Raw genomic sequence first — 115,343 nt, forward strand, 5'->3', positions numbered from 1 at the left:
CGTTCAGGTTTGTATCTGAATGGATACCAAGGCACTGTTTCAACGAGGTGTGTGATGGCGCTGGCCGGACTGCTGATCAATGTTGTTGCTCTATCAGTGGCCTGCTCTGGCGCTGCACTGCTATTCATTACCCGTTTGAAGGAACAGCGCGCCATGGCCAGGCTCGCCGCGCAAAGCGAAGAGCGCGCCATCGACCAACCCATGCTGTTTCTGGATGTACGCACCGAACGGGCGCATCGCCTGGCTTATCGTATTGGTTTCGCCTGCCTGGGGCTGGCGCTGCTGGTTTCATGGATCAGCACGCGTTTTTAGTTGCACCCTGAAACGACTGTGGGAGCGGGCTTGCTCGCGACAACGGAGTTACAGTCGGTACCGCTGTGACTGAACCACCGCATCGCAGGCAAGCCCGCTCCCACAGGTTTGGCTAGGTGTATTACAGCGGGATTCCCGCCTTGACCCGATATTGATTGCGCACTGGCGTTGCATATTGCACCACCAGGAACGGCCGGTGTTCGACCGGGCACTCGCTCAAGCGCCGCTCCCACTCTGCCTTGGCCTTGGCCAACTCGTCGGCCGGGAAGATATCCGCTGCCTTGGGCACCTGCAGTTGCGGGTCGGCGTCACTCCACTGGGCGTAGGCCAGGTAGTGAACCGGGAACAGGCGATAACCTCCGAGAATCTGCCGGTCCATTTCCACGGCGAGCAGCTTGGTGTCTTCGAAGCGCTCGGTGATCGGCGGCGCAAAGTTCACATGCACCCGGCCCTTGTAGCCGGTAATGCCCAGGGCAATGCTCACATCGTCTTCACCCGGTGCCTTGGTGTAGGTGCCGGTGGTGGCGCGGATGTACAGCTCGCGAGCCTTGGCCAAGTCGCATGGGTCGTATTCGTAGCTGATGGACACGGGCGTCAGGTTCAGCGACTGGATCACCTCGGCGAACGGCTCGTCCTTGCGGCTGACGTGGAACATCTTGAGGATCGCCGATTCGGTGCGGTCATCCCCATCCTTGGCGCGGCCTTCGGCCTGGGCGATCCAGATCGACTGGCAGTCGTGGCGGATCGAATGGTTGATGTAGGCCGACAGCAACTGGTAAGCCGCCATTTTTTCCTTTCGCCCGGTGATCGAGCGGTGCACGATGAAGCTCTTGTTCAGGCGCATCAGGTCGCTGACAAACGGCTTTTGCAGCAGGTTGTCGCCGATGGCGATACGCGGTGTCGGCAGGCCGGCGTGGTACACGGCGTAGTTGACGAAGGCCGGGTCCATCACGATATCGCGATGGTTGGCCAAAAAGACGTAGGCGGTGCCCGATTTGAGCTGTTCCACGCCGGTATAGGTCACGCCGTCGGTCGCTCGATCAATGGTGTGGTCGACGTAATACTCGACTTTGTCCTGCAGCGTGGCCACGGTGGTGACGCCGGCGAATTCACGGCGCAGTTTGCGGGCGATCATGGGTTTGAGCAGCCAGCCCAGCGCGCCGGCAAAGCGCGGGAAGCGGAAGTGGGTCAGGATGTCCAGAAAGGCCTTGTCACTGAACAGCCGCTCCAGCACTGCCGGGACTTCGCTGTCGTTGTAAGGTCGGATGGTATCGAATTCGCCCATCATGCTCTCTTGTTAGAAACGGCTAGGGTAAGTAGAGGAAATACCAGGGTGCGGCCCGAGTAATGGGCTCGGCCGAAATATAACCCTGTAAATAGACCGGCGATTATACGCACAAGTCACTTGGGAGACTGCGATGCTGGAAACCGCGCTGTACGATTGTCCTTATTGTGGTGAAGTGGTGGAGACAACCGTGGATTTATCCGGCGGCGACCAGACCTATATAGAAGACTGTCAGGTATGTTGCCGACCGATCATTTTCAACCTGCAGGTCCATGGTGAAGAGTGGATGCTCGAAACTCGCAGCGAAAACGAATAGCAGGTACGCCCATGCAGCGAATCTACGAACCGGAAAACCTGATGGAAGGCGAGCTGCTGCAGCAGATGCTCGCCAGCGAAGGGATCGAGGCGCATTTGGTGGGGCGCCATTTGCTCGGCGGTAGCGGCGAGTTACCGATTTTCGGGCTGCTGGGGCTAGAAGTGGACAACGACCAGGCAGCCTGCGCGCGCGAGCTGATCACCGCGTATAACGGTGCGCAACCGTTGCCCGGCGATGAACCCGACAGCTTCCCCGACGTGTTGGTCTGTTAGGCTGTCGGTCGGTTTACCCAAGAGTCGTGTTGCCCCATGTGTGGACGTTATGCCCTGTTTCGCTGGAACCCCACGTTTGCTGCCTTGCCGGGCTTTCCGGCGGATCAGCAGGCCCAGTGGAATATTTCTCCCAATGATTCGGTGCTGATCCAGCGCGCCACCGACGGCCAGCGCACCCTGGCCCGCGCCCGCTGGGGCCTGACACCGCCGTGGCTGACGGACCTTTCCCGTACTCCGGCGCATGCCCGCGCCGAAACCCTGGCTGAGCAACCGATGTTCCGCGAAGCGTTTCGCCAGCGTCGCTGCCTGTTGCCGGCCAACGGGTTCTACGAATGGCGCGGCACCCAGCGCAAGCGGCCGTACTGGTTGACGCCAGGGGAAGGTTCGACGCTGTTTTTTGCGGCCATCTGGGAAGCGTATCCGGTGCAGGAGCAAGTGTGGCTGAGCACCGCGGTGGTGACCCAGGCGGCGCAGAGTCAGCGGCGGCCGTTGATTCTGGATGCGGCGGGGCAGGAAGCCTGGCTGAACCCCGAGACGCCGCTGCCGGTGTTGCAGGGGCTGTTGGCCAGCGAGCCGGTCGCCTTGCGTGAACGGGTGCTGGCCAACATGGTCAACGATCCCAAGCTGAATGGGCCGGAGTGCCTGACTCCGGCTTGAGCCCGAAAGTCCGCCACCGTTGTGGGATGTATCCGAAATTTAGCGTCTGCACGTCTGATGTATCTGGCGTCGATACAAATCACCGCCTAGGATACGCGCCATGTTTTCAGGGCGTCTTTTCAGGGAGAGTGTGTTGATGAAGAAATCATTGGCCGTAAGTGTATTGGCGGCAGCAGTGCTGCTGGCCGGGTGTCAGTCCGTCAACACCACCAGCGGCGGTGCCGTTGGGGTGGAGCGCAAGCAGTACATGTTCAGCATGCTGTCGAGCCAGGAAGTCGACCAGATGTATGCGCAGTCCTACCAGCAGACCCTGGGTGAAGCCAGCGGCAAAGGCCTGGTGGACAAGACCAGCGCCAACGCCAAGCGCGTGCAGGCCATCGCCAACCGCCTGATCGCCCAGGCGCCGACCTTCCGTCCGGATGCGGCGCAGTGGAAGTGGGAAGTGAACCTGATCAAGAGCGATGAGATGAATGCCAACTGCGGGCCGGGCGGCAAGATCTTCGTGTACAGCGGGCTGATCGATAACCTCAAGCTCAGCGATGACGAGCTGGCGGCGGTGATGGGCCATGAAATCGCCCACGCCTTGCGCGAACATGGCCGTGAAGCCATGTCCAAGGCCTACGGCATCGAGATGGCCAAGCAGGGCGCCGGCGCGTTGCTTGGTCTCGGCCAGGACAGCATGGCGCTGGCCGATACCGTGGCCAACTACGGCATGACCTTGCCCAACAGCCGCAGCAATGAAAACGAAGCGGACCTGATCGGCCTGGAGCTGGCGGCCCGCGCCGGTTACAACCCGAACGCCGCCATCACGTTGTGGAACAAGATGGCCAAGGCTTCGGAAGGCGCGCCTCCGGAGTTCATGAGCACTCACCCGGCCTCCGACAGTCGGATCGCCTCGTTGCAGGCGGCGATTCCGAAGGTGATGCCGTTGTATCAGCAGGCCAAGAAGTCCTGATAATCCAAGCCTCATGAAGATCCAAATGTGGGAGGGGGCAAGCCCCTCCCACATTGGATTGGGTTTGCAGGCTTGGATCCTTAGATCCAACCGCTGCTTTGCATGGCCTTGTACACCGCCACGATCGCCAGGACAAAAAACGCCGTAGCCGCCAGTCGACGAATCAAGGTCAACGGCAATTTCTCCGCGGCAAAATTCCCCGCCAGAACCACCGGTACGTTGGCAATCAACATGCCCAGGGTAGTGCCGATAACCACCAGCCACAGCTCAGGGTATTGCGCCGCCAGCATTACCGTGGCGATCTGCGTCTTGTCGCCGATTTCGGCGAGGAAGAACGCAATCAGGGTGGTCAGGAACGGCCCGAACTTGCGCGTGGTGCTGGCTTCGTCATCGTCGAGTTTGTCCGGCACCAGGGTCCACAGCGCCGTGGCACAGAAACTCGCGGCGAGAATCCAGTGCAGCACCGCATCCGAGAAGAAACTGCCGAACCAGGCACCTACGGCACCCGCAGCGGCATGGTTCGCCAGGGTCGCGGCGATGATGCCGGCGATGATCGGCCAGGGTTTGCGAAAGCGTGCGGCAAGGATGAGCGCGAGCAGTTGGGTCTTGTCGCCGATTTCGGCCAAGGCAACGATTGCGGTAGGGACGAGCAGTGAATCCAGCATCAGGTAGGTTTCCAGGGGCGGGTCGACACGGCTATGACACGTACAGCCTTCCCGCCCCGGGTAAGGTGTGCGTGTCATAGGTCTTGTCAAACCCCGGTCCGTCTGAGCGGACTCCTGGGTCGCATACGCCATGGTCTGCTGACCAAGTATGTTGACGTATGCCGGACGAGCGTGGCGCTCGTGGGAGACTACTCCCCTAGGACGGAGCGGATTCTGCCTAGGCAAAATCCATTCGGCAAGTGTTCTTTTGCAAACGCCGATCAGCCGCGCTTGGCGCGATAGATGCGAAAACCATTGCCTTCGGCCTTGACCGCACACACGCCCAAGTGCTCTTCGATCAGCGGCTGGTACTTCAGGAAGCTGTTGGCAACCAGTCGGAGTTCGCCGCCTTTTGCCAGGTGTTTCGCGGCTTTTCGCAGCAAGTTCTCCGTGGCGAAGTAATCGGTGTGTACCCCGACATGGAACGGCGGGTTGCTCAGGATCGCGTTCAAGCCCATTGGCGCGGCATCGATGCCGTCTGCGGTCAGCACGTCGGCTTCCAGACCGTTGGCCGCCAGGGTCAGGCGGCTGCTGGCGGTGGCGAAGGCGTCCACATCCAGCATCGTCACCGTATTGTGCGGGTAGCGACGTTTGACCGCCGCGCCCAACACACCGGCGCCGCAACCGAAGTCCAGCAGGTGGCCGCTGGGCAGTTTGTCCAAATGCTCCAGCAACAACTCGGTGCCACGATCCAGGCGGCCATGGCTGAACACGCCCGGCAGGCTCACCACTTTCAGCGGACCTTCGGCCAGCGGCACTTCGAAAACCTGCGCCAGGCTCTCCAGCTCCACCGCTTGCGGCGCGTTGGCCACGGTGACCTGCCACAACTGGCAGTGCCGTGCGTTATCGAGTTTGCGCGGCTTGCCGAAGGGGATCATCTGTTTGGCGGCGCTTTCGATCCCGCCTTTTTTCTCCCCCACCAGAAACAGCTCGGCACCGGGCAGGCGCGCGGCCACGGCGTTGAGCAGATAGTCGGTGAGGTCCTTGGACTTGGGCAGGAAGATCACTGCCGCATCAAACGTGCGTTGCGGCACATTCACGCCGAACTGGCTGCGCTCGGGGAAACGTGCGTCGAGCGCAGCCTGGTCACCGGCATGCCAGCACCAGCCATGGGCGTTGGGCAGGCGGCCGAGCAAATCGTCGGCAGGCAACCCCACCAGCAGCAGGTTGCCTTGAAAAAGTTCGGCCTGACGAAGCAGTACTTCACTGCGCGGATCCATGGTCTGCTCCTTGAAAAGGGGCGCAGTTTATCAACTGACGACGCGCAGCGGGGCGCCGCTGAAAAAGCCGCGGGCGTTTTCCGCCAGTTGGCCGACAATCCGCTGCCGCGCTTCGCGACTGCCCCAGGCGTTGTGGGGCGTGACGATCAAGCGCGGGATATCGTCGGCCAGCAACGGGTTGCCATGCACCGGGGGTTCGACGCTCAGCACATCGGTCGCCGCGCCGCCCAGGTGGCCATTGCGCAAGGCGTCGGCCAGGGCCTGTTCGTTGATCAGGCCACCGCGCGCGGTGTTGACGATAAACGCGCCGGGCTTGAGCAACGCCAGCTCGCGAGCGCCGATCAAGTCGCGGGTGTGTTCGTTGAGCGGGCAGTGCAGCGTCAACGCGTCGACCTGCGCCAGCAGTTCATCCAGCGGCATGCGGTCGGCACGGGCAGGGCGCCCGGGAATGGCGCCGAGTATGACGCGCATGCCAAAGGCCTCGGCCAGCCGTGCGACGGCACTGCCCAGTTCGCCATGCCCGAGCAAACCGAGGGTTTTGCCCTCCAGCTCGACGATCGGGTGGTCCAGCAGGCAGAACTGCTTGGCGGCTTGCCATTTGCCCGCGCTGACATCCCGTTGATAGTCCTTCAGCCGCGTCGCCAGGTTGAGCAGCAGCATGATCGTATGCTGCGCCACCGACGGCGTGCCGTAGCCCTGACAGTTACTGACGGTGACGCCATGGGCGCGGGCGGCTTCAAGGTCGACGTTATTGGTGCCCGTGGCCGACACCAGGATCAGTTTGAGTTCGGGGCAGGCGGCCAGGGTTTCGCTGTTGAGCGCAATCTTGTTGCTGATAGCGACCTGGGCGCCTTGCAGGCGTTCGACCACATTCTGCGGGGTGGTCTGCTCAAACAGCTGCAGCTCGCTGAAACAGTTGTGCAGCTCACTGAGATCGAGATCCCCCAGGTCGAGGGATGGGTGATCTAGGAAGACGGCGCGGCGATTGTTCGTCATCAACTGTACCTTTTGTGACAGGGTTCGAAGGCGTAATCTGCCGAGCCTATCAGATGAAATAATCCGTTACTTAATGGAGTGAGTATGTACGTCGCCGAGTTTTTGACCGTGGCCTTGATTCACCTGCTGGCAGTGGCCAGCCCCGGTCCGGATTTCGCGGTGGTGGTGCGCGAAAGTGTCACCCACGGCCGCCGCGCCGGGACCTGGACCGCATTGGGCGTGGGCTCGGCGATTTTCCTGCACGTGGGGTACTCGTTACTCGGCATCGGTTTGATCGTGTCCCAGTCCATCGTGCTGTTCAACGCACTGAAATGGGCGGCGGCGGCCTACCTGCTGTACATCGGCTTCAAGGCCCTGCGCGCGCAGCCGGCCAAGCCAGCCGCCGAGGGTGAACTGCACCGCGAAGTCGGCGAACGCACCCCACGCGGGGCGTTTACCGCAGGCTTTGTGACTAACGGTTTGAACCCCAAGGCCACGTTGTTCTTCCTGTCGCTGTTTACCGTGGTGATCAACCCGCACACACCGCTGGCGGTGCAGGCGGGTTATGGCGTGTACCTGGCGGTAGCGACGGCGGCGTGGTTCTGCCTGGTGGCGATGTTGTTCAGCCAGCAGCGGGTGCGTGCAGGGTTTGCGCGGATGGGGCATTGGTTCGATCGGACGATGGGCGCGGTGTTGATTGCCATCGGCGTAAAACTGGCGTTCACCAGTATGAAATGAGTCGAACTCTCTTACGACCGGCACCAAGATGGAATATGGTTTTGTCCTTGGCAGAACCAGCGGGTTCGAAAGCCAATTTTTGTATAGGCGGCATCACCATCTCCTGTTGGGGAAATCGACTTCACGTACTGGATGGGCGCTCTCCGGTAAGGGGTCGGTAAGCCCCTCGACATCTGTCTTCTCCTCGAATATTTGACCGTTGTTACCGACCAGCCTATAGCTATACGAAGGCAGTCTTTTCCCCCATTCGTCCACAATGAGGTAGCGCCCAAACCCGGGCTTATCCGGTTCTGGGAGCCAGTCGGGTAACAGCTGCGGGCGGGGGTCCCGACAATCGGCATAACGCCAGCGTGAAAAACACTCGGGGGCGCGTCCTGTGCGCAGGCTTTGTAGTTTCCAGAAGTCTGGCGTCGATTGACCATCTGCCACGACATTGCCGTCGGGATAGGTGAAAGCGGTGTGGTTTCCCTCCTTTTTTTCCTTTGGCCCCGCCGAATAAACTATGAAATCGGAATGTATGACTGGTTCGAAATATACCTGCCGCGCCTGTAATGCTTGGTAACTGAGGTAAATGCTGCCCTCGCCGGCCAAGCCCACAGTTTTTTTGTAAGGCCCCAAAAACTCTTCATCGACCCAAGGGTAGTAATCCTTCTTGATCGTCAGATCGCCTTCAACCTTGATATCAGCTCCTCCCCGTGGCGAGTCGTTGTAGTCAAATATCACAACCACGCCGCCCCCTCCCCCTGAAGTCACATTCTCGCCAAAACGCGTCGGATCGGCATAAGCCACGCCAAAGGTCACATTCGCCAAATGCCAGCGGCACGCGCCACCGCCATCTTTCGGCAGTTCTACTTGGTAGAGATCACTCTGCCCCTGGCGCTCCAGTTCCTTGTAAACCGAGTGATGACCATCCCGTTCAGTGCGCTGGCCGCTGGCGCCGTAGTCGACACGCTTACAAATGGGCGAGCGGTACATCACCCACATGGTTTCGGTTTTTAGCTCCTTGGGCAGTTTCACGGTGACGGTTATTTTTTCGCTGTTGGCAGGCGGCGCCAGACTGTAATCCTGACGGCATCCACTGAGGCTAAAAAACATCGCGCACACAACAGTGAGCAGGCGGAGAAACCGGATTTTGTTCTTTCGCGTGTTGATCGGCTTAACCATCGGTCTTCTCGTAATAAGCTTTTGGGTCGGCAATGGCGTTAAAACGCTGCAGCGCCTCGGTGCCACCTGCTACTCGCTGGGTGATATGCAGGGCTTGGTCTACCAGGCGCTGTAAGTCGAGGAACACGCGATTGCGGGTTAGTTCGTCCTCGTGAATGCTCCCGTAGTAATCCTTTAGCTGTTGTTCGAACTTGCGCCGTTGGACCTGTCGCTCCAGCAACGGATCGCGCTCTGCATCAATCGATTCCAGTAATTGGTTATGGATATAGGGTTGGTATTGCGACATGAAGTGATCGCCAATACGCGGCATTCGACCCGTCGCCGGGTTGCTGTAGCGAGGGAAGAACCGGGCCCGGCTTTCGGCGTTCAGCGATGTGTTCAGGCACTGCGTGGCCTGCTCGACTTGCTGGTCACCGTCCTCGCTCAGACTGGGGACCAAATACAGCTTGGCTTTTTCCGGCAGTTCGTAGGCGATAGTGCTGCGATAGGGCGTGCCATCGGGTTTGCGGTAAGCGGGGTATGGTGTGATCTCCTGTTGCTGGTGTTGCTTGGCCCGGAAAAACATGGCGATCTCACCGTGATGGCTGAACGGGTCTTCATGTTTGAATACTGCGCTGGAGACGGCTTGACGTAGCGACCAACTAAACCCAGCGAGCAGGCCGACAGGGCCATAGGCGTCATATAGGTAATTGTCCAGCGCGGCCTCGGGGGGCACGCGAGGAATGGCGTCCATGTCATTGACATGGCGAAAGTGCCATAGGTCGCCCAAAAACTGTACGGCGTGGAGGGTGAAGGTGCGGGGCATGCCGTAGGTGTAGAGCAGAGGGTTATGGTTTTTCAGCGAGGCCGCGTGGATGAGGCCAAGCGCGCCGCCCAGGCTATGGCCGCAGATGAACAATTTTTTATCGCGAGCACCACCAAGAATCGTCTTGCCAAAATCAGTATCAAAAACTCTTCTCGCCACCTCAAAGGCATCGCGAAAGCCAAGGTGCACACTGCCCACAGCAGTAAGGTCAGGGCAAGGAACCTTAGGCTCGCAAACCGCAGCGATCTCCGGTTTCACAGGACGAAAGGTCGCATCGGTGATGAGGTCAGCAAGCCCTTCCATCTCAGTGCCGCGCCACGCCACCAACGCCTGGGATGCACTGATAGCGTAAAGCAGCTGGGTATGACCTTCCGGCACGTCTGCCTTAGCGGTATCCAAGGCTTTGATCGTCAAATAACGATCACTAAAAGGCACATCAACCACCACACATGGCCATGCCTGGCCGTTATCCCAAACCCGAGGTGTACGTGACAAATCCAGGCATTGCTGCTCGAAAAACTCGTTGACGGAACCCAGTTCGCGTTCATCCCGCGTGCTATACGCCAAAATACTCATCAACCCCAGGTTGTAGGCATTGACCAGGCTGTACCCAGACTGGTGATGCAACATCAGAGACCAGGCGCGAAATGGGCAGACTTCCAGCACATGACGACGGTCCAGTTCATCGCCACTGACGGTGAAGCCGTTGAACTTTCGTTCCGGGAAATGAAACGCCGGTAGCTTATTCGAATCATTCAAGGGGGGCTGGAATGTTGGTTGTTGGTCACATAATTGACCGATTCGCAGATAGTGGTAACAGCGTCCCGCAGCCAGCGCCTGCTTCTCAATCGGCGAAAAGCCTGAGCGTTGCGGGCCATACAGCGGTGTACGATCCCCGATAACCGGTCGAGGCGGCTCTGCGCGCTCAGCACGCAAACGACGCGTTTGCAGTTGATCGGCCAAAGGGTTGGCCTCCATCAACAACGTGATAGGCAGCGGATGCAAGCCCTCAACGCGAATCACCCCCTCGGCATCGCTGCGGCCAAGAAACTCCGGCACAACACGCTCACGAGTGGCCTCATTCACCGCACGGTAAGGCAGGTTCGCCAGGGGCTCGCCCTGCTCATCCAGCAATTGGAACTCTATCCAATGCCGTTTCTGTTTGCCGCCGATGAAATCCTTGTTCGGGTTGAGTGTGTCCGTGCGGTGCATGGGATCGTTGTGCATAGCGGTCCTTTAGCGATGGATGCGACGAAAGTCCAAAGCGTAAAGAGTTGCTATCCGTGACGAATGTCGGAAGGTTCGCCTTTCAGCGAAGGGTGCTTCCTGATCTAATTTGCTCATGTCCCGAAGAGAATGTTGGCGCAAAGCTATCATTCGCAGCAGGCTGCAAATCATTCCTTTGGCTGATTTGGTCGGCACCTAACGTCTCTACAGTGCAGGTCTTCAAGCCGAGACCGTGCAGTCATAAAAAGGGATTCGTATGTTGCAGACCCGTGTTATCCCGCCCGCCGAAGGTGCGTACCAATATCCGCTGTTGATCAAACGCCTGCTCATGTCCGGGGCCCGCTATGAGAAGACCCGGGAAATCATCTATCGCGACAAGCTGCGCTACACCTATCCAACCCTGATCGAGCGGGTCGCGCGCCTGGCCAATGTGCTCACCGAAGCCGGGGTCAAGGCCGGTGATACCGTTGCCGTGATGGACTGGGACAGCCACCGTTACCTGGAATGCATGTTCGCCATCCCGATGATCGGCGCGGTGATTCATACCATCAACGTGCGCCTGTCGCCGGAACAGATTCTCTACACCATGAACCACGCCGAGGACCGCTTTGTGCTGGTCAACAGCGAGTTCGTGGGGCTCTACCAGGCGATTGCCGGGCAGCTCACCACCGTCGACAAAACCTTGTTGCTGACCGATGCGGCCGAGAAAACCGCTGAACTGCCGAACCTGGTGGGGGAGTACGAAACCCTGCTGGCCGCCGCCAGCCCGAAATACGATTTCGAGGATTTCGACGAAAATTCCGTCGCCACCACCTTCTATACCACCGGCACCACCGGCAACCCCAAGGGTGTGTACTTCACCCATCGCCAATTGGTGCTGCACACCATCGGCGTGGCGACCATCATGGGCAGTGTCGACAGCGTTCGCTTGCTGGGCACCAACGACGTGTACATGCCGATCACGCCGATGTTCCACGTGCATGCCTGGGGCCTGCCGTATGTGGCCACCATGCTGGGCCTGAAACAGGTCTACCCCGGGCGTTACGATCCGGAATACCTGGTGGAGCTGTGGCGCAAGGAGAAGGTCACCTTTTCCCACTGTGTGCCGACCATCCTGCAAATGGTACTCAACGCCAAGGCCGCCCAGGGCGTGGACTTTGGCGGCTGGAAAATCGTCATCGGCGGCAGCGCCCTCAATCGCACGCTGTATGAAGCGGCCAAGGCCCGTGGGATTCAACTGACCGCCGCGTATGGCATGTCCGAGACCGGGCCGTTGGTGTCCTGCGCCCATCTCAACGATGAGCTGATGGCCGGCACCGAGGACGAGCGCACCACTTACCGCATCAAGGCCGGAGTGCCCGGGCCGTTGGTGGAAGCGGCGATCATCGACAGCGACGGGCATTTCCTGCCCGCCGATGGCGAGTCCCAGGGCGAACTGGTGCTACGCGCGCCGTGGCTGACCGAGGGTTACTACAACGAACCGCAAAAGGGCGCCGAGCTGTGGGAAGGCGGCTGGATGCACACCGGCGACGTGGCGACCCTCGATGCGTTTGGGGTGATCGATATCCGCGACCGCATCAAGGACGTGATCAAGACCGGCGGCGAATGGATCTCGTCCCTGGCTCTGGAAGACCTGGTCAGCCGCCACCCGGCGGTACGCGAAGTAGCGGTGGTGGGCATCGCCGATCCGCAGTGGGGCGAGCGCCCGTTTGCGTTGCTGGTGGTGCGTGATGGCCATGTGATAGGCGCCCGTGAACTCAAGGAGCACCTCAAGCCGTTCGTGGAGTTGGGCCACTTGAGCAAGTGGGCGATTCCAAACCAGATCGCCATTGTTACTGAAATTCCCAAGACCAGTGTCGGCAAGCTCGACAAAAAACGTATCCGCGTCGACATCATTGAGTGGCAGGCCAACAACAGTACGTTCCTCTCTACCCTTTGATACCTTTCGCCGTGCCCGTTCGGGCACGGCAATGCTCTATCTCGCGGCTTCACTTGTGATTTGCCGATTTTCAGCCATCCTTGCCGCGTCGGCCTTCGTCGACGTGGCAAAAGGACTGTGGCAGACGGGTCGGTGATGCAAATCACACTTTAGAGGGATCAAGCGGTACCCCCTGCTGGCTATAGTCCCTCTCAGAGTTTTTCAAGGATGTTGCGCTTCGAGCCATGGGGGCTCGGTTGCCGGGCGGCATTGGAATCGTTGTATTCCGGCCGTTACATGCATCACCGAAAGAACTCACTGCCATAACAATAATGCACATGGAGTAGCGTCGATGACCTCAGTAAATCAGTTCTGGCGCCGGGCAAGATTGCCCCTGGCCGTCAGTCTCGCTTCTACGCTCGCCGGGCCGGCATTCGGCGTCAGTTTCAATATCGGTGAAATCGAAGGGAATTTTGACTCCTCTCTTTCCGTGGGGGCCAGTTGGTCGACAGCCAAGGCCAACCGCGATCTGATCGGCGTCAACAATGGCGGCAAGGGCTTGTCCCAGACCTCCGATGACGGCCATTTGAACTTCAAGCGCGGCGAGACGTTCTCGAAAATCTTCAAGGGCATCCATGACCTGGAACTGAAATACGGCGACACCGGTGTGTTTGTTCGCGGCAAATATTGGTATGACTTTGAACTCAAGGACGAAAATCGTGAGTTCAAGGACATCAGTGACAACGGCCGTCCTATGGGCGCCCGGTCTTCCGGCGGGGAAATTCTCGACGCCTTCATTTATCACAACTACTCGATTGCCGATGAGCCAGGTTCCGTGCGTTTCGGTAAACAGGTTGTAAGTTGGGGCGAAAGTACCTTCATCGGCGGCGGCATCAACTCCATCAACCCGATTGACGTAGCGGCGTTCCGTCGCCCGGGTGCCGAGATCAAGGAAGGCCTGATTCCGGTCAACATGTTCTATGTGTCGCAGACACTGACCGAAAACCTGTCGGCGGAAGGCTTCTATCAGTTGGATTGGGAGAAGACCGTCACCGATAACTGCGGGACGTTTTTCTCCCAGGCGGACGTCATTACAGGCGGCTGCAATGACAACCTGCGGTTGCTCAGCAAGCGCTCTGTCATCGCTGCGGGTGGTGGTTTGCCGCTGATGAATCGGTTTGGCGTCGACATCAATGACGAAGGTGTACTGGTCAAGCGCGGTTCTGATCGTGACGCACGCGATAGCGGGCAGTTCGGTGTGGCCATGCACTACAACTTCGAGCCGCTGGACACTGAGTTCGGCGCTTATTTCATGAACTACCACAGCCGTGCGCCGATTTTCAGCGCCAAGGGCGCATCGGCTGCGACTTACGCCGCGGCTAACGCATTGACGTCCACGCCAGCCAGTAGCCTGCGTCCACTCATCGTGGCCGGTAACTCCAGCTACTTCGTCGAATATCCAGAAGACATTCGCTTGTACGGTTTGAGTTTCTCGACGACCTTGCCTACCGGCACAGCGTGGAGCGGCGAGATCAGCTACCGGCCGAACGCGCCGGTTCAGCTCAATACCACCGACATCTTGTACGCGGGCGTTACGCCGTTGATAGGCTTGAACGGTGCTTCCCCGCTCAAGGGCGCCGCCGGTCAGGATCTGAATGGCTATCGCCGCAAGGAAATCACCCAACTCCAGACCACCTTTACGCACTTCTTTGATCAGGTCATGGGCGCCAGCCGGCTGACACTGGTGGGCGAAGTGGGGCTGACCCACGTCGGCGGCCTGGAAAGCAGCTCGAAAGCGCGCTACGGGCGTGATCCGGTATTTGGTCCTGGGGAAGGCCCACTGTGCGCGACGCTCAACGCGGGAACCATTGCCGGTGCGGGCGCAGGTACAGACCGCAGTAACCTGACGGCCAACTGCAACAATGACGGCTTTACCACCGCCAACTCCTGGGGCTATCGCGGTCGGGCAATCTGGGAATACCCGGATGTGTTCGCGGGTGTGAACCTCAAGCCCAACGTGGCCTGGTCCCATGACGTCAGCGGTTATTCGCCAGGCCCTGGCGGCAACTTCGAAGAAGGTCGCAAGGCTGTCAGTCTCGGCCTGGATGCTGAATACCAGAATACCTACACCGCGAGCTTGGCCTACACCAACTTCTTCGGCGGTAAGTATTCCACTGTGGACGACCGTGATTTCATCGCCCTCAGCGTCGGCGCCAACTTCTAAGCACACTGCATTTCAGGAAGAACCAGAACATGAAAATAACTAAAAGTCTGTTGCACGTCGGTGTGCTTGGGCTGTCGATCCTGGCGAGTAACGTCATGGCGGCGGTGTCGGCGGATGAGGCCGCCAAGCTGGGCACGACCCTGACCCCGATGGGCGCCGAAATGGCCGGTAACGCCGCAGGCACCATTCCCAAATGGTCGCCGTTGCCGACGAATGCCGGCGCCGTCGACGCCCGTGGTTTCCTGGCCAACCCTTATGCCAGCGAACAACCGCAATTCACCATCACCGCGCAAAACGTCGAGCAATACAAAGACAAGCTGGCGCCGGGGCAGTACGCGATGTTCAAGCGCTACCCGGACACCTTCAAGATGCCGGTCTACCCGACCCATCGCGGCGCCACTGTACCGGCCGAGGTGTTCGCCTCGATCAAGAAGAACGCCACCAACACCAACCTGGTGTCCGGCGGTAACGGTCTGGAAAACTTCGAAACCGCCGTGCCGTTCCCGATTCCGAAAAGTGGCGTTGAAGTCATCTGGAACCACATCACCCGCTATCGCGGCGGCAGCGTGACCCGCCTGGTGACCCAGGCCACGCCGCAGACCAACGGTTCGTTCAGCCTGGTGTATTTCAAAGACCAGTTCGTGTTCCGCGACAAAATGAAGGACTTCGACCCGAAAAACCCCGGCAACGTGCTGTTCTACTTCAAGCAGCAAGTGACCGCACCGGCACGTCTGGCCGGTGGTGTGCTGCTGGTTCACGAAACCCTCGACCAGGTGAAGGAACCGCGCTCGGCGTGGGTCTACAACGCCGGCCAGCGCCGTGTACGCCGGGCGCCGCAAGTGTCTTATGACGGGCCGGGTACCGCTGCCGACGGCCTGCGTACCTCCGACAACCTCGACATGTACAACGGTGCGCCGGACCGCTACGACTGGAAACTGGAAGGCAAGAAAGAAATCTACATCGCCTCCAACAGCTACAAGATCGACGATCCGAAACTCAAGTATGTCGACATCATCAAGGCCGGCCACATCAACCAGGACCTCGCACGCTACGAGTTGCGCCGCGTGTGGCATGTGGTCGCGACCCTGAAGGAAGGCCAGCGCCACATCTACGCCAAGCGTGACTTCTTCATCGACGAAGACACCTGGCAAGCGGCCGTGATCGACCACTACGACGGTCGCGGCCAACTGTGGCGCGTCGCCGAAGCCCATGCCGAGAACTACTACGACAAACAAGTGCCGTGGTACGCCCTGGAAACCCTCTACGACCTGCAGTCCGGCCGCTACCTGGCCCTGGGCATGAAGAACGAAGAGAAACAGGCGTATGACTTCGGCTTCACCGCCGGCATCAGCGACTTCAGCCCGGCGGCCCTGCGCCAGGACGGTGTTCGCTAAGCTGCACGCGTAGCCAAATGTGGGAGGGGGCTTGCCCCCGATAGCGGTCTGACAGCCAAGAATTCTATTGGCTGCCCCAGCGCAATCGGGAGCAAGCCCCCTCTCACATTTCTTGTCGCAGTTCTTTTTCAGGCAAATGTTGCAAAGATCTACAAAACCGCCGCTTTTACCGCTAGTCTGCGGACATCTGCAATGCCGACAACAGCCTTCTACAAGAGCCCGGCGATGACTGATCTGTCCCGAATCCAGGGGCCTGCCAGCGCGGTGATTCCGACCCTGGAAGGTCGCTTCTACAGACCTCCGCTGCCTGACGGCTACGTGCTGCGACCGCGCCTGTGCGAACGGCTGAGCGCTGGCCTGGAAGGGCGATTGCTGCTGGTCTGCGCGCCGGCTGGGTTCGGCAAGAGTTCGCTGGCGGTCGAGTTCTGCCAGAGTCTGCCCGCTCATTGGCAAAGCCTTTGGCTGGGCCTGAGCCCGCGGGATAACGACCCCGGGCGTTTCCTCGAGCGCCTGCTTGACGGCTTGCAGCAATACTTCCCGCAACTGGGTGCGCAATCCCTGGGCCTGCTGAAAATGCGTCAGCGTCATCAACCGTTTGCCTTCGAAGAATGGCTCGATGGCTTGCTCGATGAGCTGGCGCTGCAGTTGTCCACGCGTGCGCCTTTGTTGCTGGTGCTGGATGACTACCATTTGGCCCAGGGCCCGGTGCTTGATCGCTGTCTGCAATTTTTCCTCAATCATTTGCCCGATGGCCTGCTGGTGCTGGTTACCAGTCGCCAGCGCCCGGACTGGCACCTGGCGCGCTTGCGCCTGTCTCGGCACCTGCTGGAGCTGCATGAGCAAGACCTGCGCCTGACCCACGCCGAATCCCTGGCGGTGTTGGATCGCCACAGCAGTTCGCTGCGCGGCGAGGCGCTGGATAATTTGATCCGGCGCAGTGAAGGCTGGGTCGCTGGTTTGCGTTTCTGGCTGTTGGCGGCCTCCGAAGCGGGGAATGAGGGCGCCTTGCCGCAGAGCCTGCACGGCGGCGAAGGCTTGATACGCGACTATTTGCTGGAAGAAGTGATTGATTGCCTGCCGGCGGAAGTCCAGGCATTCCTCTATGAAACCGCTTCGCAGGAACGCTTTTGCAGTGAACTGTGCGACGCCATACGCGATGCCCACGACAGCGCGGAAATCCTGCGTTACTTGCAGGCTCATCAGGTATTTCTGGTGCCGCTGGACGAGCAGGGGCACTGGTTCCGTTACCACCATTTGTTTTCCGACCTGCTGCGCACCCGGCGCGCGAGCAGCGCCGTGCTGCCGCCTGCCAGCCTGCACCTGCGCGCCTGTCGCTGGTTCAACGCCCAGGGGCTGATCGATGAAGCGGTCGAGCAGGCGCTGCGCGCCGGTCATCTGGATGTGGCGGCGAACCTGGTGCAGAACCTCTCCGAGGAGCAACTGCTGGCCGAGCAGAACGTTGGCATGCTCCTACGCTGGAAAATGGACTTGCCCGACAGCCTGCTGATCAGCACGCCCCGGTTGATCGTGCTGTACAGCTGGGCCTTGGGCCTGGCGTGCCAGCTGGATGCGGCGGAAGAACTGTCCGGCTATCTCAGCCGCTTCCTGCCGGCGCCATCGGCCACTGCGCAGAAGTCGATGCTGGCGCAGTGGCTGGCGCTGAGCGGGATCATCGCCCGGGGCCGAGGCGACCGCGAGCTGACTCAGCGCTATTGCAGTGAAGCCTTGGAAAGCCTGCCGCAGCGCCGTTATGGTCAGCGCCTGATGTGCCTGTCGACCCTCTCCAACCTGGCGATCGTCGATGCCGACCTGTGGCGCGCCCGTGGCTTGAACCGCGAATCCCTCGAATTGGCGCAGCGTGTCGGCAACCCGCTGTTTGAGGCCCTGGCCCATTACGACCGTGCCCGGGTCTTGCAGGCGCGGGGTGAAATCCTGCGCTCGCTGGATGAAGTACACCAGGGCCTGCAACGCTTGCACGACCTTTCGCCCCAACGGTTGTACGCCGTGCGCGCCCGATTAGCGCTTTACGAAGGCTACCTGCTGCTCGCGCGTTGTCAGCCTGAAGCCGGCCTGGTCCGCCTGCGCGCCGGCCTGGCCGAAGCCCGCGCCTGCCGGGATATCAGCGTGCTGATCGGGCATTGCGTGATTGCCAACTTCGAAGGGCGCCGCGGCGACTTCCCCAAAGCCTTCGCCGAACTGGCCGAGGCCGAACGCCTGATGCACATCTGGGACGTGCCGCCGATTTACTACCTGGCAATGATCACCCTGATCAAATGCGAGCTCTGGTTGGCCCAGGGGCGTACCGACCTGGCCGACGCCTGGCTGACCCGCCTGGGGCAAACCTACAACGGCGCACACGCGGCGGCGGCCCCGGAGTTTCATCCGCACCTGCCGCAGCATATCGAGCTGCAGCAAGCCGCGTTGGATGCGATCCGCCATCAACCGGCGGCGGCCCTGCAGCGCCTCGAAGACCTGGCGCAACACGCTCATGGCAGCGGCCGCCAGATGATTGCCCTGATGGCGCTGACCCAGCAGGCGCAGTTGCTGCTGGAGAGCGGCCAGGAGGCCAAGGCGCGCGAGGTGTTGGTTCGCGCCCTGGAAGCCGGGGCCGGGGGCGCGCTGCAACCCTTCCAGCGCCTGCTTGAAGGGTATCCCGACTGGATGCGCGATCAACTCGGCCAAGACCCCCATGGTTTATTGAACCAGAGCCTGTTGGCGCTGCTGCCGGCCGTTGCTGTCAGCGAGCCGGCGCCCAACCATGAAACCCTGAGCGCCCGCGAGCTGGCAGTGCTGCAACTGATCGCCCAGGGCTGTTCGAACCAGGAGATCAGTAACCGACTCTTCATCTCCCTGCACACGGTCAAGACCCACGCCAGCCATATCAACAGCAAGCTCGGCGTGGAGCGGCGCACCCAGGCGGTCGCGCGGGCGCAGGAGCTGCGGTTGATTGGTTAAAGCCTGAGTCCGCTGGCGAGCTTGCTTGCGTTGAGGTGCGACGCCGCTCCAGTCTGGTTTAATAGTGCAATCATTCTGGCGACAGTCGCCCGGAAACCCTATGCCGTTTGCACAAGAGGACCGTTCATGGACACCGCAAAGCCGACCCTTTTCCGCGAAACCTTCCCCGTCGGCCCGTTGCAGTGCAACTGCACCATCATCGGCGACCCCGTCAGTAAAAAAGCCATCGTGGTCGACCCCGGCGGCAATCACGAGCTGATCCTGGCGCGGCTCGAGGCGCTGGGCCTCAAGGTGGTGAGCATCATTCACACCCATGCTCACCTGGATCACTTCCTGGCGTCCGGCCAGTTGAAGGAGAAGACCGGCGCGACCCTGCATTTGCACAAGGCCGACCAGTTCCTCTGGGATAACCTGGAGATGCAGTGCCAGACGTTTGGCGTGCCGTATACGCCGGTGCCGTCGCCGGACCGTTGGCTGGCCGACGATGAAGAGCTGGCTTGCGGTTGCGGCGTCGCATTGCATACGCCGGGGCACACGCCGGGGTCGATGAGTTTCTGGTTTGCCGATGCCAAGCTGCTGATCGCTGGAGATACGTTGTTTCGCCGGGGCGTAGGCCGCACGGATTTGTGGGGCGGGGACCAAGCGGCGATTGTGCGCTCGATCAAGCAGCGCCTGTATACGCTGGATGAGGCGGCGACGGTGGTGACCGGTCACGGGCCGGAGACGCGACTCGGTGACGAGATGCGCGAGAACCCCTTTGTGCGCGCATGATTGCAACGTAGGCGATCAAGCCCTGTAGCAAAAAACTCAGCGTGTGTTCAGCGTGCGTCTGCTACGGTTTGTGCCGCGACGATAGTCCTGCGTTTTTTGTTACAGGTTAAGATACGTCCACGGAATTTTTACCGTTTGTCGCGTTCAAAACCCGGCAAAGATCCATTGTCCATATCCTCTGCACCCAGAGTGCAAAAGTAGGAGCTTCTCCATGTTCACTCCGCGTCGTCTGCTCGTTGTCGCTACTGCCGTAGCCATGTTATCTGGCTGCGCTTCACCCAATCCGTATGACGGTAGCAGCCAGGGACAGGCGAGTAATGAATCCGGTGGCATGAGCAAGACCGTCAAGTACGGCGGCCTCGGCGCCCTGGCCGGTGCGTTGGCCGGTGCAGCCATCGACCATAACAACCGTGGCAAGGGCGCACTGATCGGTGCCGTCGTCGCGGGTGCAGGCGCTGCGGGTTATGGCTACTACGCCGACCAGCAGGAAAAGAAACTGCGCGAAAGCATGGCCAATACCGGGGTTGAGGTTCAGCGCCAGGGCGATCAGATCAAACTGATCATGCCGGGCAACATCACCTTCGCTACCAACTCGGACGCGATCTCCAGCAGCTTCTATACGCCGCTGAACAACCTGGCCAACTCGCTCAAGCAGTTCAGCCAGAACACCATCCAGATCGTGGGTTACACCGATAGCACCGGCAGCCGCCAGTTGAACATGGACCTGTCCCAGCGTCGTGCGCAGAGCGTGGCCAACTATCTGACCTCCCAAGGCGTCAGCGCTGCCAACCTGAGCGCTCGTGGTGCCGGTCCGGATAATCCGATCGCCAGCAACGCCGACGTCAACGGTCGCGCGCAGAACCGTCGTGTAGAAGTGAACCTGGGCCCAATCCCAGGCCAGCAGTATGGCCAGCCGGGCGCCCAGCAACAGGCGCCGCAGCAGAACAACCAGTTCCAGGGCAACCCGTACTCGCAATACCAGTAATCTGCAGCCAATAAAAAGGGCGCCGTGCAATCAATGCACGGCGCCCTTTTTTGTGGTCGTCGGTTACATCAATCGATGTACTCGAACACCTTCACGATCTTCTGTACGCCGGACACGCCCTGTACCAAGTTCGCCGCACGGGTCGCTTCTGCCTGGGTCAGCAGGCCCATCAGGTAAACGATGCCGTTGTCGGTGACGACTTTGATGCGTGAACCGGGAATGGCGTTGTCGGTCAGCATCTGCGCCTTGATCTTGGTGGTCAGCAGCGCATCGTTGCTGATGGCCAGCAGGGTGATCGGGTCCATTACCTGCAATTCGTTGTGGACCTTCTTGACCCGCTGCACGGCCGAGGCGGCTTGTTCGGCCTGAGCCTTGAGTTCGGCACGTGGCGTTTGGCCGGCGAGCAGCACCACGCCGTTGAAGCTGGTCACAACGATGCGCGACGCGCCATTGCCCAGGTCCGTAGCGGCCTTGGCGACGTTGACCTCGACCTTGGTTTCGATCAACGAGTCGTCAATCTTGCTGCCGAAGGTGCGGGTGCCCTTGTCGTCCTGGATGGGGGTGTCACGTGTCGCGGTGATTGCCGTGCTGCAGCCGCTGATGCCGAGGCACAGCGCAATCGCCAATAGGCTGAGGCGTTTAACGGTCATTCTTCACTCCCGAACAGTTGGCTGTCGATCAGATCGCACAGGCAGTGGATCGTCAGCAGGTGGACTTCCTGAATACGTGCGGTGACATTGGCCGGGACGCGAATCTCCACGTCCTCGGGCAGCAACAGCGAGGCCATGCCGCCGCCGTCGCGGCCAGTCAATGCTACGACAATCATTTCGCGATCATGTGCGGCCTGGATCGCCTGAATAATATTCGCCGAGTTGCCGCTGGTGGAAATCGCCAGCAGCACGTCACCCGGTTGCCCCAGGGCGCGGATCTGTTTGGAGAAGATTTCGTTGTAGCTGTAGTCGTTGGCGATCGAGGTGATCGTCGACGAATCGGTGGTCAAGGCAATGGCCGGTAAGCTCGGACGCTCGCGCTCGAAGCGGTTGAGCAACTCGGACGAGAAATGCTGGGCATCGCCGGCCGAGCCGCCGTTGCCGCACGAAAGCATTTTGCCCTCGTTGAGCAAGGCATTGACCATGACCTGACTGGCTTGCTCGATGTGCGGTGCAAGTACGTCCATCGCCTGTTGCTTGGTGTCGATGCTGGCCTGGAAAAGCTGGCGAATTCGGGATTGCATGTCCATCTGTGTGACCTTAAGTAGCGCGGCTATTTGGCACAGGAATGTGCAGCCCGCAAAGCAAAGAGCAAAAGTATGTGGTGAAGATGTCCGGCGAATCAGCTGTCGAAGGCATCTTTGAGCCAGTTCAAATCAGCTTTGCCAGACGGTGTGCTTTCAATGGCAACCACATCGAAACGGCAGGGGGAGTCAGCCCAGCGATGCTCCTTGAGCAGGAAAAACTGCGCGGCGAGTATCAGCTTCTGACGCTTGCGCCCGTCGATACTGGCGAGCGCGCCACCCCATTGTGCGTGTTTTCTGTAGCGGACTTCGACGAATACTACTGTATCGCCGTCAAGCATGACCAGATCAAGCTCGCCGCGTTTACACAACCAGTTCTGCGCCAGAAGGCGCAGACCCTGTTGTCGAAGATACTCAAGCGCTTGAAGTTCGGCATCCTTGCCGCTTTGTGCGCTGGACCGCTCGGGCATCAGCGTGGGGTATCGGGCAGACGCTGGACCTCGCCGCCGACGAACTTCGCCCACGGCATCTGGCGGTCAACGCGCTGGTGCGTGCTGATGCCCAGGTTGCCCGAGAGGCCGTCAATGCGCGTATCCGGCAATGCCTTGAGTTGGCCTACGCGTGGCGCCAGGCGGTAGGCATCGACGCCCATCGCGTACAGGCGGCCAAGGCTGCCATTGGCTTGCGGCCATTGTGCAGCGACCTGGTTGCGCAGCGGGTCGGTGGTGTTGAGCAGCCAAGGGGTTTCGCAGAACATCACGTTGGTCATGTCCAGGTACTGGTTCTTGTCGCCGCTGGCGCTGAACACGTGAGACGTCGCATACACCGGCACGTCGCCAGCGTACTGGAAGTTCAGGGTCGGCTTGATCTGCTGGGCCAGTTGCGGGGTGACGGCCAGGAAGATGAACTCGATATCCTGGCGACGCGAAGGTTGTGCGGCGACGTCGGTGCCGACGGCGCTTTGCAGGCTCTTGGCACGGCCTTCGCTTTTACGCAGTTGGAACAGATCGGCAATCTGCTGGGCGAGGGCGACCGGCTGGTCGACGTACTCGACGCCGACAACGGTGCCGCCGTTGGCTTCCCAGTCCTGGCGGAAGGCCTTGTAGACACGCTCACCCCATTCGCCACGGGGCACCATCGCAGCGGCGCGGTGCAGGCCGTCGGCACGGGCGCGGCGCGAGACTTCGCGAGCTTCGTCTTCAGCCGCCAGGCCGAACTGGAACAACTGCGCCGGGTTTTGATCGGTCTCGCTGTAGTTCAACGCCAGGGTGGTAATCGGCAATTGCGGGCGCGCGCTGAGCTGTTTGACCAGCGGCTTTTCCAGCGGCCCGACGACCAATTGCACGCCGGCAGCCTTGGCCTTGGCGTAGAAGTCGTCGAGGGAGGTCAGGCGCGAGCTGTCATAGAACTCGATGACCGGCGGCTTTTGCCCGGCTTGTTCAGCCTGGTAATGCGCGGCCATGAAGCCTTCGCGCAGGGCCTTGGCCACGGTGGCCAGTGGACCCTCCTGCGGCAGTAGCAGGGCGATCTTGTTCAGCGGCTGGCTCGCCAGTTCCTTGAGTTTGGTCAGCGGCGTCGGCAGTTGCACGGCGGCCGGATGGCCGGGGTTCTGCGCGCGCCAGGTGTCAATGGCGGCTTGCTGTTGCTCCAGCGTGCCGGCGCCCTTGACCGCCTGGGCCAGGGTGATCCAGCCGTCGAGCGTCGGGTTGCCGCTGGCTTGCAGTTGTTCGGCCGGCAGCGCGGCAATCAGCGCCCAGATGGCTTCATGGTTGCTCTTGGCGGCGTCGCCGGTCAGCAGTGGCGCCATGGTCACGCGCTCGCGAGCGGCGGCCAGGGTCTGGCCGTCGGCTTCATAGGCGCGTGCATGTACGGTGCCGGTGCGGACCTGCTGTTCGGCCGGCAGCTCCTTCAGGTTCTGCAGGCTGGGGTGGTTCAACGCCGCCAGCGCGGCCTTGGGCTGGTTGCGCGTCATGGCCAGTTCGGCGGCCAGGGTGTTGGCGAACACCTGCGCGGCGGGCTTGAGAACATCCAGCGGCACCTGCGCAAGAATCTGCGACGAGCGGCCAGCGTTGTTCTGGTGGTAGGCCATGTCGGCCGCGCTCAGGCGCAGCAACGCAGCTTTTTCGGGCGTGTTGGCGGTAGTCGCCTGTTCGAGCAGTTGCTCGATACTGGCATCCGGGGTCCGTGGCAGGTCGCCAAGGCGGGACGAGGGCGAGCTGGCACAGGCGCCCAGCAAGGCAGCGAGGCAGAGGGCGGAGAGCAGCCGCAGGCAAGGGATCATGTAAGTGTTCCTGATACCGATCAAATTAGCGTGGAATTGTACCCAAGCACTGGCCCAGGCGCGATGTTACTGGCGTGAAACCGTGAATTTAGGTGGTGCAAATGTTGCGTTTGGGTGGCTAGGGCCGACCGACGGCTGAAACGGCATCCATCTCGATGGCATATTTCCGCGGCGTCGACGCGCTACAATGTGGCTTTTGCCAACCATCGAGGTGTGCGTTTTGACTGCTCCAGGTCCTTTGAATTCCACTGCAGGCTCGCTTTTTGTCGTGGCGACGCCCATTGGCAACCTGGACGACATCAGCGCCCGGGCGCTTAAAGTGTTGCGCGACGTTAAATTGATCGCTGCGGAAGACACTCGGCACTCCCAGCGCTTGATGCAGCATTTCGGCATCAGTACGCCATTGGCGGCCTGCCACGAACATAACGAGCGCGAAGAAGGCAGCCGTTTTATCACGCGCCTGCTGGCCGGTGACGATGTGGCGCTGATTTCCGATGCCGGTACCCCGCTGATTTCCGATCCCGGTTACCACCTGGTCCGTCAGGCGCGTGCCGCGGGTATCAATGTAGTGCCGGTTCCGGGCGCATGCGCGTTGATTGCGGCGTTATCCGCCGCGGGGTTGCCGTCGGATCGTTTCATCTTCGAAGGTTTCCTGCCGGCCAAGGCGGTGGGGCGTCGCGCACGTCTTCAGGCGCTTAAGGAAGAACCGCGCACGCTGATCTTCTATGAAGCCCCGCATCGTATCCTCGAATGCCTGCAGGACATGGAACTGGTGTTCGGTGGCGAGCGCCTGGCGCTGCTGGCCCGCGAGCTGACCAAGACCTTCGAGACGCTCAAGGGGCTGCCGCTGGAAGAACTGCGCGCGTTTGTCGAAGGTGACAGCAATCAGCAGCGTGGCGAGTGCGTGGTGCTGGTGGCGGGTTGGACGGCGCCGGAAAATGAAGACGCCGTCGGTGGCGAAGCCATGCGCGTTCTGGATCTGCTGCTCAAGGAGATGCCCCTTAAGCGAGCGGCGGCGCTGGCAGCGGAAATCACCGGGGTGCGTAAAAATGTGTTGTATCAGGCCGCGCTGGATAAACAGAAAGCCGAATAGTTCCGGGGTTAAACCGGTATTCCGTCTGAACGTGATGGCATTGCTGCACTTTTAATACTTGTCCTAACTCCGTCGTGCCGTTAACCTGCGCGGCGGAGAGTCGATTGGACAGTCGCTGCCCTCTATGAAAATTAGGGGGGGGAGGAAAGTCCGGGCTCCATAGGGCGAAGTGCCAGGTAATGCCTGGGAGGCGTGAGCCTACGGAAAGTGCCACAGAAAATAACCGCCTAAGCACTTCGGTGCCGGTAAGGGTGAAAAGGTGCGGTAAGAGCGCACCGCACGTCTGGCAACAGTTCGTGGCTAGGTAAACCCCACTTGGAGCAAGACCAAATAGGGTCCCAAGGCGTGGCCCGCGCTGGGACCGGGTAGGTTGCTAAAGATGTCCAGTGATGGCCATCGTAGACGAATGACTGTTCAAGACAGAACCCGGCTTATAGATCGACTCTCCACCTTTTTTCCTTCTGTCCGAATCTCGTGCAGAAACCCGGTAGTAACGCAAGAATCCCTCCCTGCCAAATCATTGGCAGATGCATCTTGGTAATACCAAAAAAATCTTACTCTTAATAAATTACTTTAACTTTGAAGCATAGCTCTTTGAGCTATTTGTGCTTATTGAGCCAAAAATACCGCTGAACTCTGATTTCTCCTCCTCTTGCGCTCCTAAATCTCCGTTCTGTAAGGCTTTTCCTTGAATCCGCGCCTTGACGGTGTGGTGGGCGCATTCCTATAGTGTGCGCAAGTGGCGGAAAGTGGCACAAAGTGGGTTTTTTTAACGTAAAGCGCTAAAATTTGGAGAAACGCATCTGTGTTTCGCGGAGCTAACGCTATCAGTCTCGATGCAAAAGGCCGTCTCGCTATGCCGAGCCGGTATCGTGACGAGCTGATTTCGCGAAGTTCCGGGCAGTTAATCATCACGATCGATGCCGTTGACCCTTGTTTATGCGTTTACCCCCTCGATGAGTGGGAGTTGATTGAAACCAAACTGCGTGCCTTGCCTTCATTGCGTGAAGAAAACCGCCGTCTGCAGCGTTTGCTGATCGGTAATGCCGTCGACCTCGAACTCGATGGCAGTGGTCGTTTCCTGGTGCCTCCGCGTCTGCGCGAGTACGCCAAGCTCGACAAGCGCGCAATGCTGGTGGGCCAACTGAACAAGTTCCAATTGTGGGACGAAGATGCCTGGGATGCTGTTTCTGCAGCTGACCTGGCTGCTATTCAACAACCGGGCGCCATGCCTGATGAACTGCGTGATTTGATCTTGTGACTATTGATAGCGGCTTTAACCACATCACCGTACTGCTTGACGAAGCCGTTGAGGCTCTCGCCGTACGCGCGGATGGCTGCTATCTGGATGGCACCTTCGGCAGGGGCGGGCACAGCCGGTTGATACTCAGCCAGCTCGGGCCCGACGGTAAACTCCTCGGGTTCGACAAAGACCCCCAGGCGATTGCCACCGGGCAAGCGCTAGCGGCCGAAGACGGCCGCTTTGTCGTTGTACAACGCAGCTTTGCCGAGCTGGGTGCCGAAGTCGCCGAGCGCGGCATGGCAGGCAAGGTGGCCGGGGTTTTGCTCGACCTGGGCGTGTCCTCGCCGCAGCTCGATGACCCGGAGCGCGGTTTCAGTTTCATGAACGACGGCCCGCTGGATATGCGTATGGACCCCACCCGTGGTGTCAGTGCCGCCCAGTTCATCGCCACCGCGCCGGTGGAAGAAATCGCCCGTGTGTTCAAGGAATACGGTGAAGAACGCTTCGCCGGTCGCATGGCGCGCGCCGTGGTCGAGCGCCGCGAAATCCAGCCGTTCGAGCGCACCGCCGACCTGGCGGAAGTGCTGAAAGTCGCCAACCCTGCCTGGGAAAAGGGCAAGAACCCGGCGACCCGTGCGTTCCAGGGCCTGCGCATTCACGTCAACAATGAGTTGGGCGATCTGGAAGCCGGCCTCGAAGCCGCGCTGGAAGCCTTGGAAGTGGGCGGGCGCCTGGTGGTGATCAGCTTCCACTCCCTGGAAGACCGCATCGTCAAACTGTTCATGCGTCGCCTGGTCAAGGGTGAATCCGACAACCTGCCACGCAACCTGCCGGTGCGTTTCGAAGCCTTCGTGCCGAAAATCAAAATCCATGGCAAGGCGCAGTTCGCTTCCGAAGCTGAACTCAAGGCCAACCCACGCTCCCGTAGCGCCGTCATGCGCGTCGCGGAGAAGTTGCGGTGAGCAGGCTCTTCGCCAAGCCCCTCCCGGGCGGCAGCTTCTTTATGTTGCTGCTGTTTATCGGCGTGCTGGTGTCCGCGATTGCGGTGTCCTACAGCGCCCATTACAACCGCCAACTGCTCAATACCCTGTACGGCGAATTGAGTGTGCGTGATAAAGCGCAGGCGGAGTGGGGCCGGTTGATCCTCGAGCAAAGCACCTGGACCGCCCACAGCCGCATCGAAATACTGGCCACCGAACAGTTGAAGATGCACATCCCTGGCGCGGCCGAAGTTCGAATGGTGGCGCCATGATGAAACTCGAAGGCGCACTTTACCCGTGGCGCTTCCGCCTGATGCTCGGCTTGCTGGCCTTGATGGTCGGCGCCATCGCCTGGCGGATCATCGACCTGCAGGTGGTCGACCGCGACTTCCTGATCGGCCAGGGCGATGCTCGTAGCCTGCGACATATTCCGATTCCTGCACACCGCGGCCTGATCACCGACCGTAACGGCGAGCCCCTGGCCGTCAGTACGCCGGTGACCACGCTGTGGGCCAACGCCAAGGAATTGCAGGTAGCCAAGGACAAGTGGCCACAACTGGCTGCCGCGTTGGGTCAGGACCCGAAAGCCCTGGCCGAGCGCCTGGAAGCCCAGGCCAATAAAGAATTCATCTACCTGGTTCGCGGCCTCACCCCCGAACAGGGCCAGCAAGTGCTCGACCTCAAGGTCCCCGGTGTCTATGGCATCGAGGAATTCCGCCGTTTCTACCCGGCCGGTGAAACCACCGCGCACATGGTTGGCTTTACCGACATCGACGACCATGGTCGCGAAGGGGTTGAGCTGGCCTACGATGAATGGCTGGCCGGCGTGCCCGGCAAGCGACAGGTCATCAAGGATCGGCGCGGCAGACTGATCAAAGACGTCCAAGTCACCAAAAACGCCAAGGCCGGCAAGCCCTTGGCGTTGTCGATTGACCTGCGCCTGCAATACCTGGCCAACCGCGAGCTGCGTAACGCGATCATCGAGAACGGCGCGAAGGCCGGCAGCCTGGTGATCATGGACGTGAAGACCGGCGAGATCCTCGCCATGGTCAACCAGCCGACCTACAACCCGAACAACCGTCGCAACCTGCAACCGGCGATGATGCGCAACCGCGCGATGATCGACGTGTTCGAGCCGGGTTCGACCATGAAAGCCATTTCCATGAGTGCCGCCCTGGAAACCGGGCGCTGGAAGCCCAGCGACAAGGTCGAGGTCTACCCCGGCACCCTGCAGTTGGGCAAATACACCATTCGTGACGTGTCGCGTACCGAAGGCCCGGTGTTGGATCTGACAGGTATTCTGATCAACTCCAGTAACGTGGGCATGAGTAAGGTCGCCTTCGATATCGGCGGCGAAACCATCTACCACCTGGCGCAAAAGATCGGCCTTGGCCAACCCACCGGCCTGGACTTCCCGGGTGAGCGCGTGGGCAACCTGCCGAACTACCGCGACTGGAAAAAAGCCGAGACCGCCACGCTGTCCTACGGCTATGGCCTGTCGGTGACCGCGATCCAGCTGGCCCACGCTTTCTCTGTATTGGCCAATAACGGTCGGATGGTTCCTTTGAGCCTGATCCACGTCGACGAAGCGCCGAAAGCGACCCAGGTGATTCCGGAAAACGTCGCCAAGACCATGCAAGGCATGCTGCAACAAGTGATCGAAGCACCGCGTGGCGTATTCCGCGCCCAGGTGCCGGCGTATCACGTGGCCGGCAAGTCGGGTACTGCGCGTAAGACCTCGGTCGGCACCAAAGGCTATGCCGAGAACTCCTATCGCTCGCTGTTCGCCGGTTTCGGCCCGATGAGCGACCCGCGCTATGCCATCGTCGTCGTGATCGATGAACCGAGTAAAGCGGGCTACTTCGGTGGCCTGGTGTCGGCGCCGGTGTTCAGCAAAGTGATGTCCGGCACCCTGCGCCTGATGAACATCACGCCGGACAACCTGCCGCCGACCCAACAAGCGAACGCCGGACCACCGGCCGCCGCGGTAAAAGCCAATGGAGGGCGCGGCTGATGTCTCTTAGCCTGAACAAGATTTTTGCCCATGCCGGTCGCGATCTGCTGATTCGCGAGCTGACGCTGGACAGTCGTAATGTACGCGCCGGGGACCTGTTCCTGGCGGTGCCTGGCGGTAAATACGATGGCCGCGCGCACATCGCCGATGCCCTGCAACGCGGCGCCGCCGCCGTGGCGTATGAAGTGGACGGTGCCACCGTGCTGCCGATCACCGACGTGCCGTTGATTCCCGTCAAGGGCCTGGCCGCGCAACTGTCGGACATCGCCGGGCGTTTCTACGGCGATCCGAGCCGCCACCTGAACCTGATTGGCGTGACCGGCACCAACGGCAAGACCAGCGTGACCCAACTGGTCGCCCAGGCGCTTGACCTGTTGGGCCAGCACTGCGGCATCGTCGGCACCCTGGGCACCGGTTTCTATGGCGCGCTGCAAAGCGGCCTGCACACCACGCCGAACCCGATCGCCGTGCAAGCGACCCTGGCCGACCTGAAAAAGGCCGGTGCCAAGGCGGTTGCCATGGAAGTGTCGTCCCACGGTTTGCACCAGGGCCGCGTTGCTGCGCTGGCTTTCGATGTGGCGGTGATGACCAACCTGTCCCGCGATCACCTGGACTACCACGGCACCATGCAAGCCTACGCCGCCGAGAAGGCCAAGCTGTTTGCCTGGAACGACCTGAAGTGCCGCGTGGTGAACCTGGATGACGCGTTCGGCCGCGAGCTGGCTGCCCAAGACAGCGAAGCGCGCCTGATCAGCTACAGCCTGGAAGACTCCCGCGCCTATCTGTATTGCCGCGAAGCCCAATTCAATGACGAGGGCGTGCGCGCCACGTTGGTGACGCCGCAGGGCGAGCACCATTTGCGCAGCACCTTGCTGGGTCGTTTCAACCTGAGCAACGTCCTCGCGGCGATCGGTGCGCTACTCGGCCTGGATTACGCGCTCGATGAAATCCTGCGTGTGCTGCCGAAGCTGGAAGGCCCGGCCGGTCGCATGCAACGTCTGGGCGGCGGTTCGCAGCCGCTGGTGGTGGTCGATTACGCCCACACCCCGGACGCACTGGAAAAAGTCCTGCTGGCCCTGCGCCCACACGCCAAGGGCAAGTTGCTGTGCCTGTTCGGCTGTGGCGGTGATCGCGATCGCGGCAAGCGTCCATTGATGGCCGAGATTGTCGAGCGTCTGGCCGATGGCGTGCTGGTCACCGACGACAATCCGCGCAGCGAAGACCCGAGCCAGATTTTCGACGACATCCGCGTCGGCTTCAAAGACCCATCCAAAGCCAGTTTCATTGCCGGTCGCGGTGCGGCCATTGCCCAATTGATCGCCAGCGCCAGCGTCGACGATGTCGTGGTACTGGCTGGTAAAGGTCACGAGGACTACCAGGAAATCAACGGCGAGCGCCACGCTTTCTCCGATCTGGTCGAGGCCGATCATGCCTTGACCGCCTGGGAGGTCGCCCATGCTTAAAGCGATGAAATTCAGCGAGCTGACCCAGGCCCTCTCGGCGCGCATGCTGTCGGGTGATTGCAGTTTCAATGGCGTCAGTATCGATAGCCGTGCGATCAAGCCGGGTCAACTGTTTGTTGCCCTGGCCGGTCCGCGTTTCGACGGCCATGACTACCTGAATGAAGTCGCCGCCAAAGGCGCGGTCGGTGCCCTGGTGCAACGCGAAGTGACGGACTCCACCCTGCCGCAATTGCTGGTGGCCGACACGCGCCTGGCCTTGGGCCAACTGGGTGCGCTGAACCGTGCGGCGTTCACCAAGCCGGTGGCCGCGATCACCGGCTCCAGCGGCAAGACCACGGTCAAGGAACTGCTCGCCGGTGTCCTGCGCACGCGCGGGCCGGTGCTGGCCACCCGTGGCAACCTGAACAACGATTTCGGCGCACCGCTGACCCTGCTCGAACTGGCCCCGGAACACACGGCGGCCGTGATCGAGTTGGGCGCTTCGCGTATTGGCGAAATTGCCTACACCGTGGCGCTGACCAAGCCTCACGTGGCAATTATCAACAACGCCGGGACTGCCCACGTCGGCGAGTTCGGCGGCCCGGAAAAAATCGTCGAAGCCAAGGGCGAAATCCTCGAAGGCCTCGATGCCTCGGGCATAGCTGTGTTGAATCTTGACGACAAGGCCTTCGAGACCTGGCGTGTACGCGCCGCCGGTCGCAAGGTGCTGACGTTCGCCGTGCTGAATGCTGCGGCCGATTTCCACGCGTCGAACATCGCGGTCGACGCCCGTGGTTGCCCGTCCTTTACCTTGCATTCGCCGCAAGGCGAGCAGCATGTGCAGTTGAACCTGCTGGGCAACCATAACATCGCCAATGCCTTGGCGGCCGCGGCTGCGGCTTACGCCCTGGGCGTGTCGCTGTTCGGCATCGCCACCGGCCTGGGCGCGGTGCAACCGGTCAAGGGCCGTACCGTCGCGCAATTGGCCAGCAATGGCATGCGCGTGATCGATGACACTTACAACGCCAACCAGTCCTCGGTCTGCGCCGCCATCGACCTGCTCAAGGGTTTCGACGGGCGCAAGGTGCTGGTGCTGGGCGATATCGCCGAACTGGGCGATTGGGCCGAACAGTCCCATCGGGAAGTCGGCGCTTACGCCAACGGCAAAGTCGACGCGCTCTACGCCGTCGGCCCGAACATGGCTCATGCCGTCAATGCCTTCGGCCCCGGTGCGCGGCATTTCGCCACCCAGGCCGAGTTGATCCAGGCGCTGCGTGCGGGCGAACAAGACAAACACACAACCATTTTGATCAAGGGATCGCGCAGCGCGGTGATGGAAAACGTCGTCGTGGCCTTGTGTGGCTCAAGTACGGAGAAACATTAATGCTGCTGCTGCTGGCTGAGTATCTGCAACAGTTCCACAAAGGCTTCGCGGTCTTCCAGTACCTGACCCTGCGCGGGATTCTGGGCGTGCTGACCGCGCTGTCTCTGTCGCTGTTCCTGGGGCCGTGGATGATCCGCACCCTGCAGAACCTGCAAATTGGTCAATCGGTTCGCAATGACGGCCCGCAGTCGCACCTGTCCAAATCCGGCACCCCGACCATGGGCGGCGCGCTGATTCTGTCGTCCATCGGCATCAGCACCTTGCTCTGGGCCGACCTGTACAACCGCTACGTCTGGGTGGTGCTGCTGGTGACCTTGTTGTTCGGCGCCATCGGCTGGGTCGATGACTATCGCAAAGTGATCGAGAAAAACTCCAAGGGGCTGCCAAGCCGCTGGAAGTATTTCTGGCAGTCGGTGTTCGGCCTGGCCGCCGCGATCTTCCTCTACATGACGGCTCCAAGCGCGGTCGAGACCACCTTGATCATCCCGATGCTCAAGGATGCGAGCATTCCGCTGGGCATCGGCTTCGTGGTGCTGACCTACTTCGTCATCGTCGGCTCCAGCAACGCGGTGAACCTGACCGACGGCCTCGACGGCCTGGCGATCATGCCGACGGTGATGGTAGGCGGCGCATTGGGCATCTTCTGCTACCTGTCGGGTAACGTGAAATTCGCTGAATACCTGCTGATCCCGTATGTGCCGGGCGCCGGTGAACTGATCGTGTTCTGCGGCGCGCTGATCGGTGCCGGGCTGGGCTTCCTGTGGTTCAACACCTATCCCGCGCAAGTGTTCATGGGCGATGTCGGCGCACTGGCGCTGGGCGCGGCCCTGGGCACCATCGCGGTGATCGTTCGCCAGGAAATCGTGCTGTTCATCATGGGCGGTGTGTTCGTGATGGAAACCCTGTCGGTGGTCATCCAGGTGGCTTCCTTCAAATTGACTGGGCGCCGCGTGTTCCGCATGGCGCCGATCCACCACCACTTTGAACTCAAGGGCTGGCCTGAGCCGCGTGTGATCGTCCGATTCTGGATCATCACCGTGATTCTCGTGCTGGTCGGCCTTGCCACCCTGAAACTGAGGTAGAAACGAGTGTCCCTGATCGCTTCAGACCACTTCCGCATCGTTGTCGGCCTCGGCAAGAGCGGCATGTCCCTGGTTCGCTTCCTGGCGAACCAGGGCACGTCGTTTGCCGTCGCCGATACGCGGGAAAATCCACCGGAGCTGGTCACGCTGCGCCGTGACTACCCGCACGTGGAAGTGCGTTGTGGCGAGTTGGATGTCGAGTTTCTGTGCCGTGCCGACGAGCTCTACGTGAGCCCCGGCCTGGCCCTGGCGACACCGGCCCTGCAAGCCGCGGCGGCGCGTGGCGTGAAGCTGTCCGGCGATATCGACCTGTTCGCGCGCAACGCGAAGGCGCCGATCGTCGCGATCAGCGGTTCCAACGCGAAAAGCACCGTGACCACCCTGGTCGGCGAGATGGCGGCTGCGGCCGGCAAGCGCGTGGCCGTGGGCGGCAACCTCGGCACCCCGGCGCTGGACCTGCTCAGCGACGACGTCGAGCTGTACGTGATGGAACTGTCGAGCTTCCAGCTGGAAACCACTCACGACCTGGGCGCTGAAGTGGCCACCGTATTGAACGTCAGCGAAGACCACATGGACCGCTACAGCGGCCTGCCGGCCTATCACCTGGCCAAGCACCGGATCTTCCGCGGCGCCAAACAAGTGGTGGTCAACCGCCAGGATGCCCTGAGCCGTCCGCTGATGGGCGAGGGCCTGCCGTGCTGGACCTTCGGCCTGGGCAAACCCGACTTCAAGGCCTTCGGTATCCGTGAAGAGAACGGCGAGAAATACCTGGCCTTCGAATTCCAGAACCTGATGCCGGTGCGCGAGCTGAAAATCCGTGGCGCCCACAACCAATCCAATGCCCTCGCGGCCTTGGCGCTGGGGCATGCCGTGGGCTTGCCGTTCGACGCCATGCTCGCGAGCCTGCGCACCTTCGGCGGCCTCGAGCATCGCTGCCAGTGGGTCCGCGACCTGAATGGCGTCAGCTATTACAACGACTCCAAGGCCACCAACGTCGGTGCGGCCCTGGCCGCCATCGAAGGCCTGGGTGCCGATATCGACGGCAAGCTGTTGCTGATCGCCGGTGGCGACGGCAAAGGCGCCGACTTCAAGGACCTCAAGGGGCCGGTCGCCGCCCATTGCCGCGCCGTGGTGCTGATGGGCCGCGATGCCGACTTGATCGCCGCCGCCCTCGGTGATGCGGTGCCGCAAGTGCGTGCCAGCTCCCTCGACGACGCGATTGCCCAGTGCAAAGCCCTGGCCCAGCCGGGTGATGCGGTGCTGCTGTCGCCGGCGTGCGCCAGTTTCGACATGTTCAAGAACTACGAAGAGCGCGGCCAGCTGTTCGCCCGCGCCGTGGAGGCCTTGGCATGAATCTCAACTTCCGTAACATCATCAAGCCGTACCCGTCGCCGATCATTACCGGACGCGGCATCGACCTCGACTTCCCGATGCTCGCCGGTTGCCTGGCTTTGCTCGGCCTTGGGTTGGTGATGATCACGTCGGCGTCCTCCGAAGTGGCGGCCGTGCAGTCGGGCAACACCCTGTACATGATGATCCGTCACCTGGTGTACCTAGTGATCGGCCTCGGCGCGTGCATCGTCACCATGATGATCCCCATCGCCACCTGGCAGCGTCTGGGCTGGCTGATGCTGATCGGTGCGTTTGGCTTGCTGATCATGGTGATCCTGCCCGGCATCGGCCGCGAGGTGAACGGTTCGATGCGCTGGATCGGCTTCGGTGCGTTCAACGTGCAGCCGTCGGAAATCGCCAAGGTGTTCGTGGTGATCTACCTCGCCGGCTACCTGGTGCGGCGTCAGAAAGAAGTGCGTGAAAGCTGGATGGGCTTCTTCAAGCCGTTCATCGTGCTGCTGCCCATGGCCGGCCTGTTGCTGATGGAACCCGACTTCGGGGCCACCGTCGTGATGATGGGCGCCGCTGCGGCGATGCTGTTCCTCGGCGGGGTCGGGCTGTTCCGCTTCACCTTGATGGTGGTGCTGGCGGTGGCTGCCGTGACCGTGCTGGTGCAGGCGCAACCTTATCGGATGGCCCGTCTGATCACCTTTACCGACCCGTGGTCCGACCAGTTCGGCTCCGGCTATCAGTTGACCCAGGCGCTGATCGCCTTCGGTCGCGGCGAGTGGCTGGGCGTGGGCCTGGGCAACAGCGTGCAGAAACAATTCTACCTGCCGGAAGCGCACACCGACTTCGTGTTCTCGGTGCTCGCCGAAGAGCTGGGCGTGGTCGGTTCGCTGTGTACCGTCGCATTGTTCGTGTTCGTGTGTGTGCGCGGCATGTACATCGGCTTGTGGGCCGAGAAGGCCAAACAGTATTTCGCTGCGTATGTGGCGTATGGCTTGTCGTTCCTGTGGATCGGCCAGTTCCTGATCAATATCGGCGTGAACGTCGGCCTGCTGCCGACCAAGGGCCTGACCTTGCCGTTCCTCAGTTACGGCGGCAGTTCGCTGGTGATCTGCTGTGCCTGTCTTGGCTTGTTGCTGCGCATCGAGTGGGAGAGTCGAACCCACCTGGGCAGCGAAGAGATGGAGTTCAGCGAAAGCGACTTCGCCGAGGAGCCGACCCATGGGCGCTAACGTGCTGATCATGGCAGGCGGCACCGGGGGCCATGTGTTCCCGGCCCTGGCCTGTGCGCGCGAATTCCAGAGCCGTGGCTACAGCGTGCATTGGCTGGGAACGCCGCGTGGTATCGAAAACGAACTGGTGCCGAGCGCCGGCTTGCCGCTGCATTTGATCAACGTCACGGGCCTGCGCGGCAAGGGCAAGCTGTCGCTGCTCAAGGCACCGTTCGTGTTGCTCAAGGCGGTGTGGCAGGCGCGCAAGGTCATCCGTGAATTGCAGCCGGTGTGTGTGCTCGGTTTCGGCGGTTACGTGACCGGCCCCGGCGGCGTCGCGGCCAGGCTCGCGGGCGTGCCGGTGATCGTGCATGAGCAGAACGCTGTCGCCGGCACCGCCAACCGCTTGCTGGTGCCGCTGGCGGCGCGGGTGTGCGAAGCGTTCCCGAATACCTTCGGCGCCTCGGACAAACGCCGCACCACCGGCAACCCGGTACGCACCGAGCTGTTTATGGACATTGCCCGGCAGCCCTTGGCCGGGCGCAAGGCGCACCTGCTGATCCTGGGCGGGAGCCTGGGCGCCGAGCCGCTGAATAAATTGCTACCGCAAGCGCTGGCGCAACTGCCTGTGGACGTGCGCCCGCAGGTCTTTCACCAGGCCGGCAAGAACCACGATGAAGTCACCGCCACGCGTTATCGCGAGGCCGGTGTCGAGGCTGATGTGCAGCCCTTCATCGAAGACATGGCCCAAGCCTATGGCTGGGCCGACCTGGTGGTCTGTCGCGCTGGTGCGCTGACCGTCAGTGAACTGGCCGCCGCCGGTCTGCCGTCCTTGCTGGTGCCTTTGCCCCATGCGATCGACGATCACCAGACCCGCAACGCCGAATATTTGGCCGGGGAGGGCGCTGCCTTCCTACTGCCGCAAAGAACGACTGGCGCCGCCGATTTGGCCGCACGCCTGACCGAGGTTTTGATGCAACCGGAACGACTCAACAGCATGGCGAGCACCGCACGCCGCCTGGCCAAACCTGACGCAACCCGCACCGTGGTCGATATCTGCCTGGAGGTGGCCCATGGTTGAGAATCAGAAAGCCATGCCGCAACCGGAAATGCGCCGCATCCGTCGTATCCACTTCGTCGGGATCGGCGGCGTGGGCATGTGTGGCATTGCCGAAGTATTGTTGAACCTGGGCTACCAGGTGTCCGGCTCCGACTTGAAAGAGTCGCCGGTCACCGAGCGCCTGAAGTCCTTCGGCGCGAAAATCTTCATCGGCCACCGCGCCGAGAACGCCGTCGAGGCCGACGTGCTGGTGGTGTCCAGCGCCGTGAACACCTCCAACCCGGAAGTTGCCAGCGCCCTTGAGCGCCGCATTCCCGTGGTGCCCCGCGCCGAGATGCTGGCCGAGCTGATGCGCTACCGCCATGGCATTGCTGTCGCCGGTACCCACGGCAAGACCACCACCACCAGCCTGATCGCCTCGGTGTTCGCCGCCGGTGGCCTGGACCCGACCTTTGTGATCGGTGGCCGCCTGAATGCAGCCGGCACCAATGCGCAACTGGGCACCAGCCGCTACCTGATCGCCGAAGCTGACGAAAGCGATGCCAGCTTCCTGCACCTGCAACCGCTGGTGGCCGTGGTCACCAACATCGACGCCGACCACATGGCGACCTACGACGGCGACTTCAACAAGTTGAAGAAAACCTTCGTCGAGTTCCTGCATAACCTGCCGTTCTACGGTTTGGCAGTGGTGTGCCTGGATGACCCGGTGGTGCGCGAGATCCTGCCGCTGGTCAAGCGTCCGACCGTGACCTACGGCTTCAGCGAAGACGCCGACGTGCGTGCGATCAATGTGCGCCAGCAAGGCATGCAGACGTTCTTCACCGTGCTGCGCCCGGACCGCGAACCGCTGGACGTGTCGGTGAACATGCCGGGCAACCACAACGTGCTCAATTCCCTGGCGACCATCTGCATTGCCTCCGATGAAGGCGTCAGCGATGAAGCCATTGTCGAGGGCCTGTCGGGCTTTGCCGGCGTGGGCCGGCGCTTCCAGGTCTACGGGCAACTGCCGGTGGAAGGTGGCGAGGTGATGCTGGTGGACGACTACGGTCACCACCCGACCGAAGTCGCCGCCGTGATCAAGGCCGTGCGCGGTGGTTGGCCGGAGCGTCGCCTGGTGATGGTCTACCAGCCGCACCGCTACAGCCGCACCCGCGACCTGTATGACGATTTCGTCAATGTACTGGCCGATGCCAACGTGCTGCTGCTGATGGAAGTCTACCCGGCCGGTGAAGAACCGATCCCCGGGGCGGACAGCCGCAAACTGTGCAACAGCATCCGTCAGCGCGGCCAGTTGGACCCGATCTACATCGAGCGCGGTGTGGACCTGGCGCCGATCGTCAAGCCGCTGCTGCGCGCCGGCGACATCCTGCTGTGCCAGGGTGCCGGTGATATCGGTGGCCTTGCGCCTAAATTGCTGGCGAGCCCCTTGTTCGTAAACAAAGCGCTCGCTGCTGAACAGGGGAAGTCGAAATGACCACGAACTACGCCTCCCTGTTCTCCACCATCGCCCCTGCCGACTTCGGCCGCGTGGCCGTGCTGTTCGGCGGTAAGAGCGCTGAGCGTGAAGTGTCGCTCAAGTCCGGCAACGCCGTGCTCGAAGCGCTGCAAAGCGCGGGCGTGAATGCGTTCGGGATCGACGTGGGTGACGACTTCCTCGCACGCCTGCAGGCCGAGAAGATCGACCGCGCCTTCATCATCCTGCACGGCCGTGGCGGTGAAGACGGCAGCATGCAAGGCCTGCTGGAGTGCGCCGGGATTCCTTACACCGGCAGCGGCATCCTCGCCTCGGCGCTGGCCATGGACAAGTTGCGCACCAAGCAGGTGTGGCACAGCCTGGGAATTCCTACCCCACGTCACAGCGTGCTGTGCAGCGAAGACGATTGTATTTCTGCAGCCAAGGAACTGGGCCTGCCTTTGATCGTCAAACCAGCCCATGAAGGCTCCAGTATCGGCATGGCTAAAGTGAACTCGGCCGCCGAATTGATCGACGCATGGAAAGCGGCAAGTACCTACGATTCGCAAGTGTTGGTGGAACAGTGGATCCAAGGTCCCGAGTACACCATCGCCACCCTGCGTGGCCAGGTATTGCCGCCCATCGCCTTGGGCACGCCCCACACTTTTTACGATTACGATGCCAAGTACCTGGCTTCCGATACCCAGTACCGGATCCCCTGCGGCCTTGACGCAAGCAAAGAACAGGAATTGATGGACCTCACGGCGAAAGCCTGTGAGGCGCTGGGTATCGCCGGTTGGGCGCGGGCAGACGTGATGCAGGACGACCAAGGGAATTTCTGGTTCCTGGAAGTCAACACCGCACCGGGCATGACCGACCACAGCCTGGTCCCTATGGCCGCGCGCGCAGCCGGCCTGGATTTCCAGCAGTTGGTGCTGGCGATCCTGGCGGCCAGCGTTGCCGGTGAAGAAAGGCAGCGAGGCTAAGACATGAAAGGCGCATCGCTTCGTCATCAGCCCCCACCCGCACCCGGCCGCAAGCCGGTGCCACGGGGTGCCAGCCGAATGGTGGCTAAAGAGCCGATGTCGGCGCGCCTGCCGAAAGCCAACTTTGGTTTCCTCAAGGCGCTGTTCTGGCCGGTGTTGCTGGTGGTGTTGGGCTTCGGCACTTACGAAGGCGCGCAGCGTCTATTGCCTTATGCCGACCGGCCGATCACCAAGATCAGCGTGCAGGGCGACTTGAGCTACATCAGCCAGCAAGCGGTGCAGCAGCGCATCGGCCCGTTCCTGGCGGCGAGCTTCTTCACCATCGACCTGGCCGGCATGCGCCGGGAGCTGGAGCAGATGCCGTGGATCGCCCACGCCGAAGTCCGCCGTGTATGGCCGGACCAGGTGACGATCCGCCTGGAAGAACAACTGCCCGTGGCCCGTTGGGGCGATGAGGCGCTGTTGAACAACCAGGGCCAGGCGTTCACCCCGCGTGAGCTGGCCAATTACGAGCACCTGCCGCAGCTGTTCGGGCCGCAGCGGGCGCAGCAGCAAGTGATGCAGCAGTACCAGGCCTTGAGCCAGATGCTGCGGCCGCTGGGCTTCTCCATTGCACGCCTGGAATTGCGTGAACGGGGCAGCTGGTTTTTGACGACCGGGGCAGGCAGTTCCGGCCCGGGCATCGAGTTGTTGCTGGGACGCGACCGCTTGGTGGAAAAGATGCGCCGCTTTATTGCCATCTATGAAAAGACCTTGAAAGAACAGATTACGAACATTGCGAGCGTCGACCTGCGTTACGCCAACGGCCTTGCCGTCGGCTGGCGTGAACCGGCTGCGCCCACGGCAGCGCAACCCGCTGTCGCGAAGAATTAAGAAGAGGCAGGACCCATGGCAAACGTGCAAAGCGGCAAAATGATCGTCGGTCTCGATATCGGCACCTCCAAGGTGGTGGCGCTGGTGGGCGAGGTCGGGGAAGACGGCACGATCGAAATCGTCGGTATTGGCACGCATCCGTCCCGGGGCCTGAAGAAGGGCGTGGTGGTGAACATCGAGTCCACCGTGCAATCGATCCAGCGCGCCATCGAAGAAGCGCAGCTGATGGCCGGTTGCCGGATTCACTCGGCGTTCGTCGGCGTAGCGGGCAATCACATCCGCAGCCTGAACTCCCACGGCATCGTGGCGATCCGCGACCGCGAAGTCAGCGCGGCCGACCTTGAGCGCGTACTCGACGCCGCCCAGGCCGTGGCGATCCCGGCGGACCAGCGCGTGCTGCACACCCTGCCGCAGGACTACGTGATCGACAACCAGGAAGGCGTGCGCGAGCCCCTGGGCATGTCAGGCGTGCGCCTGGAAGCCAAGGTCCACGTGGTGACCTGCGCGGTCAATGCCGCACAGAACATTGAAAAGTGCGTGCGTCGCTGCGGCCTGGAAATCGACGACATCATTCTCGAGCAACTGGCTTCGGCCTACTCGGTACTGACCGACGACGAAAAAGAACTGGGCGTGTGCCTGGTCGACATCGGCGGCGGCACCACCGACATCGCGATCTTCACCGAGGGTGCGATCCGTCACACCGCCGTGATCCCGATTGCCGGCGACCAGGTCACCAACGACATCGCCATGGCGTTGCGCACACCGACGCAGTACGCCGAAGAGATCAAGATCCGCTATGCCTGCGCCCTGGCCAAACTGGCCGGCGCCGGTGAAACCATCAAGGTGCCGAGCGTGGGCGACCGTCCACCGCGCGAGCTGTCGCGCCAGGCCCTGGCCGAAGTGGTCGAGCCGCGCTACGACGAGCTGTTCACCCTGATCCAGGCGGAACTGCGCCGCAGCGGTTACGAAGATTTGATCCCGGCCGGCATCGTGCTGACCGGTGGCACCTCGAAGATGGAAGGCGCGGTCGAACTGGCCGAAGAGATCTTCCACATGCCAGTTCGCCTGGGCGTGCCCCATGGCGTCAAAGGCCTGGGCGACGTGGTGCGCAACCCGATTTATTCCACCGGTGTGGGCTTGCTGTTGTACGGGCTGCAAAAGCAGACCGACGGCATTTCCCTGTCGGGCCCGAGCATCCGCGACAGCTACCGCGGCGACGACGAAGCGAAAGCGCCGTTGTTCGAACGGTTGCAGGCTTGGGTCAAAGGCAATTTCTAACGATTTACCGCAACACCGTAAAAAAAAGCAGTAGGCGAAAAAACTAGAGAATACGAAAGGAGAGGGAAAATGTTCGAACTCGTAGACAACATCCCCGCAAGCCCGGTCATCAAAGTGATCGGTGTCGGCGGTGGCGGCGGCAACGCTGTCAACCATATGGTCAAGAGCAACATTGAAGGCGTTGAATTCATCTGCGCCAACACTGATGCCCAGGCGCTGAAGAGCATCGGCGCGCGGACCATCCTGCAATTGGGCACCGCCGTGACCAAGGGCCTCGGCGCTGGCGCCAACCCGGAAGTCGGCCGTCAAGCCGCGCTGGAAGACCGCGAGCGTATCGCCGAAGTGCTGCAAGGCACCAACATGGTGTTCATCACCACCGGCATGGGCGGCGGTACCGGTACCGGTGCAGCGCCGATCATCGCCGAAGTGGCCAAGGAAATGGGGATTCTGACGGTCGCCGTCGTGACCCGTCCGTTCCCGTTCGAAGGCCGCAAGCGCATGCAGATCGCCGACGAAGGTATCCGTCTGCTGTCTGAAAGCGTCGACTCGTTGATCACCATCCCCAACGAGAAGCTGCTGACCATCCTGGGCAAGGACGCGAGCCTGCTGTCCGCGTTCGCCAAGGCTGACGATGTACTGGCCGGTGCCGTTCGCGGTATCTCCGACATCATCAAGCGCCCGGGCATGATCAACGTCGACTTCGCCGACGTGCGTACCGTGATGAGCGAAATGGGCATGGCGATGATGGGCACTGGCTGCGCCAGCGGTCCGAACCGTGCGCGTGAAGCCACCGAAGCGGCCATCCGCAACCCGTTGCTCGAAGACGTGAACCTGCAAGGCGCACGCGGCATCCTGGTGAACATCACCGCCGGTCCTGACCTGTCCCTGGGTGAGTACTCCGACGTGGGTAGCATCATCGAAGCCTTCGCTTCCGAGCACGCGATGGTCAAAGTCGGCACCGTGATCGATCCGGACATGCGCGACGAACTGCATGTGACCGTGGTCGCGACCGGTCTGGGCGCAAAAATCGAGAAGCCTGTAAAGGTCATCGACAATACCGTTCACACCGGCCACAACAGCCACGCCAGCCAAGCGGCTGCCGCTCCAGCGCCTGCGCGCCAGGAACTGCCGTCGGTGAACTACCGTGATCTGGACCGTCCGACCGTGATGCGCAATCAGGCTCAGGCCGGTGCTGCAGCGTCCCGTAGCCCGAATCCGCAAGATGATCTGGACTACCTGGACATCCCGGCATTCCTGCGTCGTCAGGCCGATTAATGGAATGTATCAGGGCTATGAAGGTGATTGGTGTTCAGCAAAGGTCTGGTCTGCTATTATCGCCAGCCTTTGTTGATACCAGTTCGCAATTTGCGCTGAAGCGGTCCAAGCCATGATTAAACAACGCACCCTGAAGAATATTATTCGTGCCACAGGTGTAGGTCTGCACTCCGGGGAGAAGGTATACCTGACCCTCAAACCTGCACCTGTCGACACCGGCATCGTGTTTGTTCGTGCCGACCTGGACCCTGTGGTGCAGATTCCTGCTCGCGCGGAAAACGTCGGCGAAACCACGATGTCGACCACATTGGTCAACGGTGACGTCAAGGTGGACACGGTGGAGCACTTGCTCTCGGCCATGGCTGGCCTGGGCATCGATAACGCCTACGTCGAGCTCTCCGCGTCCGAAGTCCCCATCATGGATGGCAGCGCTGGTCCCTTCGTATTCTTGATTCAATCTGCCGGCCTGGAAGAACAGGACGCAGCCAAGAAGTTCATTCGCATTCTGCGGGAAGTGACAGTAGAAGACGGCGACAAGCGCGCCACCTTCGTCCCGTTCGAAGGCTTTAAAGTGAGCTTTGAGATCGATTTCGATCACCCGGTATTTCGCGACCGCACCCAAAGCGCAAGCGTGGATTTTTCCAGTACTTCGTTCGTAAAAGAAGTCAGCCGCGCCCGCACCTTTGGTTTCATGAGTGACATCGAGTACCTGCGCAAGCACAACCTCGCACTCGGCGGCAGCGTTGAAAACGCCATTGTGGTCGACGCGGATGGTGTACTGAACGAAGACGGCCTTCGCTATGAAGACGAATTCGTGAAGCACAAGATCCTCGATGCAATCGGTGACCTCTACCTGCTGGGCAATAGCCTGATAGGCGAGTTCAAAGGCTTCAAGTCGGGCCACGCCCTTAACAACCAGCTGCTGCGCAAGTTGATTGAGCAGACAGATGCTTGGGAAGTCGTGACCTTCGAAGATGCCAGCACCGCACCGATCTCTTACATGCGTCCCGTTGCGGCGGTGTAAGTAACAACTCTCTTTCTTTAGTTTTTAAGGGCTGCCTTCGGGTGGCCCTTTTTATTTCCCGTGGCGAGTGAGCCACAATGGCCTGTTCGCCTCAGTCATCGCGCCGTTGCCTCCACGATGCAATTGCGCCCACTGTGCTTGGCTTCATACAGCGCGCGGTCCGCACTGAGCTGCAAGTCCTCCAGGGACATGCGACTGCGCTTGTCCCACGTACTCAGGCCAATGCTCACGGTAATCGGCCGTTCATCCCCTGCCACCCGTGGCAAGTGCTCGACGCCGCGGCGGATATGCTCGGCGATTAGCCATGCGCCCCTGATATCGGTAGACGGCAACACCACGGCGAACTCTTCACCGCCATAACGTGCGGCCAGGTCGGCCGGGCGACGGATGTTGCCGCCGATCACCTGGGCGACGTTGCGCAACGCCTCATCGCCGCCGTGATGGCCATGACGGTCGTTGAATGCCTTGAAGTGGTCGACGTCGATCATCAACAGCGTCAGCGGTTCGGCGGAGCGCTGGGCGCGGTCCCATTCCAGGCGTAGGCGTTGGTCCAGAATGCGCCGGTTGGCCAGGCCGGTGAGCGCGTCAGTGGCTGCCAGTTCTGACAGCACCTTCTCCGCGCGAAAACGGCGGCGCAGTTCCCGGCGCAGCATCCAGGTCAGCCATAACAGGCCGATACACAGGATGCCGGTGGCGCCGCCGGTCAGCGTCGCCGCGCGCTTCCATGGCGCGAACACGTCCTCACTGGACAACGCCACGACCACAATCAGCGGCAGCTCGCCGACATTGGTGAAGGTATACAGGCGCTCCTTGCCGGTGATGGTCGAGATGGCCCGAAAGCTGCCGCTTCTTTCGCGCAGCATGCGCTTGAAGTTGGGGCGATCACTCAGGTCCTTGTTGATCATGTCGCGCTCCAGCAGCGGTTGCTGGGCCAGGAGAATGCCGTGGCTGCTCAACAGGTTGACCGAGCTGCTATTGCCGATGGTCAGGCTGTTGAACAACTGATCGAAGTACGCCAGGCGCATGGTGGCCACCGCGACCCCGAGGAACTCGCCGTTGGCGCCGGTGACGCGGCGGCTGAACGCGATGCGCCAGACTTGCTCGCAATGGCACTGAATCATGAACGGCCGGCTGATGAACAGGTCGCTCTGGTTGGTGATTTTATGCACGAGGAAGTAGTCGCGATCAGCCAAATTACGCGAGGTCGGCTTGAGCGTCGAAGAGTCAGCAACGACGGCGCCATTGGCGTCCAGCAACAGCACTTGGTCTTTGAACAGCGCGGCCGTCGACAGCTCGAATTGCACCAGATGCCGGATATCCCCCGATACCTTGGACAAATCCGTGCGCTGCGTGGCGGCGATCAACCCTTGCAGCGCGAGGTCGTATAGCTCGACGTTACGCAGCACATCGGCGTTGATCAGTTGGGTGATGTTGGTGGTTGAGCGTTTCGCCGCCTGCAGGGTGCTGGCGTGTTCGCGGATCAACAGCACCGCGACGATAATCACAATCAATGCGACGGTGAAGCCGCTGCCTAGCATCAACAATAATTCTGTGCGTTCAGATGGGGTACGAAAAGGGCGTGGACTCATCGGGCAGACTTCAACGGTGAAGATACTGGCAGTTTAGTTCTACCCGATGAAAATTGATTGTTTGGTTGCAAAGAAAGTGCGGCGACTTAGAACACGTTGATCGGATAGTCGACGATCACCCGGTATTCATCCACATCCCGATCCACCGCCGAGTAGCCATTGCTGCCGCGGTTGGTCGCCCATTGCAGGCGCAGGGACAGATCCTTGGCGTTGCCGCCCTGCACCACGTATTTCACGTCGATGTCCCGTTCCCAGTGCTTGGCGTCCTGGCTGTCGGCGCTGTACCAGGCGCTGTAGCCCCGACTGGTGGGATCGACTTTGCTCAGGTCGGTCTTACCGCTGCTGTAGGACACGGCAGTGGTCAGGCCCGGCATGCCGAGGCCGATGAAGTCGTAGGCGTACTTGAGCTTCCACGACCGCTCGTTGGGGCCGTTGAAGTCCGAGTATTGCTGGGAGTTGTCCAGGTACACGCTGTCGCCCTGGGTGATGTAGTCGAACGGTGTGTTGCCGTTGACCCGCTGGTACGCGGCGGTGACGCTGTGGCTGCCCACGGCTACGGTGAAATGCAGGCTGTAGGTGTTGTTGTCGATGTTACCCAGCAACGACTGGCCGCTGTCTTGGGTGTGGTAGTAGTGCAGGCCGGGGTTGAGGCTGACCAGGTCGTTCAGCGCGTAGGTGTAGTCCAGGTCGTAGTAGTACTGGTGCCACACATCCTTGAGTTCGGCGGCGTACAGGTTGCTGGTCAGTCCCGGCACGCCGCTGAACGACACGCCGGCCCAGTCCAGGTGCTGGCTGTCGGTGTGTTCCGGCAGTGTGCCGTAGCTGGTGCCGATGCGCTGGTGGCCGCTCTGGTTGTAGAGCTTGGTGAAGCTGGCCTGGCCGCCTTCGATCATCCAGCCGTCGAGGCTGTGGTTGGTCAGGCTTACGCCGCGAAAGGTCTGGGGCAGCATGCGGGTCATGCCGCCGGCGATCACCGGGTTGTTGAGGAACAGGTCGCCGGCTTTCAGTTCCGTGTCGAACGCGCGCATCTTCAACGTGCCGCCTGCGGTGGAGAACGACCCCGGCGCCTTGCCGCTGCCTTGACTGTTGCCATACGGGAGGATGCTGGAGCCGTCGGTGCCGCCACCGCCGTCGAGCTTGAGGCCGAGCATGGCGTGGGCATCCAGGCCGAAACCGACGGTGCCCTGGGTGTAGCCGGATTCGAAGATGCCGAGAAAGCCCTGGCCCCATTCTTTGTTGTCATCGGTGTGGATGTCGTGACGGTCGCGGTTCATGTAGTAGTTGCGGGCGTTGAGCTTGAGGCTTGCGCCTTCGACGAAACCGTCGGTGGGGGTGGTGTCTGCTGCGTGGGCGAGGGGGGCGATCGTTGCTGTAATCGCGAGGAATAACGGGGTGAACGTCAGCGAGTTCTTCACCGGTGGAGCTCCTTTGGTCAAACGGAAACGGCCAATGTCGTGGGGGTGTGCCTGGCCTTTTTTGCGGCAAAAAAAAAGCCGCTGAAGTCAGCGGCTTTAAGACAGATTCCCAGTGTAGAGCCCTGGAAAAAAGTCGAGGGAAATTCGGGTAAGCGGGTCAGCTGTCTTTGCCGTCGCGCTCATCGATGCGTCAAATTAACGCAGGCGAGCGCTGCGATACAGAGTGTAACAAGATAATGACTGTTGCCCAAATCGCAACAGTCAGAGATTTAGCGCATGCCAATGTGGGAGGGGGCTTGCCCCCGATAGCGGTGTATCAGTCACTGAAGTACTGACTGATCCGTCGCCATCGGGGGCAAGCCCCCTCCCACATTGGTCTGAAGTGTTCTCAAGCGTTAGACCGGCAGGGTAATACCGAAGGTGTTGCCGCCGGCGTCACTGCGCACGAATACATCGCCGCCATGCATCAGCGCAATCGCCTTGACGATGGCCAGCCCCAGCCCATGGTTGGCGCCACTGTTGCTGCGCGATGCGTCCACCCGATAGAAGCGTTCGAACAGCCGAGGCAGGTGCTCGCTGGCAATCGCGTCGCCGGGGTTGGTCACGGCGATCGCCACCTGATGCTCCCGCACGTCGATGTTCACCGCGATGACCTGCCCTGGCGCGGTGTGCTGCACCGCGTTGCTCAGCAGGTTGATCAGTGCGCGGCGCAGGTGGGCTCTTTCGATCTGCACCTGGGCGTCGCCGTGGACGTGCACCCGGACCTGGGCGTCTTCGAGGATGAAGTCCAGGTAGTCGAGGGTGGTCGCCACTTCGTCGGCCAGGGAGCTTTCGATCAGCTTGGTGGCCTTGCTGCCCTGGTCGGCGCTGGCGAGGAACAGCATGTCGTTGATGATCGAACGCAGGCGCTCCAGTTCTTCCAGGTTCGATTGCAGCACCTCGAAATAATGTTCGGCCGAGCGCCCGCGTGTCAGGGCCACCTGGGTCTGGCCGATCAGGTTGGTCAGGGGCGAGCGCAGTTCATGGGCGACGTCGGCATTGAACGATTCCAGGCGCGAGTAGGCCTGTTCGACGCGGTCCAGGGTGGCGTTGAACGAGTTGACGAACTGACGCAACTCCGGCGGCAGCGGCGACAGTTGCAGGCGCCCGGAGAGTTTCGGCGGTGCGAGTTTCTGCGCTTCGTCCGAGAGTTTGCTCAGCGGCTTGAGGCCGATGCGCGAGACCCAGAACCCCAGCAGCGCCGCCAGCACCACGCCGATAAACGCCAGGCTGATCAGCGCCACCAGCAAGTGGTGCTGGGTGGCGCGGAAGTTTTCGGTGTCGATGGCGATCATGAAGCGCAACGGCGGGCGCTGGTCCTGGGCGGGGAACTGGCTCACCAGCACCTTGAACGGTTCGGTGTGATTGGCCAGGCGCAAGTCGCGCTTGCCGGTCGGGCCGGTGGCGAAGGCGCGGATCTGTGCGTCCGGGCTGCCATATTCGTAGTTCGGGTCGCTGCTCACCACCCAGAAACGGATGCGCTTGTCTTCCTCGGCCAACAACTTGAGTTTGGCCTTGATCTTGGTCCAATGCTCCGGCGTGCCGAAGCGCTTCACCGAGGACTCCAACACGCTGTAGCGCGCATCCAGTTCGGCCTCGGGTAACAGGCCCAAGCCACGGTCCACCTGCTGATAGAGCGCGCCGCCGATCAACAGGAAGATCAGCAGCGCCACCAGGGTGAACATGCCGCTCAAGCGCAGCGCGATGGAGTTAGTTGACACCGCGGTTCTCCAGCACATAACCCATGCCACGGATGGTGTGCAGCAGCTTCTGTTCGAACGGCCCGTCGAGCTTGGCGCGCAGGCGTTTGATCGCGACTTCGACCACGTTGGCGTCGCTGTCGAAGTTGATGTCCCAGACCATCTCCGCGATGGCGGTCTTGGACAGGATCTCACCCTGGCGCCGCGCCAATACGCTGAGCAGCGAGAACTCCTTGGCGGTCAGGTCCAGGCGCACGCCGTTGCGGCTGGCCTTGCGGCTGATCAGGTCGATCCACAGGTCGGCGACCGTCACCTGCACCGGTTCGTGCCCGCCACTGCGGCGGGTCAGGGCTTGCAGGCGCGCCACCAGCTCCAGGAACGAAAACGGCTTGCCCAGGTAATCGTCGGCGCCTTCACGCAGGCCGCGAATGCGGTCTTCCACGCGCTCGCGGGCGGTGAGCATGATCACCGGCGTTTGCTTGCGCGCGCGCAGGGCACGCAACACGCCGAAGCCGTCGAGACCGGGCAGCATCACGTCGAGCACGATCACCGCGTAATCGTTTTCCAGCGCCAGGTGCAAACCTTCGACGCCTTCACGCGCCACGTCGACGGTGTAGCCTTGCTCCGTCAGGCCGCGATGCAGGTAGTCCGCGGTTTTTTCTTCATCTTCAACGATCAGTACGCGCATGACCCCGCCTTAATGTGTGGTCGCCAACGCGGGCGTTGGTGTGGGCCGGTGGAAAAACCGCTCAAGGTACAAGTATATGATCGGCGTGGTGAACAGCGTCAGCGCCTGGCTCACCAGCAAGCCGCCGACCACCGCGATCCCCAGCGGTTGGCGCAACTCGGCACCGGGGCCTGCGCCGAGCATCAGCGGTACGGCGCCGAGCAGGGCGGCGAGGGTGGTCATGATGATCGGCCGGAACCGCGTGACGCAGGCTTCGTAGATCGCTTCCTCCGGCGGCAGGCCTCTGACCCGCTGGGCTTCGAGGGCGAAGTCGATCATCAGGATGCCATTCTTCTTCACGATGCCGATCAGCAACACCAGGCCGATCAGGGCCATGATCGAAAAGTCCTGCCCCAGCAGCCACAACATGATCAACGCGCCCAAGCCAGCCGAGGGCAGGGTGGAAATGATCGTCAGCGGGTGGACGAAACTTTCGTACAGCACGCCGAGAATGATGTACACCGCCACCAGCGCCGCGAGGATCAGCCACGGCTGGCTGGCCAATGAACTCTGGAACGCCTGGGCCGCGCCCTGGAAGTTGCCGAGGATGGTGGCCGGCATGCCGATTTCGTTCTTGGCCTGGTTGAGCATGATCACCGCATCCCCCAACGCCACGCCGGGCGCCAGGTTGAACGACAGGTTGGCCGCCGGGAACATGCCGTCATGGCTGATGGACAGCGGGCCCACGCTGGGCGGGTCGACCTTGGCCAGGGCCGACAACGGCACCATCTCGTTGGTCAGCGGCGAGCGCAGATAGAAGTAATTGAGGCTTTCGGCTTTGCCGCGTTGCTGGGTATCGAGTTCCAGCACCACTTGGTATTGGTTGATTTCGGTCTGGAACTCGTTGATCTGGCGCTGGCCGAACGCGTCGTACAACGCCTGGTCGACATCGGTGGCGGTCAGGCCGAAGCGCGCGGCGGCCTGGCGGTCGATGCTGATGTGGGTGATGCTGCCGCCCAGTTGCAGGTCGTTGGACAGGTCGCGAAACGCCGGGTTGGCGCGCAGTTTTTCGGTGAGGCGCTGGGTCCAGGTATTCAATGTCGCGCCGTCGTTGCTCTTGAGCACGTACTGGTACTGGGCGCGGCTGGGGCCGGAGCTGAGGTTGATGTCCTGGCCAGCGCGCAGGTACAGCACGATGCCCGGCACCTTCGCCAGTTTCGAGCGGATGCGGTCGATGAACTGGCTGGCGGACACGTCGCGATCGCCGCGGTCTTTCAAGGCGATCCAGAAACGGCCGTTGGCGATGGTCTGGTTGCTGCCGGTGACGCCCACCGAATGGGAAAACGTTGCCACCGCCGGGTCAGCCTTGATGATCTCGGCCAGGGCCTTGTGCTTGGCGACCATGTCCGGGAACGACACATCGGCCGCCGCTTCGCTGGTGCCGAGCACGAAGCCGGTGTCCTGCACCGGGAAAAAACCCTTGGGGATGAACACGTAGCCGACCACCGCCAGCGCCAGCGTGACCACGAAGATCGCCAGCATGCTGCGTTGATGGACCAGGGCGCGGCGCAGGTTGCGCGCATAGCCGGCCAGCAGGCGTTCGCTGAAACCGGGCTTGGCGTGGGCCGGATGGGTCGGGGCGCGCATGAACAGCGCCGCGAGGGTCGGCGCCAGGGTCAGCGAAACCACCACCGAAATCAGGATGGTCGAGGTCGCCGTCAGTGCGAATTCCTTGAACAGGCGCCCGACCACGCCGCCCATGAATAGCAGCGGAATGAACGCCGCCACCAGCGAGAAGCTGATGGACACCACGGTAAAGCCAATCTCGCCGGCGCCCTTGATCGCCGCTTCACGCTTGCCCAGCCCGGCTTCGAGATGGCGGTGAATGTTCTCCACCACCACGATCGCATCGTCCACCACAAAGCCCACGGCGATGACGATCGCCACCAGGGTCAGGTTGTTCAGGCTGAAGCCCATCAGGTACATCAGGGCGAAGCTGGCGATCAGCGACACCCCGAGCACGCTCGACACAATCAACGTCGCCGACAGCTGGCGCAGGAACAACGCCATCACCGCCACCACCAGCAGCACGGCGATCAGCAGGGTCACTTCCACTTCATGCAGGGAGGCGCGGATGGTCTTGGTGCGGTCGCTCAACACGCTGACCTGCACCGACGCCGGCAGCATGGCCTGCAGGCGCGGCAGTTGCGCTTGAATGCGGTCGACGGTCTCGACAATGTTCGCGCCGGGCTGGCGCGAGATCACCAGGTTGACCCCCGGGGTGTCGCCGGACCAGGCTTGTACGTAGGCGTTTTCCGAGCCGTTGATGACTTTAGCGATATCGCGCAGTTGAACCGGCGCGCCATTCTTGTAGGACACGATCAGTTGGGCGTAGTCCCCGGGCTGAAACAGCTGGTCGTTGGTCGACAGCGTCGACACGCTGTTCTCCCCGTAGATCGCGCCTTTGGCCAGGTTCAGGCTCGACTGCTGGATCGCCACGCGGATGTCGGCCAGGGTCAGGCCGATGGCCGCGAGCTTGTCGGGCGAAGCCTGCACGCGAATCGCCGGACGTTGCTGGCCGGTGATGTTGATCTGGCCGACGCCGTCGATCTGGCTGATCTGCCGTGCCAGCAGGGTTTCCACGTAATCGCTCAGCTCGGTGCTGGGCATGCTGTCGGAACTGACGCTGAGGATCAGCACCGGGCTGTCTGCCGGGTTGACCTTCTTCCAGGTCGGCAGGGTCGGCATATCCCTGGGTAGCTTGCCGGAAGCGGTGTTGATCGCCGCCTGGACTTCCTGGGCGGCGGTGTCGATGCTCTTGTTCAGGGTGAATTGCAGGGTCAAGAGGCTGGAGCCCAAGGCGCTGCTGGAGGTCATCTGGGTCATGCCGGGGATGGCGCTGAATTGCACCTCCAGCGGCGTGGCCACCGACGAGGCCATGGTGTCCGGGCTGGCGCCGGGCAGTTGCGCGCTGACCTGGATTGTCGGAAATTCCGCTTCCGGCAGCGGGGCGATGGCCAGTTGCGGGAAGGCAATCAGCCCGAGCAACACCAGGGCGAAGGTCAGCAGCAGGGTCGCGACCGGGTGGTCGACGCACCACGCCGACGGCGAGCGGCTGGCGTTCATGGTTGCACCTTGGCGTCGACGGTCTGGATCACTTGCGGCGGTTCTTTGAGCACGTCGACCCGAGCGCCGGCCTTGAGCCGCGACTGGCCATCGCTGACGAGCACATCACCGGCCTGTACGCCTTTGATGAGCGTCACGTCGCTGTTCTGGTAGGTGACCTGCACCGGCACCACCTCCACCTTGTCGCCGTTGACCCGGTACACAAAGTGCGCGTCCAGGCCGCGTTGCACCACGGTCGGCGGCACCACCAGGGCGTTTTTGTCGAGGCCGGTCTGGATCTTGATGGTCACCAGTTGCCCCGGCCACAGGCGCTGCGTGGCGTTATTGAACTCGGCCTTGGCGCGCAGGGTGCCGGTGGTGGAACTGATCTGGTTGTCGATCAGGCTCAGGTGGCCTTCACCGAGCAGGTCGCCGGTCTGGCCGTCGGTGTCGGCGCCCAGGTAGGCGTCGACGCTGGCTGGGGTAGGGGCCGCGATCAGGCTTTGCAGAGTGGGCAGCATCTGTTGCGGCAGGGAAAATTCGACGGCAATCGGGTCGATCTGCGTCACCGAGAACAGCCCCTGGGCATCGCTCGTGCGCAGGAAGTTGCCTTCATCCACCGTGCGAATCCCTACGCGGCCGCTGACCGGCGAGCGAATCTGAGTGTAGGAAAGCTGCACCTTTGCCGCATCAATCGCCGCCTGATTGCCCTGGACGGTGGCATTGAGTTGGTTGACCAACGCCTGTTGCTGGTCATAGGTCTGCTTGGACACGCCGTCGTCGACACTCAATGCCTTGTAGCGCTTGAGGTTGATCAGCGCGACTTGCAACTGCGCCTGGTTTTCCGCCAACAGCGCCTTGGCCTGCTCGAGGCTGGCGCGGATCGAGCGGTCATCGATGGTCGCCAACAGGTCCCCGGCCTTGACCTGCTGGCCTTCCTTGACCAGCAATCGGGTGAGGATGCCGTCGACCTGTGGGCGGATCACCACGCTGTGCAACGACAGCACCGTCCCAATGCCGCTGACGAAACGCGGGATGTCCTGTTGCGCCACGCTCACCACCCGTACCGGGATCGCTGTCGGCGCCGCCAGTTTGGGTTTGGCCGGCCGCGTCAGGGCCCAGGCTGCAATCGCCAGCACCACGAGGACTCCGACGATCAGCGCGGTTTTTCGTTGAATTTGCATGGAAGTGAGGTGCCAGGGCAGAGGAACGGAAGAGTGAGGTGTCTTTATAGCCCGTCAACCCGGTCAGCAAGGTGACTGCTAACTGACAGCGCTGTCAGTAAACGCCGACCATTCGTACAGGCGGTGGTTAAAGATCCTGAGGGCGCAGGTATACTGCGCGCCAGTGTGGCCCGCAAGCTGGCCCCGCATCAATTTTTGCCTGCTCCGGAGCTTCCATGACTTCCCCGACACATCCCCCTGTTGAAGCGGCCGACCTCGTCGATCCGGCCAGCGCTGAAAGCGTTGAAAAAACCGAGATCCCGGCGTTCAAGTTTCCGTTCAAACCGGGTGAACTGGCCGGGGCCAAGAATGCCGCCCAGCCGTGGTACAAGAACGGCGCCAAGAACGGGCATACCAAGTCCCCGGGCATGGCGCCGCCGGGCACCCGTCGTTCGATGGGTAAACGCTGAGAATAATAAGTCGCACGCTGTGTCGACTATTGCCTACAACGTCTGCTGAAATTTCTGATTGTAGGGCCACGACCGTTTCTTGAAAGCTTGCACAGCCTCCGTGCCGCCCCGGCGTTTTCCGTCGGTGCGGGAGGGTGAGGTTGGACTTTCCGGAAAAGGACGTTTCCTGTGGCTCTGATACACATTTGTGCCGTGCTCGCGTTATTGCTGGCGGCCGATAACGTTGCCGCCGGTGAGTCGCCACGGCGCGAGATCCGTTTCGCCGTCGCTGCGCAATTCTCGCCTTTCCAGAGCCGCAACCCGCAAGGCCAGTTGGTCGGCCTGAACATCGACCTGGGTAACGCCCTGTGCGTGCAGTTGAATGTGCGCTGCACCTGGGTCGACCAGGTGCTGGTGGAAAACTTCCCGGCCCTGGAGGCCCGGCAGTTCGACGCAATCATGGGCATGGCGCCCACGTCGATGCGTCGGCGCTGGGTCAACTTCACCGATGAGCTGTATCCGTTCACCACGCGCCTGGTCGCCCGCAGAACATCCGGCCTGCTGCCGACCGTGCGGTCGCTCAAGGGCAAGCGTGTCGGGGTGTTGCTGGGCAGTAATCGCGAAGCCTTCGCCCGAGCGCGGTGGGCGCCCAAGGGCGTTATCGTCAAGAGCTTCTGGCTCAATGACGAACTGATTCGCAGCCTGGTGGCGGGGGATATCGATGCGACCCTGCAAGGCACCGTGGAAATCCGTGAGGTGCTGCTCGATACCGTCGATGGTCAGGACTTTGACTTCCTCGGCCCCGCCATTTCGGCCGAACTCCTGGGCAGCGGCGTGGCGATCGCGGTGCGCAAGCCCGATACCGCCTTGCGCAATGCCCTCAACTGCGCCCTTGAACAACTGATGCAAAGCGGCGAATACCAACGGATCATTCAGCCCTACCGCCTGGATGCCGTTTCCGTCGCGCCCAACGACTAGGCGGCGCGCAGCGGGATAAACGCATAGTTGGCCGGCACCTCGGTGGCAAGCTGTGCCCCCGCGTCCAGCAACTGTTCGGCGATGTCCATCGCGGACACATGAAACACCCACTCATTCGCCACGCCGGGCTGGCTCGCCGCCCGCTCGATCGCCTGGGTAAAGGCATCCATCTGCGGCAGGTACGCCGTAAAGCCATCGCCCTTGAGCGCCGTGGTGCGAATCCCCAACAGGGCACACACCGCCTCTTTGGTCTGCACATCGTCGCGGTCGGCCTGGCGCGAGCGGCGGATCAGTTCAGCCAGTTCCGCGTCCATCAACTCGCCGCCGGCAATCAATACCGGGCCCTGTTCCCACGACTCCGGCGGGCATTCCTTGGCGGCAGGGTTCAACGGGATGTGCGGGTTGATCTCCATCGGATAGATGCGGCAGACCAACGGTCGGCGTTCATAGATGCGGCACAGGTTGTCTTCGTCAAGATTCCGGCAGCGTCCGGGGTTGTAGGCGGCAAAGGTGATGGCCACGAATGCCTGGGTCGTGCCGCTGGGCACCATCGCCGAACGGCGTTCGGCATGTTCGCGTTGTTGCAGTGGCAGGCCCAGGCCGTTGCCGAGAAAACCTTCCACCAGAACGATCACGCTGCCGCCGTCAGCCGCCCACTGGCGGGCTTCTGCGAGGGTCAGGGGGACATGGTGGTCGGTGCAGCATTTGCCACAACCGACGCAGGAAAAATGAGTGTTCATGGCAGATCTGTCACCAGGCTAGGTCGGAGGGCTCGCGCGAACGGTGACGGGTTTTCACCTCTTTTCAACGTTCGGGAGCACTGAAAGCAAGTTGTGCGCCAGTGCCCGTCAGTCTTGGCTGACCACATCGCGCAGCACGAACACCATGCCCGCGCTTTCATAGAGTTGCCGGGCGCGTCGGTTGCTTTCCAGGACCTTGAGGTCCACGTAGGGTTCGCCGCGCTGCTTGAACACCTGGAAGGCGTGCAGCAACAAGGCGCGGCCCAGCCCCTGGCCCTGGGCGCAGGGGTGTACAGACAGGTTCTTGATGAAGGCGCTGGTCCAGCACTGGGCCACGCCGAGGATGCCCTCGGCATTGCTCGCCACCAGGCACAGCGTGGGGTCGAACTCGGCATCGGTCACGAACTGCCGCTGCCAGGTTTGCAGGTCGGCGACGTGGCCGCCGCCTTGCGCCTGAGTCATGCGCAACACCGCGTGAATCGCCGGGGCCCATGCGTCGCGGTAGTGATCCAACTGCGTACCGGCCGGCCACTGCGGCGTGGGCAGGTCGCGGGTGAGGTCGCGGCGTAGCAGTTGGAAATACTCGGCCACCGCTTACAGGCCCTTTTGCGCCACGGTCTGGGCGGCCACCACCAGGCATTTGGTCAGTTCGGGCGAGGAGAATTTGGTCAGCACCGCGTCGGCCCCGGCCACGCGCGCTTTTTCGCTGTTCATCGCGCTGTCCAGGGAGGTGTGCAACAGCACGTAAAGGTCCTGGAAGTCCGGGGTTTCGCGCAGGGTGCGGGTGAGGGCGTAACCGTCCATTTCGGACATTTCGATGTCCGACACCACCACATTGATCTGTTCGACGGTGCCCTGCAGTTCCAGCAGCACGTCGATCGCTTCCTTGGCGCTGCGTGCGGTGTGGCAGGTCAGGCCGAGGTTGCGCAGGGTGTGTACTGATTGTTGCAGGGCGACCTGGCTGTCATCCACCACCAGGATTCGCGCGTTGCCCAGCACTTCGGCCTCTTCCATGGTCAAGTCGGTCGGCGCCATTTCAATCGGTGCCGGGGCGATGCCGTGGATGACTTTTTCGATGTCCAGCACCTGCACCAGCCCGCCTTCCACCTGGGTGACCCCGGTGATAAACGAGCGATTGCCGCCGGCACCGAAGGGCGGCGGGCGGATATCGGTGGTCAGGCAATGCACGATCTTGCTCACCGCCTGCACATGCAGGCCCTGCTTGGAGCGGCTGACATCGGTGACGATCAGGCAGCCGCCGTCCGGGTCTTCCAACGGCATTTCGCCGAGGGCGCGGCTCAGGTCGATCACCGACAGCGAGGTGCCGCGCAGCATGGCGATACCTTTGACGTGCGGATGGGACTCCGGCAGCTTGGTCAGCGGCGGGCACGGGATGATTTCGCTGACTTTCAGCAGGTTAATGGCCATCAACTTGCCGCTGCGCAAGGTAAAGAGCAGAAGCGAGAGTGAGTCTGCGCGGGCTTTAGACGTGGACATAAAAACCTTCTGTGGATCAGGGTTGATCATCTATGGAGGGTTATCGACTTCATCGGCCCAGGCTTTAGGGGAATGGGCCGATGAAGTTGACTTATCTCAGCCCTTCCATACCTGCGGGTTGACCAGATCCTGCGGGCGGTGGCCGAGCAGGGCGCTGCGCAGGTTGTCGAGGGCGCGGTTGGCCATGGCTGTGCGGGTTTCATGGGTCGCCGAGCCGATGTGCGGCAGGGTCACCGCATTGCTCAATTGGAACAGTGGCGACTCGGCCAGCGGTTCCTTTTCATACACGTCCAGCCCCGCCCCGCGAATACGCTGGCTTTGCAGGGCTTCGATCAGCGCCGGTTCGTCGACCACCGGGCCGCGGGAAATATTGATCAGGATCGCGCTGGATTTCATCAGCCCCAGCTCGCGATGACTGATCAGGTGCCGGGTCTTTTCGCTCAACGGCACCACCAGGCAGACGAAGTCCGCTTCGGCGAGTAACTGATCCAGGCTGCAGAACTGTGCGCCCAGTTCCTGCTCCAGTGCGGGCTTGCGGCTGTTGCCGCTGTACACAATCGGCATATTGAAGCCCAGGCGCCCGCGCCGGGCCACGGCGGCGCCGATATTGCCCATGCCGACGATGCCCAGTGTCTTGCCATGCACGTCGCAGCCGAACAACGACGCGCCCACGCTGGCTTTCCACTCGCCGGCCTTGGTCCAAGCGTCCAGCTCGGCCACCCGGCGTGCGCTGCTCATCAGCAGGGCGAAGGCGAGGTCGGCGGTGCTTTCGGTGAGGACGTCGGGGGTGTTGGTGAGCATGACCCCGCGTTCGCTGAGGTAGGCCACGTCATAGTTGTCATAGCCTACCGAGATGCTGGACACCACTTCCAGCCGGCTCGCGCCTTCGAGTTGCGCGCGGCCCAGCTTGCGCCCCACGCCGATCAGGCCGTGGGCATGGGGCAGGGCTTCATTGAACTGTGCATTGATGTCGCCCAGCTTGGGGTTGGGGGCGATCACCTCGAAATCCTGTTGCAGGCGTTCGATCATTTCCGGGGTGATACGGCTGAAGGCGAGGACAGTCTTTTTCATTGCAGGCGGGCTCATCGACTACGGAAGAATGCCAAGCAAGCTAACATTCCTGCCGGCAATTGTCAGGACACCGTTGAACCTCTGTGGGAAGGGGCTTGCCCCCGATAGCAGTGTGTCAGCCAATACATGCATGACTTCACTACCGCTATCGGGGGCAAGCCCCCTCCCACATTTTTGACCGCGTCCAGCTTCCAGGCTCAGGTTGGTTATAAGGCCGCTCCTAAGAGCAAGAGCCAAATGGGTTCTATCTGATCCATGGAGATCCAAATGTGGGAGGGGGCTTGCCCCCTCCTACATTTTTGACCGAGTCCAGTTTCCAGGCTCAGGTTGGTTATAAGGCCGCTCCTAAGAGCAAGAGCCAAATGGGTTCTATCTGATCCATGGAGATCCAAATGTGGGAGGGGGCTTGCCCCCGATAGCAGTGTGTCAGCCAATACATGCATGACTTCATTACCGCTATCGGGAGCAAGCCCCCTCCCACATTGGATCGCTATCGTCTGGCAGAAATCAGTTCGCCATCCGCACGCCGCCCAGGCTGCCGCTCAACTCATACGCGACCAATTCCGCCTGGTGCGCCGCGAGAATTTCCGGCAGCGAACCGCGCAGGTATTCCACCCAGGTCTTGATCTTCGCATCCAGGTACTGGCGCGATGGGTAAATGGCGTACAGGTTCAGTTCCTGGGAGCGATAGTTGGGCATCACCCGCACCAGCGTGCCGTTGCGCAGGCCTTCGATGGCGGCGTACACCGGCAACAGGCCGACGCCCATGCCGCTGGTGATGGCGGTTTTCATCGCATCGGCCGAGTTCACCAGGAACGGCGATGTGTTGATCGCGACACTTTCCTGGCCGTCAGGGCCGTTGAAGCTCCATTTATCCAGCAGGACCACCGGACTGACCAGGCGCAGGCAGGCGTGGTTGAGCAGATCGTGGGGCCGTTGCGCGCAGCCTTTGGCCTTGACGTAGTCCGGCGAGGCGCAGGCGATGCTGTAGGTGATGCCCAGGCGCTGGGACACGAAGCCCGAGTCCGGCAGTTCGCTGGCCAGCACGATGGACACGTCGTAGCCTTCATCGAGCAAGTCCGGCACGCGGTTGGCCAGGGTCAGGTCGAAGGTCACGTCCGGGTGAGTGCGGCGGTAGCGGGCAATGGCGTCGATGACGAAATGCTGGCCGATACCGGTCATGGTATGCACTTTCAACTGGCCGGCGGGGCGCGCGTGGGCGTCGCTGGCTTCGGCCTCGGCTTCTTCGACGTAGGCCAGGATTTGCTCGCAGCGTAATAAATAGCGTTTACCCGCCTCCGTGAGTGCAATGCGGCGGGTAGTGCGGTTGAGCAAGCGGGTTTGCAGATGGGCCTCCAGGTTGGAGACCGCGCGCGAAATGTTGGCGGTGGTGGTGTCCAGTTGTGCGGCGGCGGCGGTGAAGCTGCCGGCTTCGGCCACAGAACTGAAGGCGCGCATGTTTTGCAAAGTGTCCATGGGGTGTTCTCAAGGGAGATAGCAAATTGTGACAGAAAGTTACGTAGACCAGTGATCCCTACGAAGGGATTATCGCCTGAACGGTAATAAAGATTCACAGGAATACCAGCTTATCGTCATTCCCCTCGCGTCCTAGAATTACACCACCTACCCTGCATCACCCACCTCAGGAATTCGCAGCAGTGCCGCGTCGCATCAGCAGAGAGCTGAAGACTCTCAGTGTTTGGGCCTTATCGTTAGCAATCAGCGGCTGCATCGGAACCGGAGGAATCGCCCCCCAAGACCAGGCCCTCAGCGCCAATACCCTGGCCACCGACGAGGCGATCCAGAGCGCCGCCCGGGACGCCCGCTGGCCCACCGCGCAATGGTGGCAGGCCTACGGCGATCCCCAGCTCAACCGCTGGGTCGAACTCGCGACCCACGACAGCCCGAGCCTGGCCATGGCTGCCGCGCGTGTGCGTGAAGCGCGGGCCATGGCCGGGATTGTCGAGTCGGCCGAGTCGTTGCAGATCAACAGCGACACCACCCTCAAGCGCCACAACTGGCCGAACGACCAGTTCTACGGCCCGGGTGCATTGAGCGGTTCCAACACCTGGGACAACAATACGTCCCTGGGCTTCAGCTATGCCCTCGACCTGTGGGGCCGCGAAAGCAACGCCACCGAGCGTGCCGTCGACCTGGCGCACATGAGCGTGGCCGAAGCACGCCAGGCCCAGCTCGAACTGCAGAACAACGTAGTGCGCGCCTATATCCAGCTGTCGTTGCATTACGCCAACCGCGACATCGTCGCGGCCACGCTGGCCCAGCAACAGCAGATTCTCGACCTGGCGAATAAACGCCTGAACGCGGGCATTGGCACGCATTTCGATGTGAGCCAGGCCGAAACCCCGTTGCCCGAGACCCATCGCCAACTCGATGCCCTGGACGAAGAGATCGCCCTGAGCCGCAACCAGTTGGCGGCGTTGGCGGGTAAAGGCCCGGGCGAGGGCGCGCGACTGCAACGTCCGACCTTGTCCCTCGGCGCGCCGCTGAAATTGCCGTCCAGCCTGCCCGCGCAATTGCTCGGCCAGCGCCCGGACGTGGTCGCCAGCCGTTGGCAGGTGGCAGCGCAGGCGCGTGGCATCGATGTCGCGCACGCCGGCTTCTATCCCAACGTCGATCTGGTCGGCAGCCTCGGCTACATGGCCACCGGCGGTGGCATGCTGGGCTTTCTGACCGGCAAGAAATTCAACTACAACGTCGGCCCGGCCATCACCCTGCCGATCTTCGACGGCGGCCGCCTGCGTTCGCAGCTGGGTGAAGCCAGCGCCGGCTATGACATCGCCGTGGCGCATTACAACCAGACCCTGGTCAACGCGCTCAAGGGCATCAGCGACCAGTTGATCCGCCGCGAATCCATGGACAAGCAAAAGGGCTTCGCCGCAGAGTCGGTGGCCTCGGCGCAGAAAACCTACGACATCGCGATGATCGCCTACCAGCGCGGCCTTACCGATTACCTCAATGTGCTGAACGCCCAGACCCTGTTGTTCCGCCAGCAGCAAGTCGAGCAGCAGGTGCAGGCCGCGCGTCTGACGGCCCATGCCGACCTGGTGACCGCCCTGGGCGGCGGGCTGGGCGCCGGCAACGATGTTCCGCAAGACACCAAGACTGTCCCGAGCAAGACCCCGGCGGCGCTCGCCGTGTTCGATCACTGAGTAGGATTTGATGACTCCCTTGCCTGCACCGCTGCGCTGGCTGTATTCCCTTGAGTGGCGCCGTGGCTTTTTCGACTGGGCACGCAGTGACGGCGTGACCTGGGTGTACATCTTCAAGGTGCTGATCGCTGCGTTCGCCACGCTGTGGCTGGCCATGCGCCTGGAACTGCCGCAACCGCGCACCGCGATGATCACCGTGTTTATCGTGATGCAACCCCAGAGCGGCCAGGTGTTCGCCAAGAGCTTCTATCGCTTCCTCGGCACCTTGGCCGGGTCGGCGGTGATGGTGTTCCTGATCGCCTTGTTTGCGCAGAACACCGAGCTGTTCCTCGGCTCGCTGGCGATCTGGGTGGGGATCTGCACCGCCGGCGCCACGCGCAACCGCAACTTTCGCGCCTATGGCTTCGTGCTCGCCGGTTACACCGCTGCGATGGTCGGCCTGCCGTCCCTGGCCCACCCGGACGGAGCGTTCATGGCGGCCGTGTGGCGGGTGCTGGAAATTTCCCTGGGGATTCTGGTCTCCACGCTGGTCAGCGCGGCGATCCTGCCGCAGACCTCCAGTGCGGCCATGCGCAACGCGCTGTACCAGCGGTTTGGCGTATTCGCGCTGTTCGTCACCGACGGCCTGCGTGGGCGCAGCCAGCGCGAGAGCTTCGAAAGCACCAACGTGCGCTTTATCGCCGAAGCCGTGGGCCTGGAAGGCCTGCGCAGCCTCACCGTGTTCGAAGACCCGCACATGCGTCGGCGCAATGGCCGGCTCAGTCGCCTCAACAGCGAATTCATGAGTATCACCACGCGCTTCAACGCCTTGCACCAGTTGCTCGAACGCCTGCGTGCCGATGCCGCGGACCACGTTGTCGCCGAAATCAAACCGGGCTTGCAGGACTTGGCCGAGGTGCTCGACGGGTTCTCCGGCCGCGCCCTCACCAGCCCCGACGCGGCGCGGCTGGTCAACCAGTTGAGCGTCTACAAGGACGGCTTGCCCGCCAAGGTCCGCAGCCTGCGAGCGATCTTCCAGCAAGGCAACCCGAGCGAAGACGAGCAGTTGGACTTTCATACCGCCTACGAGCTGCTCTACCGCTTCGTCGACGACCTGCACAACTACGCACAGACCCACGCCTCCCTGGCCGATCACAGCCATGCGCGGGAACAGTGGGACGAAACCTTCATCCCCAAAACCAACTGGCTGGCCTGCGTGGCCTCGGGGGTGCGGGCGTCGTTCATCCTGATCGTGCTCGGCAGCTACTGGGTGGCGACCGCTTGGCCGAGCGGCGCGACCATGACCATGATCGCCGCCGCCACCGTCGGCCTGTCCGCCGCCACACCGAACCCCAAACGCATGGCGTTCCAGATGGCGTGCGGCACCCTGATCGGGGCGCTGGTGGGCTTCGTCGAAATGTTTTTCGTGTTTCCCTGGATCGACGGCTTCCCGCTGCTGTGCGTGATGCTCGCGCCGGTGATCATCCTCGGCGCCTTCCTCGCTTCACGCCCGCAATACGCCGGGGTCGGCGTGGGCCTGCTGATCTTTTTCAGCACCGGTTCGGTGCCGGACAACCTCACGGTCTACAACCCCTACAACTTTATCAACGACTACATCGCGATGATCATCGGCATGCTGGTGTGCGCGGCGGCAGGGGCGATCATCCTGCCGCCCAACAGCCGCTGGCTGTGGCGCCGCCTGGAACAGGACCTGCGCGAGCAAGTGGTGTACGCGATCAGCGGCAAGCTCAAGGGCCTGGCGTCGAGTTTCGAAAGCCGCACCCGCGACCTGCTGCACCAGGCCTACGGCCTCGCTGTCGGCCAGCCGCAAGTGCAACGCAACCTGTTGCGCTGGATGTTCGTGGTGCTTGAAGTCGGCCATGCGATCATCGAGTTGCGCAAGGAACAGGCGATCTTGCCGATCCACCCGGCCTACGCCGAATCCCAGCCCTGGCGCCAGGCGATCCGCGTGATGGGCCGCTCACTGGTGCGCCTGTTCCTGCAACCCAGCGCCAGCAACCTGGAGCGCGGGCTGATTGCCGTCGACCATGCGATCAGCCGCGTGCAGGCGACCGACGAACCCTTCGCGCCGCACTTCGATACCTCGGCCCTGCGTCGGGTGAAAAGCTACCTGCACTTCATCCGCACTTCGCTGCTGGACCCGCAATCGCCGCTGGCGGCCTACAAGCCCCAAGGCGCGCTTATGTTGAAAGGAGCTGGGCATGCCTCGTGAAATCGCGTTCCACGGCATTTACATGCCGACCGTGACCCTGATGTTTTTGATTGCGGCGGGGTTGGCCTGGGCGCTGGACCGCTTCCTGGCGGGGTTCGATCTGTACCGTTTTTTCTGGCACCCGGCGTTGCTGCGCCTGAGCCTGTTCGTTTGCCTGTTCGGCGCCCTGGCGCTGACCGTCTACCGTTGAGAATGCCCCGATGAAAAAGTTTTTCAGCCTGCTCGCGACCTTGCTGGTTCTGGCTCTGGCGATCTGGATTGGCCGCACGCTGTGGGTGCATTACATGGAAACCCCCTGGACCCGCGATGGCCGCGTGCGTGCCGACATCATCAACGTCGCCGCCGACGTCACCGGCGAAGTGGTCGACGTGCCGGTGCGTGACAACCAGTTGGTGAAAAAGGGCGACCTGCTGATGCAGATCGACCCCGAGCACTACCGCCTCGCCGTCAAACAGGCACAAGCCCTTGTCGCATCGCGCAAAGCCACCTGGGAAATGCGCAAGGACAACGCCCACCGCCGCGCCGACCTCGACGCGTTGGTGATCTCCAGGGAAAACCGCGACGACGCCAGCAACGTCGCCGACTCGGCCCTCGCCGACTACCAGCACGCCCAGGCACAACTGGAAGCCGCCGAACTGAACTTGAAACGCACGCAAGTGGTGGCGGCCGTCGACGGCTACGTCACCAACCTCAACGTGCATCGCGGTGACTACGCGCGCATCGGCGAAGCCAAGATGGCCGTGGTCGATATGAACTCGTTCTGGGTCTATGGCTTCTTCGAAGAAACCAAACTGCCCCACGTCAAGGTCGGCGATAAGGCCGATATGCAGTTGATGAGCGGCGAAACCCTCAAGGGCCATGTGGAAAGCATCTCTCGCGGCATCTACGACCGCGACAACCCCGAGAGCCGCGAACTGATCGCCGACGTGAACCCGACCTTCAACTGGGTGCGCTTGGCCCAGCGCGTGCCGGTGCGGATTCATATCGATGAAGTGCCCGAAGGCGTGTTGTTGGCGGCGGGGATTACCTGCACGGTGATTGTCGACTCTATCCAGCACTGAACCTCTGTCGGGCTGGGCGGGTCGTGACGATTACCTACGGCCCAAACCGCACCAGCAGGCGCTGCCCCACGCGCAGAGACGGCGGCGCCGGCTGATCGAACGCCAATATGCATTCAACGGTACGCGTATTGGCCCTGACCAAGGCGTCGTCTTCCAGGGTGCTGTTGCCCAGTACCGCGCTGATCCGCACTACATGGGCGGTCAGCGCCACTGAACCATCGGCGCTGTCATCGGTGACTTCGGCCTTCATCCCGGGGCGCACCGCGCCGGTGAATGACTCGTTGAGCTCAGCCCTTACGATACGCGCCTGGTTCGGCAACAAAACGAAAGCCGGCCCGGACTGTGCAGACACTGCGGCACCGGGTTGAATCAGGCGCCGAACCACCTCGGCGTCGACCGGCGCACGCAGGCTGCGTTGCGCCAGTTCGTAGCGTGCCGCCGTCAGCTTTCTCGCGGCGACTTCGGCGTCTGTCTGAGTTTTTTCAATCTCGTCGCGCAAGCGCTCGGCGGCCTCGTGGGCCCCATCGGCACTCTGGCTGTCGCCGGCGCCTGCCTTGGCGGCGGCGGTCAGGCGGCTGGCCTGCTGCTCGGCGAACTTGAGCTGCCTTGCCAACTGTTTGGCTTGGATCTGCACTTGGCGTTGCTCGGTCAGTGCGGCGGCGACTGCCAGTTGCGCCAGTTCACTGTCCAGGGTGGCGAGCAGTTGGCCTTTCTTGACCTGCTCGCCTTCCGTCACCTTGATCTCGGCGACCACGCCGTCGCGACTCGCGCCGAGCTTGAGCAAACCGCCTTCCACATCGATACGGCCTCGTGCGACGGCCAGGTAGGTTGGCGCCGATGACGTCGGCGTGGAAGGCGCATCTTCACGGGAGCAGGCGCTCAGCAATACAAGTGCGGTACTCAGAAGCAGCCAAGAGCGAAGCGGGCGCGCGTTCATACAGAGTGTTCCTGGGTTCCGACCATAGCGGCCGGTTGGAAGGGAAGGGATTGATCGTTCAAAATGCGGCCGTCTTCTATGGTCAGCACGCGGTCGCAATTACTGATCAGGCGCGGATCGTGGCTGACGCACAGCACCGTGGTGCCACGCGTGCGGGCGATGCGGTGCAAAATATCGATCACGATCTGGCCGTTGGCCGCATCGAGGGCGCTGGTCGGTTCGTCGGCGAACAACAACTCGGGGGCCTTTGCCACGGCGCGTGCAATCGCTACGCGCTGCTTTTCGCCGCCGGACAATTCGGCCGGGCGCAGTTGCATGCGCGAGCCCAGCCCGACGTCCTCCAGCGCCTCGATGGCGCGCGCTCGGACTTCCGTGCTCGGCAGCCCCAGGTAGCTCAAGGGCAGCTCGACCTGTTGCTGCGCAGTCAACGCCGGAAACAGGTTGAACCCCTGGAATACGAAGCCGGTGTGGCGCAGGCGAAAATACTCCAGGGCCCGCGTGTCGAGGCTTGAAAGGTCGTGCCCCAGGGCCGATGCGCTGCCGCGGTCGGGCTGCTGCAGGCCGCTGAGGATCGCCAGTAGCGTGCTTTTGCCACAGCCGGACGGGCCTGAGATCAGGGTCAGTTCGCCGGGCCGTATCGCCAGGGTAATGTCATGCAGCACTGGGGTTACGACCCGCCCCGAGGTGAACGATTTACTGATACTGCTGGCTTGCAGCGTGAAGGGTGTGGCGGATGTCAGGAGACTCATGGCAGTGCTATCTCAGAAGGCTGGCCGGGTCGGCGTGGCGTAAGGTGCGGATGGCCGCCAGGCCCGACACGAGTGCCAGGAGCATGCTCAGGCACAGGCAGGCGAGGGCCGCGACGGGCGAGAGCTGCACCGGCACGTTGTAGTGCGCCGCCAGGGCGAAGAACAGGCCGGCGAGCACCGAACTGCCCAGCAGCCCCAGTGCCCCGACCCAGAAAGCCTGCTCCATGACCACTTTGCGCAGGGCATTCAAGCCGACGCCAAGGGCGTTCAAGGTGGCGTATTCGCGGATGGAACCGACGACGGCGGCGACCAGCGTCTGGCTGGTGATGACCGCGCCCACCAGGAACACAATCGCGGCCAGAAACAGCACGCCGGCACCGGCGCCGGTGTCGAACATCCAATACATCTGCGAGCGCTGGGCGAACTGTTGTGCGGTCCATACCGAATAGTTACCGAACGCAGGACCGTTGCTCAGGCGCGCGGCAACCGCACCGGCCTGAGCGGGATCGCGCACTTTGGCCACCAGGTAGGTGATGCGGTCTGCCGCGGTGGTGGTGTCGAGCTGCCGGGCGGTGGCCAGCGACGCCAGCACATTGACCCCGCCCAGCGCGCGCAGGCCGCTGGTGACGCCCACCACGCGCACACGTTGCCCGTTGATGGTCGCGGCGTCCCCCAGGTTCACGCCAAGGGTGCTCAGATCGGCGCGGTCGACGATCACCGCACCGGGCTCGGCCAGGCGGGCGCGCAGTGCCGTCGGCAGGGCGCGCGCAAACATCAGGCCGTCTGGCCCGGCGTCGATGCCGCTGACAAACACCGACACGCCACCGGTATCTCGCGCACCGCGCCAATCGGCGTCGACCCAGCGAAACGACTCGACACGCAGGACGTCGGCGTCCATGCGCAGGCGCATTTCCACGCCGGCATCGATCGGTCTCCCGAGGTTGACGCTTTGCGTGCCGGGGTAACCGACCCAGAGGTCCGCCGTAGAGCCGGTGATATAGACGCTGGCACTGCCGAAAATACCCAGCACCAGCGCGGCCTGGAGCAACTGCAGCAGCCCCGCGAAGCCTACGGCAATCATCGCGGGCAGGAAGCGCCGCCATTCGTGGATCAGTGTCAGACGGGCAAGCGCCACCATCAGTCAGCATCCTTCACTGTCGGGTTCGGTAACGGTGCGCCGCCCAGGGCTTTATAAAGCGCGATGTAGGCGATGTCCCGTTCGGTGCTGGCGCTGTCGGCCTGTCGCATGGCTTGCAGTGCCTGCACGTGGGCGCTCGTCAGCTCCAGTGGGCTCATGAGCCCCAGGCGCTCGCGTTGTTGCAAGGCCTCCAGGCGCGTCTGCGTCGCCTTATGGGCCTGGCGCGAGGCGTGCTCGCGCAGGCGCGTTTGTTCGAGGTCGCCCAGGGCGATTTCGGCTTCGGCAACGCCTTGCAACACGGCCTGGCGATAAGTCAGAACCGCTGCCTGCAACAGGTGGTCTTTCGCGCGTGCGGTGGCGATACGTTGGCCCCAGTCGAACAACGGGATGCTGATCCCCGGCCCGGCCGAGAAAATGCTGTTGCCGCTGGGCGTGCGCTTGCGGTTGCTGGCAATGTTCAGCGACCACTGCAACGAAGCGCCCAGGCTGAGGTGCGGGTAAATATCGGCGCGGCTCATCCCCAATTCCCCGGCGGCCACAAGAACCTCGGCCTCGGCGTTGGCAATTTCCGGGCGTGTGCGCAGCAGGTCCGCCGGCACGTTGTTGAGTTGCCACTGGCCGAGCGTGGGCTGCGGTCCGGGCTGCAGCCAGCGCGGGTCGGGCTCCGGCCGACCCGACAACAGCGCCAACTGCTGTGCATGGCGGTGGATCCGTTGTTGCGGCCCGCTCAGCTGCATCTCGGCTCGCGCCAGTTCCGCCTCGGCGCCCGCCACGTCAGCGTGCGGCGCCAGGGCAAGTTGCTCGCGCACACGCAGCAGCGCCAGTTTTTCCTGCTGAGCGTCACGAATGGCCGTCAGCGCGCGTTCGGCGTGTTGCGCCGAACGCAGCTCAACCCAATGCCGGGTGACTTCGGCGACCAGCGACACCTGGACGCTGCGCAAGTCGGCGGCCACCAGCGCCTGGTTGCCCTCGGCGATGCGATCCGCGCTCTGCCTGGCGCCGAACAGTGGCAGTTCCCATTGCGCATCGAAGCCGATCAGGAAGTACGAACTGCTGGTGTCGGGGCTTATCGCGTCGTGGGTCTTGATCCCGAGCGAGGGCAGATAGGGCGCTTGCGAATGTTGGCTCAGCACTCGCGCAGCCCGCAGGCGCTCGACTGCGGCGGCGACGTCGAGGTTGTTGTGCAATGCCTGATCCACCAGGGTATCGAGTTCAGGATCATTGAAGGCGTGCCACCACCGATTGAGGTCGGGCTTGGCCGGCGCCAGAGGGGACGGTGCATTGCGCCATGCCTCTGGCGCGGGCGGTTTCAACGCGGGCAGAGGTGCGACCGAACAGCCTGTCACCGCAGTTAACCCCAGTGACAGTGTGAGCAGCGTCCGACAGGCGCGCGATTTGTTTAAAGGCTTGATAGGGGTCACCCAAGAGGTACCGGAACGGCTGTGTCGAATCGACGCGAACAGCGATCAACGACAAGCGAGGTATGAGGTCTGAGCGTGTTGAGTCAGAGGTCAGCGCGTCACTCTAGCGAGAGTGTCCGTTCAGTTCTGTAGCGAAATTGTATTGCCGCCAATGAGCGGGGGACTCAGGGCGATGGGCTGTGCGCGCAAGCGGGGGGAGGCTTGCGCGCATACTGGCGGGGTGTTGCCTGGCGGTTCAGGCCTGGCAGTACGTCTCGTGCAAATGGCGCCACAGCAGTGCGCCGCTGGCCTGTTTCTCGAAGACCACCGTGGCGCGGCGATCGGTCTGGGTGCCGCTGTCGTCGATCTGATGTTCGCGGTAACTGACGACGGCGCCGCGGGCATGCCGGTCAATGCCGCTCAGTTCGCTCAAGGTGATCTTCAACCCTGGCCGCTGGCCGCCCAGGCGGGTGAACAGGTAATTGACCCCAGCGGCGTTCATGCGTGTGCCGGTGGAGGGCGCAATCATGCTGAACTCCGGCGAGAAGCGCGCGAGCAGCCTTTGCAGCGTGCCTTCAGGCGCCACGCCGGCGAACCACTGTTCGATCTCGACGTGGGTCTGGATCACTTCTTCGAAAAAGTCGCTGTAGTCGATCATTTACAAACTCCTATTCAAACCAAAGCGTCGCTTCAATACGTTTTCCAACAACCCTTTGGGCAGTAACGCCGCCATCAACGGCAGTGCCCGACTGCCATTGCCCGCGCGCAATAAGCGGGGCGGTGTCGGTTGTTGCACGGCGTTCAGGACCTGGCTGGCAAATCGGCTGGCCGGTGTCGGGTTGTCCTGGGAGGCCCGGGAGCGCGCGCGGATGCCTTCGCGCAACGGCCACCACGGCGATTGTTCGTTGATCAACAGCTCCGCCTGGGCCCCGGCGTTTTTCGCAAAGCGGGTATCGATTGCGCCCGGTTGCACTTCCATCACCCGCACGCCAAACGGCGCCAGTTCCATGCGCAGGGCATCGCTCAAGGCATGCACGGCGGCTTTGGAGGCGCAGTAGGCGCCAGCGAATGGTGTCACCAGCACCCCGGAAACGCTGCCGATATTCACCACCAGGCCTTTGCCGCGACGCAGCGCGGGGAAGAACGCCTGGGTCACGCCGACGATGGAAAACACGTTGGTTTCGAACTGACACTGCAGCGCCTCGGTGCCGCCGTCGAGCAACGGGCCCATGGCGCCGTAGCCGGCGTTGTTGACCAGCACATCCAGCTCGCCCCACTGCTCGGCCAGGTGCTGCAAGGCGGCGCTGTCGTTGACGTCCAGTTGCACCGCGTTGAAGCCGGCGGCGGACAAGCCGGCGACGTCTTCCGGTTGGCGGGCGCTGGCCCACACGTCGAAGCCGGCGGATTTGAAGGCCTCGGCCAAGGCGCGCCCGATGCCGCTGGAGCAACCGGTGATGAGTACGTTGGGCATGGATCGGTCCTTTGTCAGTCCGAGAAGCTGCCTTGCAAATGCTCGGCGCGAAATTCCAGGGTTTGCGGGCGGTAGCCAGGGCGCAGCGGCGGGGTGGGCAGGCAGTCGTCCCAGGTGGCGCCGGCCTGCAACTCGCCGGGGCCGCGATAGCGTGGGGCAGCGTAGACGTTGTCGGCCAGGTTGACCGTATCGCCCGGCGCATAGGCAGCGACGCGCCAGCGCAGTTCGGTCAGCGGTACGTCGTTGCCGTTGTTCAGGGTCAGCTTCAGTGGGCGGTCGGCCGGGCAGTCCTGCGGGGCGTAGACAATGCGCAGCTCCAGGCGCGCCAGTTGCGACGCTTCACGATTGTCCAACCACACCACCCACACGCCCACCAGCCCCAGGCCCACAGCGGCGGCCAGCGATACGGGTAGGGCTTTGGCCGGATAGCGCAGCAGCAGGACCAGCCAGGTGATGATCAGGAGAACGCCGAAGAACATGGAGACCACCTCGAATAGGGAACGAGCATCCTAACTTAAGCGTAGGTGGGATTGGCTACCTTGAGTGCTGCGGTGGCCGGGCGGGCCTCATCGGGGGCAAGCCCCCTCCCACCTTTGATCTGTGAATACATTCAAATGTGGGAGGGGGCTTGCCCCCGATGAGGCCCTCACAACCAGCACAAATCCCAAACAAAAAGCCCCCTCCCACCTTTGATCTGTGAATACATTCAAATGTGGGAGGGGGCTTGCCCCCGATGAGGCCCTCACAGCCAGCGCAAATCCCAAACAAAAAGCCCCCGATGAGGCCCTCACAACCAGCACAAATCCCAAACAAAAAGCCCCCACCCACCTTTGATCTGTGAATACATTCAAATGTGGGAGGGGGCTTGCCCCCGAGAGGCCCTCACAGCCAGCACAAATCCCAAACAAAAAGCCCCCTCCCACCTTTGATCTGTGAATACATTCAAATGTGGGAGGGGGCTTGCCCCCGATGAGGCCCTCACAGCCAGCGCAAATCCCAAACAAAAAGCCCCCACCCAAGCCACTGCGGATAGGGGACGCAATGACCTGGGCGAGGGCTTCTTTACGACTGTTTTACTGCGCGATCGTTTTCACCGACACGCCACGTTCCACCGGCGTCGAGCGACCGTAGATATCCTCAAACCGCTCGATATCGTCTTCGCCCAAATAGCTGCCCGATTGCACTTCGATGATCTCCAGCGGGATCTTGCCCGGGTTGCGCAGGCGGTGTACCGAGGCGATCGGGATGTAGGTGGACTGGTTCTCGCAGAGCAGGAACACGTTCTCGTCACAGGTGACTTCGGCGGTGCCGCTGACCACGATCCAGTGTTCGGCGCGGTGGTGGTGCATCTGCAGCGACAGGCACGCGCCCGGCTTGACCGAGATGTGCTTGACCTGGAAACGCCCGCCCATGTCGACCGAGTCGTAGGAGCCCCACGGACGGTAGACTTCGCAGTGGTTCTGGGTTTCGCTGCGCCCTTGTTCGTTGAGGGTGGCGACCATCTGCTTGACGCCCTGGACCTTGTCCTTGTGGGCAATCATCATCGCGTCCTTGGTTTCCACCACCACGATGTTTTCCAGGCCGATCACCGACACCAGCTTGCCGTTGCCGTGGATCATGCAGTTCTTGCTGTCCTGGATCACCACGTCGCCTTTGGTGACGTTGCCGTTGACGTCTTTATCGTTGACCGCCCACAGCGACGCCCAGCAACCCACGTCGCTCCAGCCCGCGCTCAGCGGCACCACGCAGGCGCGCTGGGTTTTTTCCATCACCGCGTAGTCGATGGAATTGTCCGGGCAGCAGGCGAAGGTGGCTTCGTCGAAGGTCACGGTGTCGGCGGTCTGCTCGCTGCGTTCGAGGGTCAGCACGCAGGTGTCGTAGATGTCCGGGTCGTGCTTTTTCAGCTCTTCGAGGAAGCGGCTGGCGCGGAACAGGAACATGCCGCTGTTCCAGAAGTAACCGCCGCTTTTGACGAACTCGACGGCGCGTTTTTCATCGGGTTTTTCCACGAACTGTTGTACGCGGCTCACGCCTTCGGGCAGCAGCGAATCGTTGGCGGACTTGATGTAGCCATAACCGGTTTCCGGACGGGTCGCCGGCACGCCGAACAGCACCATCTCGCCACGCTCGGCGGCCACGGTGGCCAGGGCCAGGGCGCGTTGCAGGGCTTTCTGGTCGTCGATCACATGGTCGGCCGGCAGCACCAGCATCAGTTCATCGCGGCCTTCATTGACCAGCATCATCGCGGTCAGCGCCACGGCTGGCGCGGTGTTGCGGCCGAAGGGTTCCATCAGGATGCGCTGGGCTTCCAGCTTGCGCACGCTCAGTTGCTCGTTGACGATGAACCGATGGTCTTTGTTGCAGACCACGATTGGAGTGTCCATGCCATCGAATACCAGGCGCTCCAGGGTTTGCTGGAACAGCGTGTGCTCGCCGGTCAGGGCCAGGAACTGTTTAGGAAACTGTTTGCGCGAAAGCGGCCAAAGACGTGAGCCGCTACCACCGGAAAGGATTACTGGGATCATGCTGTTTCTCCTTGAATCGATTTGGGTCAGAGCTACGAAGGTTTGTCGTTCCACTCTTGTTTTTGTCTCGGTCCGAACTGACGCCTCTGCCCTCTGTAGGCGCGAGCTTGCTCGCGAAGAACTTCCAGACACCGCGTACATCCAGAATGCTCGCGTCATCAGTGGCGATTTTCGCGAGCAAGCTCGCTCCTACAGTGGGTTGCTGTCAGTCCGAGAAATGTTTAGCGGGTCGACACGGGGCGTTTCACCCACACTGGCGACAGGCTTGAACCGGAGCCGGTGATGTACAGCACCGCCGCCTCACCACGCTCCAGGGCTACCGGTTTCACGTCGCCGACTTTCTTGTCGCCGTCGTACAGCGCCAGGCTGACCTTCACCGGGTTGATTTCACGCTCGCCACGGCCTTTGGCGGCGACGGCCTTGACCACGTCGGTCTTGCCGTCGGCGGTTTTCAGGGTCAGGGCCTTGTCGCTGAGGTTCTGCACGCGCACCAGGGATTTCTGTTTGTTCTTGAACGGCGGTTCTTCGATCAACTGCGGCTGACCGCTGCTGTTGTTGACCAGGGTGTAGTAGTGGTCGGCGGCGAGCTTGACCGACACGGTCTGGCTGCCCACCTTGGCGCTGTAGTCGCCGCCGGGCATGAAGCTGAAGTCGCTGCTGGCCAACGGGGCGACGTCGCTCAGGTTGGTGGCGCCGACGGTGGCGCTGACTTCCTGATTGGAGGCGTTATAGACACGCACGAAGCTCGAGCCTTTCGGTGCGACAGGGCCGTACAAGGCCGCGTCACCGGCGAAGGCGGACATCGATACAACGCTCATGCCGGCAACCAGGGCCAGGGTCTTGGCGAGACGACGCGGAGTAGTAGTGAAAGTCATGTGAGTTACCTCTCTTTCAGTTTTGCGCCCGTTCGGGCGTCTCGGATTTTGGGTGTTTAGCTGGAGTGTTCAGAGCCATGTTCTGTTGGCGCGCACCGGCTTGTTTGAGTTGCGCGACCCACTGCGGGTCGGCATCGCCGATTTCGTTGTTGACAGGCAGATAGCGTTCGGGGAACTCCCAGATCAGCACCTGGGGCGGGCGGTTCTTGAAGTCATCGCTTTTGAGGTAGCTGAGCATCGGCAGGATCGGGCCATGGCCGTCTTCGGCGTAGCTGATCACGTCGCTGCCCAGGGCTTGCTTGAGCGCCCCGACGAAGTTCCAGTTGGGGTTGGCGCTGTAGCTGGTGCCGACCAGTGCCACCGGGGTTTCGCTGTCGCTGAACAGCGCGTCGTCGCCTTTGGTTTCGGCCAGGTGCGTGACGCGTTTTTCCAGCGGCTCCTTGGGCGGCATCAGGTTTTCGAACAGCGGGTCGAGCGGCAGGAACAGGCGCAGGTCGCCCTTGTGCGGTGCGGTTTTCTCGGCTTCGGTGACAAAGCGCTGCGGTTCTCCGCTCAGTGGGGCCTTGTCGGCGATCGCCTTGGCCAGTTGCTTGGCGGCGATTTCGGCACCGTCCGGGGTCCAGTGGGTGTCGGTGCGCAGGAACACTTGCTGGCCGCCGAGCTTGGCCTGTTGCAGCGGGCCAAGCAGGTCGGGGGCGAGGATCTTGTCGGCGGCGACACGGGCGTGGAAGTCCTGGTACAGGTTGGCGTGGATGCTCGCCGGTTTCACGTCACCCAGGTGTTCCGGGTACAGGCGCACCTTGGCCGGCACGATGGCGAGCACCAGTTGAATGCCTTGGGCCTTGAGCTGCTGGCGCACGCCTTCGACCAGGGCGTAGTTGCCCTCCAGGTTCTGCTCTTCGTTGACGGCGGGGTTGAACTCCTCGTCGCTGTACAGCCAGTGATCGCGGCCCAGCACTACGCCGGGGCGGCCTTCATTGAACAGCTTGTAGTCCAGCGCAGCCCAGAGGTTGGTGCCCAGGCGCTTGATCGGGAACTGTTCGTCGTAGTGGGTCTCGACGGCTTTGGTCCAGCGGCCGTTGAGCACGGTGGCGTCGGCATTGGTGCTGAAGCCGAAGAAACCGCGCAACGACCAGGCGCCCAGGGCGAGCAGCACCACCAGGAACAGGCTGATATAGAGGACGCGCAATGATCGGGTCATGGTCGGCTCCCTCAGAATTGGAAGTAAAGGAACGGCGAGAAACTCTGCGCCGACAGTTTCAGAATCGACGCCACGAACAGCAGCAGCACCGCCGCGCGCATGGCGTAGCGTGGCCAGTCAGCGGTCCAGTAGGCCGGTTGCACGGCGGCGTCTTTGCCCACGGTGAAACCTGGCTGGTGGATGCTGCCCGGGTCGTCGCCCGGTACGGCCTTGATCAGGCTCGGGTCGGCCGCCTTGGTTTTCTCGGCAGGGCGGTTGCTGTAGAAGTCGCGCAGGCCAAAGAACGCCAACGTTGCGTAGGCCACCACCAGGGTCGCCACTTGCAGGCCGGTGAGGCTGGCGCGGTTGAGTTCCGACAGCGACCATTCGCCAAAGCTGAACATCGCGCCGTACATGCGCCCGGCGACGTGCAGGTTTTCGGAACGGAAGATCACCCAGCCCATCACCACCAGCAGGAAGGTCAGCGCCCAGCGGATCGGGTTGAAGCTGCGCGGCGAGGTGTTCAGGCCGATGGCTTTCTCGATCGCCAGCCACATGCCGTGCCAGGCGCCCCACACGATGTAGGTGATGTTCGCGCCGTGCCACAGGCCACCGAGCAGCATGGTCAGGAACAGGTTGCGGTAGGTGATCAGCGTGCCTTTACGGTTGCCGCCCAGGGTGATGTAGAGGTAGTCGCGCAGCCAGGTCGATAGGCTGATGTGCCAGCGCCGCCAGAACTCGGTGATCGACTGGCTGATGTACGGCTGCTTGAAGTTTTCCATGAAGCGGAAACCCATCATCAAGCCCAGGCCGATGGCCATGTCGCTGTAGCCGGAGAAGTCGAAGTACAACTGCGCGGTGTACGCCAGCGCACCGAGCCAGGCATCACCGGTGGTGGGGTTTTGCAGGGCGAAGCAATGGTCGGCCACCACCGCCAGGGTGTCGGCGATGAAGACCTTCTTGATGAACCCCTGCATGAACCGCGTACAGCCTTCGGAGAACTTGTCGAGGGTGTGGGTGCGGTTGTTGAACTGGTCGGCCAGGTCGCGAAAGCGCAGGACGGGGCCGGCGATCAGGTGCGGGAAGATCGCCACGAACGCGGCAAAGTCGATGAGGTTGCGCGTGGCCGGAGTGTCGCCGCGATACACGTCGATGATGTAGCTGATGGACTCGAAGATGTAGAACGAGATCCCGATCGGCAACAGTACGTGGGTCAGGATGAACGGCTCCAGGCCCGCCGACTTCATCATCACGTTGATACTGTCGACGCCGAAGTTGGCGTACTTGAAGTAGCCGAGGATGCACAGGTCGACCGCCACGCCCAGCAGCAGCCAGCGTTGCGCCGGCTTGGTACGCACGCCGGCGGCACCGACCTTGAGGCCGATCCAGTAATTCCACAGCGTGACGGCGGCGAACAGCGCCAGGAAGTCCACTCGCCACCAGGCGTAGAACACGTAGCTGGCCAGTAGCAGCAGCAGGTTGCGATAGCGTTGCCCGCTCAAGTAGTACAAGCCGAGAAAGATCGGCAAGAACAGAAACAGGAACACATTGGACGAGAAAACCATCCCGATCTCTCCATGTTTAACCAACAGTCAAGGGCCGCAGCCCCCCCAAACCCCCCCACGAATCCGGGGGGAGGTTGTATTGCTCAAATGTGGGAGGGGGCTTGCCCCCGATGGCGGTGTAACAGTCGCCATCTGTGTTGAATGACACACTGCTATCGGGGGCAAGCCCCCTCCCACATTTCTAACCGCGTTTCGTCAGATGCCTTTGTTGCCTTTTTCGTGCGTCGGGTCGTAGACCTTGGTCAGGTCGCCCCCGAGGCGGAAGGTCTTGAACGGCTGCATCCCATGTTTGCGCTCGAGCACATCCGGTGCGCAGGTGTAGAGGGTGCAGAAGGGTTCAAGCCAGGCGAATTTCATGTCTTCCTTGAGGTCCTTCATGTCCTGCTCTTTGCCGTTCTTCTGCTCGAAGATCTGCGGGTCCTTGACCCCGGCCAGCACCTTGTCGCCCAGGCGTTTGAGCGCGCCGTTGTTTTCCTGGCGCAGGTCCACGCCGTTGACCAGGGCAAAACTGGCGATCATCGACAGCGGCGGCAGGGCGTAGTTGTGGTACGACAGCGCGCGCTGCTGGCGCTTCAGTTCGTTGGGCAGGAAGCCCTGGTCGTCGACCTGGTTGGCGCCGACTTTGTATTCCTTCACCGCCCAGTCAAACAGGTCGCGACGGTTGGTGGCGATGGACGTCGCCATCACCGACCAGGCGGCCCAGTAGGAGTGGTTGTTGGTTTTTTCCAGCGGCAGGTTGTCCCAGTCGCTCACCACCTGATCGGCCAGCCGGTTGAACCAGGCTTCGATCAACTGCGATTCCTGCTGATGGTTGGCCAGCGGGTGCGAGTCGGAGAACTTCAGGCGCACATAGGCCGAGGCCATGCTGCCCAGCGCCCATTTGCGCATGGATTTTCCGGTGTGGTTGAAGTCCTTGGACATCAACGCATCCGCCTTGGCCCAGCTGGTCAGCCAGTTGAGTGTGCATTCCAACTGTTCCGGGCGACCGTCGCGCATGAACTGCATCACGCGCTTGCTGGTGTCTTTTTCCAGCTTGGTGATGTCGGCGGTGCTGTCGCGGAAGGCTTTTTCCGACTGCACGTTCAGCGTGGAACGGGCCTTGTCCGAGCCTTCGTACTTGCTGCGAAACTGCAGCGAGCCGGTGTACGGCGCCGGCATGGCGTCGCAGCCGTCCTTGAAGTCGCCGGTCTTGAACGCTTCCACCGGGGCGAAATAACCCTGGGGCGGACGCAGTGGCGCGGCGGCATTCACAGAACCGGCGAAGATCGCCAGGCCCAGCAATGTGGGGATCAATAACTTCTGCATAGGTAACCTCATTGCCCGAGTGAGGCAGTCTTCTGACCGCCGCTTGGGAATACGTTGCGTGTGCAAATTTTCGCTTCGACTTTCTGCGCGGCAGCACCCGCTTCGGGGCCCTGCACTTCCACGGCCAGCAAGTTCTGCGAGGCCCAGTCTTCGTCGGTGCGCAGTTCAAAGGCGAAACGCCCGTCTGTATCGGATGTTTCGGGTTTTTCGATCTTGATGTCCTCGTGGCGCCCGTTCATGTACCAGAGGGTGGCTTGCAAGGTTTTCACCGACGGGTCGGCGAAGCGGATGTCGACCTGATGGTTGGCGTTGCGCAGGTCTTTGTTCGAACTGTTGACCAGCAATTCGTTCTTGCCGGGTTTCAGGGTGGCGCTGGCGCTCATCTGCGCGGTCTTGCCTTCGCAGCCGTTGTCCAGCAGCGCCATCATCTGGCGGTAGATGGTTTCCTGGTCGAGGCGGTACAACGGCGAGAATTCCCAGATCAGGATTTTCGGCGGGGTCTTCTGGAACTCGTCGCTGCCCAGGTACTGGATCATCGAGCCTTCCAGGCCACCGCCGGGGAAGGCGACGTTGAGGATGTCGGCGCCGATTTCCTGTTCGAGGAAGCCGGCGAAGTTGTAGTTCTTGCCGCTGTGGCTGGTGCCGACCAGGGTGATCTGCGGGTTGCCCGAATCGCCGAACAGGTCGCCGTCGCCCGCTTCGCCCTTGGGTTCGGTGGTGAACTGGTCCATGTACTGGATCGCGTAGCTGGTGCCGCACAGTTGCCCGGCCATGTTGTGCAGGGTGCCGGTCTTGCCCATGCGCCCGGAGCGCTTGGTTTCGAATTCGCGCTTGGGAATCTCGGCGAACTCGGGCATCGCGCGCACTTTGGCGCCGACGATTTTCGCGGTGCGCTGGGCGCCGTAAGGGGTCCAGTGCTGGTCGCCGCGGAAGTAGAAATCGTGGGCCGGCAATTCATCGGGCAACTGCTCGTTGGTCAACGGCGACAGGTCCGGCACCACGTAGCCCATCTTGGCGAAACGGCCGAGCATGCTCTTGTAGTTGCCCAGGGCCTTGTCGAAATCGAACGCGGCTTTCTCTTCGGGGTTGAGCTTGTTGCGGTTCACCAGGCCACGGGTCGGCTGGTAGACCACCACCAGTTCCACGCCCTTGGCCTTGAACGCATCGTGCAGCTGTTGCATGCGTTTGTAGCCGGCGGGGCTGGTGTCGAATTCGGTGCGCAGGTCTTCCTGGGTACGGAACAGCCAGTCGCCCTGGGCTTGCACCAGGGTGGTGAAGTTCTGCTGGTAGCGCGTGGTGTAGTTCTTCGCGTCGTGGGCCGCCGGGCACAGGCTGCAGCACGGTTCGGCGCTGAAGGTCGGCGCCTTGATCTCGTCGGCGCGCACGCCCTGGCTGGCCGCGAGCAGGCCGAGGGTCAGACCCGAGAGGCTCAACAGTTTGATCATGTGTGGGTGCATAAGGGTCATCCTCAGTCCTGCATTTCGGTCTGGCGTTCGACAGGGTCGATCAGCACGGCTTTCTGCTGGCGTACCAGCAGGTCGAGAATTTCTTCCTGACGATCGCCCAGCACGCCGGAGAAGCTGATGCCGCTGGATTTGGTCGGCGCCAGCATCGACACGCGGTACAGCTCGATACTCAACGGCGAGTCGATCGACAGCGGCCCGCTGCCGTTACCGGCCAGTTCGCCGCCGACCACGATCAGCGAGACCTTGGTGTCGAACGGGTCGAGGGCGATGTCGCGGTCGGTGTCGGTCAGGTCCTTGATGTGGCCATAGACGCCGGTCAGCCCGTTGGCCATCGAGGTGTTTTCGTACAGCTTGATGTTGACGCTGTTGCGTATGCGGATGCCGTGGCGACGGTTGGCGATCACCTTGTTGCCCCACAACAGGTTGTCGCCGCTCTCATAGAGCGTGATGCCGTCGGTGTGGTTGCGGTAGATCTCGTTGTCGGCGATCAGGTTGTTCACGCTGTTACGGTCGATCACCAGGCCCGACAGCTTGTTGTCGTAGCTGCGGTTGTTGAAGATGAAGCTGTCGTTCACTTCCCGGGAAATGATGATGCCGTGCTTCTTCTTGGTGCCGTAGACGGTGTTGTCCGCGATGATCAGGCCGTGGGAACGGTCGTGGGGGTCGATGCCGTAGACGATGTTGTCTTTGTAGGTGTTGCCCTTGATCACGAAGCCTTCGGTCTCGTAGCAGTAGAAGCCGTACCACATGTCCGAGAACTCGGAATCGATGATCCAGCCGGTCGGCTCAGGACGCTTGAGCACCTTGGCCATGTTCGGCGTGTACTGGGAAATACTCACCCCATACGACTTACTGTTGGCATAGCCGAAACTGGCCATCTTGGTGTTGGCGATGTAGGTCTCGGTGCCGCCCCAGGCCAGCAGGAACGGGCGGAATTCCTGGGGCGACTGGAAGGTCGCCGGGCCGTTGGCCTTTTCTTTCCAGCCGGTGATCTTGGTATCGCGCACGAACAGCTGGCCGTCGTTGATCAGGAACGCACCGGCCTCCTGGGACAGGCGCAGTTCTTTGGTGTGCTTGTCGATGTCGAGGATACCCTTGCGCCCGACCACGATCGGCAACTTGGCGAGGAACACGCCCGGCGAGGTTTCGCTGAGGTACTGCTTGGGCACTTTGCCCAGCAGGTCCTTGAGGTTCATGTAGCCGTCGTCGATAAAGATCGCCTGGGGAATGCCGTGCTGGCGCACCACCCACTCGGCCATCTTGTTGTCGCCGCCGATGAAGTCCTTCAGCGCGTCTTCCTGCATCATGCGGCGGATGCTGATTTTGCCCGGCTTGGTTCTGACGATTTTCTTTTCCATCGCCGCGGCGGTGTAGCCCGACAGGTCCGGCAGGGCCGGCTTGGGCATTTCCAGCGGCGCGGTCGGCGGGCTGGAAATTGTGTAGGTCTTGGCCTGTTGCAGTTCTTTGGCGATGGTCGGCGCCTTGACCGGCTGCGCGGTATCGGCGAAGGCTGTGGCATTGGCCATCAGCATCGCGGTCACCAGCAAGCATCTGCCTGTGAAGGGGTGAGCAATCATTGCGCGGGCTCCCATCAGAACTTCCAGATCACGTCGACAAAGGCGCGATGCATGTACGAGTCGACCTGGCTGCCATAAGCGTCGCCCGGTTTGAACACGCCGGCACGAAAGCGCACCAGGGCCGACGGTTCGTCGATCGACTGGCTGAGCGCGGCCGGCAGCAGGCCTTTCTTGAAGTACTTGGTGACGACCAGGTCCATCTCCTGGCCCAGGTCTTTCTTGCCGTCTTCAAGGGGCAGGGAGGTGCTGGACAGGATCGCGCCGGTCACGTCGTCGGTGTTGTTCTGCACGGCGTCGATGCCGTTGCTGCCCACCGGCTTGTTGCCGTCGACGCGCCAGAACTTGTGGTACACCAGGCTGGCGTCGTAGTCCTCGCGCAACTGCCAGGAGCCGAACAGGCTCATGGACTGCATGTTGTTCATCTCGCCGCGGAACGCTTCGCCGAAGCGATGCAGGCGGGACTGGGTGCCGGTGAAGTTCGAGCGGTTGCTTTGCAGGCCGTTCTGTTCGTACTCGGCGCTGGCGCGGGCATAGGCCGCACCCACTTGCCACTGCGGGTCGAGGCGCAGGCGGATACCCAGGTCGGTGGCCCAGCCGCTCACGTCTTCGCTGCGCTTGGCGTTGCTCGGGCGGGTGCCGTCGGCGTTCAACGCGTTGACGGTGTCGCGGTCGCCCTGCATGCCGGTGACGCTGGCCCAGTAGTTGACGGTGTTGGTGTTGCGCCAGTTGTAGGCGTCGCTGTTGGCCTCGATGCCGAGCCAGGTCAGGTCGCCGTTCTCGCGCTTGTCCAGCGGGTCGCTGGCCACGCCGGGTTCGGCGTAGTCGAGCTTGCCGTCGTCATGGGTGTGGTGCCCGCGCAGGCCGATCCACTGGCCCGGCGTCCACTGGTAGGCGGCGTCGGCGTAGAAGTGCTGGCGGTCCTTGTCCTTGGGCGACAGTTCCTTGAGGTCGGTGCGGTATTCGCTGAAGCGTTCGGCGGCGCCGACGTTGGCCTTGAGCAGGGTGGTGTCGAAGGTCCAGTTCAGCGCTTCGATGTTGGTGTCGCGCCATTGGCCGTCGTCATTGCGCAGACGCTGGCGGCCGAACTTGAGGAGCTCGCCGGGGTAGGGCGTGAAGCCGCTGTAGCCGACCCAGAACTCGCGCAGCGCCAGGTAGTTTTTCTTCGCTGTGCGGTCGCTGTTGCTCGACTGCTCGGTGGTGTCATCCGAGGACTGCTGCAGGGTGTCGGTCTCGATGATGTCGCTCGAGGCAACGGCCTGGCCCATGGCGTAGGCGCTCCAGTTGCCGCTTTCGCCGTAGATCCACGGGCGCAGGTCGAGGCCGATGCCGTTGACGTCGCCACCCTTTTGGGTGCCGAGGTCGCGGTCGTCTTCGGACTGGCCGGTGACTTTGACTTCCAGGCCGAAGTTATTGGCTTCGGTCAGCGCGGCCAGGGTCGGGCACGACCACAGCAGGGCGAAGGTCAGGCCGATACCGGCCTGCACGAATGGATTGAGCTTCATAGGGATTCCTCGCCGTCTTCTTCTTGCAGGGCGTGCAGTTGCAGCGTGCTCTGGGCCAGGGTGCCGCGCGCGGCCAGTTCCTGTTGCACCAGGCGTTGGCCTTCGGCGCGTTGTTCCGGCGTCAGCGGGATTTCGAGCTGCGTGGCCAGGTCATTGGCCTCTGGTGTGCCCTGGGCTTTAGCCAATTGGCTGAAGACATAGGCGTTCAATGGGTCGGGCTTGGTGCCCTTGCCTTGGGAAAACAATTGCGCGATGGCGAAGTCGGCGCTGTTCTGGCCGTTGCGCGCAGCAGTCAGCAGGTGGTCCAGGGCTTTTTGCGAGTAGACCTTGCCCAGGTAGCCACGGCGGTAGATCTGGCCGAGGTAGTAATCGGCGGCCACTTCGCGGCCCAGGGCTTTCTCGAAATGCGCTCCGGCGGCCTTGGCGTCCGCCGGCACCCACTTGCCATCGTAGTAGAGCTTGCCCAGCAACAGCTCGGCGCGCGGCTGGTCGGCGGCGCGGCCGTTGTCCAGGTACTTCATCATCTGGTCGACGTCGCCCAGTTCCGGGAAGTCGTAGAGCAATTGCGCCAGGCTGACCCAGGATGCGGGGTAGCCGGGGGCGATTTTTTCCAGCAGCGCCTGGGCGGTTTTCTCGTCGGTCTTGCCCAGCGTTGCGTCGCCCAATACGCGGGCCACGCTGTCGATGCGCTGTGCGGTGACGGTGCCGCTGCTGTAGCCGGCTTCCATTTGCTTGAGCAGTTCGGCCTGTTTTTCTGGCTCGGCTTTTTTCTGGTAGACCGTGGCCAGTTCGACGTAGCAGATATCGGTGGTGTTCAGCGCGGCCTTGCAGATGCGCTCGACATCATCCAGATGCTGGTCGTAGGTGTCCTGGGTGCGATACAGCAGCACCTGGGCCAGACCGGCTTCCGGGTAACCGGCGGCCTGCCATTTGTTGATCTGCTGCTGGGCGTTCACGTTGGGGAAGCTGTGCGGGTATTGCAGGTACAGCATCGCCAGCGGGATCAGGGTGTTGCCTTCGCCATTGGCAAAGGCTTTTTTCAGCAGGCCTTCGGCTTCATGGTGTTCGGCTTCGGTGGCGCCGGGCTTGGCCACTAGCAGGCGCCCCAGGCGGGCCTGGGCGCGCGGCGAAATATCCGCAGCGGCGCGGTAAGTGGCCTCGGCCTGTTTGATCTGCGCCGGATCGCGTGTGCCGACCTGGATATCGGCCAGGCCCACCTGGGCCTCGCTGTAACCCAGGGTCGCCAGTTGCTGGTAATTCTGCTGCGCGGTGAGCGTGTCGCCCCGCTTGAGGGCTTCGTTGGCCAGGCGCTGGTCGGGCAGACCGGCGCAACCGGCGAGGCTGACCGCAAGGGCCAGCAACGCGACAGGACCCTTGTGGGAGCGGGCTTGCTCGCGATGCAGGCCGTGCGGTCCGTCAGGCAAACCGCACTGATCCCATCGCGAGCAAGCCCGCTCCCACAGGGATTGCGGTGTTTTCAGGAGAGTCGTCACAGGCATGTCCTCGCTTACAGTCCGGCAGCCATGGCTTTATCGATCAGCCAGTTCAGCGATGGACCACGGTCGCTGGTGACTTCCACCGGGCGGCCGGCGTAGGCGCTGTCCAGCGGTGCGTCCGGCTTGATCTGCACGCGGATGTCGGAGGACAGGTCGGCGCTGTTCAGGCTGGTGCTGCTGACGATGGTGCCGGTGCGGGTCTGTTCTTCGTCGGCGACCTGGAAGTTCACCGGGGTACCTGGGCGAACGTCAGCGAACTGGCGGTAGGAGAAGCGTGCTTCCACGTTGGCCAGGCTGCCACGAGGCACCAGTTGGAAGATCACGTCGCCTTTGCTTGCGTATTGACCGTCGGCCACCATTTGCTGGGCCACGATGCAGTCGCAAGGCGAGGTCAGGGTGCCGGTCATTTGCTTGCCGAACAGTTCTTCGACCTTGGCCGGTTGCAGTTGGTCTTCGTCCAGATGGCCCTTGAGCACGTCGAGCATGCTGGTGCTGAAGGTCGCGAGCGGCGCGCCTTTGGCCGCCACCGCGTCGCCTTTGAGCAGGCTTTGCACGGTGCCGTCGCGGGGCATGGTCACGTTCATGCCGGGCACGCTGACCAGGCCGGCCTGGGCGTGGCTGACGAAGTACATGCCGTACAGCGATTTGAAGACGAAACCGAATGCCGCCAGGCCCACCAGGAAGATCGCCAGGCTGAACGTCACGGCGCGCAGGCGGCCGAAGACGCTCATGTTGCTGCCGCCGTCCTTGACCTTGCGCGCCTTGGTGAAGTTGTCGCGTTGCAGGGTGGCGAGTACGTCGCCCATGGTCACGATATCGCCCGACAGGTGCGACGTGATCAGGTGCCGCAGCGTGGAAATATCCTGCGCGTCGAGGTTCTGGAACTGGCAGCCGGTGCGCCCGCTCTGGCGGTCGTAGGAGCGAATCTGCAGCTCCACATCCATCGCCAGGCCGAGGTTGTCGATGACAAATTGCAGGCGACCCTTGTGCACTTCGCCAACGATCAGCGGCTGGGTGGCGGTGAACGCCAGGCCGCCGGCGGACAGGTCGATGACCCGCGCTTCGGTCGGCGTGCGGTCAGTGTTGAAAAAGCGCAACTTGGCCGGGATTTTGACCCGGGCGTGCTGGCGTTGGGCTTCGGATTCGTGGACAACGTTGGCGTTTACTTGGCTGTTCATCAGGGCAATTTCCTAGAGTTAATTCAGGCTTGGCAGGGTCAGACCATCATCAGCAACACGGCGACGAAAATGCTGCCGGCGGAGAAGGTCATGGTCCGAGACGACCAGGTGTTGAACCAACGTTGAAAGCTGGCCAAATCGCGGGTCAGTTTGGTGTCCTGGCGGGTCCAGGACTGTTGATCGAGGCGGAAGAACACGTAGATCTTCACCAGCGCGCCCATGATCTGGTTGTAATAGAGAATCACCGGGTACGCCGGGCCGATCCTGTGCCCGGAGCACGACAGCAGCACGGTCAGGATCAGGCGGGTGATGCCGATCCACAGCAGGTACGCGAGGATGAACGCGCCGCCGTACTTGAAGGTGGCGATGATCGCCACGGTCAGACCGAGCAGCGAGGTCCACATCGACACGCGCTGGTCGAACAACACCACGCTGGTGAATAGGCCGAGGCGACGTACACCCAGGCCCAGGGCGCGGGAGTTCTGGCGCAGGTTGTTGCCGTACCAGCGGAACATCAGCTTGCGGCTGGCTTTGATAAAGCTCTTTTCCGGCGGGTGCTCCACGGTGTTGATTGCGGCATCCGGTACGTAGAAGGTGTCGTAGCCCAGGCGCATCAGGCTGAACCAGCTGGACTTGTCGTCGCCGGTCAAAAACTTGAAGCGGCCCAGGCGCCAGTGTTGCAGCGAGTCGCTTTCCACATCGGCGATAAAGCCCGGGTCGGTGACCACGCTGGCGCGGAACACCGACATGCGCCCGGTCATGGTCAACACGCGCTTGGACAGGGCCATCGAGCACATGTTGATGTGGCGCTGGGCGAAGCGCAGTTTGTGCCATTCGCTCATGATGTAGCCGCCGCGCACTTCGCAGAACTCGTTGGTGGTCAGGCCGCCGACATTGCCGAACAGCTGGAACCACGGCACGGTTTTGCGCACGACGCCTTCGGCGAGCACGGTGTCGCCATCGATCACTGCAACCACGGCGCGGTCATCCGGCAAGTGGCGGGAGATGGCGCGGAAACCGAAGGCCAGGCCGTCGCGCTTGCCGGTGCCGGCGATACGCACGAAGTCGAGCTTCACATGGCCCGGCGGGTTCATGCGTTCCCACAGGCTTTTCACCAGCAGTTCATCGGACATTTCCACCAGCGAGCAGACCACGGTGGTGGGGAAGCCGCATTCGATCGCTTCGCGGATCACCGAGCTGTAAACCTGCGCGGTGGTCAGCGCATCGATCCGGAAACTGGTGACCATCAGGAACACATGGGACGGGTCCGCGGCCTTGCCCAACTTGCGCACTTTGCGCCGCAGGTGGGGGTAGACCACGTACAGGAACAGCATGCCGCGAAAGAAATGCGTCGCACCCATCGAGTAGCGCCAGATACCGACGGCGCCAATCAGGAAAATAAAATTCTTCGACTCGGAGTCGAACGTACTCGCCGGCAACAGCAGGGCGAGTCCCATCAGCAGGCTCAAGAAGAACAGCCAGCCGGCGGATTGGAGCAGTACGTGTTTTAACTTGGACATAGGCGTCATCCGCAGGTGAAGGAGGTTTCGAGCTGCAAGCGCTGGGGATCAGGACGCTGGCAGCCCGAAACTTGCGGTTGCTGTTACCAGCAAATACCTTCGGTACGGCCGCTCACACTGGTGGCCTTGGACATGAAGCCCACCAGGTCGACCACTTGCTTGCCGTGCGGTGCGTTATGGGCCAAGGCCCGGAACTTCTCGTCACGGTTGCCGAGGATGATCACGTCGCAGTTGTTGATCACATCGTCGAAGTCCGAGTTGAGCAGGGACGACACGTGCGGGATCTTGCCTTCGATGTAGTCCTTGTTCGCGCCGTGGACACGGGCGTATTCGACGTTGCTGTCGTAGATGCTCAGGTCGTAACCCTTGCCGATCAGCATTTCCGCCAGCTCCACCAGGGGGCTTTCGCGCAGGTCATCGGTGCCGGCCTTGAAGCTCAGGCCCAGCAGGGCGACTTTGCGTTTGTCGTGGCCGGCGACGATGTCGAAGGCGTTCTGCACCTGGGATTCGTTGCTGCGCATCAGCGAGTTGAGCAGCGGCGCTTCCACGTCCAGCGAGCCGGCGCGGTAGGTCAGGGCGCGCACGTCTTTGGGCAGGCACGAGCCGCCGAACGCGAAGCCCGGGCGCATGTAGTACTGGGACAGGTTGAGGGTCTTGTCCTGGCAGACCACTTCCATCACTTCGCGCCCGTCGACGCCGACGGCCTTGGCGATGTTGCCGATCTCGTTGGCGAAGGTCACCTTGGTGGCGTGCCACACGTTGCAGGTGTACTTGATCATTTCGGCAACGGCGATGTCCTTGCGGATGATCGGCGCGTCGAGTTCTTCGTACAGCGATTGCAGGACATCACCGGAGGCTTTGTCGAATTCGCCGATGACGGTCATCGGCGGCAGGTCGTAGTCGGCGATGGCGGTGGATTCACGCAGGAACTCCGGGTTGACCGCAACGCCGAAGTCGACGCCGGCTTTCTTGCCGGAGCAGTCTTCGAGGATCGGGATCACCACATTGGCCACGGTGCCCGGCAATACGGTGCTGCGCACGACGATGGTGTGGCGGGTGGTCTTGTCACGCAGGACAAAGCCGATCTCGCGGCATACCGATTCGATGTAGTTGAGTTCCAGGTCGCCGTTTTTCTTGCTCGGCGTACCGACGCAAATCATCGACAGGTCGGTAGCGCGGATGGCTTCGGCGAAGTCGGTCGTACCGCGCAGTCGTCCGGTCTCGATACCCTGGCTCAGCAGCTCGCCCAGGCCCGGTTCAACGATCGGCGATTTGCCTGCGTTGATCAGGTCGATTTTTTCCTTGGAGATGTCTACGCCGACCACTTCATGGCCGCGGGCAGACAGGCAACCGGCACAGACTGCGCCAACGTAACCCAAACCAAATATGCTGATACGCATCGCATTTACCTCTGTATTAAATCATGCCATTAAATGGCCGGAGTTCATGTTTGCAAGCGTCACTGATGCCGCGAAAGTTAGGCGAATAGACGCCGACTTGCCGCGTGCAGGCATGTTGAATAACGAGTGACTAACTATTGCACTCAAGTTGTGCGCAACGTGGCCTTGTTGTTGGTGCTTGCCCTGAAATGCAGCCGGCCTTCCTGGGAGAAGGGCCTGGCGCCAGTGCAACAGGGCCTTGATAAAAGGCTGTAAGCCTATAATTATCAATGCCTTGGGTTGTAGCACTGACCCATTGGGGTAAGCACGGCCTTGGCCTTATAGTGTGTGGCAATCGATCCTTATCGCCGCTCTTAACTAATCGGTTGGTAATATGAACCCAGAGTCAAAGTTTAATGTGACAACTTTGCTACTTCCGTTGGTCGCCATGTAAGTCATCTCTTACAGAAGCAGAGAATTCCGTTACCGGTGGTATGAGCGGTGCTTTAGGGCTAAGTTCCTGGCCGCTCATCCTGTTTCCGGAAATTTCTTGAAATATCAGCAAAGATGGCACTGGTACTATATTGATAGCACTTGCTATTTGGGCCAGTAGTTACGGGGAGTTGGCGCGCGGGAATAGTTTTGTGCCACTAGTGATTTAAAAAAGTGGTGCCACTACGAAAAAAAATGACGAATGTCGAGTGAAATAATTGTTAGAGATGCGTCAGGATATTTTTTGACGCCAAACAATTGACGATTTGCGCTGTGAAATGCAGACAAAAATGTGGGAGGGGGCTTGCCCCCGATGGCGGTGTGTCAGTCTATCCATGTATGACTGATCCCCCCCCATCGGGGGCAAGCCCCCTCCCACATTTGATCTTTAGCGTCTATGAGGGCGGAGCAGGGCCTTATTCCGGTGCGTGATCGCGCAGGAACACCAGGTTGTCCGGCTTGGACTGCTCGGCATTGAAGCGATAACCCTGCACATCGAACTGCTTGAGCTGGGCCGGGTCGTTGATACGCTCTTCGATCACGAAGCGGCTCATCATGCCCCGCGCCTTTTTCGCGTAGAAGCTGATGATCTTGTACTGGCCGTTCTTCAGGTCCTTGAACTCGGTATTGACGATCCGCGCATTCAGCGCCGTGCGCTTGACCGCCGAGAAGTACTCGTTGGACGCCAGGTTGAGCAGCACGTCATCGCCTTGTTCGGCCAGGGCTTGGTTGAGCCACTCGCTGATCCGGGTGCCCCAGAAGGCGTACAGGTCCTTGCCGCGGGCGTTGGCCAGCTTGGTACCCATCTCCAGGCGATACGGCATCATCAGGTCCAGGGGGCGCAGCAGGCCGTACAGGCCCGAGAGCATGCGCAGGTGGTCCTGGGCGTAGCTGAAGTCGGCGTCGCTGAAGGTGTCGGCGTTGAGGCCGGTGTACACGTCGCCCTTGAACGCCAGCAACGCCTGCTTGGCGTTGGCAGGTGTGAACGCCGGGGTCCAGCTGCCGAAGCGCGCGGCGTTGAGGCCGCCGATCTTGTCGGACACATGCATCAATTCGCTGATCTGCGCCGGGCTCAGGTGGCGCAGTTGCTCGATCAACTCCTGGGAATGGTCCAGGTACTGCGGCTGGGTAAAGCGCTGGGTCGCAGGCCTGGACTCGAAGTCGAGGGTCTTGGCGGGGGAAATCACCATCAGCATGAAGTTGGCTCCTGTAATCGTGCTTGTAACGTGGGCGGGATTCTAGGGGGTTGGGCACTTTGACTCCACCTATGATGGCGATAGGCGCGATCCGTTATGATGGCCGGTGATTCTGGAGAGGGAGACCCTGTGTGCGAATAGCGCTTTTATTGTCGGCGTGCCTGTTTTGCCTGAACGCCCACGCGGCGCCGGTGGACGTGGCCAGCCTGGATCGCGGCGTCTGGCCGGAAAAACTCAGCAGCCCTGCGCTGTTCGACGTGGCCTCACGCGCCGAAATATTGATGTTCGCCCGCAGCCTGATCGGCAGCGAAGCCCTGGATGAAGCGGCGCTCAAACAGCGCCTGGGCCTGAAGATCATCAACCTGGCGGCCATCGACGATCTGCGTCGCCAGCTCTGGCGGCGCCTTCTGGAGAATTACATCGCTGCCCAGGAAAGTTGCGAGGAGGATGCGTCGTTCTGCTACCTGGTGGAAAACATGGACGACCTGCGCGAGCAGGCCGGCAAGTTCGAGGTCAGTGACAACTCCTTCTATATAGGCTGGGCCGGCCCAAGCCACAATTTCCACGAGCGTTACCTGGACGAACTGCTGCGCAAAGCCGCGCTGTTCCCGCAGATCAGCAGCGAAATCGCACGTTTCGGTGACCATGAGCGCAATGGCGACGAATTCAACGACCGCCTGTTCCTGCTGACCTTCGACGGCGGCCCGGCACCGGTCAGCGGCAATACCGACTGGCTCACCGATTACCTGCGCAAGCAGAAGATGAACGCCACGTTCTTCGCCCTCGGCAGCAGCCTGCAAAACCGTGTGGAGCGCAGTTCCGTCGCGGATGTGCAGGCGCTGTATCAGGGGCAGTGCGTGGGCACTCAAGGTTGGCAGTACCGTTCCCACAGCCATTGGGTCGACTGGCAAAGTTCGATCATCCGCAGCGCCGCGCTGGCGCAGAACCTGATGCCGGAAAACTACGTGCCGCTGTTCCGTCCACCCTACGGCCAGCGCCGCGCGGACAGCCAGGGTTTCTTCCAGTCCCAGGGTTTGCAGGTGGCGTTGTGGGATATCGACTCCCAGGACGAACCGGGCAAGCTCAAGGCCGATGAGTCGGCGCAGCGGGTGCTGACATTGATGTTGTTGTGGCGCAAAGGGGTGATTGTGTTTCACGACACCCAGGACAAGGCGCGGGTCGCATTACCGATGGTATTGCAGGCAACGGCGCAAAGCGGGCTGGGTTGGCAGGACTGCCGGGAGGCGTTTCGCTGAAGAGGCTGAAGTGCCCGCTCCCGTTGGGGATGCGGCATTTTCGGGGTGATTTTGTACGATATTTCTATGCGGGCCGACTTCCGACTTTAACGGGGTAGCTGGCACTCGGCTAGTGCTATTCGTCATCCTGAAAAATAAACTTCAAAAAAACGTCAAAGTGCTTTTTCCTGTCATGGGTTTTGCGGTATTACGAAGTCAGATCGCCGAAACCTGCAACACAGGTGGCGTCTTCCAAGACTCCTCATGTGGGCACTGCACTTGACGTCACGCAAGGTGCAGTCGGTGGTCGAATCGAGGCGCAGCACTGTTGTGGTATTGCGTCGACTGGCTCCCACAAAGGTGACCGAGTATGGATGATCATGGACGTAACCCTTCTTCCGACCAGCCAATCCTTTATGTGCTTGATACCAACGTACTGATCCACGATCCGAACGCTCTGCTTAACTTCGAAGAACACCACGTCGCCATCCCGATGATCGTGTTGGAGGAACTCGACAAACTCAAAAGCGGGCATCACAGCGTGGCCGCCGAATGTCGCCAGGCCATCCGCCTGATCGACAAAACCCTGGGTGAAGCGTCACCCGAGGACGTCGAAGTCGGCGTGCCGATCCAGCGCGGCAAAAGCGGGCCCAAGGGTTTGTTGTCGATTTTGATGAGCAAGCGCAGCGAGCCCAACAGCCTGCTGCCGGAAAACCTCAACGACAACAAAATCATCAACCAATTGATCGACCTGCACGCTCGTGACAAGGACATGCGCGTGGTGCTGGTGACCAAAGACATCAATATGCGCCTCAAGGCACGAGCGTGTGGGATCGCTGCCGAGGACTACAGTACCGACCAACTGGTCGACGACGTGTCGATGCTGTCCCGTGGTTATCACACCATGACCGGCTCGTTCTGGGACCGCGTCAGCAAGGTTGAAACCCGTCAGGACCACGGTCGCACCTGGCACCAGGTGCAACTGATCGACAACCTGCCGGCGGTACACGTCAACGAGTTCATCATCGACGAACAGGGCTTCGTGGGCTGGATCAAAGAGATCCAGGTCGACAGGCTGCTGATCCTCGACCTGCATCAGGAACCCCTGTTGCACCAGGAAGCCTGGGGCCTGAAACCGCGTGATATCTACCAGAGCCTGGCGCTGTATGCGCTGCTCGACCCGGACATCCATCTGGTCAACCTGACCGGTGCCGCCGGCTCGGGCAAAACCATCCTGGCTCTGGCGGCCGCCATCGAACAGACCATGGTGACCAAACGCTATCGCCGCATCATCGCCACCCGCAGCGTGCAGGGCCTGGACCAGGAAATCGGTTTCCTGCCCGGCACCGAAGCGGAAAAAATGGAGCCGTGGCTGGGGGCGATCACCGACAACCTCGAAGCTTTGCACATGGATGACGAAAACACCCATGGCAGCGTCGACTACATCCTCAGCAAAGTGCCGTTGCAGTTCAAATCCCTCAATTACATCCGAGGTCGCAGCTTCCAGCAGAGCCTGATTTTGATCGATGAGTGCCAGAACCTCACGCCGCACCAGATGAAAACCATCATCACCCGTGCCGGCGCCGGTTCCAAAGTGGTGTGCCTGGGCAACCTGGCGCAGATCGACACCCCTTACCTGTCCGCGACCAGCTCCGGGCTGACTTACCTGACGGAACGCTTCAAAGACTTCCCGAACGGCGTGCATATCGCGCTGCAGGGAGTTCCACGTTCGATCCTGGCCGAATACGCCGAATCTCACTTGTAAACGCGGTCCATGTAGGAGCGAGCTTGCTCGCGAAGAGTGTCTACGATAACGCGGGTCTCTGGAGCCCCGCGTTGTTCTTTGGTTTTTCGCGAGCAAGCTCGCTCCTACAGGGTTTACAATCGACGCTCCTGATCAGGAGTATCCCTGTGCTGACTCATCTCGATTCCCAAGGTCGCGCCCATATGGTCGACGTCACCGACAAGTCCGTGACGTTCCGAGAGGCGGTGGCTGAAGCGCGGGTGCGTATGCTGCCCGAGACACTGAAAATGATTGTCGATGGTGCCCATCCCAAGGGCGATGTGTTTGCCGTGGCCCGTATCGCCGGGATCCAGGCGGCGAAAAAAACCAGTGATTTGATCCCCTTGTGCCATCCGCTGATGTTGACCGGCGTCAAGGTCGAACTGAGCGCCGAGGGCATAGACTCCGTGCACATCGTGGCGCGCTGCAAACTCTCGGGCCAGACCGGCGTAGAGATGGAAGCGCTGACGGCCGCCAGTGTCGCTGCGTTGACCATCTACGACATGTGCAAGGCCGTGGACCGCGGCATGACCATCGAAAACATCCGCCTGCTGGAAAAGCTCGGCGGGAAAAGCGGGCATTTCAAGGCGGACCAGGCATGAGCATCAACGTACTGTTTTTTGCCCGCTACAGCGAAACGATCGGCCTGGATTCCCTGGAGATGGAAGGCGACTTCGCCACCGTCGACGCGGTGCGCCAGGCATTGGTCGGCGATCCGGGCTTTGACGTGCTCAACGAGACCAGCTTGATGTGCGCGCGCAATCAGGAAATGTGCAGCGTCGACGAGCCGCTCGAAGCCGGTGATGAAGTCGCCTTCTTCCCACCCGTGACCGGAGGCTGAGCATGGCCATCCGTGTGCAGCCCGCGCCGTTTGACCCCGGCGTCGAAGTCAACGCGATGCACGCTGCCAATGTCGGCGTCGGCGCGGTGGTGAGTTTTGTCGGCTATGTCCGCGACTTCAATGACGGCCACGACGTGGCGGGGATGTTCCTGGAGCATTACCCCGGCATGACCGAAAAGGCCCTGGCCAAGATCGCCGTGGAAGCCGAACAGCGCTGGCCGCTGCTCAAGCTGGAAGTGCTGCACCGCATCGGCGCGTTGGAACCGGGCGAGCCCATCGTCTTCGTCGCCGCTGCTAGCGCGCATCGTCAGGCTGCGTTTGATGCCTGCGCGTTTGTGATGGACTACCTGAAGACCCGTGCGCCGTTCTGGAAGAAAGAAAGCACCAGCGAAGGTGCGCGTTGGGTGGACGGGCGCGACAGCGACCACGCCGCAGCGGATCGCTGGAAGTAGCCAGCCGAACACCTATCTCAAAATCAGCTGAAATCAAATGTGGGAGGGGGCAAGCCCCCGATAGCAGTGGGTCAGTTGGCAAATTCTGCGACTGACACTCCGCTATCGGGGGCAAGCCCCCTCCCACATGTTTGACCGCATTTGAGCTTAGGGGCGTTTGCGTTCTACAGCCCGGAGCAAGTGCGTCGGCGGTGTCTCGCAGCTGATCTTGCGGCCCAGCAGCGTCTCGATCGACGGCAACTGATACGAGTCATCCTCCCCGGCAAAGCTGATCGACACGCCCGCTGCCCCGGCACGGCCGGTGCGGCCAATACGGTGTACGTAGTCGTCGGGCATTTCGGGCAGGGTGAAGTTGATCACATGGCTGATGCCGTCGATGTGAATCCCGCGCCCGGCCACGTCGGTGGCCACCAGCACGCGGATCTTGCCTTCGCGAAAGCCTTCCAGGGTCTTGATGCGCTTGTGCTGCGGCACGTCGCCTGACAGTTGCGCGGCGTTGACGCCATCACGCACCAGGCGCTCTTCGATACGGCGCACTTCGTCCTTGCGGTTGGCAAATACCATCACGCGCTCCCAACCGTTGTCGTTGATCAGGTTGTAGAGCAGCTTGTACTTGTCGGCACCGGCCACGGCGTAGATGTGTTGCTCGACGTTTTCGCTGGCGACGTTCAGCGCCTCGATCTCGACGATGGACGGCTCGGTGGTCCACTGCTTGGCGAGGTTCATCACGTCTTCGGTGAAGGTCGCGGAGAACAGCAGGGTCTGACGCTCGTTTTTCGGCGGGGTCTGGCGAATGATCTGGCGTACTTGCGGGATAAAGCCCATGTCGAGCATGCGGTCGGCTTCGTCCAGCACCATCACTTCGACCATGTCCAGGTGTACGTCGCCGCGCTGGTTGAAGTCGAGCAGGCGGCCCGGAGTGGCAACCAGGATGTCGCAGTGACGCGCTTCGAGGTGCTTGAGCTGCTTGTCGAAGTCCATGCCACCGACAAACGTCATGACGTTGAGGCCGGTGTACTTGGTCAGGTCGGCGGCGTCCTTGGCGATCTGCACCACCAGCTCGCGGGTCGGGGCGATGATCAGCGCGCGCGGCTCACCCATGTAGCGTTCTTTCGGCGGCGGCGTTTGCAGCAGTTGGGTGATGATCGAGATCAGGAACGCGGCGGTCTTGCCGGTGCCGGTCTGGGCGCGGCCGATGGCGTCTTTGCCGGCCAGGGTGAAGCCCAGCACCTGCGCCTGGATCGGTGTGCAGTACGGGAAGCCCAGGTCCTGGATGGCGTGCATCAGTTCCGGTGCGAGCTTGAAATCGTGGAAGCGGGTTTTGCCTTCCTGGGGTTCGACGACGAAATCTTCGAGTTTCCACGGCGTGACGGGCGGCTTGGGCGCGCGTTCACGGCGTGCGGCTTTTGGCGCAGGCGCAGGCGCGGTTGCCGCAGCGGCTTCGGCCGGTTTCGGCGGTTCGGTTGGCGTCACCTCGAGCGGTTTCGGCGCGGTCACAGGCGCGGCCAGGCCAGGCTGTTTACCGTCGTGGCGGCTGCCGGGTGTCGGGACGGGAGCACTGGGAACTGGCGCGAGCGGCTCAGCCTCGCTTTTGCCGAACATCTTCTTGAGTGCTTTGAGCACGGTGATCTCATTAATTGGTTAAGGAATATACGCCGGCCAGTGTAATGCAAGAATCGGGCGCGGCGTAGTGCGTCTGTCATGTGGCTAAATAAACGGCGGCGTTCAGCGCAGTCGTTCGGCCAACCACGTACCGATATCGCTGATCTCTTCGGGTAACACTTCGTGACCCATTGGGTATTCCTGCCATGTCACGGTGACACCACGGGTCTTCAAGTGCTCGTAAGCGCTGCGCCCCATGGCGTTCTGTACCACCTCGTCGTACTGGCCATGCAGGCACAGCACCGGAATGCGCTGTTGACTGGCGGATAATTCCAGCTCGTCGTCGAAGGTCGGCGCATAAGTGGAGAGGGCAATCACGCCACCCAAGGCGCCTTGCCATTTATGGAAAGCGGTGTGGTACACCACGGCGCCACCCTGGGAGAAACCCGCCAGGAAAATCCGCGAGGCGTCTATTCCGCTGCTTTTTTGTTCCTTGATCAAATCCGTGACCATTTTGGCCGACTCTTTCAGCTCTTCCAGGCTGATGGACCGCGCCGGGCTCATCGCCCTGATGTCGTACCAACTGGGCATCTCATAGCCGCCGTTGATGGTCACCGGGCGGGTCGGTGCTTGAGGCAGGACGAAGCGGGTGGTCAGCAGGTTTTCCTGCAGCGCTTGGGCCACCGGTTGGAAGTCGTAGCGATCGGCACCCAGGCCATGCAGCCAGATTACGCAGGCGTCTGCAGGCTTGGTGGGCTGAAGAATCAAGGGGTTGCTCATGTCTGCTCCATTAATGTGCGTGCGCTCCGATTGAGTGCGACGGAACGGTGCGCAATAGTTTGATCTGTTACGAGAATGTCGCAAGGTTGAATCTTTTGCCATTGACCTTGGGCTGAATCGACTCAGCAGCCACTCTGGTACGCGCTTTGCTATGTGTAGGTCGATGTCAGATCTTTCCTGGGACGGTAACACTATCAGTGACTGCCGTTTGTGGGATAGCAACTGGAATTACTGCGACTGCCTCATGCTGCTTGACCCTAATAAAAGCCAACACGGGTCGATATCGCCTCATAAGGGTGCGCTGAGGTTCTAGCTCCGACACAACAAGAGCAACTGGAGGTTTGAATGAAGGTATTGAAATCCACCCTGGCCATCGTTTCCGCGGCCGCTGTATTGGGTGTCAGTGGTTTCGCCCAAGCCGGCGCCACCCTGGACGCCGTGCAGAAGAAAGGTTTTGTGCAATGTGGCGTGAGTGACGGCTTGCCGGGTTTCTCGGTACCGGATGCCAGCGGCAAGATCCTCGGGATCGACGCTGACTTCTGCCGCGCGGTAGCCGCTGCTGTGTTCGGCGACGCGAGCAAGGTCAAATTCAGCCAGTTGAACGCCAAGGAGCGTTTCACCGCGCTTCAATCCGGCGAAGTCGACATTCTGTCCCGTAACACCACCATGACCAGCTCCCGCGATGCGGGCATGGGCCTGAAATTCCCCGGCTTCATCACTTACTACGACGGCATCGGCTTTCTGGTAAACAACAAGCTGGGCGTTAAAAGTGCCAAGGAACTGGACGGTGCAACCATCTGCATCCAGGCCGGTACCACCACCGAGCTGAACGTTTCCGACTACTTCCGTGGCAACGGTCTGAAATACACCCCGATCACCTTCGACACCTCCGACGAAAGCGCCAAGTCGCTGGAGTCCGGGCGTTGCGACGTACTGACCTCCGACAAGTCCCAACTGTTCGCCCAGCGCAGCAAGTTGGCCTCGCCGAAAGACTACGTGGTTCTGCCGGAAACCATTTCCAAGGAACCGCTGGGCCCGGTCGTGCGTAATGGCGACGACGAGTGGCTGGCCATCGTGCGTTGGGTTGGCTACGCCATGCTCAACGCGGAAGAAGCCGGTATCACTTCCAAAAACGTCGAGGCTGAAGCCAAGTCCACCAAGAACCCGGACGTTGCGCGTCTGCTCGGTGCCGACGGCGAATACGGCAAAGACCTGAAAGTGAAGAAAGACTGGGTCGTACAGATCGTCAAGCAGGTCGGCAACTACGGTGAAGTGTTCGAGAAAAACCTCGGCAAGAGCACGCCACTGGAAATCGACCGTGGCCTGAACGCGCTGTGGAACAACGGCGGCATTCAATACGCACCCCCTGTGCGCTGATCGCTGATGGTTCTATCACCCGGTGGGCCAACCGCCGGGTGATGTTCTGTTCCATTCTTTCCGGGGCACTTCATGCAAAATAAAATCGGCGCACCAAAGCAGAAGCTCAGCTTCAGCGATCCCAAAGTGCGTGCGTGGCTCTTCCAGATCATCACGATTGTGGCGGTGGTCTCGCTGGGCTGGTACCTCTTCAACAATACCCAGACCAACCTTCAACACCGGGGCATTACCTCGGGCTTCGACTTTCTTGAGCGCAGTGCCGGCTTCGGCATCGCGCAGCACCTGATCGACTACACCGAATCGGACAGCTATGCCCGGGTGTTTGTGATCGGGCTGCTCAATACCTTGCTGGTGACCGTGATCGGCGTGGTCCTGGCGACCCTGCTCGGGTTCATCATCGGCGTGGCCCGCTTGTCGCCCAACTGGATGATCAACAAGCTGGCGACGGTGTACGTGGAAGTGTTCCGCAACATCCCGCCGTTGCTGCAAATCCTGTTCTGGTACTTCGCGGTGTTCCTGACCATGCCGGGGCCACGCAACAGCCATAACTTCGGCGACACGTTCTTCGTCAGCAGCCGTGGCCTGAACATGCCGGCCGCGCTGGCCGCCGACGGGTTCTGGCCGTTCGTGGTCAGCGTGGTCGTGGCCATCGTGGCCATCGTGCTGATGACCCGCTGGGCCAACAAGCGCTTTGAAGCGACCGGTGTTCCCTTCCACAAGTTCTGGGCGGGTCTGGCGCTGTTCATCGTGATCCCGGCATTGTGCGCCTTGGTCTTCGGCGCGCCGTTGCACTGGGAAATGCCCAAGCTGCAAGGCTTCAACTTCGTCGGTGGCTGGGTGCTGATCCCTGAACTGTTGGCGCTGACCCTGGCGCTGACCGTGTACACCGCGGCGTTTATCGCCGAGATCGTGCGCTCGGGCATCAAGTCCGTCAGCCACGGCCAGACCGAAGCCGCACGCTCCCTGGGCCTGCGCCCCGGGCCGACGCTGCGCAAGGTCATCATCCCGCAAGCCCTGCGGGTGATCATTCCGCCGCTGACCAGCCAATACCTGAACCTGGCGAAAAACTCGTCGTTGGCCGCCGGTATCGGTTACCCGGAAATGGTTTCGCTGTTTGCCGGCACGGTGCTCAACCAGACCGGCCAGGCCATCGAAGTCATTGCCATCACCATGAGCGTGTACCTGGCGATCAGCATCAGCATTTCCCTGCTGATGAACTGGTACAACAAGCGCATTGCGCTGATCGAGCGGTGAGGAAACGAGCATGAGTTCGCATACGTTCAAACCTGATATGCCACCGCCGAGCAAAGTCTTCGGGCCGATGGCATGGATGCGCGCCAACCTGTTTTCCAGCTGGCTCAACACCCTGCTGACCTTGTTGGCGTTTTACCTGATCTACCTAGTCGTGCCGCCGATCCTGCACTGGGCGATCCTCGACGCCAACTGGGTCGGGACCACTCGCGCCGACTGCACCAAAGAAGGCGCCTGCTGGGTGTTTATCCAACAGCGCTTCGGGCAGTTCATGTACGGCTACTACCCCGGCGACCTGCGCTGGCGCGTAGACCTGACCGTGTGGTTGGCCATCGTGGGCGTGGCGCCGTTGTTCATCTCGCGTTTTCCACGCAAGGCGATCTACGGCCTGGGCTTTCTGGTGTTGTACCCGATCATTGCCTTCTTCCTGTTGCGCGGCGGCATTTTCGGCCTGACCAGCGTGGCCACCAGCCAATGGGGCGGCCTGATGCTGACCCTGGTCATCGCCACCGTCGGCATCGCCGGTGCCTTGCCGCTGGGGATTGTGCTGGCGCTGGGGCGGCGCTCGAACATGCCGGCGATTCGTGTGGTCTGCGTGACCTTCATCGAATTCTGGCGCGGCGTGCCGTTGATCACGGTGCTGTTCATGTCCTCGGTGATGCTGCCGTTGTTCCTGCCCGAAGGCATGGGCATCGACAAGCTGCTGCGGGCGTTGATCGGCGTGATCCTGTTCCAGTCGGCCTACGTGGCGGAAGTGGTGCGCGGTGGCTTGCAGGCGATTCCCAAAGGTCAGTACGAAGCGGCCGCGGCGATGGGCCTGGGTTACTGGCGCAGCATGGGCCTGGTGATTCTGCCGCAAGCCCTGAAGATGGTGATCCCCGGCATCGTCAACACGTTTATCGCGCTGTTCAAGGACACCAGCCTGGTGATCATCATCGGTTTGTTCGACCTGCTCAACAGCGTCAAGCAAGCCGCCGCCGACCCGAAATGGTTGGGCATGGCCACTGAAGGCTACGTGTTCGCCGCCCTGGTGTTCTGGATTTTCTGTTTTGGTATGTCGCGCTATTCCATTCATTTGGAACATAAGCTCGACACAGGCCACAAGCGTTAGGAGTTGATGTTATGAGCGAAGCGATCAAACAGCCTGTGAGCCCTGAAGGCATTATCCAGATGCAGGGCGTGAACAAGTGGTACGGCCAGTTCCACGTATTGAAAGACATCAACCTCAACGTCAAGCAGGGCGAGCGTATCGTGCTGTGCGGCCCGTCGGGTTCGGGCAAGTCCACCACCATCCGCTGCCTCAACCGCCTGGAAGAACACCAGCAGGGCCGCATCGTGGTCGATGGCGTGGAACTGACCAACGACCTCAAGCAGATCGAAGCGATCCGCCGCGAAGTCGGCATGGTGTTCCAGCACTTCAACCTGTTCCCGCACCTGACCATCCTGCAGAACTGCACGTTGGCACCGATGTGGGTGCGCAAGATGCCCAAGCGCAAGGCCGAAGAAATCGCCATGCACTACCTGGAGCGCGTGCGTATCCCGGAGCAGGCCCACAAGTTTCCGGGGCAACTCTCCGGCGGCCAGCAACAGCGCGTGGCGATTGCCCGGGCGCTGTGCATGAAACCGAAAATCATGCTGTTCGACGAACCGACCTCGGCCCTCGACCCGGAAATGGTCAAGGAAGTGCTCGACACCATGATCGGCCTGGCCGAAGACGGCATGACCATGTTGTGCGTGACCCACGAAATGGGCTTCGCCCGTACCGTGGCCAACCGCGTGATCTTCATGGACAAGGGCGAGATCGTGGAACAGGCGGCGCCGAATGACTTCTTCGACAACCCGCAGAATGACCGGACCAAGTTGTTCTTGAGCCAGATTCTGCATTGATCGATGGTTGATGCTTGAAGCGATAAACCCGGCACCAGGCCGGGTTTATTTTTGCCTGCTGTTTTTACGCGGACGCTTGAGTTGCAAGCTGCGCATCTTTTGCGATCAGCAGATGGTTCAGGTCTTCGCCGGCATTGAGTGCCTCTATTTCGGCCAATAGATGCGGATGTTTATCCAGTAGACGCATCAATGTGAGCAGTGGCGCGGGCGGAAAGATCTCAGCCCTTTCGTAGCGGGAAAATGCGTTATGGCCGCGGCCGGTCAATAGCCTCACCGCGTCTTTCTGCGTCAGATGCAATTTGCGGCGAATTCGTTTCATTTCGGCGGCGATGATTGTCCTGGCATCCATTAACAACTTATCGCTGGCATCGGAATAACGCTCTGCGCTATCGGTGTCCGAATCGAATTCGACCTCGTGACAGGCCTGGCATTCCCAGCCTGCAATATCAGGGATATCCCGGATCATGCCGCGTGTGTTGATCGTGAAGTTGCGACCTTCGAAATGCTGCATTGCGTCATGGGTTCCGCAACTCACGCATTGTTGGGTTTTCATAAGGTTTTCTCCTTGAAGGAGATTACGGGAGGACCACCGCCTGGGCGGTAAGTCACTTTGATGTAAATCTCCGTAGCGTAAATCTTGATCAGATAGACGTCCTGCCACACACGGTGGTCTGAATAGGTCGTCATTGACGTGTACAACATTCGATTCTCAAGGGCGCAGACCGCGAGTCGCATCTGGCCGATGTTCAACTCAAGTTGTCGAGCCGCCTCCCGCGCGCTTGCGGTGAATGCTCTGCTACCCAACCTGATGACATCCGCCTTTATCACCGCCAAATCGTAATGAGGTGTGTACTTTTCCATAAGACACCTAAGGCTGAAATTACCCTTTAAGGGTAATTTTAACAATCGAAAATACTGCTCCGTTTCCCTGCCTGAAAACCCTAGTGCGTTGCCTTTGTAGGCAAGTCCGAATAGGCTGTAGGTAAATTCATCCTATGATTGGACGAAAGCGCAAACCTCATGACAGACATCTCCCCGCTGATCAAACGCTCCCTGGTCGACCAAGCCCTCGAGCAGCTGCGCCAGCGCATCACCCAAGGTACGTGGGCCATCGGCGAGCGCCTGCCCACCGAGCCTGAGCTGGCGGCGGAACTGGGCATCAGCCGCAATACCGTGCGCGAGGCCATGCGGGTGCTGGCATTCTCTGGATTGATCGAGGTCCGCCAGGGCGACGGCAGTTACCTGCGTTCGATGACGGACCCGCTGGGCGCCATGCGCGCGTTATCCCATTGCAGCCTGGAACAGGCGCAGGAGACGCGGCAGATCCTGGAAGTGGAGGCCATCGGTCTGGCCGTCCTGCGTCGCACCGAGCAAGACCTGCACCGGTTGCGCGAGGCGCTTGATGCCAGCGCCGCGCTGTATCACGGTGAGCTGGAGGCCTACATCAGCGCCGATCTGGTATTCCACCAACGGCTGGTGGACGCGGCGCACAACCCGGCGTTGAGCGAGTTGTACCGGTACTTTTCCAGCATCATCGGCGCGCAACTGCGCCAGACCCTGAACATCTCGCCGCGTCGCCAGGCGGTGTTCGACCTGCACACCGCCTTGCTTGATGCCGTAGCGCAGCAAGACCCGGAGCGCGCCAAATCCCTTTGCCGGCAGTTGATCAATGAACCCTGACGCCCCACGCATGCCTGAGTTGGAAGAATTGCTGATCGACGCCGAGGCCGACGACGATGCAGTCCAGCACAGCCCCCCGCCGACGAGCCGGCCATGGCTGTTGCTGCTGGGCCTGGTGCTGGTGGCGCTGAACCTGCGCCCGGCGCTGTCGAGCCTGTCGCCGCTGCTCAGTGAGGTCTCGGCCAGCCTGGGCTTGTCGGCGGCCAGGGCCGGTCTGCTGACCACCTTGCCGGTGCTGTGCCTGGGCCTGTTCGCGCCGCTGGCGCCGCTCCTTGCGCGGCGCTTCGGTGCCGAGCGGGTGGTGCTGGGGATCTTGTTGACGCTGGCCGGCGGTATTCTGCTGCGCAGTGCGTTCGGTGAGGTCGGGTTGTTTGTTGGCAGCCTGATCGCCGGGGCCAGCATCGGCATCATCGGCGTGTTGTTGCCCGGTATCGTCAAGCGCGACTTCGCCAGGCAGGCGGGCGCGATGACTGGGGTCTACACCATGGCGCTGTGCCTGGGCGCGGCATTGGCGGCGGGGGCCTCGGTGCCCTTGAGCGACTCCTTCGGCAACCGTTGGAGCATCGGGTTGGGCTTCTGGATGGTGCCGGCGTTGCTGGCCGCGCTGTGCTGGTTGCCGCAAATCGGGCAGAAGCACGGCGCGCATCGCGTCGCCTACCGGGTGAAGGGCTTGCTGCGCGATCCGCTGGCCTGGCAAGTGACCTTGTACATGGGCCTGCAATCGTCCCTGGCCTACATCGTGTTCGGCTGGGTGCCGTCGATCCTCATCGACCGCGGCCTGAGCGCCACCGATGCCGGGCTGGCGCTGTCCGGTTCGATCATCGTGCAACTGCTCAGCGCCCTCACCGCGCCTTGGCTGGCCACGCGCGGCAAGGACCAGCGCCTGGCCATCGTGGTGGTGATGCTGCTGACCCTCGGCGGGCTGATGGGCTGCCTGTACGCGCCCCTCGACGGGCTGTGGGGCTGGGCGATTCTGCTGGGCCTGGGGCAGGGCGGTACGTTCAGCCTGGCGCTGACCTTGATCGTGCTGCGCTCGCGGGATGCCCACGTGGCCGCCAACCTGTCGAGCATGGCCCAGGGCTTCGGTTACACCCTGGCGTCCCTGGGCCCGCTCGCGGTGGGCCTGATTCACGACTGGACCGGCGGCTGGGCCGCCACCGGTTGGGTCTTCGCGGTGATCGGCCTGGGCGCCATCGTCGCCGGCCTCGGTGCGGGGCGCGCGCGGTACGTCGAGGTCAGCAGCGAGAAAGTCTAAAGGTACTCCACCTCCAGCGTCGCCGAACCGTCCATGAGGATGTCGGTACTCAGGTCCAGGTTCTGTTTGGCGTTGATCACCGTCTCCAGGCTCAGCGTGCTGGTCAGGTTCTGGATCGCCATGGGGCCGGCGGTGCTGCCCGCGGTGTCGGTGAAGCCCAGCAGGCTCTTGGCGCCGATGTTGATCGGGTTGCGGTTGGCCGCGCGCCAGGCCACGCCGCCGGTGGTGGACTCGGTGCCGTGGACCTCGGCCACGCCACCCACCACGGTCTGCTGCGGATCGAACGTCAGCGAGTACACGCCGATCTTGTTCGCGCTGTTGTCCAGGCCCAACCCGTAATAAATCTCGCTGTTGACGTGGGCCGAGCCGTCGCGGTTGTCGTGCATGCGCAAGGCATAACGCACCGGGCCGTTGCAGATCACCGTCAGGTTCAGGGACTTGATCGGCAGCCGCGTGCCGGTCGTGAGGTTGAGGTCTTGCTGGGCGATCTTGCCGAAATCCACCACGCCGTTGGCCGACAGGCTCGGCGCGCAGGACACCGGGATGATCCGGCCGTTGACGTTAAGGTCGACGGGGGCGGCGGCCTGCGCCGGTTGGCTGAACAACAGGGGCACGAGGATCAGGTAGCGAGCAATCATGGGAGGCTCCGAGGGGCTTAGAAGTAGGTGATTTCCAGGGTCGCCGAACCGTCGAGCCGCACTTCGCTGCGCAGGTCCAGGCTGTCGAGCGGCGCGATGAAGGCTTTCAGGCTGAGTAATGCGCTGAGGTTTTGCAGGGCATTCGGGCCTTCGGTGCTGCCGGCCGTGGCGGTAAACCCGAGGAGGCTGCGCGCGCCCAAGGGAATCGCGCTGGCGCTGGCGCTGCTCCAGGCGGCGCCGCCCGTGGTCGAGTCGGTGCGATACAGCTGGGGCAGCTTGTCGGCGCTGGCCTGGGCGGGGTCGACCAGCAGGTAATAACGGCCGACTTTCTGCCCGCGTGCATCCAGGCCCAGGCCGTAGGCGGTTTCATCGATGCCGCCGGTGGCTGAGCCGGCGCGGTTGTCGTGCATGACCAGGGCAAACGGAGTCGGGCCGTCACAGCTGACCGTGAGGCTCAGCGCGCGGGCGGGCAGGGCGGTGTCTTTGTCGCGGTGCAAGTCGCTGACCGACAACTTGCCGAAGTCCACCGTGCCGTTGTTGGCCAGGGTGGGCGTGCAGGCCGTCGGTGCGAAGCGCGCTTGCAGCTGCAATTCCCGTGAACGCCCGGAGGTGGGCGCGTCCACCTGCGCCGAGGCTTCCCAGGTTTCGGCATCGCGCACGCGGATCGCTTCGTCCCGCGCCCACGCACTCACCTGCAGTTGCGCGGCAAAACTGCGCCCGGTGGCGGGCTGGCCGTCGTGCAGCGGGACGATGCCGTGGTCGGCGCGCCAGGCCAGGCTCGTGCCGATTTGCGCGGGCGCCTGGCCTGGGCCGGCGAGCAAGCCGAGTTGCACCGCGTGGCCATCGAGCACCGCGTCATGCACTTGCACGCGGTAACTGCCGCCGTCGCCCAAGCGCAAGCGCTCGGTGCCGGCAGCCAGGGCGCGGTAGAACAGGCTCATGTCAGCCGGTTGCGGGCAGTTCAAGGTCAAGGACAGGCGCCGTTCGCCGAGCAGGTGTTCCGCTGCCGGTGCTGACGCGACGGCGCGGTTCATCAGGCCAAAATCCAGGCGCGATTCGCTCAGGTCCAGGCGGCAGTCGTCCTCGGCCAGGGCCGTGCCGGCGAACAGCAGCAGGGCTGCCAGGCTGTGTTGAAGCTTCATATTGGGGTCCTCAAGGTCGCTGGCAGCGGGCCGGTGCGGTTTCGAAATACACGTGGGGGTCGGCCTTGGCCGGCAGTTCAAAGCGCAAGTGGCAGCGCGGCTGGTCAGGGGCCTTGATCCATAGCGGGCGGGTGTCGAGCACGTCGGGCAAGAACACTTGGTTGCCTTCCTGGACCAGGGTGATGAACTCGCCGTCCTCCGTGGTCACGGTCGAGCCGCGTGGCATCGGGGTGTCCAGGGTCAACAGCGCACGCCGGGTGAGCGACACGCCGAACTCGATGCGGTCCACCGCGCCGCGGCCTGCCGATACCACCGCAAGCCCGTTGTGGATGTCGGCATTGCGCGGCAGCGAACGGGTGTGGACTTCCAGCGGGCTGCGCCCATAGGCGCTGAGCTGAGGCGCCACGGCCTGGCCTTGCCAGTCGGTCCACACCGGGCCGCTGGGGGTGTTGACCTTGATCCCGGGCATGTCGCCCACCGCCAGCACGGCAAAGGTGTCGCGCACCGGGTAGGGCGAGAACGTCAACCCGTCGGCGTGCAGCACCATCCCGCCGCGTGCGCCGCCCTGGTAGCTGGAGCGCTCGGCGTCAGCGCGCGTGTAGTTGAAGTCCAACTGGCTGTAGAACGGCAGGGCCGACACGCCCAGGGACGATTCGACTTCGCGGTCGCGGGTGTCATGTTCGACGCCGACGCGATACGCCAAGTGGTCGTTGATCTGCTCGTTGAGCCCCATCCCGGTGCGGTGCTCGCCGCCGGAATTGCGCACCCAGGCGCGGCCACGGCGGCTTTCGCCGAGGGGCAGGCTGACCGTCAGGTACAGGCTGTCGTCGTTGTAACGACGCCCGCCCATGTGCCATTCGGCGGTGGTGGAAATCGACATACCGGCGACCTGCGTACCCCAGGAGGCGAGGGCGCGGCTGCTGCTGTCGCCCTGGAACGAGGACGAACGGGAAACCCCCGCGCTGAAGGCGCCCAGCCATGGGTGCGACCACGAGCTGGTGGCGCTCTGCTGGTCGCGGTAACGCGCGCGTTGCTGCTCGCGGGTGTCGGCGATGTAGGTCGATTCGGTGAGGTCGCGGTAGCCCTGGGTGCGCCAGGAATTGGCTGCCGTGAAGGCCCAGCGCTCACTGAGTTTGTGCGACCACGACAGGTCGGTCTGCACCCCGCGTTCCTGGGTGCGCCGCGAGGCTTCGGAGGCGACCACGGCCACTTGCACCTGACTGTCCGGCAGCGGCAACAGGCCCAGGCTCAGGCCCGCCGAGCGATAATCCGCGGCCGCCAACAGCCCGCTGCCGAAGCTGAGCTGCGGATGCGGCGCGGCGCTCCAGCCGGCGCTCAGCACCCAGGGTTCGGCGCCCGGGCCGTCGCCGATATTGCGCACCCGCCCGGCCGCCACCGAGTAGCCGGGCGCGGGCAGCCCCAGGCCGAGCATGGCGGCGGGCACGGTAAAGCGCCGTTCCTCGCCGGTGCTTTCCTTGACGGTGACTTCGACGTCGGAGCGCCCGTTGAGGCGCGGCACATTGCTCAAGCTGAACGGGCCGGCGGGCACCACTGTGGAGTGAATCAACGCGCCGTTCTGGCGCACTTCCACCTGCGCCGGGCCGTTGGCGATGCCGTTGATGGTCGCGCCCTGGTTCTGATCCTGCAGGGCCTGTTCGGTGAGCACCTGCACGCCGGTGATTGGCGCACCCGCGAGCACCGGGTTGTAGAGGTTGATCTGCCCGGCCTGCAACACCGCCTGGTGGCTGGCGAAGGTGCGCTGGGCGTAGGCGTCCAGATGGGTGGTGCTTGAGCGGCTGTCCTGCCAGGTCTGTACCTGGCGGCTGCGCACGATCCAGTCGCCGGCATTGAAGCCGACCTCGGTATTGGCCGAGCCAAAGCGGCTGGAATCGTTGCGGTAATGGTTGTACAGGCCGGTCACGTCGTAGTTGAGCAGCGCCGCGAAACCGCCGGTCTGATAGCCGGAAATGTCCTGGGTGAGCGGGCGCAGCGCCTGGGTGGGCACCACCAGGTTCAGGCTCAGGTTGGCCGGGTCGTGCTCGACCACGGTCTGTGGGTATTGCTCGAGAAAGGCATAACAACTGCTTTCTTCTGCCGGGCCCGAAGACGGTGTCACCAACTGCGCGGCGTCCAGCAGCGGCGGGTCGAAGCATGTGGCGCCGTGCTGATCCACGCTGACATCGACGCGCCCGCGCCGCTGGCCGTTGACCGTCAGGTTGAGCGCATGGCGCCCCTGGGTAAAACGCGGGGTCTGCATCAGCAGGCTGGCGAGTTCGGGATCGATGCCGCGCTGGAGCAGGGTCTGTGGATCAAACGAACCTGTCGACGACTGCTCTGCCCATGCCAGGTTCGTCAGCAACCCCTGACTGAGCGTCAGCACCAGTAATGCCAGGCGCGGTGAAACGCCGGGCACGGCTTTGCCGTCACGGTAATGGATGACTGTGTTCACACAAATGCACTCGGATGATGGAAGTACCCGGCGTGATTCCCTATCGCGTCAGGTCTTCCCGGTGGCCTTCAGTGGGTGGCCACTTCGTGATAGTGGCGCCGTCGTGTCCCTGGGCGCCGTTGCATCACAGGCTTATGGGCGCGTCGTGGGGCGCGACCGCAAAGCCATACACTGTGGCCGGTTGCAGGCGCACGCTGGTGGCACCGGCGCCGGCGCCGCTGGCGGTGACGGTCAGCGTTTCACCGGGCAGCACATAGGTGCGCGGCAGCATCGCCGAAGCATTGCCGGGCAGCAGTTGCAGCTCCTGGGCCAGGCGCACCACATACGGGGACGGGTTGTGGACGCTGAGCTGGTCGGCTTTCAAGGTCCATTGCAGGCCCAGCCACGGCGTGCGATTCGGCGCCAGCCCCTTGGGATGAATGATCACCGGCAGGTTCTGCCGCACGGTCACGCCCACTTGCGCGCGCCCGAGCTGGGCCGGGTCGCGCTGGGCGGGCATGCCCTCGAAAATCACCCGTTTGAGGCGCTGGGTTTGCAGCGGCGCCTGGGTTTGCAGGATGAAGCGCACCAACTGGCTCTTGGACGCCTCGACGCGGGTCAGGGGTGGAGTCACGAACAGCAGCGTGTCGCTGTCCTCGGGGATGTTTTCGAGGGTGACGTGCAGCAAGGCCATTTTGGTGTCGGTGTTGGTGACCGAGACCGTGGCCTCGCCATCGGCCTCGTTGACGATCACCACCGAGGTGTCCGGGACCATGCCGTCGGCACGCGCGACGGTTGCACCGAGGACGGCCAGTGCCACGCAGCAGAGACGCGGCAGCCAGCGCCAAACGGAAAAAAACGAGTTCATAACAGGGCTCTTCTATACAGGGCGCTTCAAATGGGCCGACATGCGCGCGGTGGGTGACCGGGGCGCCGACGGCACGGTGTCAGAGGTAACGCAGGTCCAGCGTGATCGAGCCATCGAGGGGCACCTCTTCGTGGAGCGTCAAGGTGTTGGCCGGGCTGATCGAGGTGTCGACCCGCAGGGACGCCACCAATTGCCGGATCGGCGCGGGCAGCGTATCGCCGGCCCGGGCAAAGCCCATCAACAGACGCGGGTACATGTTAGGTTCGGGTTTCCAGCTAGCCCCCTGGTCGGATGAGGTCAGGGTTTGCATCGGCTGCGAATCGCCTACCGGGCCGCGCAACGACAGGCTGACCGACCCGAGGCGTTCGTCGGGGGCATGGGGGTTCATGCCCAGCCCATAAAAATAATCCGGCGCCAGCGATGACTCACGCTTGTTGTCGATGCCCACCAGGGCGAACAACACCAGGCCTTCGCAACTGATGCTCAAGCCCATCTGCTGGTTCGGCAGCACGGTGAACTCACTCGGATGCAACGTCGTCGCCAGGATCTTGTCGTGGTCGACAAGGCCGTTGTCCGACAGCGATACGCTGCACGCGCTGGGGGTGATTCGCCCGTTGACGTCCAACTCCACGCTCGAGAGCGCGAAGGCCAAGGGCGCCGCCGCCAACAGAAGGGTGAGGGCCGGCAAGCGAGTAAGCAGGTTCATGGCTTGAGTTACCTGGTGTTGAACGGGTGGTACGGGCATCGGGCAAGGCGGTGGCGTTACAGGTAGAGGACTTCGACCGTGACCGAACCGTCGATCACCGTGTCTTCGGTAATCGTCAGGCCCTGGGCCGGCAGGATGAATGGCTTGACCGAGAGCGCCACCTGCGTGTTCTGGGCCGGCACAGGCACCCGCGCCGCGCCGATCTCTTGGATCGAGATCAATTGATTGGTTTGCCAGCCCATGTCTGGCCGCATAGAGTTCCAGGTGGTGCCGTTGTCCGACGACCGGATCATCCCGACGGGCGTGTTATCGGCGACGCCCTGGTCGAGGAACATGAGGTAGCCGCCAATACGCTGACCGGCACTGGTCTTACCGATGCCATATTCGATGATGCTGTTTGCCGAGTCGGTGCGGTTGTCGGTGGCCGTCAGGGCAAACAGGGTCGAGGCTTCGCAGTCGATGCCCATTTGCAGGGTGACCGGGGTGAGTTGGGTCCGGGTGTCCAGGTTAAGGTCCTTGACCGAGACTCGGCCGACGTCGATGGTCTCGGCCGACAGGCTCGGCATGCACGCCGAGGGCACAATCAGGCCCTTGACGGTCAGGTCAACGGTGGAGGCGGCGAGCACCGGGAAAGCGCAGCCGATCAGTACGCCGGTAACGCTGGTACGCAGTAGCTTTTTCATGACGGGTGAAGCTCCAGGGATGGATAGGAATACAGGGGGTCCAGGGGGACAGGGGGTTACGCTGTTACAGGTACTTCATCTCAAGAGTCGCGTGCCCGTCGACGAGGACTTCGTCGGTGAGGGTCAGGCCATCGGCACGGGCAATTCGGGTGTAGAGCACAATGTCTGCTTCGAAGATCGTCACGGCCATTGGCTGAGTAGGGTTGTCCATTGCGGCAATCGCGAGCAGGTTGAGGTGGCCCAACTGCGTACCGGGGGTCCACGTGGTGCCGCCATCCAGCGACACGATGGTTCGCACGGCCATGGTGTCCGCCATGGGGTTGCTCAAACTCAGCGAAACGCTGCCCAGTTTCTCGTCGTTGGGGGTCGTGCCCAGGCCGTGGTGGTTGGGGATCACCGATGTGCCGTGGCGGTTGTCGATGGTGGTCATGGCGAAGAGCGTCGAGCCTTCGCACCGCACGTTCAGGTGCAGGGTGTTGCGCGGCAGCAACGTGTCTCGGTCTTGGTTGAGGTCGCGCACGGTCACCTTTCCGTGGTCGATGGTGCCGCCGTCAGCCAAGCCCGGCGTGCAGGCTTTGGGCGTAATTACGCCGCTCACGCTCAGCTCGGCCTGGCTGCTGGCTAAAGCGCTGGGCACGTTCGCCAGCAGCAGACTCGCCAACAATGCGGGGAAATATTTATCCATGAAATGAACAACCTCTCTGGGCAATGCCCTGCGTGGATGATGAGTTACAGGTACTTGACCTCGATCGTGGCGGAGCCGTCGATCAGCACTTCGTTGCTCAAGTCCAGGCTGTTGGCGGCGGCGATCTGGGTGTCGATCACCAGCTCGCTGATCACGTTCTTGATCGGGATCGGCTTGGGATCCTGACCGTTCGACCTGTCGCCAAACGCCGCCATGTACGGGTTTTGCCAAACCACATCGTCAATGGCTTGCCAGCTCACGCCATCCAATGACTCGATGGGCTCGACGGCGACGTTGTCGGCCACCGGATTTCTCAGGGAGAGCCAGAACGTGCCGATTTTCTGCAGGTTGTTGATCAGGCCCAGGCCGTAGCCGAAGCCGTAGATTGACGACCCGGCGCGGTTGTCGGTGGTGCGCAACGCAAACAGGGTTGCGGCCTCGCAGTCCACATTGAGTTGCAGCCTGGCGGTGGGCAGGCTGGTCGGGCTGTCGAGGTTGAGGTCTTTTACCGAGACCTTACCGTGATCCACCACACCACTGGCGGACAACGTCGGTGTACAGGCGCTTGGGGTAATCACGCCTTTGACGGTCAATTCCACGGTACTGGCGGCGAAGGTCATACCGCTGCCGACAAGGGCGATGACGGCGGTGAATGCGGCTAAGGGCTTTTTCATGTGATCGAGCTTCCGATGCAAAACTGATTGCCGAGGGGCAAAGGGGGACCCGTCGGTAACTAGGTGGCGACCGCCTGGAGTGGCCGGTCGCGTCCCGCTCTGGGGATGCCGGGCAATCTATCGGGGGGAGGGCGTCGGGCAAATACAACAAATACGACAATGGGCGGATGTCGCACACGCCCAATCGACTTGTCGGAACTCGTTTTTTTGTGTGTAGGAAATATAAGGGTTTCGTAGTTGTTGTATCGCGCAGGCGGCCTAATTCAAATAGCGTTCCGGCCGATACATCTTCACAGCACATTCGAACAGCCAGGCGTGTTGCGTGCCGTACCCGGTACCTATGTCGGCGGATGTTCTGTCGGCCATTGAGGTTGCCGATCCCCGCGCCGTGCGCTTATTGAATTTGAGGTAGTCATGTCATCAGGCCCTATCCCAGGCGACCGAGCAGGGGATGACCTGGCCGCACAGCCGGCGTCAACCCGGCATTGGCGTGAGCTCAAGGTGTTGTTGGTAGACGATCATCCCGCGTATTGCCTGCTGATGGGCGCGATGCTGGAGCGGTTGGGGCTGGCATTTGCAGTGTGCGCGCACGGCCAGGCTGCCCTGGCGATTCTGGACGTCAGCCGCGCCGACCTGATTTTCAGCGACTGCCAAATGCCGGTGATGGATGGCTATGCCATGACCCGCGAGCTGCGCCGCCGCGAACTGCGCGACGGCACGGAGCGCGTGCCGGTCATCGCGTTCACCGGCAAGCTGGGCGCGCGCGAAATCCAGCAGTGCCAGGCTGCGGGCATGGATGCCTGGCTGGCCAAACCGGTGACCTTTCAACAACTGCGCCAAGTCCTCGGCGACTGGCTGCCCGGCCCGCGTATCAGCGAGACCGCGCAGCCGGTCACGGCGGTGGAGGGGCGCTGGCCGAGTCGCGGCCGGTTGGGGCAACTGTTCGGCTGCAGCGAGGCGCTGCCCGGCATCCTGGCAAGCCTGGTGTATGAGGCCGAGCTCGATCTGCATGCGCTGGCCCAGGCCACCGACGGCCTGCAAGCGCAGGCCACGGTCGAGCATTTGCACCGCTTGATCGGCAGCGTGGCGTTCTTCGGCGCCACACCGCTGGAAATGCGCGGTCATCAGTTGATCGAGGCGATCAACCGCGACGGTGTGGCCATGCACCTTCAGCGCTTGCTCGCCTTGCGCAGCGACTTGATGGGGTATCTGAAATATTTGTCGCTATTAGGAAAAGGATGACAGCTAAGACCGATGGCTTCTGTAGGTCTTCAGAGTGGGCAATTTCCTTTTTTTCTGTGGGGTAAAATTCTGCTCCCAGGGATTGCTGGGCTATCTGCCATTATGGCGTTTGGGGGCGGTTGTTGCCGATCCGATCCGGGAGTATTTTGCGCGGATTCAAGTTGCCATCATGGTGGTGCTCATGCTTCGCGTAATTATTGCTGACGATCATCCCATCGTGCGTATCGGGCAGAAAGTGGTGATAGAAGCCAATGGCCGGTGCAAAGTTGTCGCCGAGGCCGACGGCCCGGATCAGTTGCTGGCGCTGGTGGACAGCACCCCGTGCGATATCCTGGTGACGGACTTCGCCATGCCGGGTAACCAGCAAGCCGACGGCTATGGCTTGCTCGGCCTGATGCGGCGCCGGCACCCGGACTTGCCGGTGATTCTGGTGACCATGTTTGCCAACGTCGCCACGTTGCGCGAATCGTTTGCCCAGGGCGCGCGGGCGATCCTGGCCAAAAGCGCGTCGGCCCGCGAACTGCCCCTGGCGATTGCCGCCGTCAGTGAAGGGCGCACCTTCGTCAGCGAGTGTCTGCGCGCACAACTGGCGGAGGCCGGGACGGGCAATCAGCAAGCCGTGCCGCAGTTGTCCGGCAAAGAGCGCGAAGTGGTGCGGATGCTCGCCAGCGGCATGACCGTCAGCCAGATCGCGGCGCGGGTCAACCGCAGCATCTCGACCATCAGCAAGCAGAAAAGCACCGCGATGACCCGGCTGTGCATCTCCACCGATGTGGATTTGTTCGCTTATGCGCGTGCGGCGGGCATGGTGCCGTAGAAAGTTGCAGTTTCATGACGGTGCTAGAGTGAGTCAGGCAGTGTCTGAGTATCGTATTACTTGTATTAAGTTTGAATGAGTTATCCCTTAACTTGCGATGGCTGTCCTGGCATTGTTTGGTCGGGGCATACACTTCATTCTAATAGTTTTGTCTTGCTGGCGAGTTAAAGTAAGCGCGTCTGTGCGCTTGCCTGGCTCATCAAGTAATGACCGAAAGTGAGCCTGTTATGCAACCGTCCCGTGTACTTGTTGCCGCCGCGTTTTTACTGGCCGGTGTTTCTAATGTAATGGCCGCATCCAGTGTGGATATCAGCGTGGTCGGTACTATCATTCCGTCGGCCTGTACGCCAACTTTATCTGATGCCGGTACGGTGGATTATGGGAAGATCTCGATCAACGATTTTCCTAGACTGGGGGAGATGGTACTGCCAGCGGCGACGATAAACTTGGAGGTTACTTGTGACGCGCCGACTTTGATGGCAGTCAGGAGTCTGGACAATCGAGCCGGAACTGCGGCTGTTCAATCACCGTCACATGACCCGCTCACCGTGTATGGTTTGGGCTTGGCAAGTGGTGGGCAAAAGATCGGCAGGTACGAACTTAAGATGAACGATGTGACAGCCGACGAACAACCGAGAGTCGTGATTGAGTCCATCGATAAAGAGACGTGGTTTGCTGCCGATAACGCAACGTGGCAACCACGTTGGCTGCGCACCGTGAGTAACGGTAATATAATTCCCGTGGCAGTGACGACCCTTAAGACAGACCTGATGTTGAGTACAGTCCTCGCGCCCAAAGACTCTCTGCCGGGTGAGGAAGAAATCCAGATAGACGGCAGCGCCACTTTGGACGTTATCTACCTTTAACCCCGCCAGGCATCACTTATTCTCGTGACGAATAACCATGGCTTTCCCGTGTTACGAGGATTATCGTTCAGCACCCCTGACCATCGTGCGAATGTTGCCCATGAGTGATGCCCACAACGTCCTGATCACCGAGTTCTATACGGCCTTCCAACATCTGGATGCCGAAGCCATGGCCGCCTGCTACACCGACGACGTGGTGTTCAGCGACCCGGCGTTCGGCGAGCTGCGCGGGCGCGATGCCGGGGATATGTGGCGCATGCTCACCACGCGGGCCAAGGACTTTTCCCTGACCTTCGACCACGTGCGCAGTGACGACAGTACTGGCAGCGCCCATTGGGTGGCGACGTACCTGTTCAGCGCGACCGGCAACACGGTGGTCAACGACATCGGCGCACGCTTCGTGTTTCGCGACGGCAAGATCTGCGAACACCACGACCACTTCGACCTGTGGCGCTGGTCGCGCCAGGCCCTGGGCCTCAAGGGGCTGCTGCTGGGCTGGTCGCCCGCGCTGAA

At 61.8% G+C, this 115,343-nt stretch carries 102 protein-coding genes, 1 other RNA gene, 1 pseudogene and 1 riboswitch (1 of these 105 cut by a window edge); of the genes and pseudogenes, 51 read left to right on the forward strand and 53 right to left on the reverse strand.

Annotated elements, in window-relative coordinates; translation table 11 throughout:
- Window positions 1-54 precede the first annotated feature (54 nt).
- Entirely contained in the window at window positions 55-312 is a 258-nt protein-coding gene (locus TU80_RS08485) for a hypothetical protein (protein WP_046384667.1), read from the forward strand.
- Between the two features lie 121 nt (window positions 313-433).
- On the opposite strand, the gene TU80_RS08490 is transcribed toward TU80_RS08485, so the two are convergent.
- Window positions 434-1,597 carry a 1-acyl-sn-glycerol-3-phosphate acyltransferase gene (locus TU80_RS08490; protein WP_169850554.1) on the reverse strand — a complete coding sequence of 388 codons (1,164 nt, stop codon included), beginning with the start codon at window positions 1,595-1,597 and terminating at the stop codon, window positions 434-436.
- Window positions 1,598-1,730: 133 nt separating this feature from the next.
- Between TU80_RS08490 and TU80_RS08495 the strand changes: the two genes are divergently transcribed.
- The 4 genes from TU80_RS08495 (at window position 1,731) to TU80_RS08510 (ending at window position 3,797) form a co-directional block, all read left to right on the forward strand.
- Window positions 1,731-1,913 (forward strand): CPXCG motif-containing cysteine-rich protein, encoded by a 183-nt coding sequence (locus tag TU80_RS08495; RefSeq protein WP_017845955.1) that lies wholly within the window; start codon window positions 1,731-1,733, stop codon window positions 1,911-1,913.
- A gap of 11 nt (window positions 1,914-1,924) precedes the next feature.
- Window positions 1,925-2,185 carry a putative signal transducing protein gene (locus tag TU80_RS08500; RefSeq protein ID WP_017845954.1) on the forward strand — a complete coding sequence of 87 codons (261 nt, stop codon included), beginning with the start codon at window positions 1,925-1,927 and terminating at the stop codon, window positions 2,183-2,185.
- Window positions 2,186-2,221: 36 nt separating this feature from the next.
- The gene (locus TU80_RS08505; RefSeq protein WP_057004262.1) at window positions 2,222-2,842 is read left to right on the forward strand and encodes an SOS response-associated peptidase; all 621 of its coding nucleotides are present in this window, start codon (window positions 2,222-2,224) and stop codon (window positions 2,840-2,842) included.
- Window positions 2,843-2,978: 136 nt separating this feature from the next.
- The gene (locus TU80_RS08510) at window positions 2,979-3,797 is read left to right on the forward strand and encodes a M48 family metallopeptidase (RefSeq protein ID WP_017845952.1); all 819 of its coding nucleotides are present in this window, start codon (window positions 2,979-2,981) and stop codon (window positions 3,795-3,797) included.
- 80 nt (window positions 3,798-3,877) lie between these two features.
- Here the strand turns inward: TU80_RS08510 and TU80_RS08515 are convergent, their stop codons facing one another.
- The 3 genes from TU80_RS08515 to TU80_RS08525 all read right to left on the reverse strand — a co-directional run bounded on the left by TU80_RS08515 (window position 3,878) and on the right by TU80_RS08525 (window position 6,717).
- The gene (locus TU80_RS08515; RefSeq protein WP_017845951.1) at window positions 3,878-4,462 is read right to left on the reverse strand and encodes a TMEM165/GDT1 family protein; all 585 of its coding nucleotides are present in this window, start codon (window positions 4,460-4,462) and stop codon (window positions 3,878-3,880) included.
- 88 nt (window positions 4,463-4,550) lie between these two features.
- Window positions 4,551-4,672, reverse strand: a riboswitch (yybP-ykoY riboswitch).
- A gap of 50 nt (window positions 4,673-4,722) precedes the next feature.
- Window positions 4,723-5,721, reverse strand: coding sequence for a methyltransferase (locus TU80_RS08520; protein WP_017845950.1), 999 nt, complete (start codon window positions 5,719-5,721; stop codon window positions 4,723-4,725).
- Between the two features lie 30 nt (window positions 5,722-5,751).
- Entirely contained in the window at window positions 5,752-6,717 is a 966-nt protein-coding gene (locus tag TU80_RS08525) for a 2-hydroxyacid dehydrogenase (protein ID WP_017845949.1), read from the reverse strand.
- Between the two features lie 84 nt (window positions 6,718-6,801).
- On the opposite strand from TU80_RS08525, the gene TU80_RS08530 reads away from it, so the two are divergent.
- Entirely contained in the window at window positions 6,802-7,434 is a 633-nt protein-coding gene (locus TU80_RS08530) for a LysE family translocator (protein ID WP_017845948.1), read from the forward strand.
- A 93-nt stretch (window positions 7,435-7,527) separates the two neighbouring features.
- Here the strand turns inward: TU80_RS08530 and TU80_RS08535 are convergent, their stop codons facing one another.
- The gene (locus TU80_RS08535; protein WP_046384663.1) at window positions 7,528-8,598 is read right to left on the reverse strand and encodes a hypothetical protein; all 1,071 of its coding nucleotides are present in this window, start codon (window positions 8,596-8,598) and stop codon (window positions 7,528-7,530) included.
- A complete protein-coding gene (locus tag TU80_RS08540; RefSeq protein ID WP_046384662.1) occupies window positions 8,591-10,630 on the reverse strand; it encodes a lipase family protein in 2,040 nt (679 codons plus the stop codon). The genes TU80_RS08535 and TU80_RS08540 overlap by 8 nt, the downstream gene beginning before the upstream one ends.
- Window positions 10,631-10,886: 256 nt before the next feature.
- Between TU80_RS08540 and TU80_RS08545 the strand changes: the two genes are divergently transcribed.
- From TU80_RS08545 to TU80_RS08570, 6 genes are all read left to right on the forward strand, one after another.
- A complete protein-coding gene (locus tag TU80_RS08545) occupies window positions 10,887-12,569 on the forward strand; it encodes a fatty acid--CoA ligase (RefSeq protein WP_017845945.1) in 1,683 nt (560 codons plus the stop codon).
- A 331-nt stretch (window positions 12,570-12,900) separates the two neighbouring features.
- Window positions 12,901-14,772: a DUF1302 domain-containing protein gene (locus TU80_RS08550; protein WP_046384661.1), complete on the forward strand. Its 1,872-nt coding sequence runs from the start codon at window positions 12,901-12,903 to the stop codon at window positions 14,770-14,772.
- A gap of 29 nt (window positions 14,773-14,801) precedes the next feature.
- Entirely contained in the window at window positions 14,802-16,166 is a 1,365-nt protein-coding gene (locus tag TU80_RS08555; RefSeq protein WP_046384660.1) for a DUF1329 domain-containing protein, read from the forward strand.
- A 225-nt stretch (window positions 16,167-16,391) separates the two neighbouring features.
- Complete coding sequence (locus TU80_RS08560) at window positions 16,392-19,121, forward strand: winged helix-turn-helix domain-containing protein (RefSeq protein WP_057004263.1); 2,730 nt, start codon at window positions 16,392-16,394, stop codon at window positions 19,119-19,121.
- A 126-nt stretch (window positions 19,122-19,247) separates the two neighbouring features.
- Window positions 19,248-19,892, forward strand: coding sequence for an MBL fold metallo-hydrolase (locus tag TU80_RS08565; RefSeq protein ID WP_057004264.1), 645 nt, complete (start codon window positions 19,248-19,250; stop codon window positions 19,890-19,892).
- A 211-nt stretch (window positions 19,893-20,103) separates the two neighbouring features.
- A complete protein-coding gene (locus tag TU80_RS08570) occupies window positions 20,104-20,877 on the forward strand; it encodes a YiaD family glycine zipper/OmpA-like lipoprotein (protein ID WP_046384657.1) in 774 nt (257 codons plus the stop codon).
- Window positions 20,878-20,945: 68 nt separating this feature from the next.
- Here TU80_RS08570 and TU80_RS08575 read toward each other — a convergent pair whose 3' ends face one another.
- The 4 genes from TU80_RS08575 to TU80_RS08590 form a co-directional block, all read right to left on the reverse strand.
- Window positions 20,946-21,527, reverse strand: a complete 582-nt coding sequence (locus TU80_RS08575; RefSeq protein ID WP_017845939.1) for a BON domain-containing protein — start codon at window positions 21,525-21,527, stop codon at window positions 20,946-20,948.
- Entirely contained in the window at window positions 21,524-22,117 is a 594-nt protein-coding gene (locus TU80_RS08580) for a phosphoheptose isomerase (RefSeq protein WP_003171862.1), read from the reverse strand. Before TU80_RS08580 ends, TU80_RS08575 begins: the two co-directional genes overlap by 4 nt.
- 92 nt (window positions 22,118-22,209) lie before the next feature.
- A complete protein-coding gene (locus TU80_RS08585) occupies window positions 22,210-22,581 on the reverse strand; it encodes a YraN family protein (RefSeq protein WP_017845938.1) in 372 nt (123 codons plus the stop codon).
- Window positions 22,581-24,392, reverse strand: a complete 1,812-nt coding sequence (locus TU80_RS08590) for a penicillin-binding protein activator (protein ID WP_057004265.1) — start codon at window positions 24,390-24,392, stop codon at window positions 22,581-22,583. The genes TU80_RS08585 and TU80_RS08590 overlap by 1 nt, the downstream gene beginning before the upstream one ends.
- A gap of 187 nt (window positions 24,393-24,579) precedes the next feature.
- Here TU80_RS08590 and rsmI point away from each other — a divergent pair, with 187 nt between their 5' ends.
- From rsmI to lpxC, 18 genes are all read left to right on the forward strand, one after another.
- Window positions 24,580-25,485 carry a 16S rRNA (cytidine(1402)-2'-O)-methyltransferase gene (gene rsmI / locus TU80_RS08595; protein ID WP_162231502.1) on the forward strand — a complete coding sequence of 302 codons (906 nt, stop codon included), beginning with the start codon at window positions 24,580-24,582 and terminating at the stop codon, window positions 25,483-25,485.
- A 96-nt stretch (window positions 25,486-25,581) separates the two neighbouring features.
- Window positions 25,582-25,935: RNase P RNA component class A (gene rnpB / locus TU80_RS09610), an RNA gene on the forward strand.
- Between the two features lie 355 nt (window positions 25,936-26,290).
- On the forward strand, window positions 26,291-26,746 hold the full coding sequence (gene mraZ / locus TU80_RS08600) for a division/cell wall cluster transcriptional repressor MraZ (protein ID WP_003171868.1): 456 nt from the start codon (window positions 26,291-26,293) through the stop codon (window positions 26,744-26,746).
- Window positions 26,743-27,690 carry a 16S rRNA (cytosine(1402)-N(4))-methyltransferase RsmH gene (rsmH, locus tag TU80_RS08605; RefSeq protein WP_010213048.1) on the forward strand — a complete coding sequence of 316 codons (948 nt, stop codon included), beginning with the start codon at window positions 26,743-26,745 and terminating at the stop codon, window positions 27,688-27,690. The genes mraZ and rsmH overlap by 4 nt, the downstream gene beginning before the upstream one ends.
- Window positions 27,687-27,980 (forward strand): cell division protein FtsL, encoded by a 294-nt coding sequence (ftsL, locus tag TU80_RS08610; RefSeq protein WP_017845934.1) that lies wholly within the window; start codon window positions 27,687-27,689, stop codon window positions 27,978-27,980. The genes rsmH and ftsL overlap by 4 nt, the downstream gene beginning before the upstream one ends.
- The gene (locus TU80_RS08615) at window positions 27,980-29,722 is read left to right on the forward strand and encodes a peptidoglycan D,D-transpeptidase FtsI family protein (RefSeq protein WP_164673122.1); all 1,743 of its coding nucleotides are present in this window, start codon (window positions 27,980-27,982) and stop codon (window positions 29,720-29,722) included. Before ftsL ends, TU80_RS08615 begins: the two co-directional genes overlap by 1 nt.
- Window positions 29,722-31,185 carry a UDP-N-acetylmuramoyl-L-alanyl-D-glutamate--2,6-diaminopimelate ligase gene (locus tag TU80_RS08620; protein WP_017845932.1) on the forward strand — a complete coding sequence of 488 codons (1,464 nt, stop codon included), beginning with the start codon at window positions 29,722-29,724 and terminating at the stop codon, window positions 31,183-31,185. The genes TU80_RS08615 and TU80_RS08620 overlap by 1 nt, the downstream gene beginning before the upstream one ends.
- Window positions 31,178-32,548, forward strand: coding sequence for a UDP-N-acetylmuramoyl-tripeptide--D-alanyl-D-alanine ligase (locus TU80_RS08625; RefSeq protein ID WP_057004266.1), 1,371 nt, complete (start codon window positions 31,178-31,180; stop codon window positions 32,546-32,548). Before TU80_RS08620 ends, TU80_RS08625 begins: the two co-directional genes overlap by 8 nt.
- Window positions 32,548-33,630: a phospho-N-acetylmuramoyl-pentapeptide-transferase gene (gene mraY, locus TU80_RS08630; RefSeq protein WP_046384653.1), complete on the forward strand. Its 1,083-nt coding sequence runs from the start codon at window positions 32,548-32,550 to the stop codon at window positions 33,628-33,630. Before TU80_RS08625 ends, mraY begins: the two co-directional genes overlap by 1 nt.
- A gap of 6 nt (window positions 33,631-33,636) precedes the next feature.
- Window positions 33,637-34,983 carry a UDP-N-acetylmuramoyl-L-alanine--D-glutamate ligase gene (gene murD, locus TU80_RS08635; protein WP_017845929.1) on the forward strand — a complete coding sequence of 449 codons (1,347 nt, stop codon included), beginning with the start codon at window positions 33,637-33,639 and terminating at the stop codon, window positions 34,981-34,983.
- Window positions 34,980-36,203 (forward strand): putative lipid II flippase FtsW, encoded by a 1,224-nt coding sequence (gene ftsW / locus TU80_RS08640; protein ID WP_057004267.1) that lies wholly within the window; start codon window positions 34,980-34,982, stop codon window positions 36,201-36,203. Before murD ends, ftsW begins: the two co-directional genes overlap by 4 nt.
- The gene (gene murG, locus TU80_RS08645; protein ID WP_057004268.1) at window positions 36,193-37,263 is read left to right on the forward strand and encodes an undecaprenyldiphospho-muramoylpentapeptide beta-N-acetylglucosaminyltransferase; all 1,071 of its coding nucleotides are present in this window, start codon (window positions 36,193-36,195) and stop codon (window positions 37,261-37,263) included. Before ftsW ends, murG begins: the two co-directional genes overlap by 11 nt.
- The gene (gene murC, locus TU80_RS08650) at window positions 37,256-38,716 is read left to right on the forward strand and encodes a UDP-N-acetylmuramate--L-alanine ligase (RefSeq protein WP_046384651.1); all 1,461 of its coding nucleotides are present in this window, start codon (window positions 37,256-37,258) and stop codon (window positions 38,714-38,716) included. The genes murG and murC overlap by 8 nt, the downstream gene beginning before the upstream one ends.
- Window positions 38,713-39,681 carry a D-alanine--D-alanine ligase gene (locus TU80_RS08655; RefSeq protein WP_017845925.1) on the forward strand — a complete coding sequence of 323 codons (969 nt, stop codon included), beginning with the start codon at window positions 38,713-38,715 and terminating at the stop codon, window positions 39,679-39,681. The genes murC and TU80_RS08655 overlap by 4 nt, the downstream gene beginning before the upstream one ends.
- A 3-nt stretch (window positions 39,682-39,684) precedes the next feature.
- Window positions 39,685-40,554 (forward strand): cell division protein FtsQ/DivIB, encoded by an 870-nt coding sequence (locus TU80_RS08660; RefSeq protein WP_026139894.1) that lies wholly within the window; start codon window positions 39,685-39,687, stop codon window positions 40,552-40,554.
- Window positions 40,555-40,569: 15 nt separating this feature from the next.
- The gene (gene ftsA / locus TU80_RS08665; protein WP_017845923.1) at window positions 40,570-41,832 is read left to right on the forward strand and encodes a cell division protein FtsA; all 1,263 of its coding nucleotides are present in this window, start codon (window positions 40,570-40,572) and stop codon (window positions 41,830-41,832) included.
- Between the two features lie 69 nt (window positions 41,833-41,901).
- Window positions 41,902-43,107 (forward strand): cell division protein FtsZ, encoded by a 1,206-nt coding sequence (gene ftsZ / locus TU80_RS08670; protein WP_017845922.1) that lies wholly within the window; start codon window positions 41,902-41,904, stop codon window positions 43,105-43,107.
- A 112-nt stretch (window positions 43,108-43,219) separates the two neighbouring features.
- Entirely contained in the window at window positions 43,220-44,131 is a 912-nt protein-coding gene (gene lpxC / locus TU80_RS08675) for a UDP-3-O-acyl-N-acetylglucosamine deacetylase (protein WP_003171886.1), read from the forward strand.
- Between the two features lie 95 nt (window positions 44,132-44,226).
- Here the strand turns inward: lpxC and TU80_RS08680 are convergent, their stop codons facing one another.
- From TU80_RS08680 to TU80_RS08705, 6 genes are all read right to left on the reverse strand, one after another.
- Window positions 44,227-45,720, reverse strand: coding sequence for a sensor domain-containing diguanylate cyclase (locus TU80_RS08680; protein ID WP_046384650.1), 1,494 nt, complete (start codon window positions 45,718-45,720; stop codon window positions 44,227-44,229).
- An 86-nt stretch (window positions 45,721-45,806) separates the two neighbouring features.
- Window positions 45,807-47,135 (reverse strand): OprD family porin, encoded by a 1,329-nt coding sequence (locus TU80_RS08685; RefSeq protein WP_057004269.1) that lies wholly within the window; start codon window positions 47,133-47,135, stop codon window positions 45,807-45,809.
- Window positions 47,136-47,530: 395 nt separating this feature from the next.
- On the reverse strand, window positions 47,531-48,895 hold the full coding sequence (locus tag TU80_RS08690) for a heavy metal sensor histidine kinase (RefSeq protein WP_057004270.1): 1,365 nt from the start codon (window positions 48,893-48,895) through the stop codon (window positions 47,531-47,533).
- Window positions 48,885-49,562, reverse strand: a complete 678-nt coding sequence (locus TU80_RS08695; protein WP_017845918.1) for a heavy metal response regulator transcription factor — start codon at window positions 49,560-49,562, stop codon at window positions 48,885-48,887. Before TU80_RS08695 ends, TU80_RS08690 begins: the two co-directional genes overlap by 11 nt.
- A gap of 9 nt (window positions 49,563-49,571) precedes the next feature.
- Window positions 49,572-52,667 (reverse strand): multidrug efflux RND transporter permease subunit, encoded by a 3,096-nt coding sequence (locus tag TU80_RS08700; protein ID WP_057004271.1) that lies wholly within the window; start codon window positions 52,665-52,667, stop codon window positions 49,572-49,574.
- Window positions 52,664-53,830 (reverse strand): efflux RND transporter periplasmic adaptor subunit, encoded by a 1,167-nt coding sequence (locus TU80_RS08705; RefSeq protein WP_046384646.1) that lies wholly within the window; start codon window positions 53,828-53,830, stop codon window positions 52,664-52,666. Before TU80_RS08705 ends, TU80_RS08700 begins: the two co-directional genes overlap by 4 nt.
- A gap of 215 nt (window positions 53,831-54,045) precedes the next feature.
- Here TU80_RS08705 and TU80_RS08710 point away from each other — a divergent pair, with 215 nt between their 5' ends.
- Window positions 54,046-54,279: a hypothetical protein gene (locus tag TU80_RS08710; protein WP_017845915.1), complete on the forward strand. Its 234-nt coding sequence runs from the start codon at window positions 54,046-54,048 to the stop codon at window positions 54,277-54,279.
- A 168-nt stretch (window positions 54,280-54,447) separates the two neighbouring features.
- Window positions 54,448-55,236 (forward strand): transporter substrate-binding domain-containing protein, encoded by a 789-nt coding sequence (locus TU80_RS08715; protein WP_057004272.1) that lies wholly within the window; start codon window positions 54,448-54,450, stop codon window positions 55,234-55,236.
- Here TU80_RS08715 and TU80_RS08720 read toward each other — a convergent pair.
- The 5 genes from TU80_RS08720 to TU80_RS08740 all read right to left on the reverse strand — a co-directional run bounded on the left by TU80_RS08720 (window position 55,233) and on the right by TU80_RS08740 (window position 60,020).
- Window positions 55,233-55,976, reverse strand: a complete 744-nt coding sequence (locus TU80_RS08720; protein WP_046484579.1) for a YkgJ family cysteine cluster protein — start codon at window positions 55,974-55,976, stop codon at window positions 55,233-55,235. The two genes, TU80_RS08715 and TU80_RS08720, sit on opposite strands and share 4 nt — an antisense overlap.
- Before the next feature lie 108 nt (window positions 55,977-56,084).
- A complete protein-coding gene (locus tag TU80_RS08725) occupies window positions 56,085-56,567 on the reverse strand; it encodes a GNAT family N-acetyltransferase (RefSeq protein ID WP_057004273.1) in 483 nt (160 codons plus the stop codon).
- 3 nt (window positions 56,568-56,570) lie between these two features.
- Window positions 56,571-57,473, reverse strand: a complete 903-nt coding sequence (locus TU80_RS08730; RefSeq protein WP_017845911.1) for a chemotaxis protein — start codon at window positions 57,471-57,473, stop codon at window positions 56,571-56,573.
- A gap of 96 nt (window positions 57,474-57,569) precedes the next feature.
- On the reverse strand, window positions 57,570-58,544 hold the full coding sequence (locus TU80_RS08735) for a 2-hydroxyacid dehydrogenase (RefSeq protein ID WP_057004274.1): 975 nt from the start codon (window positions 58,542-58,544) through the stop codon (window positions 57,570-57,572).
- 507 nt (window positions 58,545-59,051) lie between these two features.
- Window positions 59,052-60,020 carry a LysR family transcriptional regulator gene (locus TU80_RS08740; protein WP_017845908.1) on the reverse strand — a complete coding sequence of 323 codons (969 nt, stop codon included), beginning with the start codon at window positions 60,018-60,020 and terminating at the stop codon, window positions 59,052-59,054.
- Between the two features lie 182 nt (window positions 60,021-60,202).
- On the opposite strand from TU80_RS08740, the gene TU80_RS08745 reads away from it, so the two are divergent.
- From TU80_RS08745 to TU80_RS08760, 4 genes are read left to right on the forward strand one after another with little or no spacing between them, the layout of a single operon-like run.
- Window positions 60,203-61,714 carry an efflux transporter outer membrane subunit gene (locus TU80_RS08745; protein ID WP_057004275.1) on the forward strand — a complete coding sequence of 504 codons (1,512 nt, stop codon included), beginning with the start codon at window positions 60,203-60,205 and terminating at the stop codon, window positions 61,712-61,714.
- Between the two features lie 10 nt (window positions 61,715-61,724).
- Window positions 61,725-63,926: an FUSC family protein gene (locus TU80_RS08750; RefSeq protein WP_057004276.1), complete on the forward strand. Its 2,202-nt coding sequence runs from the start codon at window positions 61,725-61,727 to the stop codon at window positions 63,924-63,926.
- A complete protein-coding gene (locus tag TU80_RS08755; protein ID WP_046384639.1) occupies window positions 63,916-64,116 on the forward strand; it encodes a DUF1656 domain-containing protein in 201 nt (66 codons plus the stop codon). Before TU80_RS08750 ends, TU80_RS08755 begins: the two co-directional genes overlap by 11 nt.
- Before the next feature lie 10 nt (window positions 64,117-64,126).
- A complete protein-coding gene (locus TU80_RS08760) occupies window positions 64,127-64,987 on the forward strand; it encodes an efflux RND transporter periplasmic adaptor subunit (RefSeq protein WP_046384638.1) in 861 nt (286 codons plus the stop codon).
- A 34-nt stretch (window positions 64,988-65,021) separates the two neighbouring features.
- Here the strand turns inward: TU80_RS08760 and TU80_RS08765 are convergent, their stop codons facing one another.
- The 20 genes and pseudogenes from TU80_RS08765 to yaaA form a co-directional block, all read right to left on the reverse strand.
- A complete protein-coding gene (locus TU80_RS08765; protein ID WP_046384637.1) occupies window positions 65,022-65,924 on the reverse strand; it encodes an HlyD family secretion protein in 903 nt (300 codons plus the stop codon).
- A pseudogene (locus tag TU80_RS08770) lies at window positions 65,921-66,571 on the reverse strand (ABC transporter ATP-binding protein); the annotation flags it as partial. The pseudogene TU80_RS08770 and the gene TU80_RS08765, both read right to left, overlap by 4 nt.
- A gap of 109 nt (window positions 66,572-66,680) precedes the next feature.
- Window positions 66,681-67,811: an ABC transporter permease gene (locus TU80_RS08775; protein WP_057004278.1), complete on the reverse strand. Its 1,131-nt coding sequence runs from the start codon at window positions 67,809-67,811 to the stop codon at window positions 66,681-66,683.
- A complete protein-coding gene (locus TU80_RS08780; RefSeq protein ID WP_234427154.1) occupies window positions 67,811-69,157 on the reverse strand; it encodes an efflux transporter outer membrane subunit in 1,347 nt (448 codons plus the stop codon). Before TU80_RS08780 ends, TU80_RS08775 begins: the two co-directional genes overlap by 1 nt.
- Window positions 69,158-69,467: 310 nt before the next feature.
- The gene (locus TU80_RS08785) at window positions 69,468-69,869 is read right to left on the reverse strand and encodes a hypothetical protein (RefSeq protein WP_017845899.1); all 402 of its coding nucleotides are present in this window, start codon (window positions 69,867-69,869) and stop codon (window positions 69,468-69,470) included.
- Window positions 69,870-70,682: an SDR family oxidoreductase gene (locus TU80_RS08790; RefSeq protein ID WP_046384633.1), complete on the reverse strand. Its 813-nt coding sequence runs from the start codon at window positions 70,680-70,682 to the stop codon at window positions 69,870-69,872. It abuts the gene before it with no gap.
- A gap of 14 nt (window positions 70,683-70,696) precedes the next feature.
- A complete protein-coding gene (locus TU80_RS08795) occupies window positions 70,697-71,161 on the reverse strand; it encodes a hypothetical protein (RefSeq protein ID WP_017845897.1) in 465 nt (154 codons plus the stop codon).
- A gap of 594 nt (window positions 71,162-71,755) precedes the next feature.
- Window positions 71,756-73,207: a mannose-1-phosphate guanylyltransferase/mannose-6-phosphate isomerase gene (locus TU80_RS08800; protein WP_046384632.1), complete on the reverse strand. Its 1,452-nt coding sequence runs from the start codon at window positions 73,205-73,207 to the stop codon at window positions 71,756-71,758.
- 221 nt (window positions 73,208-73,428) lie between these two features.
- On the reverse strand, window positions 73,429-74,082 hold the full coding sequence (locus TU80_RS08805; protein WP_046384631.1) for an alginate O-acetyltransferase AlgF: 654 nt from the start codon (window positions 74,080-74,082) through the stop codon (window positions 73,429-73,431).
- A 16-nt stretch (window positions 74,083-74,098) separates the two neighbouring features.
- The gene (locus TU80_RS08810) at window positions 74,099-75,283 is read right to left on the reverse strand and encodes an alginate O-acetyltransferase (RefSeq protein WP_046384630.1); all 1,185 of its coding nucleotides are present in this window, start codon (window positions 75,281-75,283) and stop codon (window positions 74,099-74,101) included.
- A gap of 11 nt (window positions 75,284-75,294) precedes the next feature.
- On the reverse strand, window positions 75,295-76,827 hold the full coding sequence (locus tag TU80_RS08815) for an MBOAT family O-acyltransferase (protein WP_046384629.1): 1,533 nt from the start codon (window positions 76,825-76,827) through the stop codon (window positions 75,295-75,297).
- Window positions 76,828-77,022: 195 nt separating this feature from the next.
- Window positions 77,023-78,132 (reverse strand): mannuronate-specific alginate lyase, encoded by a 1,110-nt coding sequence (locus TU80_RS08820; RefSeq protein ID WP_090234772.1) that lies wholly within the window; start codon window positions 78,130-78,132, stop codon window positions 77,023-77,025.
- An 8-nt stretch (window positions 78,133-78,140) separates the two neighbouring features.
- The gene (locus TU80_RS08825; RefSeq protein WP_046385355.1) at window positions 78,141-79,589 is read right to left on the reverse strand and encodes an alginate O-acetyltransferase; all 1,449 of its coding nucleotides are present in this window, start codon (window positions 79,587-79,589) and stop codon (window positions 78,141-78,143) included.
- 11 nt (window positions 79,590-79,600) lie between these two features.
- Window positions 79,601-81,190, reverse strand: coding sequence for a mannuronan 5-epimerase AlgG (algG, locus tag TU80_RS08830; protein WP_026140226.1), 1,590 nt, complete (start codon window positions 81,188-81,190; stop codon window positions 79,601-79,603).
- Window positions 81,190-82,677, reverse strand: coding sequence for an alginate export family protein (locus TU80_RS08835; protein WP_057004281.1), 1,488 nt, complete (start codon window positions 82,675-82,677; stop codon window positions 81,190-81,192). Before TU80_RS08835 ends, algG begins: the two co-directional genes overlap by 1 nt.
- Entirely contained in the window at window positions 82,674-84,176 is a 1,503-nt protein-coding gene (algK, locus tag TU80_RS08840) for an alginate biosynthesis TPR repeat lipoprotein AlgK (protein ID WP_169850555.1), read from the reverse strand. Before algK ends, TU80_RS08835 begins: the two co-directional genes overlap by 4 nt.
- Before the next feature lie 8 nt (window positions 84,177-84,184).
- Complete coding sequence (locus tag TU80_RS08845) at window positions 84,185-85,351, reverse strand: alginate biosynthesis protein Alg44 (protein ID WP_017848639.1); 1,167 nt, start codon at window positions 85,349-85,351, stop codon at window positions 84,185-84,187.
- 38 nt (window positions 85,352-85,389) lie between these two features.
- Window positions 85,390-86,871 carry a mannuronan synthase gene (alg8, locus tag TU80_RS08850; protein WP_017848640.1) on the reverse strand — a complete coding sequence of 494 codons (1,482 nt, stop codon included), beginning with the start codon at window positions 86,869-86,871 and terminating at the stop codon, window positions 85,390-85,392.
- A gap of 83 nt (window positions 86,872-86,954) precedes the next feature.
- Window positions 86,955-88,271 (reverse strand): nucleotide sugar dehydrogenase, encoded by a 1,317-nt coding sequence (locus tag TU80_RS08855; RefSeq protein WP_046384626.1) that lies wholly within the window; start codon window positions 88,269-88,271, stop codon window positions 86,955-86,957.
- An 887-nt stretch (window positions 88,272-89,158) separates the two neighbouring features.
- Entirely contained in the window at window positions 89,159-89,938 is a 780-nt protein-coding gene (gene yaaA, locus TU80_RS08860) for a peroxide stress protein YaaA (protein WP_046384625.1), read from the reverse strand.
- A 131-nt stretch (window positions 89,939-90,069) separates the two neighbouring features.
- Here yaaA and TU80_RS08865 point away from each other — a divergent pair, with 131 nt between their 5' ends.
- The 5 genes from TU80_RS08865 (at window position 90,070) to moaE (ending at window position 94,249) form a co-directional block, all read left to right on the forward strand.
- The gene (locus tag TU80_RS08865) at window positions 90,070-91,194 is read left to right on the forward strand and encodes a polysaccharide deacetylase family protein (protein ID WP_057004283.1); all 1,125 of its coding nucleotides are present in this window, start codon (window positions 90,070-90,072) and stop codon (window positions 91,192-91,194) included.
- 349 nt (window positions 91,195-91,543) lie between these two features.
- The gene (locus tag TU80_RS08870) at window positions 91,544-92,938 is read left to right on the forward strand and encodes a PhoH family protein (RefSeq protein ID WP_017848644.1); all 1,395 of its coding nucleotides are present in this window, start codon (window positions 91,544-91,546) and stop codon (window positions 92,936-92,938) included.
- A 146-nt stretch (window positions 92,939-93,084) separates the two neighbouring features.
- Window positions 93,085-93,558, forward strand: a complete 474-nt coding sequence (gene moaC / locus TU80_RS08875) for a cyclic pyranopterin monophosphate synthase MoaC (RefSeq protein WP_046384623.1) — start codon at window positions 93,085-93,087, stop codon at window positions 93,556-93,558.
- Window positions 93,555-93,797 carry a molybdopterin converting factor subunit 1 gene (gene moaD / locus TU80_RS08880; protein ID WP_046488654.1) on the forward strand — a complete coding sequence of 81 codons (243 nt, stop codon included), beginning with the start codon at window positions 93,555-93,557 and terminating at the stop codon, window positions 93,795-93,797. The genes moaC and moaD overlap by 4 nt, the downstream gene beginning before the upstream one ends.
- A 2-nt stretch (window positions 93,798-93,799) precedes the next feature.
- Window positions 93,800-94,249, forward strand: a complete 450-nt coding sequence (gene moaE, locus TU80_RS08885) for a molybdopterin synthase catalytic subunit MoaE (RefSeq protein WP_057004284.1) — start codon at window positions 93,800-93,802, stop codon at window positions 94,247-94,249.
- Between the two features lie 147 nt (window positions 94,250-94,396).
- On the opposite strand, the gene rhlB is transcribed toward moaE, so the two are convergent.
- Window positions 94,397-95,878 (reverse strand): ATP-dependent RNA helicase RhlB, encoded by a 1,482-nt coding sequence (gene rhlB / locus TU80_RS08890; protein ID WP_046488650.1) that lies wholly within the window; start codon window positions 95,876-95,878, stop codon window positions 94,397-94,399.
- A 96-nt stretch (window positions 95,879-95,974) separates the two neighbouring features.
- Window positions 95,975-96,631: an alpha/beta hydrolase gene (locus TU80_RS08895; protein WP_017848649.1), complete on the reverse strand. Its 657-nt coding sequence runs from the start codon at window positions 96,629-96,631 to the stop codon at window positions 95,975-95,977.
- A 345-nt stretch (window positions 96,632-96,976) separates the two neighbouring features.
- Between TU80_RS08895 and TU80_RS08900 the strand changes: the two genes are divergently transcribed.
- The 4 genes from TU80_RS08900 to TU80_RS08915 all read left to right on the forward strand — a co-directional run bounded on the left by TU80_RS08900 (window position 96,977) and on the right by TU80_RS08915 (window position 101,146).
- Window positions 96,977-98,008 (forward strand): amino acid ABC transporter substrate-binding protein, encoded by a 1,032-nt coding sequence (locus TU80_RS08900; RefSeq protein WP_046384621.1) that lies wholly within the window; start codon window positions 96,977-96,979, stop codon window positions 98,006-98,008.
- A 72-nt stretch (window positions 98,009-98,080) separates the two neighbouring features.
- Window positions 98,081-99,262 carry an amino acid ABC transporter permease gene (locus TU80_RS08905; RefSeq protein WP_057004285.1) on the forward strand — a complete coding sequence of 394 codons (1,182 nt, stop codon included), beginning with the start codon at window positions 98,081-98,083 and terminating at the stop codon, window positions 99,260-99,262.
- 10 nt (window positions 99,263-99,272) lie between these two features.
- Window positions 99,273-100,370 carry an amino acid ABC transporter permease gene (locus TU80_RS08910; RefSeq protein WP_017848652.1) on the forward strand — a complete coding sequence of 366 codons (1,098 nt, stop codon included), beginning with the start codon at window positions 99,273-99,275 and terminating at the stop codon, window positions 100,368-100,370.
- A gap of 11 nt (window positions 100,371-100,381) precedes the next feature.
- Window positions 100,382-101,146 (forward strand): amino acid ABC transporter ATP-binding protein, encoded by a 765-nt coding sequence (locus TU80_RS08915; RefSeq protein WP_003171943.1) that lies wholly within the window; start codon window positions 100,382-100,384, stop codon window positions 101,144-101,146.
- A gap of 64 nt (window positions 101,147-101,210) precedes the next feature.
- Here the strand turns inward: TU80_RS08915 and TU80_RS08920 are convergent, their stop codons facing one another.
- Together TU80_RS08920 and TU80_RS08925 are read right to left on the reverse strand one after the other, a co-directional pair.
- Window positions 101,211-101,699: a type II toxin-antitoxin system MqsA family antitoxin gene (locus TU80_RS08920; RefSeq protein WP_046384619.1), complete on the reverse strand. Its 489-nt coding sequence runs from the start codon at window positions 101,697-101,699 to the stop codon at window positions 101,211-101,213.
- Window positions 101,696-102,007, reverse strand: coding sequence for a type II toxin-antitoxin system MqsR family toxin (locus tag TU80_RS08925; RefSeq protein WP_057004286.1), 312 nt, complete (start codon window positions 102,005-102,007; stop codon window positions 101,696-101,698). Before TU80_RS08925 ends, TU80_RS08920 begins: the two co-directional genes overlap by 4 nt.
- Window positions 102,008-102,166: 159 nt before the next feature.
- Here TU80_RS08925 and TU80_RS08930 point away from each other — a divergent pair, with 159 nt between their 5' ends.
- Together TU80_RS08930 and TU80_RS08935 are read left to right on the forward strand one after the other, a co-directional pair.
- Complete coding sequence (locus TU80_RS08930; protein WP_017848655.1) at window positions 102,167-102,826, forward strand: FadR/GntR family transcriptional regulator; 660 nt, start codon at window positions 102,167-102,169, stop codon at window positions 102,824-102,826.
- Window positions 102,816-104,081 (forward strand): CynX/NimT family MFS transporter, encoded by a 1,266-nt coding sequence (locus TU80_RS08935; protein ID WP_057004287.1) that lies wholly within the window; start codon window positions 102,816-102,818, stop codon window positions 104,079-104,081. Before TU80_RS08930 ends, TU80_RS08935 begins: the two co-directional genes overlap by 11 nt.
- Here the strand turns inward: TU80_RS08935 and TU80_RS08940 are convergent.
- The 8 genes from TU80_RS08940 to TU80_RS08975 form a co-directional block, all read right to left on the reverse strand.
- On the reverse strand, window positions 104,078-104,719 hold the full coding sequence (locus TU80_RS08940; protein ID WP_057004288.1) for a DUF1120 domain-containing protein: 642 nt from the start codon (window positions 104,717-104,719) through the stop codon (window positions 104,078-104,080). The genes TU80_RS08935 and TU80_RS08940 overlap by 4 nt on opposite strands.
- A 17-nt stretch (window positions 104,720-104,736) precedes the next feature.
- Entirely contained in the window at window positions 104,737-105,861 is a 1,125-nt protein-coding gene (locus TU80_RS08945; RefSeq protein WP_057004289.1) for a DUF1120 domain-containing protein, read from the reverse strand.
- A gap of 10 nt (window positions 105,862-105,871) precedes the next feature.
- Window positions 105,872-108,310: a fimbria/pilus outer membrane usher protein gene (locus tag TU80_RS08950; RefSeq protein ID WP_046384614.1), complete on the reverse strand. Its 2,439-nt coding sequence runs from the start codon at window positions 108,308-108,310 to the stop codon at window positions 105,872-105,874.
- 124 nt (window positions 108,311-108,434) lie between these two features.
- Entirely contained in the window at window positions 108,435-109,157 is a 723-nt protein-coding gene (locus TU80_RS08955; RefSeq protein WP_017848660.1) for a fimbria/pilus chaperone family protein, read from the reverse strand.
- Between the two features lie 79 nt (window positions 109,158-109,236).
- On the reverse strand, window positions 109,237-109,863 hold the full coding sequence (locus tag TU80_RS08960) for a DUF1120 domain-containing protein (protein WP_017848661.1): 627 nt from the start codon (window positions 109,861-109,863) through the stop codon (window positions 109,237-109,239).
- Between the two features lie 56 nt (window positions 109,864-109,919).
- Complete coding sequence (locus TU80_RS08965; protein WP_046384612.1) at window positions 109,920-110,546, reverse strand: DUF1120 domain-containing protein; 627 nt, start codon at window positions 110,544-110,546, stop codon at window positions 109,920-109,922.
- 64 nt (window positions 110,547-110,610) lie between these two features.
- Window positions 110,611-111,231, reverse strand: coding sequence for a DUF1120 domain-containing protein (locus tag TU80_RS08970; RefSeq protein WP_057004290.1), 621 nt, complete (start codon window positions 111,229-111,231; stop codon window positions 110,611-110,613).
- 44 nt (window positions 111,232-111,275) lie between these two features.
- Window positions 111,276-111,905 carry a DUF1120 domain-containing protein gene (locus tag TU80_RS08975; RefSeq protein WP_017848664.1) on the reverse strand — a complete coding sequence of 210 codons (630 nt, stop codon included), beginning with the start codon at window positions 111,903-111,905 and terminating at the stop codon, window positions 111,276-111,278.
- A 414-nt stretch (window positions 111,906-112,319) separates the two neighbouring features.
- Here TU80_RS08975 and TU80_RS08980 point away from each other — a divergent pair, with 414 nt between their 5' ends.
- From TU80_RS08980 to TU80_RS08995, 4 genes are all read left to right on the forward strand, one after another.
- Window positions 112,320-113,147 (forward strand): response regulator, encoded by an 828-nt coding sequence (locus tag TU80_RS08980; protein ID WP_186351966.1) that lies wholly within the window; start codon window positions 112,320-112,322, stop codon window positions 113,145-113,147.
- Window positions 113,148-113,328: 181 nt separating this feature from the next.
- Window positions 113,329-113,964, forward strand: coding sequence for a response regulator (locus tag TU80_RS08985; protein WP_026140231.1), 636 nt, complete (start codon window positions 113,329-113,331; stop codon window positions 113,962-113,964).
- Between the two features lie 227 nt (window positions 113,965-114,191).
- Window positions 114,192-114,830: a DUF1120 domain-containing protein gene (locus TU80_RS08990; protein ID WP_046384610.1), complete on the forward strand. Its 639-nt coding sequence runs from the start codon at window positions 114,192-114,194 to the stop codon at window positions 114,828-114,830.
- Between the two features lie 100 nt (window positions 114,831-114,930).
- Window positions 114,931-115,343, forward strand: partial view of a nuclear transport factor 2 family protein gene (locus TU80_RS08995; protein ID WP_046385353.1) — the 5' portion only. It continues 58 nt past the right edge of the window; only the first 413 of its 471 coding nucleotides appear in the window; its start codon is at window positions 114,931-114,933; its stop codon lies off the right edge, out of view.

This window comes from Pseudomonas veronii (assembly GCF_001439695.1).
GTDB classification, from domain to species: Bacteria; Pseudomonadota; Gammaproteobacteria; order Pseudomonadales; family Pseudomonadaceae; genus Aquipseudomonas; species Aquipseudomonas veronii.

Coding starts and splice junctions, on each gene's coding strand:
- TU80_RS08550 (WP_046384661.1), top strand. CDS start 12,901: ATGACCTCAGTAAATCAGTTCTGGCGCCGGGCAAGATTGCCCCTGGCC.
- TU80_RS08740 (WP_017845908.1), bottom strand. CDS start 60,020: ATGGACACTTTGCAAAACATGCGCGCCTTCAGTTCTGTGGCCGAAGCC.
- rsmI (WP_162231502.1), top strand. CDS start 24,580: ATGTGGCTTTTGCCAACCATCGAGGTGTGCGTTTTGACTGCTCCAGGT.
- TU80_RS08625 (WP_057004266.1), top strand. CDS start 31,178: ATGCTTAAAGCGATGAAATTCAGCGAGCTGACCCAGGCCCTCTCGGCG.
- TU80_RS08965 (WP_046384612.1), bottom strand. CDS start 110,546: ATGAAAAAGCTACTGCGTACCAGCGTTACCGGCGTACTGATCGGCTGC.
- TU80_RS08485 (WP_046384667.1), top strand. CDS start 55: ATGGCGCTGGCCGGACTGCTGATCAATGTTGTTGCTCTATCAGTGGCC.
- TU80_RS08835 (WP_057004281.1), bottom strand. CDS start 82,677: ATGAAGCTCAATCCATTCGTGCAGGCCGGTATCGGCCTGACCTTCGCC.
- TU80_RS08585 (WP_017845938.1), bottom strand. CDS start 22,581: ATGCCCGAGCGGTCCAGCGCACAAAGCGGCAAGGATGCCGAACTTCAA.
- TU80_RS08895 (WP_017848649.1), bottom strand. CDS start 96,631: ATGAGCAACCCCTTGATTCTTCAGCCCACCAAGCCTGCAGACGCCTGC.
- yaaA (WP_046384625.1), bottom strand. CDS start 89,938: ATGCTGATGGTGATTTCCCCCGCCAAGACCCTCGACTTCGAGTCCAGG.
- TU80_RS08620 (WP_017845932.1), top strand. CDS start 29,722: ATGTCTCTTAGCCTGAACAAGATTTTTGCCCATGCCGGTCGCGATCTG.
- TU80_RS08870 (WP_017848644.1), top strand. CDS start 91,544: ATGGATGATCATGGACGTAACCCTTCTTCCGACCAGCCAATCCTTTAT.
- TU80_RS08565 (WP_057004264.1), top strand. CDS start 19,248: ATGGACACCGCAAAGCCGACCCTTTTCCGCGAAACCTTCCCCGTCGGC.
- TU80_RS08845 (WP_017848639.1), bottom strand. CDS start 85,351: ATGAACAGCCAAGTAAACGCCAACGTTGTCCACGAATCCGAAGCCCAA.
- TU80_RS08520 (WP_017845950.1), bottom strand. CDS start 5,721: ATGGATCCGCGCAGTGAAGTACTGCTTCGTCAGGCCGAACTTTTTCAA.
- TU80_RS08575 (WP_017845939.1), bottom strand. CDS start 21,527: ATGACCGTTAAACGCCTCAGCCTATTGGCGATTGCGCTGTGCCTCGGC.
- TU80_RS08580 (WP_003171862.1), bottom strand. CDS start 22,117: ATGGACATGCAATCCCGAATTCGCCAGCTTTTCCAGGCCAGCATCGAC.
- TU80_RS08970 (WP_057004290.1), bottom strand. CDS start 111,231: ATGGATAAATATTTCCCCGCATTGTTGGCGAGTCTGCTGCTGGCGAAC.
- TU80_RS08590 (WP_057004265.1), bottom strand. CDS start 24,392: ATGATCCCTTGCCTGCGGCTGCTCTCCGCCCTCTGCCTCGCTGCCTTG.
- algK (WP_169850555.1), bottom strand. CDS start 84,176: ATGCCTGTGACGACTCTCCTGAAAACACCGCAATCCCTGTGGGAGCGG.
- TU80_RS08975 (WP_017848664.1), bottom strand. CDS start 111,905: ATGAAAAAGCCCTTAGCCGCATTCACCGCCGTCATCGCCCTTGTCGGC.
- TU80_RS08615 (WP_164673122.1), top strand. CDS start 27,980: ATGAAACTCGAAGGCGCACTTTACCCGTGGCGCTTCCGCCTGATGCTC.
- TU80_RS08555 (WP_046384660.1), top strand. CDS start 14,802: ATGAAAATAACTAAAAGTCTGTTGCACGTCGGTGTGCTTGGGCTGTCG.
- TU80_RS08545 (WP_017845945.1), top strand. CDS start 10,887: ATGTTGCAGACCCGTGTTATCCCGCCCGCCGAAGGTGCGTACCAATAT.
- ftsZ (WP_017845922.1), top strand. CDS start 41,902: ATGTTCGAACTCGTAGACAACATCCCCGCAAGCCCGGTCATCAAAGTG.
- mraY (WP_046384653.1), top strand. CDS start 32,548: ATGCTGCTGCTGCTGGCTGAGTATCTGCAACAGTTCCACAAAGGCTTC.
- TU80_RS08900 (WP_046384621.1), top strand. CDS start 96,977: ATGAAGGTATTGAAATCCACCCTGGCCATCGTTTCCGCGGCCGCTGTA.
- TU80_RS08750 (WP_057004276.1), top strand. CDS start 61,725: ATGACTCCCTTGCCTGCACCGCTGCGCTGGCTGTATTCCCTTGAGTGG.
- TU80_RS08680 (WP_046384650.1), bottom strand. CDS start 45,720: ATGAGTCCACGCCCTTTTCGTACCCCATCTGAACGCACAGAATTATTG.
- murG (WP_057004268.1), top strand. CDS start 36,193: ATGGGCGCTAACGTGCTGATCATGGCAGGCGGCACCGGGGGCCATGTG.
- TU80_RS08935 (WP_057004287.1), top strand. CDS start 102,816: ATGAACCCTGACGCCCCACGCATGCCTGAGTTGGAAGAATTGCTGATC.
- TU80_RS08660 (WP_026139894.1), top strand. CDS start 39,685: ATGAAAGGCGCATCGCTTCGTCATCAGCCCCCACCCGCACCCGGCCGC.
- TU80_RS08940 (WP_057004288.1), bottom strand. CDS start 104,719: ATGATTGCTCGCTACCTGATCCTCGTGCCCCTGTTGTTCAGCCAACCG.
- TU80_RS08775 (WP_057004278.1), bottom strand. CDS start 67,811: ATGGTGGCGCTTGCCCGTCTGACACTGATCCACGAATGGCGGCGCTTC.
- TU80_RS08985 (WP_026140231.1), top strand. CDS start 113,329: ATGCTTCGCGTAATTATTGCTGACGATCATCCCATCGTGCGTATCGGG.
- algG (WP_026140226.1), bottom strand. CDS start 81,190: ATGGGAGCCCGCGCAATGATTGCTCACCCCTTCACAGGCAGATGCTTG.
- TU80_RS08855 (WP_046384626.1), bottom strand. CDS start 88,271: ATGCGTATCAGCATATTTGGTTTGGGTTACGTTGGCGCAGTCTGTGCC.
- TU80_RS08500 (WP_017845954.1), top strand. CDS start 1,925: ATGCAGCGAATCTACGAACCGGAAAACCTGATGGAAGGCGAGCTGCTG.
- TU80_RS08820 (WP_090234772.1), bottom strand. CDS start 78,132: ATGCAGAAGTTATTGATCCCCACATTGCTGGGCCTGGCGATCTTCGCC.
- TU80_RS08960 (WP_017848661.1), bottom strand. CDS start 109,863: ATGAACCTGCTTACTCGCTTGCCGGCCCTCACCCTTCTGTTGGCGGCG.
- TU80_RS08915 (WP_003171943.1), top strand. CDS start 100,382: ATGAGCGAAGCGATCAAACAGCCTGTGAGCCCTGAAGGCATTATCCAG.
- TU80_RS08490 (WP_169850554.1), bottom strand. CDS start 1,597: ATGGGCGAATTCGATACCATCCGACCTTACAACGACAGCGAAGTCCCG.
- TU80_RS08795 (WP_017845897.1), bottom strand. CDS start 71,161: ATGTTCTTCGGCGTTCTCCTGATCATCACCTGGCTGGTCCTGCTGCTG.
- TU80_RS08990 (WP_046384610.1), top strand. CDS start 114,192: ATGCAACCGTCCCGTGTACTTGTTGCCGCCGCGTTTTTACTGGCCGGT.
- ftsW (WP_057004267.1), top strand. CDS start 34,980: ATGAATCTCAACTTCCGTAACATCATCAAGCCGTACCCGTCGCCGATC.
- TU80_RS08825 (WP_046385355.1), bottom strand. CDS start 79,589: ATGCACCCACACATGATCAAACTGTTGAGCCTCTCGGGTCTGACCCTC.
- TU80_RS08525 (WP_017845949.1), bottom strand. CDS start 6,717: ATGACGAACAATCGCCGCGCCGTCTTCCTAGATCACCCATCCCTCGAC.
- TU80_RS08735 (WP_057004274.1), bottom strand. CDS start 58,544: ATGAAAAAGACTGTCCTCGCCTTCAGCCGTATCACCCCGGAAATGATC.
- TU80_RS08515 (WP_017845951.1), bottom strand. CDS start 4,462: ATGCTGGATTCACTGCTCGTCCCTACCGCAATCGTTGCCTTGGCCGAA.
- TU80_RS08705 (WP_046384646.1), bottom strand. CDS start 53,830: ATGCAAATTCAACGAAAAACCGCGCTGATCGTCGGAGTCCTCGTGGTG.
- TU80_RS08710 (WP_017845915.1), top strand. CDS start 54,046: ATGACTTCCCCGACACATCCCCCTGTTGAAGCGGCCGACCTCGTCGAT.
- TU80_RS08730 (WP_017845911.1), bottom strand. CDS start 57,473: ATGTCCACGTCTAAAGCCCGCGCAGACTCACTCTCGCTTCTGCTCTTT.
- TU80_RS08790 (WP_046384633.1), bottom strand. CDS start 70,682: ATGCCCAACGTACTCATCACCGGTTGCTCCAGCGGCATCGGGCGCGCC.
- TU80_RS08505 (WP_057004262.1), top strand. CDS start 2,222: ATGTGTGGACGTTATGCCCTGTTTCGCTGGAACCCCACGTTTGCTGCC.
- TU80_RS08760 (WP_046384638.1), top strand. CDS start 64,127: ATGAAAAAGTTTTTCAGCCTGCTCGCGACCTTGCTGGTTCTGGCTCTG.
- TU80_RS08510 (WP_017845952.1), top strand. CDS start 2,979: ATGAAGAAATCATTGGCCGTAAGTGTATTGGCGGCAGCAGTGCTGCTG.
- TU80_RS08720 (WP_046484579.1), bottom strand. CDS start 55,976: ATGAACACTCATTTTTCCTGCGTCGGTTGTGGCAAATGCTGCACCGAC.
- TU80_RS08800 (WP_046384632.1), bottom strand. CDS start 73,207: ATGATCCCAGTAATCCTTTCCGGTGGTAGCGGCTCACGTCTTTGGCCG.
- TU80_RS08815 (WP_046384629.1), bottom strand. CDS start 76,827: ATGGTTTTCTCGTCCAATGTGTTCCTGTTTCTGTTCTTGCCGATCTTT.
- TU80_RS08570 (WP_046384657.1), top strand. CDS start 20,104: ATGTTCACTCCGCGTCGTCTGCTCGTTGTCGCTACTGCCGTAGCCATG.
- TU80_RS08695 (WP_017845918.1), bottom strand. CDS start 49,562: ATGCGCGTACTGATCGTTGAAGATGAAGAAAAAACCGCGGACTACCTG.
- TU80_RS08810 (WP_046384630.1), bottom strand. CDS start 75,283: ATGACCCGATCATTGCGCGTCCTCTATATCAGCCTGTTCCTGGTGGTG.
- murC (WP_046384651.1), top strand. CDS start 37,256: ATGGTTGAGAATCAGAAAGCCATGCCGCAACCGGAAATGCGCCGCATC.
- TU80_RS08535 (WP_046384663.1), bottom strand. CDS start 8,598: ATGGTTAAGCCGATCAACACGCGAAAGAACAAAATCCGGTTTCTCCGC.
- TU80_RS08700 (WP_057004271.1), bottom strand. CDS start 52,667: ATGAACGCCAGCCGCTCGCCGTCGGCGTGGTGCGTCGACCACCCGGTC.
- TU80_RS08540 (WP_046384662.1), bottom strand. CDS start 10,630: ATGCACAACGATCCCATGCACCGCACGGACACACTCAACCCGAACAAG.
- TU80_RS08920 (WP_046384619.1), bottom strand. CDS start 101,699: ATGAAAACCCAACAATGCGTGAGTTGCGGAACCCATGACGCAATGCAG.
- TU80_RS08655 (WP_017845925.1), top strand. CDS start 38,713: ATGACCACGAACTACGCCTCCCTGTTCTCCACCATCGCCCCTGCCGAC.
- TU80_RS08755 (WP_046384639.1), top strand. CDS start 63,916: ATGCCTCGTGAAATCGCGTTCCACGGCATTTACATGCCGACCGTGACC.
- TU80_RS08765 (WP_046384637.1), bottom strand. CDS start 65,924: ATGAACGCGCGCCCGCTTCGCTCTTGGCTGCTTCTGAGTACCGCACTT.
- TU80_RS08910 (WP_017848652.1), top strand. CDS start 99,273: ATGAGTTCGCATACGTTCAAACCTGATATGCCACCGCCGAGCAAAGTC.
- lpxC (WP_003171886.1), top strand. CDS start 43,220: ATGATTAAACAACGCACCCTGAAGAATATTATTCGTGCCACAGGTGTA.
- alg8 (WP_017848640.1), bottom strand. CDS start 86,871: ATGTCCAAGTTAAAACACGTACTGCTCCAATCCGCCGGCTGGCTGTTC.
- TU80_RS08905 (WP_057004285.1), top strand. CDS start 98,081: ATGCAAAATAAAATCGGCGCACCAAAGCAGAAGCTCAGCTTCAGCGAT.
- moaD (WP_046488654.1), top strand. CDS start 93,555: ATGAGCATCAACGTACTGTTTTTTGCCCGCTACAGCGAAACGATCGGC.
- TU80_RS08945 (WP_057004289.1), bottom strand. CDS start 105,861: ATGAAGCTTCAACACAGCCTGGCAGCCCTGCTGCTGTTCGCCGGCACG.
- TU80_RS08980 (WP_186351966.1), top strand. CDS start 112,320: ATGTCATCAGGCCCTATCCCAGGCGACCGAGCAGGGGATGACCTGGCC.
- moaE (WP_057004284.1), top strand. CDS start 93,800: ATGGCCATCCGTGTGCAGCCCGCGCCGTTTGACCCCGGCGTCGAAGTC.
- TU80_RS08530 (WP_017845948.1), top strand. CDS start 6,802: ATGTACGTCGCCGAGTTTTTGACCGTGGCCTTGATTCACCTGCTGGCA.
- TU80_RS08785 (WP_017845899.1), bottom strand. CDS start 69,869: ATGATCGACTACAGCGACTTTTTCGAAGAAGTGATCCAGACCCACGTC.
- TU80_RS08560 (WP_057004263.1), top strand. CDS start 16,392: ATGACTGATCTGTCCCGAATCCAGGGGCCTGCCAGCGCGGTGATTCCG.
- TU80_RS08495 (WP_017845955.1), top strand. CDS start 1,731: ATGCTGGAAACCGCGCTGTACGATTGTCCTTATTGTGGTGAAGTGGTG.
- ftsA (WP_017845923.1), top strand. CDS start 40,570: ATGGCAAACGTGCAAAGCGGCAAAATGATCGTCGGTCTCGATATCGGC.
- TU80_RS08930 (WP_017848655.1), top strand. CDS start 102,167: ATGACAGACATCTCCCCGCTGATCAAACGCTCCCTGGTCGACCAAGCC.
- TU80_RS08805 (WP_046384631.1), bottom strand. CDS start 74,082: ATGACTTTCACTACTACTCCGCGTCGTCTCGCCAAGACCCTGGCCCTG.
- TU80_RS08925 (WP_057004286.1), bottom strand. CDS start 102,007: ATGGAAAAGTACACACCTCATTACGATTTGGCGGTGATAAAGGCGGAT.
- TU80_RS08955 (WP_017848660.1), bottom strand. CDS start 109,157: ATGAACTCGTTTTTTTCCGTTTGGCGCTGGCTGCCGCGTCTCTGCTGC.